Origin of the sequence: Bacillus sp. ATD (assembly GCF_050585765.1) — a bacterium.
Taxonomy (GTDB): domain Bacteria; phylum Bacillota; class Bacilli; order Bacillales; family Bacillaceae; genus Bacillus; species Bacillus stercoris.
This window is the reverse complement of the sequence record NZ_JBOBQH010000003.1, coordinates 346,029-452,942: the sequence shown is the minus strand read 5'-3', so window position 1 is coordinate 452,942 and position 106,914 is coordinate 346,029. Positions and strand designations below refer to the sequence as shown.

The following is a 106,914-nucleotide window of genomic DNA, read 5'->3' as shown; positions in this document are numbered from 1 at the left end:
GTTAGTGTTATTATTGAGTAAAAAAGTAGGGGAGGGATTTCATTGCTTGATATTTTTGGATCATTCGAAAAAGATTTTAATGAAAAAAGAGAAAGTTATGATGAATACAAACAATCTCAACAATATCAATCTGCAATCTCTTATACGAACAATTTAATTCATGATTTCAATCAAACTCTATTACTATGTCAATTTGTTTCTACAAGGGATGGTGAGTACTTTAAAAAGTCCATTTTATTTTGGAGTCTCCTTGAAATAATAGATTCTTTGGAAAGTATAAGAGAAAGCGTGATAAATGGTCATATCAATCCAGCTAAAAGAGAGCTTAGATATTTATTGGAAACAATGATTAAATACTTATACACTGACCAACAGTGCCAGTCAGATTGGTTATCACTTGATGAAAGGATAGCGTATTTCAAGAAAGAGGTTCCAAGATCATCGATTTCACCAGTTGATGATCTAGAAGGGGTACACGATGATTTTGTCGAGGATGTTAAACAAGTGTATGGTGTATTGTCCTCCTATACACATCCTTCTTTTGTACAAATTAAAGAGTATTTAATTAGAGAAACACAGGACAGAAGTTTTGCATTTGAGACACATATTGAGATCAATTCATTTAATAAAATATTATTTAGAAGTCTTGATTTGTTCTTGTATTTAGCATTTAAGGAGATGGTACCTGCTTCATTAGGAGATCTTTTTATTTACTTTATAGATGATATGCCAAAATGGAAATTCAAACAGGGTAAATACTCTATGTTAATGTCTAAACTATTTGATTATAAACTTGAAAGGAAACAGAAAAGAGCACAACAAGAAAGTTGAATTAAAAAGGACAGGGACTTAACTTCCCGTCCTTTTTATGTGAAGTTTAAAATTAAAGAAATAAATGAAGCAGTTTTACAAGAATATGTGAATAGACTAGTTAGAGAAAGAAACCTTTCAGCTGCAACAATCCGAACGGCTTATGGCATTGTAGCAGAGATTTTGAAGAAAGTTTCTAAACAAAGCACGTTCAATTATAACGTTGTAAATGATGTCAGTAGACCATTAGACAATAAGATTGTTCGGTCTTGGGATGAAGAGGACATAAGAGCGTTCCTGAATGCCCGAAATGTTTTATTGAATCTAACCAGGCATTACATTGGACTTGAAATTCAGATTCAAACAGGAATTAGAATGGGAGAAGTATTAGGGCTAGGGTGGAGAGACGTTAATTTTGAAGCAAAGACTATAACAATTCGTCAGACTTTGGCCAAGATAAATGAAAAAGGATCATACGGTTTAGTTCCTGAAGTTAAAACACTTACATCTTATAGAACAATAAGTATCCCAGAAATGCTCTGTGAGAGTTTGAAAAATCACAAAGCAATGATTGAAAAGGAGAAGCGAATTGTAGGAAACGATTATAAGAACTACGATTTAATTGTATGCTCTAAAACAGGGAACTGGGTACATCCTAATAATTATAGGAGATCATTTAATGTAACAAGAGATGCATTGAATTTACCTAAACTTCGCTGCCATGATTTAAGACATACACATGCTACCTTTTTGATTGGGATTCTAAAGTTTAACCCCAGAATCGTTCAGGAAAGATTGGGGCACGCACGAATTACAACAACACTAAACATATACTCATGTTCTTCCTGCAATGGACGCTGAAGTGTCTAAAAAAACCTAGATCAATCGTTTGGCAAGGTGTGAAATTGGTGTGACTTCATGATTAATGTCTGGAGTAATCACTTATGGGACAAGACTTTGACCTGTCTTTTCTTCCACGAAGACTGCATGAACATCATCATGAATGACTTGATTGAGTTAATGGACCCGCGCTACATCGAAGTATGGGGCAAATTCACGCTAAGAGGCGGCATTTCCATTGACCCGTACACAAACTACGGAAAGCCTGGCACGAAGTATGAAAAAATGGCCGAATACCGTATGATGAACCATGATTTGTATCCGGAGACGACGTTAAAGGTACAAGATGTCCTTACATAGACGTGGGTAACACTACGTCTATTTTTTGTTTTTTAAAGCATCTTAGTTACTCGTTCTACACATCCTGATTATATAAAAAAGACGAGCGAATCCGGGGGGAATTCCACTCGCCGCTTTCTAATGAAAAGACGGGATGCTGGATGGCAGCTCGTCTGTTTTATTATAATTTAACGAACGTATGTTTGTAAAGGTGTCTTTTCTAAAGAAATGGTGAACATAACGATCAGAACAGATTTATTGTGAACGTTCGTTAAGGTATGCTAAGATGCATGAACCGTAAAGGAGCTGATAAGAAGTGAAGACACTGCGATTAAACAATGTAACATTAGAAATAGCAGCATATCAAGAAGAAAACGAGCCGAAGCGCAAAATTGCATGTACCCTAAACGTTACGAGTGAGACTTACCATGATATCGCCGTCCTGTTGTATGAAAAAACGTTTAATGTCGAGGTTCCGGAACGCGATCTTGCTTTCCGAGGTGAAATGACAAATTATTCAACGGCATTGACCAACCTGTACGAACCAGGGGCCGTCAGCGAGTTCTATATAGAAATAACGGAAATAGACCAAAACGCCGATTCATAAATCGGTGTTTTTTTATGTAAAAAAGCTGCCGGCCGGCAGCTTTTGAGAAAGCGAATTTCATATGTAAGGTGTTTAATTGTCCGTCTTGCAGTTTTTTTGAATCAATGTGGAAATAAGGAGGTTTTAATAGGAGTCTCTGATGATCTTATAATTTTTATGATTAACAACTGTCAATGAATCTAACTCAAGATCCCGATAGTTATCCATGATCGTCACATCAACGATAACAGAATTCTCATTTACTTTTTCAACAACACCGGTTAATCCGTTTTTAAATTCAATGACATTTCCAACCTTAGCGATTTTCACAAGCTTCCTCTCCTTTTAACATAATAATGCCTTTTGAAAGTATTTTGCAGTATTTTTATTGAGAAGTAAAGCGATAAGGAGTTTTATCTCCCTTATGAATTGTCCTGTCGCATTAAAGATGATATATTGATTTTCGTCAATAGAAAGAAAAGGGGGAATTTTCGTTGCATCCCGAAGAGATCACAGAAATGATTGAACAGCTGCGCACCGGCGCCATAAACGAACTGAGAGTCCAAAAAGAGCATTTCCTTGATTTCAGGGCTGTGTTATCTAAACAAGATGATTTTAAACATTTCCGAGGAATTGCCCAGCAAGGCGGAGATGTCATATTTCAATACTTAGAACAGCCAAGAAGCTGAAGGTTTCTCATATGTGAGAAGCCTTTTTATCATATATGACAGAATACAAGCCTTTTATTACATCCGTCTGTAACAGATGTAAATAAAATGTAAAGTGTTATAAATGGATAAACATGTATCAATTTGACAAGATTTATAGAATTTCAGGCTGTTTTTCTGCCAGTAAGCAGTGAGTCATCCTCTTTATTCCATCCTGATGCCTCCTTGGGAGAGTTGGAAAATCTTTTTCCGTGAAAATGAATGGATCTCTTGTTAAGGTAATGAAGTGTTTTTTTGAGCACTTTAAGGAGGAAATTGTATGACAACGAAATTCACTGCTCTGGCTGTTTTTCTTCTTTGTTTCATGCCTGCAGCCAAAATTGAGCATACACAAGCTTCACTACTGAGCGCAAAGAAGACAAAACATGAAGAAGCGAAATGGCTTACACATATAGATCGAAATACGAATGAATCTTTCCCTTCACTGTCTGCTGATAAGGACAAGAAAATAAAACCGATTAAGCTATCAGCACACACTGAAAAGAAAGAGAAAGATAAACCGGACAAAACAAATGATGAGAAAGAAACATATACACAGTCTGAAAAAGAGTTGCTGTCCCGTCTCGTTCACGCAGAGGCCAAAGGAGAATCATATAAAGGCAAAGTCGCTGTAGCAAGCGTTGTACTGAACAGAACGGAGAAAAAAGGTTTTCCTGATACGATTAGAGGAGTTATCTATCAGAAAAACGCCTTTGAACCGGTCGCAAACGGCAGCATTAATCAAAAGCCTGACAAAGAATCGATTGAAGCTGCCGAAGAAGCACTGTCCTCAAAAAATAGAGAAACAGATGCCATCTTCTTTTATAATCCGAAAACAGCGTCAGATAATTGGATTCGTTCAAGAAAAATCGTCGAAAAAATCGGCAGACACGTTTTTGCCGTCTAAGCATAGAAGAGACAATAGGTCTCAACTGTGCTTTTTTTCATATAAAGAGTAAAAATAAAATAATTTTTGAACTTGTCTCATATGATGTTGGTAGTACAAGAGACAAGGAGAGACATCATGAATCGATTTGTGAAAGGGATCATTCTTCTATCCATTGCCGCCTTTTTCGCTGAATGCCTTGAATTTGTCGTAAATATGATTTTGGCACGAGAGCTTGGCGAGCATGGGATGGGGCTTTACATGAGTATTTTGCCCACGATCTTTTTAATTATTGTCATCGCGAGCCTGGAACTGCCGATATCCATTTCTAAATTCATTGCCGAGTCAAATCCTAAGCTTCATGAAAGCATGCTAAGGCACGCTTTTAGAATGACAGCCATTTTCACCGCTTTTTCTACTGCCGCCGCTAGTATTGCGCTTCCGTTTATTCCGGTATTTGATACATACCACCCGTTTATTAAAGGAATTGTCATCGGCTTAATTCCTGTTGTCGCCTTTACTTCGATCGCCAGAGGCTACTTTATGGGTGTGCAGAAAATGGGGAAAATCGCAATTGCCAATGTGCTGAAAAAAATCATCCAGCTCTTGTGCTTATTCATCTTTTTTCAATGGTACTCATTTGAATTGGACATGGCTGTGCTGATTTCCTTGTTTGTTTTAGTCGTGAGTGATGTGGTCGTGCTTGTTTATTTATATTCACAATTTATTATGGCAAGGCGTGCGGTATCCGGCCAGCAGCACATTCATTTGCGCGGAAAGGATGTAAGAAAAAGGCTGCTTGCCGTTTCAATTCCTACTACAGGATTGCGCATTTTTCATGCCGTTGTCAACGCAATTGAACCCTTTTTAGTGAAAGGAGCGCTTTTGGCTGCGGGCGTTGCCGGGACAGCGGCGATCGATCAATACGGAATGCTGGCTGGAGTGGCTGTGACGATAGGTTCGTTCCCTGCATTTATTGCCCATTCGTTAATGGTTGTCATGATACCAAGTATTTCGGAAGCTTATGCACTTTCACAGTATGACATCGTGTTAAAAAGGCTGAAGCAGTCGATTTTCATTACATTAGGTTACGGTATACCGGCTGTCTGGATCATGTTCCAGTTTGCGGGACCACTCACACATTTGTTTTTTCACTCTCCTGAAGCGCAGTATTACTTGCAGCTGTTGTGGCCTTACTTTCTCTTTCATCTGTTTGTCATGCCGCTGCAGGCATGCTTAATTGGAATGGGCTTTGTGAAAGAGGCTTTTTATCACAATGTGTGGAGCCATATCGTTGCGCTGAGTATGATGTATGTACTGGGGTCAATGGAGAATCTGCAAATGCTCGGGATTATCCTCGGGATGAACACTGGCATGATTCTTTTGACGAGCCTGCACTATGCCACGATCTGCAAAGCGCTGCAAGTATCTGTATTGCTTACGGGAGGGAACAGAGCGCCGCGAATTGAAGGATGATAAAGGAACAGCAGGGGCAAGCTAATTGAAAAGCATGAAAGGAAGATTCCATGTTGACGAAGCGCTTGCTTACTATATACATTGTGTTATTAGGGTTGATTGCATGGTTTCCAGGTTCGGCACAAGCCGAGGGAAAACAGCCTGCTGTTCCCGCTGTTTTTCTTATGAAAACGATAGAAGGGGAGGACATCTCGATTCCGAATAAAGGGCAAAAAACAATTCTCCATTTTTGGACATCATGGTGTCCGCCCTGCAAAAAGGAGCTTCCACAGTTTCAGTCGTTTTATGATGCCCATCCATCCGACAGCTTAAAGCTGGTCACGGTGAATTTAGTGAATTCGGAACAAAATCAGCAAGCCGTTGAAGACTTTATTAAAGCAAACAAGCTGACGTTTCCGATTGTCCTTGACTCAAAAGGGGAATTGATGAAGGAGTATCATATCATCACGATCCCAACATCATTTTTGCTGAATGAAAAGGGAGAAATTGAAAAAACAAAAATTGGCCCGATGACGGCGGAACAACTGAAGGAATGGACGGAAGAATAGCTGAGAGTATAGACTCTCAGCTTTTTTCATATAGAGAAGAAGTGAATAAACATTAATGATAATTATTATCAAGAAGAAATTAAAATAATTATAATTGAAATTCTCTTCTTGCGTGCTATAATAAAGGAAGACATCAAGAAATAACTGACGATAAAGCTGCCTTTTGGGCGGCGATTTTGTTTTTTATAAGAGAAATGAAGATGATTTACGTTCTCAATTAGAGAGGAGAATTCGATATGAATGAACAAGTTATCGTTCAACGCGATCCGCACGAGCCATTAAAAACAGACAAGAGAGAAAAAAACTGGGCGCAGCACGCAGAGCTTATTGCAGCACTTGTATCAGGCGCCCTTATCTTGGCTGGCTGGCTCTTATCCGGCCATCAAGTATTATCCATAACACTTTTCTTGTTGGCTTTTGTGATCGGCGGATTCGCTAAAGCAAAGGAAGGAATCGAAGAAACGCTCGAATCCAAAACGCTGAATGTAGAACTTTTAATGATTTTCGCTGCTATTGGCTCCGCCTTGATTGGATACTGGGCAGAGGGCGCTATTTTAATATTTATTTTTTCCTTAAGCGGAGCTTTAGAAACATACACAATGAATAAAAGCAGCAGAGATTTAACGTCTTTAATGCAGCTTGAGCCTGAAGAAGCGACATTGATGGTCAATGGTGAAACCAAAAGAGTTCCGGTTTCAGACTTGCAGGCCGGTGATATGATTGTGATCAAACCTGGAGAACGCGTAGCGGCAGACGGTATCATTGAATCGGGCTCGACAAGTCTTGACGAGTCGGCTTTAACAGGTGAATCAATGCCTGTAGAAAAAAACAGAGGCGACGCTGTATTCACAGGAACGGTGAATCGCAATGGCTCCTTGACTGTCCGTGTCACGAAAGCAAATGAAGATTCGTTATTCAGAAAAATTATCAAACTGGTTGAATCAGCGCAAAATAGTGTTTCACCCGCGCAGGCTTTCATCGAACGATTTGAAAATGCTTATGTGAAAGGTGTGCTAATTGCGGTGGCGCTCCTTTTATTCGTCCCGCACTTTGCGCTGGGCTGGAGCTGGAGTGAAACCTTCTACCGCGCAATGGTGTTTATGGTTGTCGCGTCACCTTGTGCGCTTGTCGCCTCTATTATGCCGGCGGCGTTGTCCCTGATTTCAAATGGCGCCCGTAACGGTATGCTTGTGAAAGGAAGCGTCTTTCTTGAACAGCTGGGCTCTGTGCAAATGATCGCCTTTGATAAAACCGGTACTGTAACAAAAGGCCAGCCTGCCGTTGAGACGATCAGAATAGCAGAAGGGTTCAAAGAAGCGGAAGTTCTTGAGGCTGTCTATGCCATCGAAACGCAATCAAGCCATCCGCTCGCCCAAGCCATAACGTTGTACGCTGAAAGCCGCGGCGTAAATCAGTCCGGCTACATATCTATAGAAGAAACATCAGGGTTTGGCGTTATGGCAGAAGTGTCGGGCGCGAAATGGAAGGTCGGTAAAGCAGGTTTTATCGGCGAGGAAATGGCGGCGCAATTTATGAAACAGACAGCATCAGATATCATTCAAAGCGGCCATACGATTGTATTTGTGAAAAAGGATGATCAAATAGCGGGCTGTATTGCACTGAAGGACCAAATTAGGCCTGAAGCAAAAGAGGTCATGGAGGAACTGAACCGACTTGGGATTAAAACGGCCATGCTGACAGGAGATCACGTGGACACGGCTCAAGCGATTGCCAAGGAAGCCGGCATGACAACTGTTGCGGCAGAATGCCTGCCTGACCAAAAAGTGAATGAAATCAAACGATTAAAAGAAGAATTCGGAACAATTGCAATGGTTGGTGACGGAATCAATGATGCGCCGGCGCTCAAAGCGGCGGATGTCGGCATTGCGATGGGCGGCGGAACAGATGTAGCACTTGAGACTGCTGATATGGTCCTCATGAAAAACGACTTGAAAAAGCTCGTAAACATGTGCCGCTTGTCACGGAAAATGAACAGGATCATCAAACAAAATATCGTGTTTTCTCTAGCTGTGATCTGTCTGCTGATTTGTGCAAACTTTTTGCAGGTGATGGAATTGCCATTTGGCGTGATTGGTCATGAGGGAAGTACGATTTTGGTCATACTAAACGGATTAAGACTCCTAAAATAAAACCAGCAGCCCCATCAGGCTGCTGGTTTTTTATGTATCAAGCTTTCCCTTCATTTTTGTCTTTGGCAGATCTTTTCGTAACCAGGATGAGAGCGAGGATGCAGCAAAGGAAGCCCGCTGCACAGCCTATAATTGAGCTGTAATAATAAAAGCCCACCATCTTCATTCCGATAAAAGGAGCGGAAATTCCCAAAATCGTTAAGAGCATAACTGCTTTTCGCCTGAAAAAATTCATCAGCAAACGGAACAACCCCCTGCGATTGAACGTTACTGTCAGTATACAGGAAGCGAAGCAGGAAATAAAATGCATCGGAAAATGAAGGCTTTGTGAAAGGCAAACATCTGCAAAACCTGATACAATGAAGGGTAGAACAATGCATTGCAAATGGCGGGGAGGAACAAGAAGTGAATAGAATACAACGCGTCTCTTCATGGCTGAAGGAAGCGGGGCATACTGCCGCATTTATTCATACGAAAGAAAATGTTTTTTACTTAACCGGTTTTTACACAGAGCCGCATGAAAGATTAATGGGGTTATTTATTTTTCAAGAAGAGGAGCCTTTCTTTATTTGTCCAGGAATGGAAGCAGGACAGGCCCGCAACGCAGGCTGGAATTATGAAATCATTGGCTATGCGGATCACGAAAATCCGTGGGAGCTGATAGAGAAAGCCTTGAAAAAGCGAAATATCAGCATACATACGCTTGCGGTAGAAAAGGATTCCATCTCGCTATCACGCGCTGAACAGCTGAAGCATTCGACGGGCGGGGCTCAATTTGTTTCAGCAGAAGAAACACTCAACCAATTTCGCCTGATTAAAGACGACAATGAAGTTCGTTTGCTGAAAGAGGCGGCAAAGCTTGCGGATTACGGTGTTGAAGTCGGTACAGCCGCTTTGCGTGAAGGCATTAGTGAAGTGGAAGTGCTCGCTCAAATTGAGTATGAGCTGAAGAAAAAAGGAATTCAGGGCATGTCTTTTTCGACAATGGTTTTGTTCGGAGAAAAATCAGGCCAGCCTCACGGAAATCCTGGTACAGCCACGTTAAAGAAAGGTGATTTTGTTTTATTTGATCTCGGTGTTATTCTTGACGGCTATTGCTCTGATATTACAAGAACGTTTGCATACAAAACCATCAACCCGAAGCAGGAGGCGATTTACGAGACTGTGCTTCAAGCGGAAAAAGCCGCGATTGAGGCAAGCAAACCCGGTGTCAGAATCGGAGATCTGGATTTGACAGCCCGCGGAATCATCGAAAAAGCGGGATACGGCGATTATTTTCCTCACCGTCTTGGACACGGACTCGGAATTTCTGTCCATGAGTACCCATCAATGAGTCAGGATAACGATACGCTTCTGCAGGAAGGCATGGTCTACACGATCGAACCGGGAATTTATGTGCCTGAAATCGGCGGCGTGCGCATTGAGGATGACGTTCATGTAACTAAGGACGGGGCAGTTGCCCTGACACAATATCCGAAGGAATTAATCATACTGCCGTAACAGGAAGTAAAAAAGGACTTTGTTCGAGACATCGTCCTTTTTTATCTGCATTAAATAAAAAAATCATCAAAAGTTCGAAATGGTTTAATTTCATGTTTTTGGTTGAGAGGTTTTACAGCAAGACAGCTGCCGCCGAGAACAGTGAGACATAATCCAATTAAAATGAAAAAACCCATGTGATCTTCTCCTTTCAGCAAAAAACATAAAATATGTCTGGTACGTTCCTATCATATTGTATGAAACGCATTCCAGATCAAGGGATTTAGAAAGAAGGGAATCTATGGCTAATATTAAAGACATTGCAGAAAAAGCCGGTGTCTCCGTTACAACGGTTTCCCGGGTGATAAACAATCATCCGTACGTTAGTGAAGACAAAAGAAAAAGAGTGCTTGAAGCGATGGAGGCATTGGAGTACACGAGAAATATTCACGCTGTCCATTTGTCGAAAGGATTTTCAAACATGATTGGTGTTGTCTTGCCGACGGTTAGCCTGCCATATTTTGCAGAGCTGATTGCAGGAATAGCTGACGCAGCCGTGGAATCCGGGATTCACCTCTCTTTATTTCAAACAAACTATGAGGTCCAAAAAGAAATCTTTGCGCTGTCTCAATTAAAACAGCGACAGGTTGATGGTTTGATTTTTTGTTCAAAGGCACTTGCTGATGAGAAACTCATGGAATGGGAGGGCCCGATATTGCTATGCCAGAATTCAGATATTGGCCGTTTCCCAACCATCAGCATTCCACACCAAGAAGCATTCCGGAACGGCTTGGACTATTTAATTGCCAAAGGGCACAAAAAAATAGCGATCTGTTTGGCAAGAAAAAAAGGCATGAACAGCCATTTTCGAATCAAAGCCTATAAAGAAGCATTGGAAGAGATCGGGGAGGCATTTCGTGAAGACTGGGTAGTTGAGAAAGCGATTACAATCAATGATGGGAAGGCGCTTTTTCATAAATGGAAAACGTGGAAGGAAAAGCCGACGGCTATTTTTGTTGCCAATGACCAAGTTTCAGCAGGACTTTTTCTTGAAGCAAAGAATCAGCGGGTATCAGTACCGGATGAGCTTGCGATCTTAAGTGTTGATAACCACGAAATCAGCCAAGCGCTTGGAATCACAACGATCGATATTCAAACAAAGGAAATGGGAAAACAGGCATTTGCCATGCTGGAAAAAAGAATTCAAGGGCAGCCGATTGAAAGGAAGGTTTTGGATTACCAACTCATCGAAAGATCGACTGTTTAGTGAAAGCATCGAAAAAAGGTTTGACGTGCATTCCGTTCGTTATGTACGATATGAGGTATTGAATGATAAAGGAGCTGAGGATCGTGAATGGGTCCTTCACAGTGAAAAAGGTACTGAATAATAATGTATTAATTGCTTCTCATCATAAATACAGCGAAGTCGTTTTAATCGGAAAAGGTATTGGTTTCGGAAAAAAACAAGATGATGTCATTGAAGATAAAGGCTACGATAAAATGTTCATTTTAAAAGACGAGAAGGAACAAAAGCAGTTTAAAAAGCTCCTTGACTATGTTGATGAAAAGCTCGTTGATATTTCGAACGATGTCATCTATCACATCAGCAATAGGACTAATCACTCATTAAATGAACATATTCATATTGCGCTGACAGACCATATCGCATTTGCGATCAAAAGGCAGCAGCAGGGATTTGATATGAAGAATCCATTTTTAATGGAGACTCAGTCACTATACCCTGAGGAGTACCAAATAGCTAAAGAAGTCATAGAGATGATCAATGAAAAAGCGGGAATCTGCCTTCCTGAAGGGGAGATTGGTTTTATCGCTTTGCATATCCATTCAGCGCTGACAAACCGCCCGTTGTCTGAGGTCAATCAGCACTCGCAGCTCATGGCGCAGCTTGTCGAAGTGATTGAAGACTCATTTCAAATGAAAGTAAATAAGGAAAGTGTCAACTATTTGCGGCTGATCAGGCATATCAGATTTACAATAGAAAGAATTAAAAAAGAAGAACCGACTAAAGAACCAGAAAAATTAATGTTCTTATTGAAAAATGAATATCCGCTATGCTACAATACAGCTTGGAAATTGATTAAAATCTTGCAGCAAACATTGAAGAAACCAGTTCATGAGGCGGAAGCGGTTTACCTAACGCTTCATCTGTACCGATTAACCAATAAAATTTCATAAATTCAGTTTAACCTTATAACGTGTTACTGATCCGATCAGGCATGAGTGATTGAGGGGAAAAAACGGGAAGTTATTCTCGTTCTTTTGCGCACCCAATTTTGCTCATGCCCTTTTTGTTGTGTAAAAGGGCAAATGTAAACGGTTAAACTGGAAGACTTACGCCTGTGAATTCGTTGTCATGATTTTTAGCTGTAAGGTCAGACTAGTAAAAAGAGGAGGTCAATTCTTATGTTTAAAGCATTATTCGGCGTTCTTCAAAAAATTGGGCGTGCGCTTATGCTTCCAGTTGCGATCCTTCCGGCTGCGGGTATTTTGCTTGCGATTGGGAATGCGATGCAAAATAAGGACATGATTCAAGTCCTGCATTTCTTAAGCAATGACAATGTTCAGCTCGTAGCGAGTGTTATGGAAAGCGCTGGGCAAATTGTTTTCGATAACCTTCCGCTTCTATTCGCAGTCGGTGTAGCCATCGGGCTTGCCAACGGTGATGGAGTTGCAGGGATCGCGGCGATTATCGGTTATCTGGTAATGAACGTATCCATGAGTGCGGTTCTTCTTGCAAACGGAACCATTCCTTCCGATTCAATTGAAAGAGCCAAGTTCTTCACGGAAAACCATCCTGCATATGTAAACATGCTTGGTATACCTACCTTGGCGACAGGTGTGTTCGGCGGTATTATCGTCGGTGTGTTAGCTGCACTATTGTTTAACAAATTTTACACAATTGAACTTCCGCAATACCTTGGTTTCTTTGCGGGTAAACGTTTCGTTCCAATTGTTACGTCAATTTCTGCACTGATTCTGGGTCTTATTATGTTAGTGATCTGGCCTCCGATCCAGCATGGATTGAATGCCTTTTCAACAGGATTAGTGGAAGCGAATCCAACCCTTGCTGCGTTTATCTTCGGGGTGATTGAACGTTCGCTTATTCCATTCGGTTTGCACCATATTTTCTATTCGCCGTTCTGGTACGAATTCTTCAGCTATAAGAGTGCAGCAGGAGAAATCATCCGCGGGGATCAGCGTATCTTTATGGCGCAGATTAAAGACGGCGTACAGTTAACAGCAGGTACGTTCATGACAGGTAAATATCCGTTTATGATGTTCGGTCTGCCTGCTGCGGCGCTTGCCATTTATCATGAAGCAAAGCCGCAAAACAAAAAACTCGTTGCAGGTATTATGGGTTCAGCAGCCTTGACATCCTTCTTAACAGGGATTACAGAGCCATTGGAATTTTCATTCTTATTCGTTGCACCAGTCCTGTTTGCGATTCACTGTGTGTTTGCGGGGCTTTCATTCATGGTCATGCAGCTGTTGAATGTTAAGATTGGTATGACATTCTCCGGCGGTTTAATTGACTACTTCCTATTCGGTATTTTACCGAACCGAACGGCATGGTGGCTTGTCATTCCTGTCGGCTTAGGGTTAGCGGTCATTTACTACTTTGGATTCCGATTTGCCATCCGCAAATTCAATCTGAAAACACCTGGACGCGAGGATGCTGCGGAAGAAACAGCAGCAACTGGGAAAACAGGTGAAGCAGGAGATCTTCCTTATGAGATCCTGCAGGCAATGGGTGACCAGGAAAACATCAAACACCTTGATGCTTGTATCACTCGTCTCCGTGTGACTGTAAACGATCAGAAAAAGGTTGATAAAGACCGTCTGAAACAGCTTGGTGCTTCTGGAGTGCTGGAAGTCGGCAACAATATTCAGGCTATTTTCGGACCGCGTTCTGACGGGTTAAAAACACAAATGCAAGACATTATTGCGGGACGCAAGCCTAGACCTGAACCGAAAACATCTGCTCAAGAGGAAGTAGGCCAGCAGGTTGAGGAAGTGATTGCAGAACCGCTGCAAAATGAAATCGGCGAGGAAGTTTTCGTTTCTCCGATTGCCGGGGAAATTCACCCGATTACAGATGTTCCTGACCAAGTCTTCTCAGGAAAAATGATGGGTGACGGTTTTGCGATTCTCCCTTCTGAAGGAATTGTCGTATCACCGGTTCGAGGAAAAATTCTAAATGTGTTCCCGACAAAACATGCGATCGGCCTGCAATCCGACGGCGGAAGAGAAATTTTGATCCACTTTGGTATTGATACTGTCAGCCTGAAGGGCGAAGGATTTACGCCTTTCGTATCAGAAGGAGACCGCGTTGAGCCTGGACAAAAACTTCTTGAAGTTGATCTGGACGCAGTCAAACCGAATGTACCATCTCTTATGACACCGATTGTATTTACAAACCTTGCTGACGGAGAAACAGTCAGCATTAAAGCAAGCGGTTCAGTCAACAGAGAACAAGACGATATTGTGAAGATTGAAAAATAAGGGTGTTAGTACGCCGTGCTTGTCAGATGACAAGTACGGTTGTATGATATAATATTGTGAAGTAATATAGCTTTAAGTTAAAAGGAGAATGATAAAAATGGCACAAAAAACATTTAAAGTAACTGCAGATTCTGGAATCCACGCTCGTCCTGCGACAGTTCTTGTACAAACTGCTAGCAAATACGACGCTGACGTTAATTTAGAATATAACGGCAAAACAGTTAACCTTAAATCTATCATGGGTGTTATGTCTCTAGGTATCGCTAAAGGCGCTGAGATCACAATCTCTGCTAGTGGAGCTGACGAAAACGATGCTCTTAACGCTTTAGAAGAAACAATGAAAAGCGAAGGACTCGGCGAGTAATGCAAGAGTTAAAAGGGATTGGCGCTTCAGCCGGCATCGCGATTGCAAAAGCGTACCGGCTTGAAGAGCCAGATTTAACGGTTGAAAAGAAAAGCATCTCTGATTCTGAAGCGGAAGTAAGCCGTTTTGATGAAGCGATTGCACGTTCAAAAGAAGAGCTCGAAAAAATCAAAGAGCACGCTTTGAAGGAACTGGGTCAGGATAAAGCTGATATTTTTTCTGCGCACCTTTTAGTTCTCAGTGACCCTGAGCTTCTGAACCCTGTGAAAGAAAAAATCAGCACTGATTCAGTTAACGCTGAATTCGCTTTAAAAGAAACGTCTTCTATGTTCGTTACCATGTTTGAATCTATGGACAACGAATATATGAAAGAGCGTGCGGCAGATATCCGCGATGTAACAAAACGCGTAACTGGCCACCTGCTTGGCGTCGAAATTCCAAACCCAAGCATGATCTCAGAAGAGGTTATTATTGTAGCTGAAGACTTAACACCGTCTGACACAGCTCAATTAAACCGTGAGTTCGTAAAAGGATTCACAACTGATATTGGCGGACGCACATCTCACTCCGCCATCATGGCGCGTTCTCTTGAGATTCCAGCAGTTGTTGGAACGAAAGCGGCTACAGGCACGATCCAAAACGGCGTGACTGTTATCGTTGACGGTATCAATGGTGATGTCATTATTGACCCATCTGCTGAAACTGTAAAAGAGTATGAAGAAAAACATAATGCTTATTTGGCTCAAAAGGCTGAGTGGGCGAAGCTTGTCAATGAACCGACTGTCTCAAAAGACGGACATCATGTAGAGCTCGCAGCGAACATCGGTACTCCTGATGATGTAAAAGGCGTTCTTGAAAACGGCGGCGAAGCAGTTGGCCTTTACCGTACAGAATTCCTTTACATGGGAAGAGATCAGCTGCCTACAGAAGATGAGCAGTTTGATGCTTACAAAACGGTTCTTGAGCGTATGGAAGGAAAATCAGTTGTCGTGCGGACACTTGATATCGGCGGAGACAAAGAGCTTCCTTACCTGCAGCTTCCTAAAGAAATGAACCCGTTCTTGGGATACAGAGCGATTCGCCTTTGCCTGGAAGAGCAAGAAATCTTCAGAACACAGCTTCGCGCGCTGCTTCGTGCAAGTACATACGGAAACTTGAAAATCATGTTCCCTATGATTGCGACAGTTAACGAATTCAAAGAAGCAAAAGCGATCCTTCTTGAAGAGAAAGAAAAGCTCGTAAAAGCGGGACAGGCTGTATCTGATGATATTGAAGTCGGTATGATGGTTGAAATTCCGTCAACTGCAGTCATCGCTGATCAGTTTGCTAAAGAGGTTGATTTCTTCAGTATCGGAACAAACGATTTGATCCAATACACAATGGCAGCTGACCGTATGAATGAACGTGTATCTTACCTGTATCAGCCATACAACCCGGCTATCCTTCGCCTGATTACACTTGTAATTGAAGCGGCACATAAAGAAGGAAAATGGGTTGGCATGTGCGGAGAAATGGCAGGAGACGAGATTGCGATTCCGATCCTTCTTGGCTTAGGCTTAGATGAGTTCTCAATGAGCGCAACGTCTATCCTTCCGGCAAGAACACAAATCAGCAAATTGTCTAAACAAGAAGCTGAGTCATTCAAAGAGAAAATCTTATCTATGAGCACGACAGAAGAAGTTGTCGCGTTCGTAAAAGAAACTTTCAAATAATGTACAAAAACCAGACGGCCTCCGGCCTGTCTGGTTTTTTTCATAAGTAAGGGTATAGAAGGACACAATAACATGGCTAGGAGGGATAGTATGTCAAACCAATTTAACGCAGGAGATACTGTTTATGTGATCTACAGAAATCCGCACGCCGCCAATGTTGCTCACATCAAGGAAGCCGAAATTGTGCACCACCCATACCATGAAGGCGAGCTTTCTCTGTTTATTTATGAAACCTACCATCCGTTTGCAGAGGACGACGCTGTGTTTGCAAGCTATGAAGAAGCTAAATCACTTTACAAAGAACTATTTGATATTGATCCGTATGAGTAACAAGGAAATCATTACAACTCATATCCTTTCCGTCTGGTGAGAAAAGTAACAGTAGTAAAGGAAAAGGATGTGGCATCATGCAGAACCCATTTGTTCCGCAGCTTGTGTATATAGAACCAAGAGCGCTGGAATATCCGCTGGCTCAAGAATTACAAGATAAGTTTGAGAAAATGGGCATTGAAATCAGAGAAACGACATCCCACAATCAGGTGCGTAATATTCCTGGGAAAAATCATCTTCAGCAATATCGCAATGCGAAATCAACTTTAGTTATCGGTGTTCGGAAAACATTAAAGTTTGATTCATCCAAACCCTCAGCCGAATATGCCATCCCGTTTGCAACAGGCTGCATGGGGCACTGCCATTACTGCTACCTGCAAACAACCATGGGATCAAAGCCATATATCAGAACCTATGTAAACGTCGAAGAGATTTTGGATCAGGCGGATAAGTATATGAAAGAGCGCGCGCCAGAGTTCACAAGGTTCGAAGCCTCTTGTACCTCAGATATCGTAGGGATTGATCATCTGACACACACGCTGAAGCGCGCCATTGAACATTTTGGTCAAAGTGATCTCGGTAAGCTTAGATTTGTAACGAAATTTCATCATGTCGATCACCTATTAGATGCAAAGCATAACGGGAAAACGAGATTCAGGTTCAGCATTAATGCCGACTATGTGATTAAAAACTTTGAGCCGGGAACATCACCTCTTGATAAGCGGATAGAAGCGGCTGTTAAAGTTGCAAAAGCAGGATACCCGCTAGGCTTTATTGTTGCACCGATTTATATTCATGAAGGCTGGGAAGAAGGGTACAAACATCTATTTGAAAAGCTTGATGCTGCTTTGCCGCAGGATGTTAGACATGATATTACGTTTGAATTAATTCAGCACCGTTTTACAAAACCGGCCAAACGAGTGATAGAGAAGAATTATCCGAAAACGAAGCTTGAATTAGATGAGGAAAAGCGCCGTTATAAATGGGGCCGTTACGGGATCGGAAAATATATATATCAGAAAGATGAAGAGCACGCACTTCGAGAAGCGCTTGAATCCTATATTGATGCTTATTTCCCTAATGCGAAAATCGAATATTTCACTTAACCGGGCTGTTGTGATGAACAGCTCGCTTTTTTATAGAAAGGATTTTTCCATTCCATCAAAACGCCGTAATTCAATGATTCTGTATCCTCTAAATAATTATTGACTACACAAATAGGTGAACGCCCGCAACGGAGGAGAAAGGACAGCACAGGGTCGTTTTTTCTGCCTTCCATCACATCTTCAACGTACTGAACAGCGCTGATCTCGTGTGCGTATTTATGATATAAAGGAAGGCGTCCGCCTCCGAGAAGGCGCTCCAGCCTTTTATCAACAGTAAGCTCATACATCGTATTCATCAGCCATTTTCCGATTCCAAGCTTTCGATAACGTGGAGAAACAGAAATATCCACTACATATAAGGTATTTCCATGAGGGTCATGATTCTTAATTGATCCGTTGTCTGTTGCTTGCGCCCAGGTATGGTCAGGAGATTCATGCTCAAATTGTACAATAAGAGCCGTCATGGAACCAATAATTCTGCCATTGATGAGCGCGCATAAAGCGCCTTCCGGAAAGGTTTTGATATGACTGTCAAGCTGATCCTCAGACCACAGCATTTCTTGGGGAAATGGGGGAGGGAAACATTCTCTTTGAAGAGAAATCAGCCCCTTGATGTCAGTCTCATTGTAGTTTCTGATGGTTAGAGCTTCAAATTTTCTTCCGTTATGCACATATATTTGTTTCAGTATGATCATCACTCTCCTTATGTTGTTTTATTATAACGAAGATTGAATTTTCAGTAAATATATTCCGATATTCTTATAATTTATTTTTTGATTATTCATTTTTCAAACGAAAGGGCCGATATAGAAATTAGGAGGGGATTGGTTTGTTTAAAAAACTTCACATGAAGATTGCTGTTTTTGTTTCGATTATGTTAATCGCCACAGTTGTTCTTTTAATGCTGTCTTCTTATTTAACGCTAAAACCGATGATTACAGAGGATGGGAAAAATACAACTCAAAACGTGACGCAGTCACTTGAACAAAATATTGAATTGCAATTAAAGAGTTATGCCATTTCGTTATCAAGGCTGGCTAATGGGAAATTAACGCATACATTTGTAACGAAACCAAGTAAAGAAGCTGCTCGGCTGTTTAACGATGACATTAAGCAAATCAAAGATAATGATGATTATGTTGCGATGGCTTACATAGGCACCGCAAAAAAAGAAATGTTTACATATCCAAAAGCGGATTTCGCTGAGGATTATGATCCAACATCAAGACCATGGTATAAGCTTGCAGCTGAAGCCCCGGATCAAGTTGTTTGGACGGAACCTTATAAAGATGTCGTGACAGGAGACATGATTGTTACTGCATCGAAAGCGATCTTAGACAGGCAAAAAGTGATAGGGGTTGCCAGCTATGACTTGAAACTCTCTGCTATCCAAAGTATGGTCAATAAACAAAAGGTGCCTTACAATGGATTTGCCTTTTTAGCTGATGCGAGCGGCAATCTTTTAGCCCATCCGTCAAATCAAGGAAAAAATATATCAAAGGATCAAACACTGAAAACCATTGCATCCGAGAAAAAAGGGATACAGGATGTGAATGGGAAAATGGTTGTGTATCAAACGATTGGTGAAACGGGCTGGAAGGTCGGAACGCAATTTGATACCGATCAATTAATGTGGATTTCAGATAAAATGAATCGGGCAAATCTTTGGATATCATTGATTGCGCTTATCATCACAATTATTCTCAGCTACTTCCTGGCCAAAACGATAACCGGTCCGATACAGCAGCTGATCGCTAAAACGAAAGCCGTTTCCGCAGGCGATTTAACAGTGCACGCGGAATCAAAATCTAAGGATGAAGTCGGTATTTTAACAAGGGACTTCAATCTGATGGTTGAAAATATGAAAGAAATGGTTGAGCAAGTGAGGATCTCTTCAGGAAAGGTATCTGATACCACTGAGCAATTAACGGCTGTCTCTGCAGAAACAAATGAAACAAGCGGACAAATTGCAAAAGCGATTGAAGAAGTAGCTGCAGGGGCATCGGAACAAGCTTCTGAAGTTGAAACCATTAATGAAAAATCAGAAAGCCTGTCAATGAAAATCAGACAAATCGCTGAGGAGGCAGGCGGAATAAAAGAACGCTCAAAATCGTCCGAGGATGCAAGCTATAAAGGACTTGACGCACTCGGCCAGCTGCTGATGAAGTCAAACGAAGCCAACATGGAAACAAAAAAGGTTGAAACGATGCTGCTGGATTTAGAAAATCAAACTAAGAATATTGAAGAAGTCGTTACGGCGATTTCAAACATATCTGATCAAACCAATTTGCTTGCTTTAAATGCCAGCATTGAGGCAGCCAGAGCGGGAGAAAGCGGCCGCGGTTTTGCCGTTGTAGCTGATGAAGTGAGGAAGCTAGCTGAGCAATCAGCCCTCTCTACAAAGCATATCAGTGAGACTGTAAAGCTTATCCAGCTTGAGACAAAAGAGGCCTCTCATGCAATGATTGAGGCAAGCAGAATGAACGATGAACAAAACAGTGCCATTCACGAGACTGGAGAGGTATTAAACACGATAACTTCGGAAATGCAGTCACTGGTGCAAGGCATTGATCACATTTACGCAGAAATTCAAAGAATGAGTGAAGAACAGCTCGCGATTTCTGAAGCGATTCAAAGCATTTCAGCCATATCACAGGAATCAGCTGCCGCAGCAGAGGAAGTGAACGCATCAACTGATGAACAGCTGATCACTCTTGATAAAGTCAAACACTCAACAGACACGTTAAAACATGCAAGCCAAGAGCTTATGAAAACAATCACAAAATTCACATTATAATCCAATAAAACCCTAAAACATGGTATGTTTTGGGGTTTTTTTATTTTAGAGTCTACTCTATGATGTATAGTTATGGTAGTCTAGAAAATGAAGGAAAAATGATAAATTTTAACTAAAATCTAAACGAAACATCTGGGAGGAATGACCTTGAAAAAAACAATTGGTTTTATCGGTCTTGGAGTAATGGGAAAAAGCATGGCAACACATATTCTCAATGACGGCCATCCTGTATTGGTATACACCCGGACAAAAGAAAAAGCAGACAGCATCCTGCAAAAAGGCGCGGTATGGAAAGAAACGGTCAAAGATCTTTCGAAAGAAGCGGATGTTATCATTACAATGGTCGGCTATCCCAGTGATGTTGAAGAAGTGTATTTCGGAACAAGCGGAATTATTGAAAACGCAAAAGAAGGAGCATATCTTATTGATATGACGACATCTAAGCCCTCGCTTGCGAAGAAGATTGCGGAAGCGGCCAAAGAAAAAGCATTATTCGCTTTAGACGCTCCTGTTTCAGGCGGAGATGTCGGTGCACAAAACGGAACACTCGCGATTATGGTTGGTGGAGAAAAAGAAGCTTTTGAAGCCTGCATGCCGATTTTCTCTTTAATGGGAGAGAATATTCAGTACCAAGGACCGGCTGGAAGCGGACAGCATACCAAGATGTGCAATCAGATTGCAATTGCAGCTGGTATGATCGGTGTTGCTGAAGCAATGGCATACGCTCAAAAATCAGGCCTAGAGCCGGAAAATGTCCTGAAAAGCATTACAACGGGCGCAGCGGGAAGCTGGTCATTGTCAAATCTTGCTCCCCGTATGCTGCAAGGCAACTTTGAACCAGGATTTTATGTAAAGCATTTTATTAAAGATATGGGAATTGCGCTAGAGGAAGCAGAACTAATGGGAGAAGAAATGCCAGGCTTATCGCTTGCTAAATCCTTATATGACAAGCTTGCTGCACAAGGTGAAGAAAACAGCGGAACACAGAGTATATATAAACTTTGGGTGAAATAAAAAGACTGCCTGTATCCTGCAGGCAACCATCAGGCTGTCGTGATAATCTCGACAGCCTTTTTCTGGGCTCTAGGTGGTAAAACAGAAAAATACCACTTGGAAATGCTTATTTGTTTTGTTTATTATGAGATAGGATTATGGTGTAATGTTTTTATTTATGACGAAATCGGCGCCTATTTAGGTATGAACGTAAGCATTGCCTCCTATTACAGAACAGTGAGAATAGGAGGCTTTTTTGCAGATTATATTGAAGGGGGGAATTAAGTTATGGAGCTTGAACAGCAAGAAATAAGTATTTTACATTCTGATTCTGGCCCATACGGGATAGCCATTTCACACGAGGGAAAAGTATGGTTTACCCAACATAAAGCTAACAAAATAAGCTGTATTGATAAGAAGGGAAAAATTCAAGCGTATACGATTCCGACACCTGATGCTGGGGCCATGTGTTTAACGGTGTCTTCAAAAGGTGATATCTGGTTTACAGAAAATAGAGCTAATAAGATAGGAAAACTGACCGAAAAAGGGCAATTTAGAGAATATCCATTACCGCATCAACATTCAGCCCCGTATGGGATTACGGAAGGTCCAAACGGCGATATCTGGTTTACTGAGATGAATGGAAATCGTATAGGAAAATTGACGATAGAGGGTAAGATTTATGAATATGAACTGCCTAATGAAGGATCATACCCTTCTTTTATTACATTGGGTTCAGATGATTCGCTTTGGTTCACTGAAAACCAGAATAATGCTATCGGCAAAATAACTGAATCAGGAGAGGTAACGGAGTTTCCAATTCCGACACCGGGAGCAGGACCAGTTGGTATTACAAAAGGGCATGATGATGCACTTTGGTTTGTAGAAATCATGGGGAATAAGATAGGTAGGATTACAGTTTCAGGTGACATAACTGAATATGTTATTCCAACACCAAATGCACGTCCTCACGCTATCGCTGCAGGGCGAAAATCCGATTTATGGTTTACCGAATGGGGAGGAAATAAAATCGGAAGGCTGACAAGTGATCACAAAATTGAAGAATATACAATCAACACACCTCATGCTGAGCCTCATGGAATTGGATGCGCTAATGATGGAACAGTATGGTTTGCATTAGAATGTAACAAAATAGGAAAGCTAAGATTAACCACATAATAGAATAGAGGCCGCCCTTTGTACCTCAGGCTGTCGAGAAACCTCGGACAGCCTCTATTTCCCTATCATAAAATCAAAGAAAGGCTTTAAAGAATGATGTCTTTCTCTGTTCCTCACAAAAAACTGCGACGAAGCCTATATTGCTCAGACTGAAAATTTTTCCTTAATTGCAGAAAAGGTCAATTCTATCAAAGGCATATTTGCTATGGAAGATGGAAAACAAAACGGATTGTGAGTGAACAAATTCCCCTTACAATCGGGTTCCAGAATGTAAAGAAGGATGTCGCATCCTATCCTTGCTTGGCTGGCGGTTTTTTCTATTTCTGCATCAAAAATATGAATACAGCAAAAAAGCTTGCAGAAAAAACATGGTTTTTTCTGCAAGCTGAAGATTACCTGTATCGTACAGGAAATTTTTTATTATTTACCGATGAATTGTTGTGTCCAGATGCTTCCAGACTCAACGTAGCCAACACCGATGTGAGTAAAGTTAGGGTTTAGAATGTTTTTTCTGTGTCCTTCACTGTTCATCCAGGCTTTTACTACTTCTTCAGGTGTCTTTTGGCCCTTCGCAATGTTTTCACCTGCTGTTTTGTAGCTGATTCCGAAAGATTTCATCATATCAAACGGTGAGCCATAAGTTGGGCTTTGGTGATCAAAGTAGTTTTTGTCTTTCATATCCTGAGATTTTGCGCGTGCAGATTTGCTTAACGTTTCATCAATTTGAAGCGGTTTTAAGCCTTGTTTTTGTCTTTCTGCATTTGTAAGCTCAACAACTTTTTTCTCATATGCACTTACAGAAGAAGGTGCAGATGTTGTTGTGTTTGTTTTTTCAGCAGTTGCAGGTGCTTTAGAAGCGGTGTTTTGATCAGCAGCAGCTTTTTCAGTAGTCTTTTGCGCCGGTTTTGCCGTTTCTGTCTTTTGAACATCCTGAACCTTCATGTTAGATTGCTTCGCATGTTTTTGAAGCAGCTGCTTAATCTCTTTTTCGTTTGCAGCGTTTAACGTTTTGATATTTGTGTTAATATGCAGTTTTTTCACTGCATCGTTAAGTGACATGTTTTGTACTGTGTTCCCCGTTTTTACTGTTACCACAGACTGGCAGGAGAGTTCTTTCGCTGATGCTTGCTGTACGCCTCCGAATGTGAATAATCCAACCGCAGCGGCAGCAGATAAAATAAATGCTTTCTTCATTAGTTCGTAACCTCCTAGAGTTGTTTGTTTCTACAAAAAAATCATAACATAGCTTTTTTGTCATAAAGACTCCAACACTTTCCTTTGACAAATAGAGATTGTCATTTTCGTAAAGTAAATCCGCTGAATCGCATGAATAAAGAAATCAGCGGCATTTATGGTTTTATCGTACTGTTACATATCTTCCTTTTTTTTGAATCGTTAGTTATATTTTAATGTGTTTTTATGTTGACAGCTTTTTTTACTCCTTTTCGCTGTAACAACTATTACAAAGGTGTTACAATTAATCTCAGTATATGTAAATATATTGAATGATTTGAGAGGGGTAACCAGAAGTGACTGAAATAGGACGTGAACCAAAGAAAAAGAGCAAAGGAAACAGAGCAATCAGAATGAACCTTTTTTTCCTAGCTGTCTTTGTTCTATTCACTGCATTAATTTTTAAGCTCGGGGTCGTTCAAATTGTTGAAGGCGAACAGCATGAAGAAGACGCTGAGAAATCAAATGCAAAAACAGCTTACTATCCTGCGCCTCGCGGGAAGATGTACGACAGAAACCAGAAAGTTGCTGTCGACAACCAGAGCGTTCCAGAAATTGTGTATGTATCAACATCTAGCACAAAAACCGAAGATAAGATCAAAACAGCGAAGAGGCTTGCTTCTTTCATTCATATTGATACCGAATTTTTGAAGGAAAGGGATCTGCGTGATTACTGGATCGCAGCTCATCCGAAAAAAGCAGCTGCCCTGCTTAAGGAATCGGAAAGCAATCTGAAAGGAGCCCAAGCTTACAAGCTTCAACTAGATCGTGTTCCGGATCAAGAATTGAAGGCTATTCAGCAAGATGACGAAGAAATGGAAACGGCTGCGATATATACAAGGTTCTCAAGCGGAAATGCCTACGAACCTCAAATCGTAAAGGCAATGAATCCAAATGAAAGCAATAGCAATGGAAAAAACGGAGCGCTGCTTGATGAGAAGAAAAATTCCTCGCAGAGACCTAAAAATGACTTAACATATGATGAAATTTCAATTGTTTCTGAGCATTTAGAAGAGCTTCCGGGAATCGACATTGTAAACGATTGGACACGAAAATATCCTTATGACAAAACCCTTTATTCCGTTTTCGGGGGCGTCACGACACCTGATCAGGGCCTGCTGAGCGACCGGAAAGATTTCTATTTAACAAGAGGCTATGCGAATAATGACAGGGTGGGAAAAAGTTATTTAGAGTATCAATATGAAGATTACTTAAATTCGCATAAAGAAAAAGTGGAATACGTAGAAGACAATAAAGGAAATGTCGTCAGCCAAAAAACCATTGATAAAGGCAGCAGGGGATACGATCTTCAGCTTTCCTTTGACATGGAGCTTCAAGCAAAGATGGAAAAGATTATTGAAGAAGAAGTGAGAAACAGCCGCGCACGCGGAAATTACATGCTGGACAGAGCTTTTGCCGTAATGATGGACCCGAATAACGGCGATATTTTATCGATGGCAGGGAAAAAGATAGACTTAAAAACCAACAAAATTGAAGATTATGCGATAGGGGCATTTACCACCCAATATGAAATGGGCTCAGCAGTGAAGGGCGCCACCGTGCTGGCCGGCTATCAGGACGGAATTCCGCATTATAAATATTTTGTGGATACACCTCTTTATTTGGCTGGGTACGGTAACAAACCAAAGAAATCCTACATGAACATGGGAACCATCAATGAATTAACAGCTTTGCAAAAAAGCTCAAACGTATACATGTTTAATGTCGCCATGCATATTGCCGGTGTTACATACAAGCCGCATGGACCTCTTCCCGCTGACCAGAAGGATTTAAACAAGATGAGAAATTACTACAGCCAATTTGGTCTGGGTGTAAAGACAGGTATTGATCTTCCGCAGGAATCAGCCGGCATGCAAACTACACCTGATGCGGTGGGGGGGTTAATTTTAGACTTGGCTATTGGACAATACGATACATATACCCCCCTTCAAATGGCGCAGTACATCTCTTCCATTGCCAATGGGGGCTACCGTGTTCAGCCAAGAATTGTTACAAGTGTTCATGAGCCCAGCAATAAAAAGGGCCTTGGGAAGACCATTGAACAAAGAAAGCCAAACATTCTAAATAAAATTAACAACTCAGAAAGTGACATACAGCAAGTAAAGACCGGAATGAAGCTCGTTACAACCTCAGGGACAGCTAAAAATACGTTTACAGAAGATGTATCAGGGAAAACAGGAACAGCGGAAACATTTTACTACGGCACGAATCGCAATTGGTGGGGGAAAAAAACATACAATCTTACATTTGTTGGTTATTACCCATCGGAAAATCCCAAAGTCGCTTTTAGTGTCGTTGTTCCCTCAGTAAGGGATGATGATAAAATCAATAAAATTATTGCCAAAAGAGCTATCCACGCCTACGCAGAGCTCGAAAAAAAACACAGTAAAAAATAAAAAACAGGGTGCACAATAGAAAGATTGTGTGCCCTTTCTTTTATTCAAAAATTGACGTTCACCATAAGAATAGAAGGAGAATACTCATTTTCTAGCGAATCATACTAGGTAAAAGTCAATCTGTATATGTCGAAACACGATGATCATGCAAAGGAGGGATTCTGTGGAACAGGATACGCAGCATGTTAAACCGTTTCAAACGAAAACCGATATTCATGCAGTCTTGGCCTCTAATGGACGCATCATTTATATATCAGCCAACTCCAAACTGCATTTGGGCTATCTCCAAGGAGAGATGATCGGATCATTCCTCAAAACGTTTTTACATGAGGAAGACCAATTTTTAGTTGAAAGCTATTTTTATAATGAACATCATCTGATGCCGTGCACCTTTCGTTTTATTAAAAAAGATCATACGATTGTGTGGGTGGAGGCTGCAGTAGAAATTGTTACGACAAGAGCTGAGCGGACAGATCGGGAAATCATTTTGAAAATGAAAGTTCTTGAAGAAGAAACAGGCCATCAATCTCTAAACTGCGAAAAACATGAAATCGAGCCTGCAAGCCCGGAATCGACTACATATATAACGGATGATTATGAACGGTTGGTTGAAAATCTCCCGAGTCCGCTATGCATCAGTGTCAAAGGTAAGATCGTCTATGTAAACAGCGCGATGCTTTCAATGCTGGGAGCAAAAAGCAAGGATGCTATTATTGGCAAATGGTCCTATGAATTTATTGAGGAAGAATATCATGATATCGTGAAAAACAGGATTATACGAATGCAAAAAGGAATGGAAGTCGGAATGATTGAACAGACGTGGAAAAGGCTTGATGGCTCACCTGTTCATTTAGAAGTGAAAGCATCCCCGACCGTCTACAAAAACCAGCAGGCTGAGCTGCTGCTGCTGATCGATATCTCTTCAAGAAAAAAATTCCAAACCATCCTGCAAAAAAGCCGTGAACGATATCAGCTGCTGATTCAAAATTCAATTGATACCATTGCGGTGATTCACAATGGAAAATGGGTGTTTATGAATGAATCGGGAATTTCCCTGTTTGAAGCGGCTACCTATGAGGATTTAATTGGCAAAAACATATACGATCAGCTGCATCCTTGTGATCACGAGGATGTAAAAGAGAGAATCCAAAACATTGCCGAGCAAAAAACAGAATCAGAAATTGTCAAGCAATCCTGGTTCACCTTTCAGAATAGGGTCATCTATACGGAGATGGTCTGCATTCCGACGACCTTTTTTGGTGAAGCGGCCGTCCAAGTCATTCTTCGGGACATCTCAGAGAGAAAGCAAACAGAAGAATTGATGCTGAAATCGGAAAAATTATCAATCGCAGGCCAGCTAGCGGCGGGAATCGCCCACGAGATCCGCAACCCGCTTACAGCGATCAAAGGATTTTTACAGCTGATGAAGCCGACAATGGAAGGAAACGAGCATTACTTTGATATTGTGTTTTCTGAACTCAGCCGCATTGAATTAATACTCAGTGAACTGCTCATGCTTGCGAAACCTCAGCAAAATGCTGTCAAAGAATATTTGAACTTGAAAAAATTAATTGGTGAGGTCTCAGCCCTGTTAGAAACACAGGCAAATTTAAATGGCATTTTTATTAGAACCAGCTATGAAAAAGACAGCATTTATATAAATGGGGATCAAAACCAATTAAAGCAGGTATTCATTAATTTAATCAAAAATGCAGTTGAATCAATGCCTGATGGGGGAACAGTAGACATTATCATCACCGAGGATGAGCATTCTGTTCATGTCACTGTCAAAGACGAGGGGGAAGGTATACCTGAAAAAGTGCTAAACCGGATTGGAGAGCCATTTTTAACAACAAAAGAAAAAGGTACGGGGCTTGGATTGATGGTGACATTTAATATCATTGAAAACCATCAGGGAGTCATACATGTGGACAGCCATCCTGAAAAAGGCACAGCGTTTAAAATTTCATTTCCAAAAAAATAAAAACAACGGCTTAAACGCCGTTGTTTATCGTCTGCATTGATTCCCGTTTTTTTAATACAAATAATTCTAAACGATCCAAGCCTTCTCTCAGCGTGTCCATTGAGCATGCAAAAGACAGCCTTACATATCCTTCACCATATGTTGAGAACGAGCTGCCCGGCACGAGTGCCACGCCAGCGTCTTCCAAAAGAGCCATACTAAAATCAAATGAACTCATTCCAAAGGATTTAATAGAAGGGAAGATATAAAACGCACCGGACGGTTTAACAACGTCAATTCCCATGGAAACCAGACGGTCATATACATAATCCAGACGTTTTTTGTATTGTTCTCTCATAATTAGTGCATCATCAAAGCCGTTTGTGACAGCTTCAAGCGCGGCTTTTTGAGAAATGGATGAGGCACATGACACATTGTATTGATGAACCTTTAAAATGTGCTTTGCGATGTCTTTCGGTGCGAATAAAAATCCAATTCTCCAACCGGTCATGCTGTGCGATTTTGACAACCCGTTAATGACAATCGTTTGATCCCGCAAATAGGTTGCGATGGAGTAATGCGGTCTGTCATATGTTAATTCACTGTATATTTCATCAGACAATACGAAGACATTTCTGCCTTTTAAAAGAGCTGCAATACTTTTCAGCTCTTCTTCAGATAAAGTCACGCCAGTAGGATTTGACGGATAAGGAAGCACGACACACTTAGTGTTCGGTGTCAGCGCATCTTCAATCAGCCGGGCAGTAAGCTTAAAGCCGTGTGACGTAGTATCAACAATAACAGGCTTGGCCCCGCATAAATTGATAATAGGTTCATAGCCTGGATAAATAGGCCCTGGCATAATCACTTCATCACCAGGAGACAAAATCGTCCGGAATGCAGCATCAATGGCTTGGCTTGCACCTGTTGTGATGATAATTTCAGATTCAGCATCATAGTTGAAATCCGCTTTTTTCTTCATATAAAGCTGCACAGCTTGTCTCAGCTCCAGGTAGCCGGCATTCGGTGTATATGACGTCACGTTTTCATCAATGGCTTTTTTTGCGGCAGCTTTCACATGATGCGGCGTGAAAAAATCAGGCTGGCCGATTGTAAGCGAAATGACGTCTTCGTGTTGGGCTACAAGATTCGAGAATTTGCGTATTCCTGAAATTTCAATCTCTCTTGCTTTCGGATTCAGCAAATGTTCCATAATTCATCACCTTAACAAATATAATGAGTTTATCCTATTTTACCACTAGCTGATTATTTGTCACCTTTTTAACTGATATATTTCGATTGTATGCGCCTTATTTCTAAACATGCCTTTCTTTTCAGAAAAAAAGAAGACAACCAGCGATTTGATTGTCTTTATTGTATCATGTTCTATTATTGTTTATATGTGCCAATTTCATTAATAGCCATAATCAAAATGAAGGTCTTCGTGCCAAATCAGATACGGGGGATGCTCTTCTTGAAGGTCAGCTGATTCTTTCTTCATATTCAGGTAAGTTTCTTCACTGATATCTTCTAAAACAGTCATTTCGTTTTCTTTAAATATTACTAAGGTACCCATTATTTACACCCTTCTTTGGAAAAATCCTTGACTATTTTATCACTGTTAGTTGGAAAGTCAATGGTTATTAGGAAAAAAGTTTCTTTTTTGAGGAACGCGGCTTAATTGCTCTTGGAATTCGATTTTGAAGAGTCGCCATTCACTTTTTACAAATTCCGCCGATATATACAGTACAATACTGAATGCGAATAGCGAGGGATTGAATTGTCGTTACAACAATACGAAATTTTATTGGATTCTGGTACAAATGAATTGGAAATTGTGAAGTTTGGCGTGGGTGAAAATGCTTTCGGGATTAACGTCATGAAAGTAAGAGAAATTATTCAGCCTGTTGAGGTGACATCAGTGCCTCACTCCCATCAGCATGTAGAAGGAATGATTAAACTCAGAGGAGAAATCCTCCCAGTGATCAGCCTTTTCTCGTTTTTTGGAGTAGAGCCTGAAGGGTCAAAAGATGAGAAATATATCGTAACGGAATTTAATAAACGGAAAATTGTTTTTCATGTCGGCTCTGTGTCTCAAATTCACAGAGTATCCTGGGAAGCGATTGAAAAGCCGACATCGTTAAATCAAGGAATGGAGCGGCATCTTACCGGAATTATTAAGCTTGAAGACCTAATGATCTTTTTGCCTGATTATGAAAAAATTATTTATGACATCGAATCAGATTCAGGTGTGGACACGTACAATATGCATACCGAGGGCTTTGATGAAAGAAGAACTGAGAAAAAGCTTATCATTGTAGAGGACTCACCGCTTTTGATGCGACTCTTGCAGGATGAATTAAAAGAAGCAGGGTACAACAATATCGCTTCGTTTGAAAACGGAAAAGAGGCGTATGACTACATTATGAACCTTGCTGAAAACGAAACTGATTTATCAGAACAGATTGATATGATCATCACTGATATTGAAATGCCAAAAATGGACGGACACAGGCTCACAAAGCTGCTGAAGGAAAATCCGAAAAGCTCAAATGTGCCGGTTATGATTTTCTCATCGTTAATTACGGATGATCTACGTCACCGCGGCGAAGTTGTAGGCGCAGATGAGCAAATCAGCAAGCCTGAAATCAGTGATTTGATTAAAAAAGTGGATACGTATGTTATCGAATAAATAAAAACAGCCGGTGCCCGGAAGAGGCACGGCTGTTTTTATTTTAAAAGTAACTCTCGCCAAGCTTTTTAAAGACAGGTTTGTGATAAGCTGGCTGCTGGCGATTTGGCACTAGCGGCTTTTCTTTCATGCCGACATATTCTTGCAATAGGTGTTTTGCTTTTGTTAAAGACATTTGAGCTTTAGGATTTCGGTACGATTGATTAAGTGTACCTAAATGCGGAAGATGTTCGAAGTCTTCTTTAGTTGGAGGCATGTGAAAATAGTAGTCTCCGATTGAGATAAGCACGTCCGATTGCTGTTGGCTGAACCTTGGATTTTTTGAAAAATGAAGCCCTATTTTCTTTCCTTTACCTTCTTTGACGAGCTTTTGCAAAGCACGTTTTTTCAGCAGATATAGGTATTTAGGGTTGGGGGCGGTTTTTGCATGGCGGTTCACAGTGTAAACTGCTTTTGAAAGATTTTCTACGGTTGGCTGCAGATCTTTCGTATATGCATGGTCGTCCATTATTTCTCTCCTTTGCTCTTATCAATTTCTATATGTTTAGATTATACTTTTTTAAAGTTGAAATGCAAATATTGAATGTAAAAATGCGATTTTTTCTGAGGAAAAATCGCATTTTTAACCTGCATTATACAGATCTTGCCTTCTTTTTCGGCTGTTCTTGAAATGCTTCCTGAACATTCACTTCCACAGCTTGTGCACTGTATTTTGGCAGTGCAATAAAATAAAAAATAAAAACGATCAGGATGATAACACCCATGCCGTAATAAAGATAATCAATGTTTGGAACGAACTTAGGGAATAACAGCGCCACTAAGCCGAGTGTCAAAGACTGTGCAAACATCATAAAAGGGTCCTGCATTCCGCTTACACGTCCCATCAGTTTTGGATGGACTATTTTTGGCATCCATCCTCCGATTGCAATGTTGATCGGTCCGATGCACATTCCCAGTGCAAAAGCTGCCGCGTAATACACCCATAAAATATTTGTGTAGCCAAGGACGAAGATCAGCAAACCTGCAATAAAAATCGGTATAGACATTAAAAAGTGGGGCTTCACTTTTTTAGAGATAATCGTGCCGATTACACTTCCTGCAAGCAGCCCAAACCCGAGTGCGATCGTAAATACAGACGTATGCCACTCATAGCGGTCAGGCGCCAATCCGTATTTCATTGTAAACATTGGCAATACGGCGAATCCTCCATTGACAAACCCAAAAATGAAGAAGCCGAAAATAAGAGATGCCAGCAATTTATTTTTTAAAATATAGAGAATGCCTTCTTTAAAGTCATTTATTGAATCTTTAACAGAAGTCTTTCTCCAGCTGAATGCACCGTTTGGCTGTCGGGCTTCTTTTGGAATCCGGCAGCTGCGGATCAGCAGTCCGGAAATGATGAAGCTGACAAAATCAAGAATAATGGCGCCTTCAATCCCGATTGTCTTGTACATAAAAGCGCCAATTCCGACTCCGAACACCATAAAAATGCTAAAAAGCATCTGGTTAAGACCGGCCGCTTTCGCATAATGCTCCTTCGGCAGAATGGCTTGTACCAAACTGTTTTCTGCCGGAAAGAAAAACTTCGTGACAGCGCTTCTGACAAATAAAATACAAAAAACAAGAGGAATATTGCCGGTAAATAATGTGAAAAAAAGAACGACAGTCAGGCCTGCTCTGATCCAATCACAGTTTTCTGCTACCTTTTTTCTGTCGAACCGGTCCGCGACGACTCCGACGATCAGAAATACAAAAATGGTCGGAAGAGAATACATCAGCTCCGCCAAGGTCGTATATGAAGGCTGGCTGCTGAAGCGGTCCAGCAAGAAAAAAGCAAAGGCCATGTTGCCTACTGTCGTGCCCATTTGAGAAGCGAGTGCTGCGAAAAATAGACGAACAAAATTACGATTTTTAAATATATCCATAAAAACGCTCCTTACCCTAAAGGTCCCACTTTATCATATTATAAACCGCCTGTTTTTGAAACAAATAAGAAAACATTACCGGTTAATCAAGACTCTTGTTCCGTTTGGCACAATTGAAGCAAGTTCGATCACGTCTTTGTTTTGCATGCGAATGCAGCCTTTAGAAACAGCCTTGCCAATCGAAGCTGGATTATTCGTTCCGTGTATTCCGTAGTGCTGCTTTGAAAGGCTTAGCCAATAAGCCCCGAATGGGCCGCCAGGATTGCGCTGGCGGTTAATAATGTAAAACTCGCCTGTAGGCGTTTGCGTAAGTATTTTGCCAACGGCGATAGGATAGGTTTTTATTACCCGATTATTTTGGAACAGCGTTAGGGTCTTCGCTCCGATTGAGACTGCGATATGATACGGAATTGTATAAGGGTCCGGCAGTCCGGGGATGACGATGGTCTGTCCTGCGGTGAGCCCTGCCTGCAGTGACGGATTAACCTGGAGTAACGCAGCCGTGCTGATTCTGAAATCAGCCGCGATGCTGTTAAGTGTATCACCTTGCTTCACCTGGTACGTAAGCAGTTTCCTCATCCTCCTTTTTTTACTTATAAGTATTGATGAGGAGCCTATCCTGCTACATTAATTTGTGCTTTTTAAGGTAAAGACAGTGATTTCAGGCTTGGCCAGAAACCGCAAAGGCAGCCTGGTCATCCCGAGGCCGCGGTTGACGTAAATATGAGTGCTACCCGTTTGATACATTCCCTCTGTGTAGACTTTTCCATATGGAGGCGTAATAATCGGTCCGTAAAAAGGCAGCTGAATCTGGCCGCCGTGTGTATGGCCGGAAAGCTGAAGATTTACAGGATAATCTGTTGTTTTCAAGGCTGCATCAGGTTCATGGACGAGAAGAATGGAAAAAAGTCTGTCACTCAGCCTTGAAAGGATTCCTTCGTAATCTGGGTTACCCAGCATTAAGTCATCAAGCGATGCAATCTCGATTTCGCTGCCATCTGCGAGCGATAATGTTTGATAGCCATTCCGGTATACCGTAAAACCGCCAGCCGACATCAGGCTTTTGTAAACAGCAGTTCCATAGCCTCCGTGATCATGATTGCCGTAAATACAAAGCTTGCCGAAGGAGGCATTAAGCTTTCTCAACAATGGAATGACTGCCTGGTGGTTCTGATACGTATCAGGATTATCGATGATATCACCTGTAAAAACAATGAGATCAGGTTTCGATTCATTAATTGTAAGAATGACTGTTTTTAAATCTTCGAGTGTAAAGTAATCACTCAAGTGTGTATCGCTGAACTGCACGATTTTAAAACCGTCAAATCCGTGCGGGATGAGAGAACTTTTTATTGTGTGTTCGGTTGTCTCAATCATATGCGGCTCTAAATATCTGGCATAGCCATAGCCTCCGCCGGCCGTTAAAGCCCCGGCAGCAAGAGCACCGAACATTCCTTTGAGAAATTGTCTTCTGGACATCTTTTTCATTTCAAACCAACCTTTAATAGAGTTTTTCTATTATATCATCTGTATCTGATAAAAATCTCATATCAGCATGTACTGACAGAGGAAGGGGTATAATGATAGAATAATATTGAATGAATACTCATTCACAACAGGAGGGGAGAAACATGGAAAAAAAGGCGGTTATTATTACCGGCGGGTCAAGCGGTATGGGAAAAGCGATGGCAAAAAAACAGGCTGAATTAGGATGGCACGTTATGGTGACAGGCAGGAACCATGAAGCACTTGAAGAAACAAAAAAAGAAATTGAGACCTTTGAGGGGCAGGTCGCCTGTTTTCAAATGGATGTCCGTTCTGATTCCGCCGCTTCAGACATGATTACAGAAGCGGTAAAAGTATTTGGCCGGCTTGATGCGCTGATTAACAATGCGGCCGGTAATTTTATTTGTCCGGCAGAAAAGCTAACGCCCAATGGGTGGAAAGCCGTTATTGATATTGTTTTAAACGGTACATTTTTTTGCAGCCAAGCCGCGGCAAGGCATTGGATTGACCAGAAGCAGCAGGGTGTCATTTTAAATATGGCAGCCACGTACGCTTGGGGAGCGGGAGCAGGGGTCGTTCATTCCGCTGCAGCCAAAGCGGGGGTATTGTCACTGACAAGAACGCTGGCCGTTGAGTGGGGGAGTCAATACGGCATCCGCACAAACGCGATAGCTCCCGGCCCGATTGAACGAACAGGCGGTGCTGAGAAACTATTTGAATCGGAAAAAGCAAAGGCTCGCACTATAAACAGTGTGCCGCTCGGCCGGCTGGGGACACCGGAAGAAATCGCCGCTCTGGCAGCATTTTTGCTTTCAGATGAAGCATCCTATATAAACGGGGATTGCATCACAATGGATGGAGGGCAATGGCTGAATCCTTATCCGTTTTAAGAATATTAATCTTTGGATTCAATGTGGTATAATCAGACAAAGATAGAGAAGCAGGTGATAACATGTTGGATCCACTTGATATTTTAACGAACATTGATGATGTCCTTCCATATTACCAGGCGATTTTCAGTGCCGAGGAACAGAAGATCGTCGGATATGAGGTGCTTGGACGAATTTTGGCAGATTCAGAAATCCAAAGTCTCGGGCCCTTCTTTTTAGACGCGGGGATACCCGAAGAATATAAATTAGAGGTTGATAACAGAATTATCCGCCAGGCTCTTGACCGCTTTTTAGAGGCCGATTCTGATCTGCTGATTTTTATGAATCAGGATGCCAATCTGCTGATGCTGGATCATGGTGAAAGTTTTCTGGAGCTTCTGAAAGAATATGAAGCAAAGGGAATCGAACTCCACCGTTTTGTGCTAGAAATTACAGAGCACAATTTTGAAGGGGATATTGAGCAGCTCTACCATATGCTTGCATACTATCGTACATACGGAATCAAAATCGCAGTTGACAATATCGGAAAAGAAAGCAGCAACTTGGACAGAATCGCGCTGCTCTCACCAGATCTGTTAAAAATCGATTTGCAGGCGCTGAAAGTATCACAGCCATCACCGTCATATGAGCATGTGCTGTACAGCATCTCTTTATTAGCAAGAAAAATCGGTGCGGCGCTGCTGTATGAAGACATTGAGGCGAACTTCCAGCTTCAGTACGCCTGGAGAAACGGAGGCCGCTATTTTCAGGGCTATTACTTAGTGTCTCCATCTGAAACGTTTCTAGAGAGAGATGTATTGAAACATAGACTTAAAACTGAATTTCACCAATTTATCACACATGAGAAAAAGAAGCTGGAAACCGTCTATGAGCATTCCGAACAGTTTTACAAACGAGTGCATCAAGCTGTGACCTCTTTGAGAAAAAACAATTTGTCTTCTGATGATGATTTTATTAAAAAACTGGCGGAAGAGCTGACAGATTGCAGCTTTAGAATTTACATGTGTGATGGGGAAGGCGATCAGCTGACGGGAAATGTGTTTAAGCAAGATGGAGAATGGATTTATCAGCCAGAATATGCGGAGAAAAACTGGAGCTGGCGTCCTTATTTTTTGGAGAACATTATGCGAATGAGAAATCTCAGAAAAGGTTTTTTCAGTGATCTGTATAGTGATTTGGAAACAGGTGAAATGATTAGAACGTTTTCATATCCGATGGATGATCAAATGTATTTATTTATAGACTTGCCATATTCTTATTTATATGAGCAGGACGGACTGATTTAACGGCTGAAAGGCCGTTTTTTTTTTTATGAATTGAAAAAAATATCAAAAAACGATTGACATTGATACTGAGAATCATTATCATTTAATTATAGAGAGAAGCTACTCTCTGTTCCCCAACCCCTCTATCAGATCAAGATCCGAAAAAACTTGGCGCTACCCCCGCCAAGTTTTTTTATTTGTCAAAGCATAGGACAATCCACTGAAACAATAAACCTAACTAGTGGTAAACGGTTAACACAGAAAGGAACATTCAGTGCCGAATACCTCTGACACTGCTGCACCAGGTTAGGCGGAAAATTCTCTTTGGAACGATTACGTATTTCATTCAAATTGTTTTATCACTTCTATCTGACTGCCAAGAGGTATGGCCGCGTGGAATTTCACCTGCACATCAAAAAGAAGGTTTTGACAAAGTTGCAAAAAGGTATTGTTATGCTGCAAGAATTCGAAAAAAATCTTAATTGTGTGCATGACATTCAAAAAAAGCCTCAAACTAAAGAAAAATCGTTTTTTTCGTTTTTTTTCTTTACTTAAATTCGACAGTGAAAATGCCATCCTGTCCGACTTTATGGTATGATGCTCAATAGAACTTGTATTATAATAAATACTTGTTGATTTGAAGTTGCTTTTTGAAAGGAGTCTTTTTTTAGAATGTCACAATTAATGGGTATCATCACACGGCTGCAAAGTCTGCAAGAAACAGCGGAAGCGGCTAACGAGCCAATGCAGCGTTATTTCGAAGTGAATGGTGAGAAAATATGCAGTGTTAAATATTTCGAAAAAAATCAAACGTTTGAACTGACGGTTTTCCAAAAAGGTGAAAAACCTAACACATATCCGTTTGATAATATCGACATGGTTTCAATCGAAATTTTTGAACTTCTTCAGTAAGATTCCTGAAATAGGAGGAAGGAAGCTTCCGCCTTTGCAAAAGTAATCGAAATAAACATGTAAGGAACATACTTGTTTCATGGTTGTAAATCCTTGAAAAGGAGTGTCGTGATGGCTGATTCTTTTCTGTTTTATAATCTTTCAGAAGCACAGATGACCTTTCAAGATGTGATGGAACGGCTTAAATCCTTTGTTCAAAAGGATCCCCGTTCTTCTTATGTGTTATCGATCGGAACCGATTCACAGGTTTACCGTGATTACACAAAGTTTATTACCGCATTGCATTTGCATCGTACAGGCAAGGGAGCTTGGGGCTGCTTGAAAAATCATACAGTCAACAGACCCATACATAGCCTTCGGGAAAAGATTTCGTTAGAAACGGCCTACAGCCAAGAAACGGCCGCTCATATTCTTGATGGACACTTAATGGATATTACCGATCTGCTCCTGCCCTTTGCCGGTGAGGGGGCGGATCTTACCTTTGAAGTCCACTTGGATATTGGGAAAAAAGGGCTTACAAAAGATCTGATCCAAGAAATGACAGGACGTATCACTTCCATGGGGATTGAGGCCAAAATAAAGCCGGATTCATACACTGCATTCAGCTATGCAAATCGTTTCACAAAATAATTCTGGCTGAAATGCCAAGGGGAATGTCGAATTATGCGGTTGACGTTTGTTTTCTGATTACTTATTCTAGCGGTAGAGCTGAAAGTAAGTTGTCTTGCTTTCAGAGGTATTCAGTATAAAACAGGGGGCCTGATTGCGAATGAGTCTTATCGGTGAACGATTTACAGAAGAAGAACAAAAACTTCTGCTGAATATCCTGATCAACCATGAGTATGCCATCGAGCTATTAAGCAGTGAGATCAACGATATAGAGACAGGGACCAAAAACGTTGACGGAACCACCTACAAAAAACTTGTAACGCTTTACGACCGATTTCGATTTGAAAATTAATGGAACACCCTATAATTGATACTCCACAAAGAGTATCTTTTTTATTGAAAGGAAACTTTTCGACAAATACTGATAAAGTTTATATTATTGCAATATAGGGAATGTATTGAAGATGAAAATGAAAAGGGGTCGAAAACATGATAAGCTTACAATCAGATCAGCTTCTTGAGGCAACAGTCGGACAATTTATGATTGAGGCGGACAAAGTAGCGCACGTGCAAGTCGGAAATAACCTTGAGCACGCATTATTAGTACTGACAAAAACCGGATACACAGCCATCCCGGTTCTTGATCCTTCCTATCGTTTACATGGATTAATCGGGACAAATATGATCATGAACAGTATTTTTGGACTTGAAAGAATTGAGTTTGAAAAGCTTGACCAAATTACTGTTGAGGAAGTCATGCTGACTGATATTCCGCGCCTTCACATCAATGATCCGATTATGAAGGGATTCGGCATGGTCATTAATAACGGATTTGTTTGTGTTGAAAATGACGAGCAGGTGTTTGAAGGAATTTTTACGAGAAGAGTCGTTTTAAAGGAATTGAATAAGCACATACGCTCATTGAATAAGTAGGCTTTAAGGCCTATTTTTATTATATTGGCAGAGCGAAAAAGAAAGCGCATACATAATTTAAATAAGAATAGGGCTTGAATCAGAAACTAAGGTTTTATTAGAATGGGAGATAAGAAAAACTTATTGATAATAAAAAGGAGGACGACATGCAGCTTCAAGAGCTTCATATGCTCGTAGTTTTAGCTGAGGAATTAAACATGAGAAAGGCGGCGGAACGGCTTTTCGTATCTCAGCCGGCTTTATCTCAGCGCTTACAAACCATTGAAAAGGCGTGGGGCACAAAAATCTTTTTAAGGTCCCAAAAAGGATTAACGGTAACGCCGGCCGGGGAGAAAATCATTCAGTTTGCGAATGATGTAACATTAGAGCAGGAAAGAATAAGAGAAAATATTGATGAACTTGAAGGTGAAATTCACGGCACATTGAAGCTTGCCGTCGCCTCTATAATCGGTCAGCATTGGCTCCCTAAAGTCCTGAAGACGTATGTTGAAAAGTATCCGAATGCAAAGATCTCGCTCATAACCGGGTGGAGCAGCGAAATGCTGAAAAGCTTATATGAGGATCAGGTTCATATCGGCATAATAAGAGGCAACCCTGAGTGGAAGGGCCGCAAAGATTACTTAATGACAGATCATCTGTATTTAGTAGATACTGAAATTTCCTGCATCGAAGATATTGCCCATACAGAAAGACCGTTTATCCAGTTTAAAAGTGACAGCACTTATTTTCAGGAAATACAGCACTGGTGGCACCAAAAATTTAAAACGTCGCCAAAACAGACGATATTGGTTGATCAAATTGAAACGTGCAAACAGATGGCGCTGCACGGAATCGGTTATGCCATTTTGCCGTCTGTTACCCTTCAGAATGAAGATAAAGTGAATAAAATGCCTCTGTTGGACCTGAAAGGGCATCCGATCGGTCGGGATACATGGTTATTAGGCTATGAGCCTGCCTTTGAACTGAAACAAGTCCAAGCTTTTGTACAAGTAATAAAGGATATGCTGGATCAGGAAAATCCATTTTAAAGACAGCGATGTGCTGTCTTTTTTTATTTATATGTTGACAGTGAGAATCATTATCATTTAAAGTGATACATATGATATTGAAAATCATTATCAATTAATGAGGTGATAACATGGCTAAAGCCTTGATTACATATGCCAGCATGTCAGGTAATACAGAAGACATTGCCTTCATAATAAAAGAAACGCTTCAGGAATATGAGTTGGATATCGATTGTGTCGAGATAGACGATGCGGATGCGTCGGCTTTAACATCCTATGATTATGTACTGATTGGCACTTATACATGGGGGGACGGCGATTTGCCCTACGAAGCGGAGGATTTCTTCGAAGAGGTCAAACAGCTTCAGCTTAATGGTTTAAAAACAGCCTGCTTCGGATCTGGCGATTATTCTTATCCAAAGTTTTGCGAAGCGGTGAATTTGTTCAGTGCCATGCTGCAAGAGTCCGGAGCTGCTGTGTACCAGGAAACACTAAAAATCGAATTAGCCCCTGAAACAGATGAAGATGTGGAAAGCTGCCGAGCGTTTGCGAAAGGTTTTCTTGCATGGGCAGATTATATAAGCAAGGAAAAAAGCCATGTTTCATAAAGGCGCAACTGCTGTCACGGCATCGGCGTTTTCTGGATATTTTGTGGCGGTACAAAGAGAAGGCATTTTTCATTATTCTATGGAGCAGGGCTGGAGAAAGCTTTTTCGTTTGAAAAGTAAGATACACTGTATCAGTTATATAGGGCCTTACTTATTTGGCGTCGGTGAAAAGGGAATGATCATTCGTTCAGCTGATGAAGGGAATACCTGGACGATGTCGAGCTTTCCGACAAATGCAACAGTGTGGGCGATTACCGGCAGAAACAACGGATTTGTCTGCGCCCATGGCAAGCATTGTATTTATGTATCCGATGATTTTGGTGTCTCATGGCGCGTAGCCAAACCTTTTGCTGAATGTGATAATCCTCCTGTTATCAGGTCGTTATGCCTGCATGGGGACAATCTTTTCATCGGCACGCAAATACACGAATATTTTGGCGGCATTTGGGCTTATGACATTAAGTGTGACACTGTCCAAATTGTCAAAAAAGAAAAAAAACGGATGACGGCATCCATGCTCGTGTTCAATGAAAATTGGCTGGTGGCGGCGATGGGTTCCGTGAAAGGGAAGCACGGAGCTGTCACTATATGGAATCTTTTGACTGATGAAAAATTCACCATACAATCCAGTATGATCAGAAAAGAAGAATCATTTCTTGATCTTTCAGAGGATGATGGCATTATATATGTCACTACAACACAAGATGAAAACGGTTTTTCGAGAATTTACCAGGTTGATCTCGAAGCCCGGTCATTAAAATGGTTCGATACCATTAAGGGGCATGGATGGAGAGTGGCCAATCAGAAAGAGAATTTCTTTTGTGCGGGCTTGTATGAATGCAAATTTGTCCAGCCGTACGAAGTTTCTGCAATGATTCATTAGAGGAGGAATAAAGAATTGGCGAAGATTTTGCTCGTTTATGCAACAATGTCAGGCAACACTGAAGCAATGGCAGATTTGATTGAGAAGGGGCTTCAGGAGGCGGAAGCAGAAGTGGACCGTTTCGAAGCAATGGATATTAGTGATGCCCAGCTGTTTAACGATTATGACCATATTATAATGGGAACCTATACGTGGGGAGACGGCGATCTGCCTGATGAATTTTTAGATCTGGCTGAAGACATGGATGAGATTGATTTTTCCGGCAAAACATGCGCTGTATTCGGTTCCGGTGATACAGCATATGAATTTTTCTGTGGAGCGGTTGATACGCTTGAGGCAAAAATAAAAGAACGCGGTGGCGATATTGTGCTCCCTTCGGTAAAAATCGAAAATAATCCAGAAGGTGAAGAAGAGGAAGAATTAATAAACTTCGGGAAACAATTCGCTAAGAAAAGCGGGTGCGCTGTCTGATCGCCCACTGGGAACTGCTAAAGCGGCTGTTCCTTTTTTTCTTGTCTTTGTATCTTTCCTTTGATACAGTAATGAGGTAGAAAATCAGGAGGAGGACTATACATATGAAAATGATGGACGCAAATGAAATTATTTCATTTATTCAAAATAGCACAAAATCTACACCTGTAAAGGTTTACGTGAAAGGTGAGCTGGAAGGCATCAATTTCGGCGAAGCTGCGAAAGCTTTTATCAACGGAAACACTGGTGTCGTTTTCGGTGAGTGGAGCGAAATCCAAACAGCAATTGAAGAAAACCAAAGCAAAATCGAAGACTATGTGGTTGAAAATGACCGCCGCAATTCTGCGATCCCAATGCTTGATCTTAAAAATATCAAAGCGCGTATCGAGCCTGGCGCGATCATCCGCGACCAAGTTGAAATCGGTGATAACGCAGTCATCATGATGGGCGCTTCTATTAATATCGGTTCAGTTATCGGCGAAGGCACAATGATTGATATGAACGTTGTGCTTGGCGGACGAGCTACTGTCGGGAAAAACTGCCATATCGGCGCGGGTTCTGTACTTGCGGGTGTTATTGAGCCGCCATCCGCTAAACCGGTTGTGATTGAAGACGATGTTGTCATCGGCGCAAATGCTGTTGTGCTTGAAGGCGTAACAGTAGGTAAAGGAGCTGTTGTTGCTGCTGGAGCGATCGTGGTAAACGACGTTGAGCCATACACTGTTGTAGCAGGCACACCAGCTAAGAAAATCAAAGACATTGATGAAAAAACAAAAGGCAAAACTGAAATCAAGCAGGAATTACGCCAGCTGTAAGGAAAGTTTGATAAAAAAGGCGTGGATATATTATCCACGCCTTATTCGTATAGCCAGGAGGAATGAAAAATGAAGAAAGAGGAGCTCATCGCAATCCGCAGAGATTTGCACCGTATACCGGAGCTTGGATTTCAGGAGTTCAAAACCCAGCAGTATTTATTAAATGTCTTGGAACAATATCCGCAAGACAGAATTGAAATTGAGAAATGGCGAACAGGGCTTTTTGTAAAGGTGAACGGGACGGCGCCGGAAAAAATGCTGGCGTACAGAGCGGATATCGACGCGCTCTCCATTGAAGAGCAAACAGGTCTTCCATTCGCATCAGAGCATCCCGGCAACATGCACGCCTGCGGACATGATTTGCATATGACGATTGCGCTCGGCATTATTGATCATTTTGTTCACCATCCAGTCAAACATGATTTGCTTTTTCTGTTCCAGCCGGCAGAGGAAGGGCCTGGCGGTGCGGAACCAATGCTTGAGAGCGATATATTAAAAAAGTGGCTGCCTGATTTCATCACTGCGCTTCACATTGCACCAGAGCTTCCAGTAGGCACCATTTCGACAAAAAGCGGCCTTCTATTTGCGAATACATCAGAGCTTGTCATCGATCTGGAAGGCAAAGGGGGACATGCGGCATATCCGCATTTGGCTGAGGATATGGTTGTAGCGGCAAGTACACTTGTCACCCAGCTGCAAACGATCATCTCTAGAAACACAGATCCGTTAGACAGCGCTGTTATTACAGTTGGTACCATTACCGGAGGCTCGGCACAAAATATCATTGCCGAAACGGCCCACCTGGAAGGCACGATTCGCACGCTTTCTGAAGAATCGATGAAACAGGTAAAGGAGCGGATTGAAGATTTAGTGAAAGGAATCGAAATTGGATTCCGCTGCAAAGGAAAAGTGACTTATCCGTCTGTATATCACCAAGTTTACAATACGAGCGGACTGACAGAAGAATTTATGTCTTTTGTTGCTGAACATCAACTGGCAACAGTAATAGAAGCAAAAGAAGCAATGACGGGAGAGGATTTTGGCTACATGCTGAAAAAATATCCCGGCTTTATGTTCTGGCTCGGCGCTGATTCTGAACACGGGCTTCATCACGCTAAGCTGAACCCCGATGAAAATGCGATAGAAACAGCGGTTAATGTCATGACTGGTTATTTTTCTGTTTATGCCAATTAAGTACAAATGAAAGAATAAAATTCCATAAAATGAGCACTCTAGTAAACGGAGGTGTTCAATAATGGCTAAAAAAATTGGAATTGAACAATCGTTATCAGATGTAGAAGCTGCTTTAAAAGAAAAAGGATATGACGTTGTAATGATGAAAAGCCCTGCCGATGCACAAGGCTGTGACTGCTGTGTCGTAACGGGTCTTGATAATAATGTGCAAGGGATAGCCGATACGGTAACACAAGCACCTGTCATTACAGCTTCCGGGATGACGGCTGAAGAAATTTGCAGCGAAGTTGAAAGCAGAATTCAGTAACATAAAAACCGAAGCAAAGAGCTTCGGTTCTTTTATTATTCAGTTTCTTTAGGAAAAGCGCGGTCAAGCGCGGTTTTTATTTCTTTTCTAAGCACTCGCTCGACTCGCCACTGTTCCATATTTTCTGTTTTCGCAATGACTCTGAACACAATTTCAGAAGTCCCCAGTTCTTGAATCCCGATGACATTTGGGCCTTCTTTTATTTGTGGAAGAGCGGCTGCCGTTTCATCACATACTTGCTGTAAAATGTGAATCATTTCATCAATGTTTCTTTCAGCCGGCACTTTAATGTCAACAAGTGCCTGCATGGTTCCCCGAGAATGATTGCTCACGTTTGTGATGTTTCTGTTGGGGATGTAATGCAGTGTTCCGTCAAAGCTGCGGATTTGAGTTGTTCTTAAGCCAACCTGTTCGACAATTCCGTCAAAGGTAGAAACCGTAATATAATCTCCAACATCCAATTGTTTCTCAAGCAAAATAAAAAAACCTGTCACGATGTCACTGACAAGCCCTTGGGCGCCAAATCCGACAGCCAGGCCGACGATTCCTGCCCCCGCTAAAAGAGCGCTTGGATCGTAATGAAACAAATCAAGAACCATGACGAAGAATATGAAAATCAATGTATAGGCAAATATGTTAAGAGTCAGGCTTCGAAGCGTATGTGCACGTCCGATAGACAAACTATTCTGCTCCTCGAATTTTACAAATAGATGTTTAATGATTTTTATGCCTAATGATCGAACGATAAAATAGAGCAATATCATAATAGCAAGTTTAATGAGCAGAACACCGGCATTTGTAATAAGTCCCGCCCAATCATATTGATTAATAAAGTCCATGTTGAGCTCCTTTTCTGAATTGATTGCTGCACATTGAGACTAGATACCCTGTACATGACCATGTTAAACGTTTTATTCAAAAATGTCGAAGCCAAAGGCATGCATGATTTGTTAAAAATTGACTTAGGAAATCTGCATTTATATAATGGTGTTGCAATATAACAAAATATGGTTGATGGACCTTTATTTTCATGAAATGTCGACGTTTAAGCCAAACAATAAATTGGAGGGATACATATGGCAGAACGTATGGTAGGTAAACAAGCTCCTCGTTTTGAAATGGAAGCAGTCCTTGCAAGCAAAGAATTTGGCAAAGTAAGTCTTGAGGAAAACATGAAAAACGACAAATGGACGGTGTTGTTTTTCTATCCAATGGACTTCACTTTTGTTTGTCCGACAGAAATTACAGCAATGTCTGACCGCTATGACGAGTTCGAAGATCTTGATGCAGAAGTCATCGGGGTTTCAACTGATACGATCCATACTCATTTAGCTTGGATCAATACAGACCGCAAAGAAAACGGTCTTGGCCAGCTGAAATATCCGCTTGCTGCTGATACAAACCATGAGGTATCCCGGGAATATGGTGTTTTAATCGAAGAAGAAGGTGTGGCTTTACGCGGGTTGTTTATTATGAATCCTGAAGGGGAGCTTCAATATCAAACTGTTTTCCATAACAACATAGGGCGTGATGTGGATGAAACGCTTCGTGTTCTTCAGGCGCTGCAGACTGGCGGACTCTGTCCGGCTAACTGGAAACCAGGCCAAAAAACACTGTAAATCTTTCTAAGAACGAAAGGTTTAGCATATCCGTTAGGCTTTTCTGTTTAATAGGAGGGAAATGCAATGAAATTACGTCAGCCAATGCCTGAATTGGCGGGAGAAAAAGCTTGGTTAAATGGTGAAGTGACGAGAGAGCAATTGATCGGGGAAAAACCGACGCTTATTCATTTCTGGTCCATCAGCTGTCACTTGTGTAAAGAAGCAATGCCGCAAGTGAATGAATTTCGTGATAAATATAAAGATCAACTGAATGTTGTAGCTGTGCATATGCCCCGTTCCGAAGATGATCTTGACCTTGGTAAAATTAAAGAAACAGCTGCTGAACACGATATCACTCAGCCGATTTTTGTTGACAGTGACCATGCTTTAACCGATGCATTTGAAAATGAATATGTACCTGCGTATTATGTGTTTGATAAAACAGGACAGCTCCGTCACTTCCAAGCCGGCGGTAGCGGTATGAAAATGCTTGAGAAACGTGTGAACCGTGTTTTGGCTGAAACGGAGCAAGTATCTGAATAGTTTTTCCTAAAAACCTGATCTCATCAGGTTTTTATTTGTGCAAAAAAGCAATGGAAGAAGAGTAAGAAGCTTATTTTTCCAGATTTGGGCATAGGAAATGATGATTTGTTTCATTCATACGCTAAAAAAACAGCTAATTTTTGATGTTTTTCCTCAATTTTAGATAAATCACATATCTCATAACTCGAAAATTGTAGATATTACACTAAATTTCTTTAAAGAAGTAAGTAAAATATATATTTTCAACATTATACCAAATAAACTAGAAAGCCCCTTGATCCCTTGAGAATAAAGGACTCTTTTGAAAAATAAAACATTTTCAGAAAATAAGGAATTTTTCATAGAGTAAATATAATAGTAAAATGCTAAAATAATAGTTGATAAAATTACTTTTGTAATCTAATATCTTAATTAAAGATGTTAATTTTGATAGGGGGTACATTGAGGAATGTTTAATGAAAGAGAAGCTTTGCGCTTGCGGTTAGAACAATTAAATGAAGCTGAAGTGAAAGTCATTCGTGAATATCAAATTGAACGTGATAAAATATACGCAAAATTAAGAGAGCTGGACAGAAATGGAAGCCCTTCCGAAATCAAAAAGGATTTCCGTTCTGAAAAAAAGCCTGACTCTTTGCCTGTTCTCGCTGAGCTTGCGGCTCAGGAAATCAGAAGCTATCAGCCGCAATCACAGCAGCAGTCTGTGCAGCCTCAGCTTCAATCTATTTCCTCTCTTCCTGCCGGTATACCAGACGGAACAACACGAAGAAGAAGAGGAACGGCAAGACCGGGATCAAAAGCAGCTAAGCTGCGTGAAGCTGCCATTAAAACATTAAAACGCCATAACGCGGCGATTAAAAGCTCCGAGCTTCAAAAAGAGATTGAAAAAGAAAGCGGTCTTGAAATCCCTAATATGACAACGTTTATGCAAAGCTTAATTAAAATGTACCCGGAAGTGAAAAAGCCGTATCGCGGCCAGTACATTTTAGAAGGTGAAATCGAAACTGCAGAATCAGCCGAATCTGCAAATGAATAAATATACAGAAAAACTGCTTGGCATTGCTCAAGCAGTTTTTTATTTGGTTTTTTTCTGTGAAGGTTTGTTTTCTTTTTCAAGATTAAGTTTATACACCCACTTTTGATATGGCTTTTCTTCAGCGGCCCTGTTTTTCAGCCCCTCGATTGTTTGGCTCATGGCCTGGTCTGATGATTGGGCGCGGGTAAGCTGTTTTTGAAGCACATGTATCTGTTTGGTGACATCTTCAAGGATGGTTTCTACATGATTTGGCTGCGCGTAGACCGCTGGAGCTTCTTCTGTTTTTTCTTTTTGTTTCGTGTTGCCATCAATATCGGCAAAATGAGAAGCAATCCAGGCATCGCTTTCATCAAGCTGCCGTTTATACGATATAATAGTTTCGTGAAATAATTTTTCTTTCGTTTTTTCGATGTCTAGCAATCTTTCTTTCGTTTCTATGATTCGATCTTTCATATGATCAACTTCTATTTTAATATGTTGTAGCTGATATTCTTTTTCTACCATTTGCTCTTTTAGACGCCCGTTTTCAGTTTTTATCAATTCGGCTTGCTGTTTTGCCTGAAGCAGTGCATTTTGCTCCTGCTCAATAGAGGCCTGAAGTTGACTGATACGTTTATGAAGATTTTTATTTTCTTCTTCGATTTTGATTTTAGCAATATGAAGCTTATGTTTTTCTTCGATTTCGGCTCTGCGTTTATAGGTTTCAGCAGATAGAAGCTCCTGTAAAACAACGATTTTATCAAGCAGTTCAGCTCTTATTTGGTGCAGAGATTGGCTGGTGTGAGAGGCATGTTTTTCTTTTGTTGACATTTGTGTTAATTCGGCAGTCAATTGCTGGAGTTTTTCTTTCATATCGTTATTTTCTTTGAGCAATTTGTTATTTTTCTGATGAAAGTAGCTTGCTTCAAATTCAGAAATCAGCTTATGGCACCTTGAAAGCTCGGATTTTAAATAAAGGTTCTCCTGAGACACGTCGTGGAAAAAAGGACCTGATCTTTTCATTCGAACCATCTCCCTCATGATGTTAACACTACAATATGCAAATACTGAACAGCTATTCCTCTTTAATAAACAGACAAGCAGTAGCGTTGAGCCTTTGCTTTTGCTATGCTTTTAACGAACTAGAGGTGAGATGACATGAAGCATGTAAACGTACTGCTGGCAGGGGGAGCCTCGCGGCGATTTGGAGAACCGAAAGCGTTTGTCAAATGGAAGGGCAGGATGCTTTACGAATGCGCTAAAGAGGCACTTGGAGAACATACGGTTATCATCAGCCGTCCCGAATTTATTGATAGATTTCAAGAAAACGGTGAAAATGAAGTGTATCAAGATGCTGAGCCATTTCAAGGCATGGGGCCATTGGCTGGTATATATACCGCTTTTAAAAAGACCGACGGTGATCTTTATACTGTTCTTTCCTGTGACACACCGCTGATACAAAGAAGGACGATGCTGGAGCTCAAACGTCTGATGACTGCCGATACGGACGCGGTAGTCCCGATTTCAGACGGACAAATGCAGCCATTGATTGCGATTTACCACAAACGTATCATGCCGGTTCTATACGATCAGCTTTCTGAGAAAAGACTGAGAATATCAGATTTATTAGGCAGAATGTCGGTTTGTTACGTACAGGCTGAAGATATCGGAGCAAGTCCGGCAGAGTTTATCAATATTAATACACGCGATGATTTTAGCTGTTTGGACGATAAGTTGAACTCCTTCAGACGGGACTGACGGAGCAATAACATGATAAGATGACATAAAAGATAAGGAGAACAGGTTTGATGGAGGAACGTTATTCACGGCAGATCAGATTTAAGCAAATTGGGGAAGAGGGTCAGAAAAGGCTGGCAGACAGCCATGTGCTGGTTGTCGGAGCGGGAGCGCTCGGCACTGCAAGCGCTGAAGGGCTTTCGAGAGCGGGAATCGGTACTGTTACCATTATTGACCGTGACTATGTGGAGTGGAGTAATCTTCAAAGGCAGCAGCTTTATACAGAAAGCGATGCCAAACTCCGCATGCCGAAAGCCATGGCTGCCAAAGAGCATCTATCAGCAATTAACAGCGACATACATATTGAAGCATATGTTACCGAAGGAACAGCCGAAACGCTAGAGCCGCTGATTGAAAAAGCAGATGTCGTGATCGACGCGACAGATAATTTTGAAACCCGCATGCTGATAAACGATCTTGCCCAGAAAACAAAGACACCGTGGGTCTATGGCGCCTGTGTAAGCAGCCAGGGAATGTTCATGACGGTCATTCCCGGAGAAACCCCTTGCCTGTCTTGTTTGTTTGAGCAAATTCCAGTCGGTGGGGCGACGTGTGATACTGCCGGCATTATTCCGCCGGCTGTGCATATCGTTTCAGCATATCAGCAAGCTGAGGCATTAAAGTTGTTAACAGGCCAAATAGAAGCAATACAGCGCGGTTTTGTGACATTTGATGTCTGGAACAATTCGCATATGAAGATTAACGTTGATCATGTACGCCGTGAGGATTGCCCGTCTTGCGGAGCAAATGCGGTATATCCCTATCTTCAGGATTGGAACACGCCGAAAGCCGCTGTACTATGCGGCCGTGATACAGTACAGGTAAGGTCGGAATCATTAAAAAGAATCCCGAAACAGGAACTCGTTAAGCGGCTGAAGAAAATCGGCAAGGTTGAGGCTAATTCGTTTTTGCTGCATATTTTTTACGAGGATTACAGAATTGTCATTTTCAATGACGGACGGGCACTGGTGCATGGAACAAATGATGTGAAAGAAGCCAATTCCGTGTTGGCAAGAGTGATTGGATTGTAACAACAGGAGGGGTCAGAATGCTGGAGAAAAGAACACCGATACCGGTAGACGAAGCAGTTCGGCGTGTCTGCCATTTTCAAAAACAAGGTGAAACAGAATGGGTGGCGCTTGAAGACAGCCTTCATCGATTTTTAGCCGAAGATATAACTGCGGATCACCACGTACCCGCGTTTGACCGTTCGCCATACGACGGTTTTGCTGTCAGAGCGTGCGATACGGCAGAAGCTTCACGTGAAAACCCAACTCGGTTTGAAGTCATTGACCATATTGGAGCGGGGTCAGTATCTGAAAAAGAACTTGGCCCGTTTCAGGCCGTGCGGATTATGACCGGCGCGCAAATCCCTGAAGGGGCAGATGCAGTCGTCATGATTGAACTGACTCAAACCTTTGAGGAGAATGGGAAGGCGTTTATGTCTTTAAAGCGCCGCTTTCAGCCGGGAGATAATATTTCAAAAACAGGTGAGGACGCTCAAAAAGGGAGTGTTTTACTAAGAAAGGGCACCCGGGTGACACCAGGAGTGACTGCTCTATTGGCAACTTTCGGATACGCTTCGGTGCCTGTGGTGAGAAAGCCTGTTGTCGGGATTATCGCAACAGGTACCGAATTGCTGAATGTCAGTGATCCACTGGAACCGGGGAAAATCCGCAACAGCAATGCAAGTATGGTATATGCACAAGTGACAGAAGCTGGCGCAATACCGCTTTATTTAGGGAAAATCTCTGATGAGCTGGATAAAAGCTTTGCTGCAGTGAAAGAAGCGATGCAAAAGGTGGATTTCCTGATCACAACTGGCGGTGTGTCAGTCGGTGATTTTGACTTTTTGCCTGCGATCTATGAAAAACTCGGAGCAGACGTGCTGTTTAATAAAGTTGCCATGCGCCCGGGCAGCGTGACAACGGTGGCGCATGCAAACGATATGCTGCTGTTTGGCCTCTCAGGTAACCCGTCGGCATGCTATGTCGGTTTTGAACTGTTTGTCAAGCCAATGATCCAGACATGGCTGTTTAATGAAACACCGCATTCGATTTGTGCGGAAGCTGTTCTGGCCAAAGATTTTCCGAAGCCGAACCCGTTTACCCGATTTGTTCGTGCGCTTGTGCACCATCAGGAAGGGCAGCTGTTGGCGACACCCGTCGGGTTAGATAAGTCGAGCTCTGTCACGTCACTAGCAGAAGCCAATGCTTTCATTATCCTGCCAGGCGGGACGAGAGGCTACGAATCTGGCAGAACGGTTCAAGTGCTGCTCATCAGAGAAGAGAATGGAAGTGAGTGGCCTTGGTCCGTCCTTTCCCAATCGTCCAAGTTGTAGGATTTCAAAACAGCGGGAAAACAACGTTTATCGAGCGTATTCTTGAAAAAGCCTCTGAACAGGGGGCTCATTTGGGCTGCCTGAAGCATCATGGTCACGGCGGTGAACCGCAAACGTTCACGGAAGGAAAAGACACGGACCGTTACAAGGCGGCAGGTGCTGATGTGACAGCGGTAGAAGGTGCTGGTGTGTTACAGCTGACAGTCCGCCGCAATTGGGATTTGGCACGGCTGATCGAGTTATATCAATTTCTCGAAACAGACTGTCTTCTGATTGAAGGGTTTAAAAATGCCCCTTATCCTAAAGTGGTCATCCTACGTGAAAAGGAAGATCTGGAAGCGCTGCAGGCAGTAAATATAATCGCCATCATCTATAGGAAAAAAGAGCATATGACAGAGCATCAGGGATTGCCCGTTTTTCATGCGGATGATCCGGTTGCCGTGGATTTTGTGCTTTCACAGCTGAAGGGGGAATCTGCATAATGAAACGGTTTGAGATTACGAAAACACCTATTATTACTGAAGACATCATTAAAAAAGTGGAGAAACGGGAAGCAGGGGCAATTACCACATTTATTGGCACGGTTCGGGAATGGACAAACGGAAAAAGAACGGTTCGGCTTGAATATGAGGCATATGAACCAATGGCCGTGCAAATGCTTGCTCAAATCGGAGCTGAAATCGAAGAAAAATGGGAAGGCGCTTCCGCTGCAATCACGCACCGTATAGGTGTGCTGGATATCGGTGAAGCAGCGGTCGTGATCGCTGTATCTTCTCCCCATCGCAAAGCTGCTTATGAAGCCAATGAGTATGCGATCGAACGAATTAAACAGATTGTGCCGATTTGGAAAAAAGAAATTTGGGAAGACGGTGAGCAATGGATCGGCGACCAGCTTGAAACAACAGCTTATCCGAATGGAAAACCAGACCTAAGCGAGGGAGAGCAGCATGATTAAAATACTTTTATTTGCAGGGCTTGCTGAACAGGCCGGTACACAAGCACTAGAAATAGATATGGAACAAGCAACCATAGATGAAATAAAAGCGAGCCTAAAAGAACAATATGGTCTTGAATCCCTTGATACGGCTATGATTGCCGTTAACGAAAGCTATGTAAAAGAAAATACCTCTGTATCTTCAGGTGACACGGTGGCCATCATACCGCCGGTCAGCGGGGGATGAAAACCGGACGGCATTTCAGCCATCCGGTTTTTCTGTATGTCATTGGCATATCCCCAAGTATCCCTAGCATACAATGATTTTCTGTAAGCGTTTATTCTACATATATTACTCCCTATAAAGTAAGAGACTCACTCCATAATTAGACTGAATTTTTGAAAAATGATAGAACTTTATTTCGGGTATCGATATAGTAAAGATGATAAATGTTGGAAAGGTGCTGGATATGGAGACATTTAAAAGATTAAAAATGTATTATTGGCCGTACCGAAAAGTGTTTTTGTGGTCGCTTCTAGCCATGCTTTTAATGACTGCGGTTACTGTCGTTTATCCGATTATCCTGCAAATTACGATTGATGAGATCGTACTGGGAAGGCAGTATCAGCTTGCAGCATGGGTCAGCTTGGGATTTATTGCGGTAATGGCCTTGAAAGGAACCGCTACCTTTTTTCACCAATATTTAGGTGATATGTTTGGAATCAAATCCGTTTATCGACTGAGAAATAGCCTGTATGAAAAACTGCAGCGGCTTTCTTTTTCTTATTATGATAACGCGAAAACAGGAGATTTGATGTCCAGGCTGACAGCTGATGTTGAAGGGCTTCGTTTTTTCTTATCATACGGCCTCGCTGAGCTCATTCGCTTCGGCCTGCTGGTCGCCATCAGCTTTACGGTTATGTTTTACTATTCTGTTCCCCTCACGCTCGTGACAATAGCAGTTCTGCCATTTCTCGCTGTTGTGGTATATCGGTTTGATAAAAGAGTCCATCCTGCCTTCAGAGGCATCCGCAAATCGTTTGCAAAGCTCAATACAAAAGTGCAGGAAAATATCAGTGGCATCAATACGGTTAAATCTCTTTCCAGAGAAGACTTCCAAGTCAGTATTTTCAATAAAGCCAATGCGGAATACAGAGCCCAATATTTACGAACATCATCCATCTGGTCTGCGTATTTCCCTTTAATGGAGTTCATCGGTAACATTTGTATTGTAGCTCTCCTCTCATACGGCGGATACTTGGTTATGCAAAATCAGCTCAATCCCGGTGAACTTGTTGCTTTCTTCAGCCTTGTCAATTATATGATGTGGCCGATTATGAACTTAGGCTTTGTCATTAATATGTTCTCTCAAGCAAAAGCATCAGGTGAACGCCTGCTCGACATTCTGGAAAAAGAAGAAGACATTACAGATCATCCTCTTGCTTTATGTAAACAAAAATTAACTGGAGATGTCCATTTCAAAAATGTTTCTCTTGCATACGGAAAAGAACAAACAAGCGCGCTGTGCAATGTAAGCTTTGAGGCAAACAGCGGGAAGGTAATCGGACTGTTGGGCCCGACGGGTTCGGGAAAAAGTTCAGTGACACAGCTTCTGACCAGATTTTACAGCCCTGTTAGCGGAACGATTACCATTGATCACAAACCCATCACAAATTATTCATTAAAAACGCTTCGCTCCAATATCGGAGTCGTACTTCAAGAATCCTTCCTGTTTTCATCCACGATCCGATCAAATATTTCGTATGGGCGGCCGGGTGCTTCAATGGAAGATATCATCGAAGCAGCAAAAAGGGCGCAGGCCCATAACTTTATCATGGAGCTTCCTGATGGGTATGACACCATGCTGGGAGAGAGGGGAATGGGGCTTTCCGGCGGACAGAAACAGCGTATTGCCATTGCGAGAGCCATCTGTTTGAACCCGAGCGTTTTAATATTGGATGATGCCACAAGTGCAGTAGATATGCAAACGGAGCACAGCATACAGCTTGCCTTAAAAGAAGTCATGAAAAACCGCACAACCTTTATCGTTGCTCACCGCATTTCTTCACTGAAACACGCCGATGAAATTCTCGTTTTTAATAAAGGACGCATTTGTGAAAGGGGAACACATCATGAGCTTCTTGAAAAAGAAGGCTACTATAAAAAGATTTACGATTTGCAATACCGTGATGTCAAAATGATGAATGAGCCGCATGAGGTCGGATAGGGAGGGGCCAAATGAAACAAGCGAAAAAACAGGGGATTTTAGAGCGTTTCTATTACTCTTCAGATGAAATCATTGAAAAGCCGTTTAACTGGGCTCAAATGTGGCGGCTGCTGAGCTATGTCAAACCATATCGAAAAACCATTTTGCCGCTTTCTTTTCTCACCGTATTGATTGGTACTGCTGTGAAGCTTGTGATCCCCATTCTGATCGGTGTTTATGTTCTTGATCAGGCGATTACGGCGAGAAACCCGGAGCTGCTGATTCAGCTCATTTTAGTCATTAGCGGTTTATATGTCCTTAATTACGCCGCCAATGTGTTAAGAATCAGGTGGATGAATCAGCTTGGCCAGCATGTCATTTTCGATTTGCGGCAGCATTTATTTACACATGTGCAGCGCTTATCCCACCGATTTTTTGATCAGCGGTCGGCGGGATCGATCTTAGTCAGGATCATGAATGATATTAACTCTCTTCAGGAGCTATTTACAAGCGGAGTCATCAATTTATTGACCGACTTGCTTCTCCTGGCCGGCGTGATTATTATTTTGTTTACGCTGAGCCCTGAGCTGACTATAGCCATCATGGTGACATTGCCGATTATGTTTTTTATTTCAACAAGTCTCAGAAAAAAAATACGCCGATCTTGGCAAACGGTACGGCTCAAGCAATCAAAGCTCAACTCTCATCTAAACGAAAGCATTCAAGGCATTCGGGTCACACAGGCATTTACGCAGGAAGAAGAAAACATGGCGTATTTTGACGGTGTCAATCAGGAGAACTACCAATCATGGCGGGAAGCAACTAAAAAAAATGCCATGTTCCGTCCGCTGGTGGAAATGACGAATGCGATTGGGACGGCAGTCTTGATTTGGTATGGCGCCACACTCATTATGAATGAAACCATTACGATTGGCGTCTTCGTTTCTTTCGCTTTCTACCTGGGGATGTTTTGGGAACCTATTTCGAGACTGGGCCAGGTCTATAATCAACTGTTAATGGGAATGGCATCATCAGAACGGATTTTTGAGTTTCTGGACGAACAGCCAAATGTCAAGGAGAAGCCGAATGCCATTCATAATGAAAAGATAAATGGGCAGATCAGCTTTGAAGAGGTTGAATTTTCGTATGATGAAAAACGAAAAGCCCTTCATGCCGTTTCCTTTTCTATTCCTGCTGGCTCGACGCTTGCGCTTGTCGGGCATACAGGGAGCGGAAAGACGACGATTGCCAATTTAATCAGCCGTTTTTATGATGCGACCGGAGGCACCATTAAAATAGACGGTATACCGATTAAGGATCTCTCTATTGCCAGTCTGCGCTCTCAAATCAACATTGTCCTGCAAGATACATTTATTTTTTCCGGGACCATCATGGAAAATATCCGTTTTGGAAGGCCGAATGCTTCGGATGAAGAGGTGATGAAAGCATCCCAAGCGGTCGGAGCGGATGAGTTTATTTCCGATTTAGCAGAAGGATACGCAACAGAGGTGGAGGAAAGGGGCAGCGTACTGTCTGCTGGTCAGCGTCAACTCATTTCCTTTGCAAGAGCATTGCTCGCCGATCCGGCTATTATCATCCTTGACGAAGCAACGGCAAGCATTGATACAGAGACGGAAGTGAAAATTCAGCAGGCCCTAAAAACGCTACTGAAAGGGCGCACGGCAGTGATGATTGCCCACAGATTGTCTACGATCCGCGATGCCGACCGCATCATTGTTCTTGATCACGGCAAGAAAATAGAAGAAGGAAACCATGAGCAGCTGCTCGCTAAAGAAGGCGTGTATGCCGGGCTTGTGAAAGCGCAATACAGAACAGCGATAGAATAATATGAAAAGCCTTCAGTATAAATTGAAGGCTTTTGGAAATTCATTAGAAAAACATGAAACTTTTTGATATCCTTCCCGTACTATTGGATAGATATTCTCAAGGAGGTTTTGAAATGGAAACGAATGTAGAAAAAAACAGCGGAACGTCGGCTGAAAAGCCTTCACTTTTTGGAGTGATCACAAGTCCATCTGTTCAATTTGAAAGAATAAGAGAAAGGCCGGCTGTATGGGGACCGCTTTTGATTGTCGCAGCAATTATCATCGTCGGTGCTGTGCTGCAATCACTCGGTACGGATTATAGTGAGCTTTTGAAAAGCCAGGATACGCAAGGGCTATCAGCTGAACAAATGGAGGCTGTCGCAACAATAACCAAATTTGGCGGAATGGCAGGCGCAATTATCGGAGGTATCGCAGCATTATTTATTGCCCCTCTTATTTATTGGCTCTGTGTAAAAGCATCAGGCGGTGTTACGACATACAAAAAAATGCTTTCTCTCGGTTTGTTTGTCTCTTTAATTAGCAGTCTCGGATTATTGGTGAACGGAATCGTTGCTTTTACGACTGACGTGAATCCTCTTTACAGCACGACGTCACTGGCAGGGATTACCCAATCTGACGGGGCTCTTGCCAGCGTGTTAAATACCTTTGAAATTTTCAGCATCTGGAGCTTTGTATTATTAGCAATCGGACTTCACAAAACGGGAGGCATCTCCAAAAAAGCCGGATGGATTTCAGCAATCATTCTATTCGGAATTTTAGTTGTATTTTCGCTCTTTTCAGGTTTAATTAATTCTGTGGCGGGTGCATAAGTTCATGAAAAAAGTCTGGATCGGAATTGGCATCGCCGTTATAGTCGCTCTTTTTATTGGAATAAATGTATACCGGTCTGCCGCTCCAACAAGCGGCAGCGCCGGCAAGAAGATACAGACGGGAAGCCTTGAAGAAAAAGAAATCTCATCAAAGGTTATGGTTCCCGGCACACTTAAATTTTCAAATGAACAGTATGTCTTTTATGAAGCTGATAAGGGGACATTAGAAGACATTAAAGTGAAGGAAGGCGACAAAGTTAAAAAGGGCACGACTTTAGTCACCTATACAAATGAGCAGCTGAGTCTGGAAAAAGAACAGAACCAGTTGACCGCTGAATCGAACCAGCTTCAAATTGAACAAACTCAAGAAAAGATAAAAGCGTTAGACAATAAAGAAAAAGATCTGGCGAAACAGGTTGGGAAGAAAGAAGCAGAAAAACAAATCGAATCTGAACGGACAGAGCTTCAAATGCAGAAAAAAACAGCTGAGATCGAATTAAAACAAACCGAGCTTCAGCGGCAGTCACTTGCCAGCCGGGTGTCAGATTTAGAAGTGAAAAGTGAAATTGAAGGCACCGTTATTTCTGTCAACCAAGAAGCGGCATCCAAAAAGTCAGATATTCAAGAGCCTGTCATACATATTGGCAACCCCAAAGACCTCGTCGTCTCAGGGAAATTGTCTGAATACGATACACTGAAAGTTAAAAAAGGCCAGAAGGTCACACTCACTTCAGATGTTATCCAGGATAAATCATGGAAAGGCACGGTTTCCGCAGTCGGACTTGTTCCTGATCAGCAGGAAAGCGCTGCGGCACAAGGAACAGAACAGGCGGTCCAATACCCGCTTCAAGTGAAAATAAAAGGAAAGCTTCCTGAAGGAAAGCCAGGCTTTAAATTTATCATGAATATTGAAACCGATAAGCGAAAAGCAAATACGCTTCCTTCAAAGGCAGTCAAAAAAGAAGATGACCAATATTATGTGTATACAGCAAAAGACGGAAAAGCAAAGCGAGTTGATGTCAAAATCGGCGAAGTGACAGATGATCTGACAGAAATTAAAGAGGGGCTTTCCCAAGATGATCAAGTCATTTTGAATCCATCTGATCAGGTGACTGACGGAATGGAAGTGAAATCTTAAATGATTCAGCTTTCTAATGTGCGAAAAAGCTACCAGATCGGCAGGGAAACATTTGATGTTCTCCATTCTATTCATTTGGACATTCATCAAGGGGAATATGTCTCGATTATGGGACCGTCAGGATCAGGGAAATCGACGATCATGAATATTATCGGCTGTCTTGACCGACCGACTTCCGGTACGTATAAATTGGACGGCGAGGACGTTTCTTCATATAAAGATAAAGAACTGGCGGCAGTCCGTAACCGGTCAATCGGATTTGTATTTCAGCAATTTCAGCTTCTTCCGCGGCTGAACGCAAAAAAAAATGTTGAGCTGCCGATGATTTATTCCGGGATAGGCAAAAAAGAACGTCAAGAAAGGGCTGAGAGAGCATTGGAAAAGGTCGGGTTAGCCGATCGAATGCTCCACATGCCCAATGAGCTGTCGGGCGGGCAGAAGCAGCGGGTGGCGATTGCGAGGGCGATCGTGAATGAGCCCAAATTAATTTTAGCTGATGAACCGACCGGCGCGCTGGATACGAAAACAAGCGTAGCGATTATGGATCAGTTTACAGCTTTAAATGCCGAAGGAACGACAATCGTTCTTGTTACACACGAGCCCGAAGTTGCAGATTGCACGAACCGGATTGTTATGGTGCGTGACGGCAATATTGTTCCTGCCAGCTCAGGCCAAAGGAGTGTGGGGGAATGAGCCTGTTAGAAAACATCAGAATGGCTCTAAGCTCTGTCCTTGCCCATAAAATGCGTTCGATCTTAACAATGCTCGGCATTATCATTGGTGTAGGCTCTGTCATCGTTGTCGTTGCGGTAGGGCAGGGCGGTGAGCAAATGCTGAAGCAGTCGATCAGCGGACCGGGAAATACAGTGGAGCTATACTATATGCCAAGCGACGAAGAGCTTGCAAGCAATCCGAACGCTGCAGCTGAATCTACGTTTACAGAAAACGATATTAAAGATTTAAAAGGGATAGAAGGCATTAAACAAGTCGTTGCCTCGACTTCTGAAAGTATGACAGCGCGTTATCATGAAGAGGAAACCGATGCTACGGTTAACGGAATAAATGATGGATACATGAATGTCAATTCTTTGAAAATCGAAAGCGGCAGAACCTTTACAGACAATGACTTTCTCGCGGGGAATAGAGTCGGAATCATCTCTCAAAAGATGGCTGAAGAGCTGTTCGATAAAAACTCCCCTTTAGGTGAAGTTGTCTGGATAAACGGACAGCCCGTTGAAATTATCGGCGTGCTGAAAAAAGAAACAGGCTTGCTTTCTTTCGATTTAAGTGAAATGTATGTACCATTTAATATGATGAAATCCTCTTTTGGTACAAGTGATTTCAGTAACGTATCATTGCAGGTTGAATCAGCAGACGATATAAAATCGGCTGGGAAAGAAGCGACACAGCTGGTAAATGACAATCATGGCACAGAGGATTCGTATCAAGTGATGAACATGGAAGAGATTGCGGCCGGGATTGGCAAAGTAACGGCAATAATGACGACGATTATCGGTTCAATTGCGGGCATCTCTCTATTGGTTGGCGGAATCGGTGTCATGAATATTATGCTTGTATCAGTCACAGAACGGACGCGGGAAATCGGAATCAGAAAATCACTCGGTGCGACAAGGGGACAGATCCTGACTCAGTTTTTAATTGAGTCAGTCGTATTGACGCTGATTGGCGGCCTGATCGGGATTGGTATTGGGTACGGAGGGGCCGCGCTTGTTTCAGCCATTGCGGGCTGGCCGTCACTCATATCCTGGGAGGTTGTATGCGGGGGCGTGCTGTTCAGTATGCTCATTGGTGTTATTTTCGGCATGCTTCCTGCAAATAAAGCCGCAAAGCTTGATCCGATTGAAGCGCTGCGTTATGAGTAGCCTCATGCAACATGCATGAGGTTTTTTTATGTGTAGTGATTTCTACTATGAATATAAAAGACTTTTTTCATTAAAATAAGAAGAAAATGTCGTACAATTGTCCTTATTTTTGTCGAATTTACAGTTTACAAACCCTATAGACATACGTTAATATGGATAAACGTGAAAGATTTTGATAGTTATTGAATGAATTTGAATGATTTTAGTTGCCTAAACTGAAAATAGCGTTTACAATGAAATTGTATTCAAAATGAATACGTTTTCATTAGGAGGTGAAGCATGCTAACTCCTGAACGGCATCAATTGATTATTGATCAAATAGAAAAGCATGATGTGGTAAAGATTCAAGAGCTCATAAATCTGACAAATGCTTCTGAATCAACAATCAGAAGAGATTTATCGACACTTGAAGAACGCGGTTTTTTAAAGCGTGTTCATGGGGGAGCGGCCAAGCTTTCCGATATCAGACTTGAACCTGATATGCTTGAAAAATCATCCAAAAACCTTCACGACAAATTGAAGATTGCTGAAAAAGCTGCTTCTCTTTTAGAAGAAGGGGATTGCATTTACCTTGATGCAGGCACGACGACTTTGCACATGATTGATTTTATGGATAAAACCAAAGATATTGTCGTTGTCACAAACGGGGTGATGCATATCGATGCATTAATAAGGAAAGAAATTTCTTTTTATCTGCTTGGAGGATACGTAAAGCACAGAACGGGCGCGGTTATTGGAGGCGCTTCACTGATTGCCATGGACCAGTACAGATTCGACAAGAGCTTTCTGGGGACAAACGGTGTGCATACAGAGGCTGGATTCACAACGCCGGACCCTGATGAGGCCCTTTTAAAACAGAAAGCGATCAAACAGGCAAAACACGCTTACGTCTTAGCAGACCCTTCGAAGTTCGGAGAAATTTCATTTTCGGCATTTGCCGGAATAGGCGACGCAACAATCATTACGACTGACGCTGAAGAGCTTACATTCGATAATTACCAAGAAAAAACTGTCGTAAAGGTAGTGAAACCATGATTTACACTGTAACACTTAATCCATCTGTCGATTATATTGTTCACGTTGAAGATTTTACTGTAGGAGGCCTGAATCGTTCTGCATATGATACCAAGTATCCAGGGGGCAAAGGCATCAACGTATCGAGACTGCTGAAAAGACATCATGTACCGTCTAAAGCGCTCGGATTCGTCGGCGGATTTACCGGAGAATATATCAAAACATTTTTGCGGGAAGAAAATTTGGAAACAGCTTTTTCTGAAGTAAAAGGGGATACCCGTATCAATGTAAAGCTGAAAACGGGTGAGGAAACTGAAATTAACGGGCAGGGACCGACAATTTCGGATGAAGATTTCAAAGCCTTTTTAGAGCAGTTCCAATCTTTAGAAGAGGGAGACATCGTTGTTCTTGCAGGAAGTATTCCATCTTCACTTCCTCACGATACGTATGAAAAAATCGCAGAGGCCTGCAAACAGCAGAACGCACGAGTTGTTCTGGATATCTCAGGAGAGGCTCTTTTGAAAGCGACAGAAATGAAACCGTTTTTGATGAAGCCAAACCATCATGAGCTTGGAGAAATGTTCGGCACGACCATTACCTCTGTTGAGGAAGCTGTTCCTTATGGGAAAAAGCTGGTAGAACAGGGCGCTGAACATGTAATCGTTTCAATGGCAGGAGACGGAGCGCTTTTGTTTGCGAACGAACAAGTTTATTTTGCTAACGTGCCAAAGGGGAAATTGGTAAACTCAGTCGGAGCAGGAGATTCCGTTGTAGCAGGCTTCCTTGCCGGAATTTCCAAACAGCTGCCGCTTGAAGAAGCATTCCGCTTAGGGGTTACTTCAGGTAGTGCTACCGCGTTCTCTGAAGAACTTGGAACAGAAGAATTTGTCCAGCAGCTTCTTCCTGAAGTTAAGGTCACACGTCTATAGAGGAGGAAACACAAGTGAAAATAACTGAGCTTTTAACAAAGCATACGATAAAGCTTAATATTGAGAGCAAAGAAAAAGAAAATGTGATTGACGAAATGGTCACTGTTCTTGATAAGGCTGGTAAGTTAAATGACCGACAAGCCTATAAAGAAGCCATTTTAAACCGCGAAAGCCAAAGCTCAACGGGTATTGGTGAAGGAATCGCTATCCCTCATGCGAAAACGGCTAGCGTTATCAACCCGGCGATCGCGTTCGGACGTTCTAAAGACGGTGTCGATTATGAATCATTAGACGGCCAGCCGGCTCACTTAGTCTTCATGATTGCGGCGACTGAAGGCGCAAACAATACTCACCTTGAAGCATTGTCAAGACTTTCCACGCTGTTAATGCGTGAAGAAATCCGCAAGCAGCTCCTTGAAGCTGAGTCAGAAGATGCCATCATCGACATTATTAATCAGCACGATAAAGATGATGACGAAGAGGAAGAGGAAGAAGAAGCGGCACCAGCACCTGCCGGAAAAGGAAAGATTTTAGCGGTTACTGCATGCCCGACAGGTATTGCCCATACATTCATGGCTGCGGATGCCCTTAAAGAGAAAGCGAAAGAGCTTGGCGTGGACATTAAGGTCGAAACAAATGGTTCAAGCGGCATTAAGCACAAGCTGACTGCCCAAGAAATTGAAGATGCACCTGCAATCATTGTCGCAGCGGACAAGCAGGTTGAAATGGAACGCTTTAAAGGTAAGCGCGTACTTCAAGTTCCTGTAACGGCAGGTATCAGACGCCCTCAGGAACTGATCGAAAAAGCGATGAACCAAGATGCCCCGATTTATCAAGGCAGCGGCGGTTCTTCAGCTTCAAACGATGAAGATGAAGCGAGAGGCAAGTCTGGAAGCGGAATCGGAAACGCGTTTTATAAGCATTTGATGAGCGGTGTCAGCAACATGCTTCCGTTCGTAGTCGGCGGCGGTATCCTCGTTGCGATTTCATTCTTCTGGGGAATTCATTCTGCTGATCCGAAAGATCCTACTTACAACGCGTTTGCCGCAGCTCTTAAGTTTATCGGCGGTGACAACGCATTAGGATTAATTGTGGCTGTTCTTGCTGGATTTATCGCAATGAGTATTGCAGACCGTCCTGGTTTTGCGCCTGGTATGGTCGGCGGATTCATGGCGACTCAAGCGAATGCTGGATTCTTAGGCGGTTTAATTGCCGGATTCCTTGCCGGTTATGTCGTGATTTTACTGAAAAAAGCATTTACCTTTATCCCTCAGTCACTTGATGGATTAAAACCTGTACTGATTTATCCGCTGTTCGGTATTTTTATCACTGGCGTATTAATGCAATTTGTCATCAATACACCTGTAGCAGCATTTATGAATTTCTTAACAAACTGGCTTGAAAGCCTTGGTACTGGAAACCTAGTATTGATGGGGATTATCTTGGGCGGTATGATGGCGATCGATATGGGCGGTCCGCTTAATAAAGCAGCCTTTACGTTCGGTATCGCGATGATCGATGCAGGCAACTATGCGCCTCATGCGGCAATCATGGCCGGCGGTATGGTTCCTCCGCTTGGTATCGCACTTGCTACAACCATTTTCCGAAACAAATTCACTCAGCGTGACCGTGAAGCTGGTATTACATGCTACTTCATGGGTGCTGCTTTCGTAACAGAGGGAGCGATCCCGTTTGCTGCGGCTGATCCGCTTCGCGTCATTCCAGCTGCTGTAATCGGTGCAGCTGTTGCCGGCGGATTGACTGAATTCTTCCGTGTAACGCTTCCGGCGCCTCATGGAGGAGTATTCGTAGCTTTCATTACAAACCATCCGATGCTTTACCTATTAAGTATCGTAATCGGTGCTGTCGTGATGGCAATTATCCTCGGTATTGTCAAAAAACCTGTTACAGAGAAATAAGAAAAAAAGCGTCCTTGATTCGAAAAGGACGCTTTTTCTTATCCGACAGGCAGGGAGCGGGTTAAGTTATGTAATTTATTCTTTTTTATGATAAAGTAAAAGAAGAGAATCAACTGATATAGCAATCGTCTAGGAGGAAACACTTTGACCGAGGAAAAAAATACGAATACTGAGAAAACGGTGAAGAAAAAAACCAATACGTACCTGGAATGGGGTAAAGCGATTGTCATCGCTGTTCTGCTGGCTCTCCTGATCCGTCACTTTTTGTTTGAACCGTATTTAGTTGAAGGTTCATCTATGTATCCCACATTACATGACGGAGAAAGGCTGTTTGTAAATAAAACAGTCAACTATATCGGCGAACTGAAGCGCGGAGATATCGTTATTATCAACGGTGAGACTTCTAAAATCCATTATGTAAAAAGATTGATTGGAAAGCCTGGAGAAACCGTTCAAATGAAGGATGACACGCTTTATATAAACGGCAAAAAAGTAGCCGAGCCTTACTTGTCTAAAAACAAGAAGGAAGCAGAAAAACTCGGTGTCAGTCTGACAGGCGATTTTGGGCCGGTTAAGGTTCCGAAAGGCAAATATTTTGTCATGGGAGATAACCGGTTGAATTCTATGGACAGCCGAAACGGATTGGGACTGATTGCGGAAGATCGAATTGTCGGCACATCGAAGTTTGTCTTTTTCCCGTTTAACGAAATGCGTCAAACAAAATAAAAACGCCTTGCTGGCCTTTGGACAGCAGGCGTTTTTATTTTGAAAAAGAAGCGACCAATGCAATGCATAAAACTGTGATGAACACTGAACCGATAATGGCCAGCACACTGAAGAAAAGGTGAACCTGTTTGTTCTCTTTTCCGCGCTTTTCTAAAAGTCGTTTAGAAAAAATGTGCGAAAATATGTAAATAAGGGCTATGCCTATGTATAAGCCGATATCCTTGGCGGTAAAGCCTGTTACGGCAAGGTAAAAGCCCGTAAAAAAGATCAATAAGCAATATTCAGTAAGTGTTAAAAGCCTCAACGTGTTCCTCCATGAGAGTGTGTAATTTTCCAGGCGGATGCATTCTCTCTCTTTAATTGTAACACAGCTGGCAGGATTGGGTGTATAAGTGTTTTCTCTCTGTTTTATCAGGGAATCATTTCTCTTGCCCTGTATTCATGGTATACTTTTATTGATGATAGACATGATGGAGGATAATAAATGATTGCTGTAAATAATGTAAGCTTGCGGTTTGCGGATCGCAAGTTATTTGAAGATGTTAATATTAAATTTACCCCAGGCAACTGCTATGGGTTAATTGGTGCAAATGGTGCCGGTAAATCAACGTTTCTAAAGGTGCTTTCAGGCGAAATCGAGCCTCAGACAGGCGACGTGCATATGAGTCCTGGCGAACGTCTTGCCGTCTTGAAGCAGAACCATTTTGAGTACGAAGAGTATGAAGTGCTGAAAGTGGTCATCATGGGTCACAAGCGCCTCTATGAAGTTATGCAGGAGAAAGACGCTATTTACATGAAGCCTGATTTCTCAGATGAGGATGGGATTCGCGCTGCCGAGCTAGAAGGTGAATTTGCGGAACTGAACGGATGGGAAGCGGAAAGTGAAGCGGCGATCCTTTTAAAAGGTCTTGGTATCTCAGAAGACCTGCACACAAAGAAGATGGAAGACCTTGGCGGTTCGGAGAAGGTAAAAGTTCTCTTGGCACAGGCATTATTCGGCAAGCCGGATGTTCTGCTGCTTGATGAGCCGACGAACCACTTGGACCTTCAGGCAATCCAGTGGCTTGAAGAGTTTCTGATTAACTTTGAAAATACAGTTATTGTCGTATCCCATGACCGTCACTTCTTAAATAAAGTGTGTACGCACATTGCCGACCTTGATTTTAATAAAATTCAAATCTATGTCGGAAACTATGATTTCTGGTATGAGTCAAGCCAGTTGGCGTTAAAGCTTTCTCAAGAAGCGAACAAGAAAAAAGAAGAGCAGATTAAACAGCTTCAAGAGTTTGTGGCTAGATTCAGCGCCAATGCGTCTAAATCTAAGCAGGCCACATCAAGGAAGAAACTTCTCGAAAAAATCACGCTGGATGATATTAAACCGTCTTCCCGCCGCTATCCTTACGTTAACTTCACGCCGGAACGGGAAATCGGAAATGATGTTCTTCAGGTGGAAGGATTAACAAAAACGATCGATGGCGTAAAGGTGCTTGACAATGTCAGCTTCATTATGAACCGAGAAGATAAAATTGCTTTCACTGGCCGGAACGAACTTGCTGTTACTACACTGTTTAAAATCATTTCCGGGGAAATGGAAGCTGACAGCGGAACGTTTAAATGGGGTGTTACCACATCACAAGCGTATTTTCCAAAAGACAACAGTGAATATTTCGAAGGCAGTGATCTGAATCTTGTAGACTGGCTTCGCCAATATTCTCCGCACGACCAAAGTGAGAGCTTTTTACGCGGGTTCTTAGGACGCATGCTGTTCTCCGGAGAAGAAGTCCACAAAAAAGCAAATGTACTTTCCGGGGGAGAAAAGGTCCGCTGTATGCTGTCAAAAGCGATGCTTTCTGGAGCCAATATTTTAATTTTGGATGAGCCGACTAACCATTTAGACTTAGAATCCATTACAGCGCTCAATAACGGCTTAATCAGCTTTAAAGGCGCTATGCTGTTTACTTCGCATGACCATCAGTTTGTGCAGACCATTGCCAACAGAATTATAGAAATTACACCTAATGGCATCGTTGATAAGCAAATGAGCTATGACGAGTTCCTTGAAAATACTGATGTGCAGAAAAAATTGGCTGAACTATACGCGGAATAAAAAAGCAGAGATTTCTCTGCTTTTTTTGATACATCATTATGAAAGGGGACCACAACATGAAATTTTTAGTCGTCGGAGCAGGCGGAGTAGGTGGGTATATTGGCGGACGGCTTGCAGAGAAAGGAAATGATGTGACATTTCTCGTGCGCCAAAAACGAGCTCAGCAGCTTAAAGAAACCGGGCTTGTCATCCACAGTGAAAAAGGGGATGCATCGTTTCAGCCCGTATTAATCAGTGCCGGAGAAACCGGGCAATTTGATGTCGTTATCATTGCTTCTAAAGCATACTCGCTTGATCAGGTGATAAACGATGTCAAGCCGTTTATCCATCAGGAATCTGTCATTATCCCTTTCTTAAACGGGTACCGCCACTATGAGCAGCTGTTCGCGGCATTTTCAAAAGAACAGGTGCTGGGCGGCCTGTGTTTTATAGAAAGTGCTTTAGACAACAGAGGAGAAATTCATCATACGAGTGCATCGCATCGTTTTGTATTTGGAGAATGGAACGGAGAGCGTACGGATCGAATAAAAGCGCTTGAAGAGGCATTTTCAAGCGTGAAGGCTGAAGTCATCATTAGCGGGCATATCGAGAAGGACATTTGGAAAAAGTATCTCTTTATTGCAGCGCAAGCGGGGATTACAACGTTATTTCAACGACCGCTTGGCCCGATTCTCGACACAGAAGGCGGACGTCACACGGCCCAAACTCTTATTGGGGAAATTGGCGCTGTTTTACGAAAAGAAGGCGTTCCGGCTGATCCGGATCTTGAGGAAGAGAGCTTTCGTACGATGACAAGCATGTCTTATCATATGAAGTCCTCCATGCTTCGGGATATGGAAAACGGCCAAACGACTGAAGGTGACCACCTGCATGGATTTTTGCTTGAAAAAGCAAAACGTTTATCTCTCGCGGCACCCGTATTAGAAACCGTTTATGCTAATCTGCAAATGTATGAAGCAGAAAAATAAAAAAAGGAGGCGAAAAGCCTCCTTTTATTTATTTAAAAAGCCCAATTTCCGTTTCGGAAAATAGGTTCTCTTTTTCCATCATCCGTAATTCCGTCAATATTCATATCCTTTGAACCGATCATAAAGTCTACGTGTGTAATGCTTTCATTTAAGCCTTCTTTGACAAGCTCTTCACGAGACATCTGCTTTCCGCCTTCAATATTAAAGGCATAGGCGCTTCCGATCGCCAAATGATTTGACGCGTTTTCATCAAACAACGTGTTATAGAAAAGAATGTTTGATTGTGATATAGGCGAATTGTAAGGAACAAGTGCCACTTCACCTAAATAGTGAGAACCTTCATCTGCTTCCACCAGTTCTTTTAAAATGTCTTCACCTTTTTCAGCTTTAATGTCGATTATACGGCCATTTTTAAACGTGAGAGTGAAATTTTCAATAATATTTCCGCCGTAGCTTAATGGTTTTGTGCTTGATACTACTCCGTCAACCCCGTCTTTTTGAGGCAGCGTGAATACTTCTTCTGTCGGCATATTAGCCATAAATTCATGGCCGCTTTCATTCACGCTTCCTGCACCTGCCCAAACATGCTTTCTAGGCAGCTTAATTGTTAAATCAGTTCCTTCTGCTTGATAATGTAAGGCAGCGTAATGTCTCTCGTTCAAATGATCAACTTTTTCATGAAGATTTTGGTCATGCTTGATCCACGCCTTAACTGGATTGTCTTCGTTTACGCGCGTCGCTTTAAAAATTTCTTCCCACAGAAGGTGAATGGCTTCCTCCTTTGATTTGCCAGGAAACACCTTCTGAGCCCAGCCCTCTGATGCCGCACCTACGAGAGTCCAACTGACTTTGTTTGATTGAATATATTGTCTGTATGTATGTAATGCTTTTCCTGCAGCTTTTTGGAATGCCGCAATCCGTTTAGAATCTATACCCTTTAGCAAGTCTGGATTTGACGACACAACAGAAATGAAAGCAGCTCCATTTTTGGCAAGCTCTTCTCTGCCTTTTGCTTCCCATTCAGGATATTCTTCAAATGCCTCAAACGGCGCAAGCTCGTATTTTAATTTGGCGACTTCGTCATCCTGCCAATTCACTGTGACGTTTTTTGCACCCTTTTCATATGCGTGTTTTACAATTAAGCGGACAAAATCCCGGACGTCTGTTGAAGCATTTACGACTACATGCTGGCCTTTTTGAACATTTACACCGACTTCTACTGCCAGTTGTGCATATGTATTTAACTTCTGTGAAAATGAATCCATAAACCATTCCTCCTCAAGCTTTTTTCTCATCATATCAAATATGATCCTATAAAGGAAAGAAGGAGGCCAAAGTGAAAAACCCAAAACGACATGTCTTGGGTTTTTCAATACTATGGATGATTCAGTTTTACAGTGCCGCCTGCAGGCGAATGGGGCATATTTGCCAAAGAAATGCTCATGCCCCCAAGAATAATTCCGCTTAAAATGGCTGCGATCGCTACTCTTCTTCCTAAATCTCTTAGCATCGGTTTCCTCCTTAACGTTTCTCCATTTCCCACAATATGAAGGAAGTGAGGAAAAAAGAAGCAAGAAATTTGCCGCGTGTAAGATTTATGCAAGGGCAGACTATTTAATTGCCTTTTGCAGCTTATCAATCACTTCTAAAGAACGGCCTGTGCCGATTGCTACAGATTCAAGCGGGTTTTGCGCCACGTGTACAGGCACGACAATCTCTTCTGTAAGCCATTCTTTAATTCCATTAAGAAGCGCGCCGCCTCCTGTTAAAATAACGCCGCGGTCGACAATATCTCCGCTTAATTCAGGCGGGCAGTCCTCAAGTGTCGCTCTGATGGCTTCAAGAATATGCAGGAGAGATTCGCGCATTGCATCTTGAATTTCGTTGGATTGAAGCATAATGGTTTTTGGAAGGCCCGTCACGAGGTCGCGTCCCCGAATTTCCATTGCCTCAGGTATATGTTCAATCAGAGCATGGCCAATTTCCATTTTTACCTGCTCAGCCGTACGTTCGCCGATCAGTAAATTGTATTTTTTCCGGACGAAAGAAACGATATCCTCATCAAGCTGGTCTCCGCCGATTCTAATAGAATGGCAGGAAACAACGCCGCCGAAGGAAATGATAGCGACCTCTGTCGTCCCTCCGCCGATATCTACGACCACATTGGCAACCGGCTCGTCAACCGGTAAATCTGCTCCGATGGCGGCTGCTACTGGCTCTTCGATTAAATGAACGTTTTTCGCGCCGCAATTTTTCACCGCATCACTGATGGCACGGCGTTCTACCGCTGTTGATCCTGACGGTGTGCAAACGACTACGTTCGGTTTTCTGAACGACATGCCGATGCTTTTTGCGGCTTTTTTCATAATGTGCTTTAGCAGATCAGTTGTCATATCATAGTCTGCGATCACGCCATCTTTCATCGGTCTGACAGCCACAATTTTCCCCGGTGTTTTACCGATCATGTTTTTGGCGTCAGCTCCGATTGCAAGCACTGCTTTTGTCGTTGTATCCACTGCGACAACAGATGGTTCATTTAGGATAATCCCTTTATTTTTGCTGTAAACAAGTATATTAGCTGTTCCTAAGTCAATCCCAATTTCAGTTGATTGAAACATGTTTTCACCCAATCTCTATCCTAATTTAATATGATTCTACATTTAAAGTTTCTCAGAAATACTGCGATTTTTGGGGGTGTGTGTCGGTAAAGAAATGTTTTTGTAAAAAATCAAGGAGCTGTGTAACAGAAGTAATACATTTTTCGGTTTTATGGAAAAAATATCTTGTGATTCTTATAGAAAGCGGGAAACTTTTTTTGAGTTTCATTCGTCTACGATATATTGAGGTGCATCCTTAAACATTACATGAGAAAAGAAACATTTAAAGGAAGAAGGGTTTTTATGAAATCAATAGGTGTTGTGAGAAAAGTAGATGAATTAGGCCGCATTGTTATGCCGATAGAGTTAAGACGGGCACTGGATATTGCCATAAAAGACAGCATTGAGTTTTTTGTTGACGGAGATAAAATTATCTTGAAAAAGTACAAACCTCATGGCGTTTGTTTAATGACTGGAGAAATCACTTCAGAAAATAAAGATTACGGCAACGGCAAAATTACGCTAAGCCCTGAGGGTGCACAGCTGCTTCTCGAAGAAATTCAAGCCGCTTTAAAAGAATAAAATTATGTTGAAAAAGGCGGAGCGATATCATCTCCGCCTTTTTTGCGTGCCAATTTTTGATTACCGCCGCCTAAGATAAGACATCAAGAATATTTGGTAATGAATGATTTGGGATACTTTACATATTTTACTCAATTATTTGTCGAAGAATGGTACAATAAGTAGAGAAACACAAGCGGCAGGTGGTCATATGAGAAAATATCAAGCTCGTATCATTTCCATCATTTTGGCAATGATTTTTATAATGTTTTGGGATTATTTATTTTATTTTATAGGCAAAAACCCGATTAATTGGCCTGTTGATATTGTGTATACTGCAGTCACGCTGGTGAGTGTCTGGATGCTGGCTTATTATATTGATGAGAAACAGCAGCTGGTTAAGAAAATGAAGGATAACGAATGGAAGTATAAGCAGCTTTCTGAAGAAAAAAACCGTATCATGGATAATTTGCAGGAAATCGTATTTCAAACGAATGCAAAAGGCGAAATTACATATTTAAACCAAGCGTGGGCATCAATAACCGGCTTTTCAATCAGTGAATGTATGGGAACGATGTATAATGATTACTTCATAAAAGAAAAGCACGTAGCGGACCACATTAACACACAAATCCAAAACAAGGCGTCTTCTGGCATGTTTACGGCAAAATACGTGACAAAGAACGGCACGATTTTTTGGGGAGAAGTTCATTATAAACTTTACTATGACCGGGATGACCAATTTACAGGCAGCCTGGGTACAATGTCAGATATCACTGAGCGGAAAGAGGCTGAAGATGAGCTCATTGAGATTAATGAACGGCTGGCGAGGGAATCCCAGAAACTATCAATCACAAGTGAACTTGCCGCCGGTATTGCTCATGAGGTCAGAAACCCTTTAACATCTGTCAGCGGTTTCCTCCAGATTATGAAAACACAATATCCGGACAGAAAAGACTATTTTGACATCATCTTTTCAGAGATTAAAAGAATCGATTTAGTTCTCAGCGAGCTGTTGCTGCTTGCAAAACCACAGGCGATTACATTCAAAACGCACCAGCTTAATGAGATTTTGAAACAAGTCACGACATTGCTTGATACCAATGCTATTCTGTCCAATATCGTCATAGAAAAACATTTTAAAGAGACAGATGGCTGTATGATTAACGGGGACGAAAATCAGCTAAAGCAGGTTTTTATCAATATCATTAAAAACGGAATTGAGGCAATGCCACAGGGCGGTGTCGTAACCATTTCAACTGCAAAAACCGCCTCTCATGCAGTGATAAGCGTAAAGGATGAAGGAAGCGGTATGCCGCAGGAAAAACTGAAGCAGATTGGCAAACCTTTTTATTCCACAAAAGAAAAGGGTACCGGATTGGGACTTCCCATTTGTTTGAGAATCTTGAAGGAACATGACGGGGAATTGAAAATCGAAAGCGAAGCTGGAAAAGGCAGCGTCTTTCAAGTGGTTTTGCCTTTAAAATCAGACAGCTGAGAGGAGAAAAATAATATGAACTCGCTTCTGTTTGTATACGGGACACTAAGAAAGCATGAAAAAAACCATTATTTGCTGGCGCAATCGGCATGTATCAATGAGCAGGCCAGAACAAAAGGAAGTATGTTTGCTGCCAAAGAGGGGCCCGCAGCCGTTTTAAATGGTGAAGGTTATATATACGGCGAAGTATATGAAGCAGACGAATTGTGTATACATAAGCTTGATCAATTTTTTCAAGGATATCATAAACAAATGGTGTTTATAGAAACCGATGTCGGAATTAAAAATGCGCTTATTTATTTTATGAACAAAGACGAGTGTGCCGGTTTTACGAAAATAAGCATTGGCGACTGGAAAGAACATCAGATGATCAGCAAATCGAAAAATCCCGTTTATTATTTTGCCTATGGATCATGCATGGATCATGCCCGCTTTCAAAAGGCGGGAGTCAGTCACTATTTTCAAGATCCAGTGGGAAGAGCTGTTTTAAAAGGATACACGACCCGCTTCACGTTAAAAAGGGAAGACGGCTCAAGAGCGGATATGCTGGAAGACGGAGGAATAACAGAAGGCGTTTTATATCGGATCCCTTATTCTGCTCTCTCCTATCTATATAAAAGAGAGGGCGTTGAATCACTTACGTATCGGCCGGCATTTGTGGACGTTGAAGCAGGCGGAAGGCACTATACAGACTGCTTAACCTTTCTCGTCCTCCAAAAAGAAGCGGAAATTGCTCCGCCTCAGCACTATCAGATTGAAATTGAACGCGGAGCGGAGCTGTATTTGTCGCCTGAATTTACTGAAAAGCTTAAGCAGCATATGAATTCGCTGCCAAAAGGATAACACTGTAACAAAAGATTATGATAAAATTTGATCAATATGATGTTATATAAAGGAGCACCACTATGAAAAAAGAATTTGCGGTAATTGGGCTGGGCCGTTTTGGCGGCAGTATTTGCAAAGCATTAAGCGAAGAAGGCGTCGAGGTTATGGCAATGGATATCGATGAAGATAAAGTCAACGAGTATGCCAAGATAGCATCTCACGCCGTTATCGGTGATTCAACAGACGAATCTGTCCTGAAAAATTTAGGCCTGCGAAATTTTGACCACGTGATTGTAGCCATCGGGGAAAATATTCAAGCGAGTATTTTAACAACACTCATTCTGAAAGAACTCGGCGTTCATACGATTACAGTTAAAGCACAGAACGATTATCACGAAAAAGTGCTGTCTAAAATCGGTGCGGATCACATTGTACACCCGGAACGCGATATGGCAAAAAGAATTGCACATAATATCGTGTCCAACAATGTACTTGACTATTTGGAGCTGTCTGAAGAGCATAGTCTTGTTGAAATCGTAGCTAACAGCCGTCTGGCTGGAAATACACTTCTTGATTTAGATATACGTGCAAAATACGGTATTAACATTGTAGCCATTAAAAGGGGCAAGGAAGTCATCGTATCACCGCTTGCAACCGAAGTCATCCACCAAGAAGATATACTTATTGTTATTGGGTCAGTCACAGACATCTCCCGTTTTGAAAAAAGAGTTCTTCATACAAAATAGCAGTAAAAAAAACCGTCCACAGAGGGCGGTTTTAATATTATCAGAATATAACAACTTTAATGAACCGAGCGTCAATTTCTTAACATTTTATTGACTAAGCATAGGCGATCCGATAGCATATTGTACCATATAATAAAAAAGAGGAGGGGCCTATTTGAATAAAGAAGCGCTAGTCAATAGGCTGAATGCTTCAGCCCGAAGACAAAAAGCTGATATCGTCATTAAGAACGGAAAAATGATGGACGTATATAATCAAGAGTGGATATATGAAGATATTGCGATTACAGACGGAGTTATTGTAGGCCTTGGCGACTATGAAGGCGAAAATGTCATTGATGCAGAGGGACAAATGATTGTCCCGGGTTTTATTGATGGGCATGTACATATTGAGTCATCAATGGTTACACCGATAGAGTTTGCTAAAGCAGTATTGCCTCATGGCGTGACGACCGTTGTTACAGACCCGCATGAGATCGCGAATGTGTCTGGGGAAAAAGGGATTGCGTTTATGCTTGAACAATCTCGGCATACACCGCTGAACATTTTTTTCATGCTTCCTTCCAGTGTGCCTGCCGCAAGTTTTGAGCGATCAGGCGCAATTCTCAAAGCTGCCAATCTCAAGCCTTTTTATGAAGAAGAAGAAGTATTAGGGCTGGCTGAAGTTATGGATTATGTGTCGGTTCAGCAGGCTGAAGAAGATATGGTTCAGAAACTGCTTGATGCACGTGTTGCAGGAAAACGGATAGACGGCCATTTAGCCGGTTTATCAACAGACCTCATTAACATTTATAGAACCGCATTTGTTTCAAACGATCATGAAGTAACATCGAAGGAAGAAGCTCTTGATCGTATCAGAAGGGGCATGTATGTCATGATGCGTGAGGGTTCAGTCGCAAAAAATACTCTCAATGTGCTGCCGGCGGTGAATGAAAAGAACTCACGCCGTTTCTTTTTCTGTACAGATGATAAGCATGTGGATGATTTGCTGTCAGAGGGAAGTGTGAATCATCAGGTGAAAATGGCGATTCAAGCCGGACTTGATCCGTTTATAGCTTATCAATTAGGAAGCCTCAATGCAGCCGAATGCTACGGACTAGATACAAAGGGAGCAATTGCCCCGGGTTTTGACGCTGACTTGCTCTTTGTCTCTGATCTGGAAAATGTCATTGTCACAAGGACGATGATAAAAGGACAGACTGTTGCTGAAGACAGCAAAGCAGTCTATCAGGAGCATGCTTCAACTGCAGCATCAGAACCGGCACTGCTTGACTCTGTTAAGATTGCTGCTCCTCTTAACAAACAGGACTTAATTATGCCAATTGATTCAGAGCAGCAGCTCAATGTCATTCAAATCATTCCAAACCAGCTTGAAACACGATTAGTACATGTTCCGGCTTCTGGTGCCCGCAACTTTGAGTCTGACACTGAGCTCGATTTGTTAAAGATTGCAGTTGTTGAGCGGCATAAAGGATTAAAAGAAATCGGGCTTGGTGTTGTGAAAGGATTTGGATTCAAGAGCGGAGCAATCGCCACAACCATTTCACACGACTCCCATAATATTATTGCCGTTGGAACGAATGATGAGGATATTGCGGCGGCAGTAAATAAACTGCAGGAAATTGGCGGAGGATTAACGATTATAAAAAATGGAGAAGAGCTCCATTCAGTACCGCTGCCGATTGCAGGGTTATTATCCGACCAAACCGCGGAGCAAGTGAATCAAAGCTTGCTGACGCTGCATGATCAATTGTCGTTAGTCGGTTTCACAGGCGGATTTAATCCATTTTTGACATTGTCGTTTTTAGCTTTGCCTGTTATTCCTGATATCAAAATGACGACAACAGGATTATTTGATGTAAAATCATTTCAACATATATCACTGCAATAAAAAAGATGCACTCCCTAAGTGAGTGCATCTTTTTTTCAAACCTCCATAATGATCGGCAGGATCATCGGACGGCGCTTTGTTTTTTCGTACAAGAAAGGTGCAAGAGTGTCTGTAATCTCGTTTTTGATTTCAGACCATTGAGTCGTTTTTCGTTCCATGACTTTTTGTAAGTGATTTGAAATGAGCTCTTGAGCGTCGTTGATCAAGTCGCCAGATTCTCTCATGTATACAAATCCTCTGGAAATCAAATCAGGACCCGCTGAAATCTTGAAGTCGTCCATGTCAATGCTGACAACAACGATGACAAGGCCTTCTTCAGAGAGAATTCTGCGATCACGAAGTACGATATTGCCAATATCACCGATACCGCTTCCGTCAATGTATACTGAACCGGACGGGATTTTTCCTGCAACCGAAGCCTCATCGCCTTTAAGCGCTAATACTTCACCGTTATCCATGATAAAGCAGTTTTCCTCTGGGATGCCGCAATCTGTTGCAAGCTTGACATGCATCTTTTGCATTCTGTACTCACCGTGAATCGGCATGAAGAATTTAGGCTTGATTAAACGGAGCATCAGCTTCTGTTCTTCCTGTCCGCCGTGACCAGATGTATGGATATCGTTAAGAGGGCCGTGAATAACCTCAGCACCCGCGCGATACAGCTGGTTGATCGTCCGACTCACACTGATTGTGTTGCCTGGGATAGGGGATGAAGAAAATACGACTGTATCCCCAGGATTGATTGAAATTTGGCGGTGTGTGCCATTTGCAATTCTTGATAACGCCGCCATTGGTTCCCCTTGGCTTCCTGTACATAAAATCGTTACTTTATTAGCAGGCATACGATTGATTTCGTTATGCTCAATAAACGTATTTTTAGGACAGTTAATATAACCGAGTGTCTGTCCAATTTCGATAGCCGATTCCATACTGCGTCCAAATACGGCAACTTTTCTTCCATTTTGTACAGCAGCCTCGATTACCTGCTGCAAGCGGTGAATATTCGACGCAAATGTAGCGAAGATAATTCGGCCGTCCACCTTGCGGAAAATGTCATGAATGCTTTCTCCTACACGGCGCTCAGACATGGTGAACTCAGGGTTTTCACTGTTTGTGCTGTCTGAAAGAAGGCATAAAACGCCTTCTTTTCCGATTTCGGCCATTTTCGTTAAGTTTGCCGGCTCTCCGACTGGAGTAAAGTCGAATTTGAAATCCCCAGTATGTACGATGTTTCCAGGTGGCGTTTTTACAACAATGCCGTAGGAATCTGGAATACTGTGTGTCGTTCTAAAGAATGACACGGCCGTTTTGCGGAACTTTACGATATCATCCTCGCCGATAATGTTTAGTTTCGTTTGTCTTAATAATCCATGCTCTTCAAGTTTATTCCGAAGTAAGCCGATCGCGAGTTTTCCGCCGTATACAGGAATATTCACTTGTCTGAGCAGATATGGAATACCGCCGATGTGGTCTTCGTGACCGTGGGTGATAAAAAGCCCTTTAATTTTATCTTCGTTTTTGACTAAATACGTATAATCAGGGATAACGTAGTCAATTCCGAGCAGTTCGTCCTCGGGAAACTTGATCCCCGCATCAATCAGCACAATTTCATCTTGGAATTGCACCGCGTACGTATTTTTACCGATTTCGCCCAAACCTCCGAGGGCGAAAACAGCAGTCTGATCATTTTTTACAAATTTCATACCGCTCATAACTCCAATACTTTAAAATTTTCGCTCTGTTGTTCATATTCTAAGAATGCACCATCCACAGGTGTAATAAACTCAATATTAAATTTCTTTTCTTTCAGCTTTGTTCTGACGTCACGCTCAGATACGCCTTCAATATAAAGTGAATCTGTCTTTTCCCGTACAGGTACTTCGTCAGCCTTTTCTTGATAAAATACCTTATAAATCATTCCAAATCTCTCCTTAAATGCCGTATGTTAGACTCGCTCATTCTATTATATTCGAAAACGGAATATAAGGAAAGCCTTGAGCAAAATAAGGACCTCTCAAAAAGTGAAAGATCCCTTGTCAGGCAATGGCTTTCTTGCGGAGCATTCCGTTCCATTGTCTTCTGAGTTTCTTTCTTAATTTACGCAGCATTAGCCAGTCCCTCCTTTAATAAAAAATTTGTCCCAGAGTTCTTTTATACTAATAGTATACGGAGATTAAGGAAGACTTTTCGTGGTTATTAATGGAATTTAATATGATTTTTGAACGAAATTGTTTGCTGAATGACAAACTTTTTGTATGATGAGGGTGGGAATTGCAGAACTAGACGATAAAGGGGAAGTTGCGATGGATTCAAAATTAATCTTTTTTGATATTGACGGCACGTTATATGATCATGATAAGAATATACCGGAAAGTACGAGAAAAACCGTGGCGGAGCTGCAGCGCCAAGGGCATCATGTGTTTATTGCCAGCGGCCGGTCGCCGTTTATGGTTAAGCCGATTTTGGAGGAGCTTGGGATCAACTCATTTATTTCCTACAATGGACAGTATGTTGTCTTTGAAAATCAAGTGATTTATAAAAATCCGCTGCCTGAAGATGCAATCAGACGATTATTAAAACAGGCGGGGAAAGACAAACATCCTGTTGTGTTTATGGCTGAAGACACGATGAAAGCCACAGTTGCGGATCACCCTCATATTCTCGAGGGAATCGGCAGCCTTAAAACCGATTATCCGGAGACCGATGACCTTTTTTATGAAGGAAAAGAAATTTTTCAGCTTCTTTTATTCTGTCAGGATGAAGAAGAAAAAGCTTATGCCGCTTTTCCTGAGTTTGATCTAGTGCGCTGGCATGAGCTATCGACTGATGTTTTGCCTCACGGAGGCTCGAAGGCAGAAGGGATCAAAAAAGTCATCGAGCGTCTTCCGTTTGATGTCGGAGATACATATGCTTTCGGCGACGGATTAAATGATCTGCAAATGATTGAATATGTTGGAACAGGCGTTGCTATGGGAAACGCTGTTCCTGAATTGAAGGAAATCGCGGACTTTGTAACAAAGCCGGTGGACGAGGATGGGATTGCATACGCTGTCAAAGAATTGGGCCTTTTAAAATAAAGAGACGGCTGGCATTATGCCAGCCGTTTTTTCTTTTAGCGTTCAATTGCGATTGCATTTTCAGGCTCTTGAAAAGGATTTTCTTTATCAATATGATCATAGAACATAACGCCGTTCAAATGATCGATCTCATGCTGAAACACAATAGCCGGAAACCCTTTTAAACGAATATCAATGTTTTCGCCTTCTAGTGTTGTTCCTTTTACTCTGATGCGAGCATAGCGGGGAACATAACCGGGAATCGCTTCATCCACAGACAGGCAGCCCTCGCCGCTTGTTAAGTAGCTTTTTTCAACTGAATGGCTGACGATCTTAGGATTAAACAGTGCATAACTGTACAACTTGCCGGAAGCATCTTCCGCATGAACGGCGATCATTCGTTTTTTGATATTAATTTGAGGAGCTGCGAGTCCTACGCCAGGGCGCAGCTTGTATTTTTCGGCTAATTCCGGATTTTGGCTGTTTTTAACAAATTCGATCATGTCGGCCAGCTGCTGTTTTTCTGCATCAGTTGGAGGCAGCTCAACTGGTTCTGCAGTCTCTCTGAGGGCTGGATGGCCGTCACGTACGATGTTTTCCATAGTAATCAAGAAACTCACTCCTAAAGCTTAATATGTAAATTATATCGGATTTCTTCACAAAGGTGCAACGAACGAATGACCAGCCGTATATGGCTGGTCAAGTTCATGCTGTGTGGTTAGCAACAGCCTCCGCCTAAATAAGCAGCTCCGACAATGATTAACAGAATGAATAAAACAACGATTAGCGCAAAGGTGCGGCCGTAGCCATATCCGTAGCCACCATATCCGTAACCACCATAACCGCAGCAGCCTCCGCCGAAACCATATCCATACATATTACATAACCTCCTCTTTTAATTACGCCAGAGCCTTATTAAGTAGGCATAGCGTCTACTATAACCTATGTAAAAACTAAAAAGTTGTATGGTCATCTGTCCTGATTTTTCACTTTTTGATTTAATTTCAGTATGCATTTATACAGCACAGCTATTGCCAAATGTCCCCATGGATTCTATAGTAGAAATTGTCAAGATTGGGGGATTCAACGTGATAGACGCAATAAAATGGCGGCCTGTAATAATGATTGGAGCTTTTTGTTCTATGCTACTGATATTAACAGGATGCATGGAGCAGGACCCGGTTGATTCACTTCATCATTCATTAGAAAAAGCCGCAGAGTCGGAAAAACCGTTTCAAGAAGAACAAAAAACACTCAAAGAGTTAGAGGCAAAAGAAAATCAGCTTTACGATAGTGTGATGAAGCTCAATATGGATGATTATAAAAAAATTGTAGCTTTATCTAATGAGGCGCTTGAAAATGTCAGCAAGCGCGAAGAACATCTGAAGCTTGAAAATGACAGCATGAAAAAATCGGAATCGGAATTTGAAGAAGCAAAAACGTCAGCAGAACATATTAAGGAAAAAGACATAAAAGAAAAGGCCTATGCCGCAGCAAACCACATGGAGAAAAGGTATACATCATATGGCTCCATGTATGAAGAGTATCAAAAAGCGCTTAAGCTTAATAAAAAGCTGTATATGCAGCTAAAAAACAAAGACTTGACAAGAGATGATCTGGATCAGCAGATCGATAAAGTTAATGTTTCTTATGAAAAGATCCATAAATATAACGGAGAATTTAATGTGCAAACGCAAAAATATAATAAAGCCCGTGAAGATTTATATGATGCTGCAGGCTATCATGTGAAAAAGAGCTGACTCGATCAGCTCTTTTTTTAAATAAATGCGATGCAGATTTTTTTCAAAATTTTCATTTCTATTGTAGTACAGCATAGTGAGGTATACTAGTACAGTTTTGGGTGCAGTTGACATCTGTTTTTTCAATGAAAATGTAAAGCGAATACATTTATTGAAAATCAGCGATGAAAACGATTGACGGCTCTTCTTTATTTGGTGTAAACTAATCCATGTTAAGCGGTGTTGTATTAGTTTTTTACAACTTCGAAATAATACAGTTCAAAGCAGAGTGTAACTATCCTACATAAAAGGTTTTGGCAAACTGGGGATCGGCTAAAATATATACGACTTACTGCTGATACTTTAGGGTACCCTAAGTTTGTATGTATAAAAGGAATGCACGTCTAATGACTGTTTAAAAGAAAGGAAGAGGTGACTTAGTATGGCTGCAAAAACGAAAAAAGCTATCGTTGACAGTAAGAAGCAATTTGATGCCATTAAAAAGCAGTTCGAAACGTTCCAAATTTTAAATGAAAAGGGAGAAGTCGTGAATGAAGCGGCGATGCCTGATTTAACTGATGATCAATTAAAAGAGCTAATGCGCCGCATGGTATTTACGCGTGTGCTTGATCAGCGCTCTATCTCATTAAACCGTCAAGGACGTCTCGGATTTTACGCTCCTACTGCGGGTCAAGAAGCTTCTCAGATTGCAACGCATTTCGCGCTTGAAAAAGAAGACTTTGTTCTTCCTGGATACCGTGATGTGCCTCAGTTAATTTGGCACGGCCTTCCATTATATCAAGCGTTTCTTTTCTCTCGCGGACATTTCAGAGGAAACCAAATGCCTGATGATGTGAATGCCCTTTCTCCACAAATCATTATCGGTGCTCAATACATTCAAACTGCCGGTGTTGCGCTAGGTCTTAAAAAACGCGGTAAGAAAGCTGTTGCAATCACTTACACTGGTGACGGCGGAGCTTCTCAAGGGGACTTCTACGAAGGAATTAACTTTGCCGGCGCTTATAAAGCACCTGCAATCTTCGTGGTGCAAAACAACCGTTACGCGATTTCAACTCCTGTTGAAAAACAATCTGCAGCTGAAACAATTGCACAAAAAGCTGTAGCTGCCGGTATTGTTGGCGTACAAGTAGACGGAATGGATCCGCTTGCTGTATACGCAGCAACTGCTGAAGCACGTGAGCGTGCAATCAACGGCGAAGGTCCGACACTAATTGAAACACTTACATTCCGTTATGGCCCGCACACAATGGCTGGTGACGATCCTACTAAATATCGTACAAAAGAAATCGAAAATGAGTGGGAGCAAAAAGATCCGCTTGTACGCTTCCGTGCGTTCCTTGAAAACAAAGGCTTATGGTCTGAAGAAGAAGAAGCAAAAGTAATTGAGGATGCGAAAGAAGAAATTAAGCAAGCGATCAAAAAAGCTGATGCTGAACCGAAGCAAAAAGTAACTGATTTAATGAAAATCATGTACGAAAAAATGCCTCACAACCTTGAGGAGCAATTTGAAATTTATACACAGAAGGAGTCGAAGTAAGCCATGGCGCAAATGACAATGATTCAAGCAATCACGGATGCGTTACGCACAGAACTGAAAAATGACGAAAATGTCTTAGTTTTCGGAGAAGACGTTGGTGTAAACGGCGGCGTATTCCGTGCGACAGAAGGATTGCAAAAAGAATTCGGTGAAGACCGTGTGTTTGACACGCCACTTGCTGAATCTGGTATCGGCGGTCTTGCCCTTGGTTTAGGCTTAAACGGCTTCCGTCCGGTAATGGAAATCCAATTCTTCGGATTTGTTTACGAAGTAATGGATTCAGTTTCCGGCCAAATGGCTCGTATGCGCTACCGTTCTGGCGGACGCTGGACTTCACCTGTAACAATTCGTTCTCCATTCGGCGGCGGTGTTCATACGCCTGAACTTCACGCTGACAGCTTAGAAGGTCTTGTTGCACAACAGCCTGGTATCAAAGTTGTTATTCCATCAACTCCTTACGATGCCAAAGGACTTTTAATTTCTGCGATCAGAGACAACGATCCTGTTGTTTTCTTAGAGCACATGAAGCTTTACCGTTCTTTCCGTCAGGAAGTTCCTGAAGAAGAATACACAATTGAGCTTGGAAAAGCTGACGTGAAACGTGAAGGTACTGATCTTTCAATCATCACTTACGGCGCAATGGTTCATGAATCATTAAAAGCTGCTGAGGAGCTTGAAAAAGACGGCATCTCTGCTGAAGTTGTCGACCTTCGTACTGTAAGCCCGCTTGATATCGATACAATCATCGCATCTGTAGAAAAAACAGGACGCGCGATTGTCGTTCAAGAGGCGCAAAAACAAGCCGGTATTGCTGCAAACGTAGTAGCAGAAATTAATGACCGTGCAATCTTGAGCTTGGAAGCACCTGTACTTCGCGTAGCTGCGCCTGATACAGTATTTCCTTTCTCTCAAGCTGAGAGCGTATGGCTTCCAAACCATAAAGACGTTCTTGAAACAGCAAGAAAAGTACTTGAATTTTAATCAAACTGCATAATCAAGAGGGAAGATGACGTTTTCCCTCTATTATATATCTGTTTTCAATGCTTACGATGTAACTTTAAAATTGCTTAATCATACTAGGAGGTCGAGAACTGTGGCATTTGAATTTAAACTTCCAGATATCGGGGAAGGTATCCACGAAGGCGAAATCGTAAAATGGTTTGTCAAGCCTAACGACGAGGTAGACGAAGATGATGTACTGGCTGAAGTCCAAAATGATAAAGCAGTAGTAGAAATTCCTTCACCTGTTAAAGGAAAAGTATTAGAATTAAAAGTTGAAGAGGGAACGGTTGCAACTGTTGGACAAACGATCATTACGTTTGATGCACCTGGTTACGAAGATCTTCAATTTAAAGGCAGCGATGAGTCTGACGAAGCGAAAACTGAAGCACAAGTTCAGTCAACTGCAGAAGCTGGACAAGACGTTGCGAAAGAAGAGCAAGCTAAAGAGCCTGCAAAAGCTACTGGTGCAGGACAGCAAGACCAAGCTGAAGTTGACCCGAACAAACGCGTGATCGCTATGCCTTCTGTACGCAAATATGCTCGTGAAAAAGGCGTAGACATCCGTAAAGTAACTGGTTCTGGCAACAACGGACGTGTTGTCAAAGAGGATATCGACAGCTTTGTAAACGGAGGAGCGCAAGAAGCTGCGCCGCAAGAAACGGCTGCACCACAAGAAACAGCTGCTAAACCGGCTGCTGCACCAGCTCCTGAGGGCGAATTCCCAGAAACACGCGAAAAAATGAGCGGTATCCGTAAAGCAATTGCGAAAGCGATGGTTAACTCTAAACACACTGCTCCTCACGTAACGTTAATGGACGAAGTGGACGTAACAAACCTTGTTGCACATCGTAAACAGTTCAAACAAGTTGCTGCTGATCAAGGAATCAAGCTGACTTACTTGCCTTACGTTGTAAAAGCTCTTACATCTGCACTGAAAAAATTCCCTGTTTTAAACACGTCAATTGACGATAAAACAGATGAAGTTATCCAAAAACATTACTTCAACATCGGTATCGCTGCTGACACTGAAAAAGGCTTGCTTGTACCGGTTGTGAAAAATGCAGATCGTAAATCTGTCTTTGAAATTTCTGATGAAATCAATGGCCTTGCAACAAAAGCTCGTGAAGGCAAGCTTGCTCCAGCTGAAATGAAAGGCGCATCTTGCACAATTACAAACATCGGTTCTGCCGGCGGACAATGGTTCACTCCGGTTATCAACCATCCAGAAGTTGCGATTCTTGGTATCGGACGCATTGCAGAAAAAGCGATTGTTCGTGATGGCGAAATCGTAGCAGCTCCAGTCTTAGCTCTTTCTCTCAGCTTCGACCACCGTATGATCGACGGAGCAACTGCGCAAAATGCATTAAATCACATCAAGCGTTTACTGAACGATCCACAATTAATTTTAATGGAGGCGTAATGTTATGGTAGTAGGAGATTTCCCTATTGAAACAGATACTCTTGTAATTGGTGCGGGACCTGGCGGCTATGTAGCTGCCATCCGCGCTGCACAGCTTGGACAAAAAGTAACAGTCGTTGAAAAAGCAACTCTTGGAGGCGTTTGTCTGAACGTTGGATGTATCCCTTCAAAAGCGCTGATCAACGCAGGTCATCGTTATGAGAATGCAAAGCATTCTGATGACATGGGAATCACTGCTGAGAACGTAACAGTTGATTTCACAAAAGTTCAAGAATGGAAAGCTTCTGTTGTCAACAAACTTACTGGCGGTGTAGCAGGTCTTCTTAAAGGAAACAAAGTAGATGTTGTAAAAGGTGAAGCTTACTTTGTAGACAGCAATTCAGTTCGTGTGATGGATGAGAACTCTGCTCAAACATACACGTTCAAAAACGCAATCATTGCTACTGGTTCTCGTCCTATCGAATTGCCAAACTTCAAATATAGTGAGCGTGTCCTGAATTCAACAGGCGCTTTAGCTCTTAAAGAAATTCCTAAAAAGCTTGTTGTTATCGGTGGCGGATACATCGGTACTGAGCTTGGAACTGCGTATGCTAACTTCGGTACTGAGCTTGTTATTCTTGAAGGCGGAGAAGAAATTCTTCCTGGCTTCGAAAAACAAATGAGTTCTCTTGTTACACGCAGACTGAAGAAAAAAGGAAACGTTGAAATCCATACAAATGCGATGGCTAAAGGCGTTGAAGAAAGACCAGACGGCGTAACAGTTACTTTCGAAGTAAAAGGCGAAGAAAAAACGGTTGATGCTGATTATGTATTGATTACAGTAGGACGCCGTCCAAACACTGATGAGCTTGGTCTTGAGCAAGTCGGTATTGAAATGACAGACCGCGGTGTCGTGAAAACTGACAAACAGTGCCGCACAAACGTACCTAACATTTATGCAATCGGTGATATCATCGAAGGACCGCCGCTTGCTCATAAAGCATCTTACGAAGGTAAAATCGCTGCAGAAGCTATCGCTGGAGAGCCTGCAGAAATCGATTACCTTGGTATTCCTGCGGTTGTTTTCTCTGAGCCTGAACTTGCATCAGTTGGTTACACTGAAGCACAGGCGAAAGAAGAAGGTCTTGACATTGTTGCTGCTAAATTCCCATTTGCAGCAAACGGACGCGCGCTTTCTCTTAACGAAACAGACGGCTTCATGAAGCTGATCACTCGTAAAGAAGACGGTCTTGTGATCGGTGCGCAAATCGCCGGAGCAAGTGCTTCTGATATGATCTCTGAATTAAGCTTAGCGATCGAAGGCGGCATGACTGCTGAAGATATCGCGATGACAATTCACGCTCACCCAACATTGGGCGAAATCACAATGGAAGCAGCTGAAGTGGCAATCGGAAGTCCGATCCATATCGTAAAATAAATTGAACATCAAAAACAGCCCTCGCTCAAAGCGGGGCTGTTTTTTTATTTTGACAGCACGTGCTGTAATGGTTTAATGATGTCTTCTTTCTTTTTCACACATCCCTCGATTTTCACCACGACATGGCGCTGATCAACAACCATAAGGGTAGGGACAGTTTCAATCTCATCTTCCCAGCCTTCTTTTTTATCATAAACCTTCATTTTATCTATTTGCTCGGGATAATCTTTTTCTAAATCAAGCAGTGCGTCGTAATAAGGCGCTTCCTGGTCTATTTGGTTCTCATCAGAAAAAAACAGGATTTGTGTATGATGAATGTTGTCAATCCGGCTTTTTTTCATCGGATTGATGGTGGAAAGCGTACAGCCCGATAAAGCAAGTACTATTATCAGCATGGGGAATACCGCGCGATATCGCATCTATCTTCTCCTCTGTATAAACAGTAGTTAACTAGCTTTAGTTTATCACGAGAGGCGGCTTAAACTGCTTCTTGTTACCTAATTGTTATATAATTGAAACCGTTTTTAAAGTGAGATTACATATGATATCAATCGTTTAAAATAGCAACCTGGGGGTATTTTGAATTTTGCTGCATTCTTTAATGAAAGTTCAAGAAAACGTGAAATTACCTTATGTGTTGCGGCATATATATCGGATAAAGCTGCTGTATGAATAAGAAATTGTAAAAATGAAAAAACACGATGTATATGATGAATTAAAATTAAATGTGTTATACAGTTTATTGTTGACATTTTAAATGTGTCATATTAATATAATAACAACAAAAGAAATTAAGCGTTTTCAAATTTCAAAGAAATGGGGATTAAGAGATGGGAACGATTGTTTGTCAAGATTGCAACGAAGCCATTCATTACTTTGAAGATGAGAAAGTGACAACATTATACGGAACATGCTGCGGACAATGCCAATGTCCTGTTGATGAAGAGTAATAAAAGCATGCGGCTTTAAGCCGCATGCTTTTTATTTTTTATTGAATTGCTTTTTGCTCTTTGATGACCCGGATCATATGTAAAGTCGAGTCCTCGGGTCCTTGAACAGGGAGGCCTGCGTCAAGGTTTTTAAAAATGTAGCTAATGTTTTCTTCTGTAATAATTTCTCCTGGAATGAAGATTGGAATACCAGGCGGATATACCATGACAAATTCAGCGATAATCCGTCCGGATGCTTCTTTCAATGGGATGACTTCCGTATTTGCATAGAAAGCATCACGCGGAGTCATTGCCAATAAAGGTATTTCCGGAAGCAATACCTCAGTTTGCTGATGTGTGACATCTTGTTCTGACATTTGCTGTGCGATCTCAGTTAAAGCCTCTACAAGCTGGTCTGCATCATTTTGGCTGTCACCAGGAGTGAAAATACACAAAATATTGTACAGGTCAGAAAGCTCAACCTCAATATTAAAGGATTCACGAAGCCATTTTTCCACGTCATGTCCTGTCAGGCCAAGATTTTTCACAGAGATAATCAATTTTGTCGGATCATAGCTGTAAGCTGCTTTCGAACCAAGAATTTCAGAACCGACACAATAAATGCCTCCAATCTGGTTGAGGCGATCTCTCGTCTGATTGGCAAGCTTGAGTGTCTCCTCAGCAAGCTCGCGGCCTTCTGTTGCAAGGCGTTTTCTGGCAACATCCAAAGAAGCGAGAAGCAAGTAAGAAGTTGACGTCGTTGTCAGCATGCTCAGGATGGATTGCACTCGGTCTTTAGATACAAGGCCCTCTCTCATGTTTAAAATCGAACTTTGCGTGAGTGATCCGCCCAGCTTGTGTACACTTGTCGCTGCGATATCAGCTCCTGCCTGCATGGCCGATAGCGGCAATTCGTCGTGAAAGTGAATATGAACGCCGTGTGCTTCATCCACAAGCACTGGCACATCAAACGAATGAGCGAGTTCTACAATGCTCTTTAAGTCGGCTGCAACCCCGAAATATGTCGGGTTGATGACAAGAAGCCCTTTTGCATCCGGATGTTCGGTAAGCGCCCGTTTTGCAGATTCAAGTGTAATGCCGTGCGAGATGCCCAATTCATTGTCAATTTCAGGATGAATAAAAATTGGAACCGCTCCGGAAAATACAATAGCTGTCATAATTGATTTATGAACATTTCTTGGAATAATAATTTTATCGCCAGGTCCGCAAACAGCCATTACCATTGTCATAATGGCGCCGCTCGTTCCTTGAACAGAAAAAAATGTGTGATCCGCGCCAAATGCTTCAGCAGCAAGATCCTGTGCTTGTTTAATAATGCCTTTTGGCGCGTGCAGATCGTCTAATGGCTCAATATTAATTAAATCTATGCTTAACGCGTTTTCACCGATGAATTGTCTGAATTCCGGGTCCATTCCTGCCCCTTTTTTATGGCCGGGAATGTGGAATTGAACAGGCTGTCTGCTTGCATGCTTTTTCAGTCCTGTATATAAGGGTGTTTCATGTTGCGACAATTGTTTTCCCACCTTTGTAATCATACCTATGCATAATAGTGTGTATTAAAATCAGTTTCTCAACCGTTTTTTAGACGTAAAACAAATGAATTATATTATGAACTTGAAAGAATGTAAAGAACAATTTATGATCTAATGAAGATGCTTTCTCTTAAAGGAAGTAATTTTATAAGGAGTGAAGAAAATGGAGTACCAATATCCGATGAACGAAGACTGGACAACCGAAGAAGCAGTAGATGTGATTGCATTTTTCCAGCAGGTTGAGCTAGCATATGAAAAAGGGGCAGACCGCGAAGAACTGCTTAAAGCTTACCGCCGTTTCAAGGAAATTGTGCCGGGGAAGGCAGAGGAAAAAAAGCTATGCGGCGAGTTTGAGGAACAAAGTACATATTCTCCATATCGCACGGTCAAACAGGCGAGAGAATCTGATCAGGCGAAGATTAAAATGTAGGAAAAAGAGCCGGGGGATAGCCCGGCTCTTTTTTATGCTTGTGATACTTTTTGGGTGAGACGGTACAGAAAAGCAAGCTGCTTAAAGGCGTCCTCGATATGCTGAAGGAATTCCTGGTTATTCATATTCAGCACTTCTTCTTTTTGAAGCTGTATGCCGCATAACAGCTCGGCTTTCTTTACAGTCTGCAAACGCTCAAACAGAGTCTTCAGCTGTTCCTTGTCCATTTCAGACTGTTTATGTACTCCCGGTTTTGTGTGATCCGCGGACCAAACGAAGCTGTCAGGAATATTTTTCGTAATGGTTTCCTGATTTGCTTCAAGCAATTTGCCGTATTCTTCTTTGATAGGGGATTCATAAATAATTGCGAACCACACAAAGACGTGGCTTTCCCATAAACCAATCTGGAAATGCGGCAGTTTTTTATAGCCTCTTTTGCTGTTTGCGAACGCCACCCAGCTGTCAGCAGGGGGATTGACGGATCTTCTTGCGTGCTTTGCCACATGCGGAAACATTTCATCTCCGGTTGATGCTGTTAAAGTCGGGGCAAAATGTTCGCCTAGAGCTGTAAGCTTGGGGCGGACCGTCTCTTTTAATACCTCCATGCGTGCGTCTAAGCCTTCTATTGTAAATGTATTAAAGTCTTCTTCAGTGAAACGCATTTGTGTCATGATTTTCCTCCTTCATGCTAAGTATACATATTTTATCACAGTTCATACGAGCTTCAAAAAGATTGAGCGCGTTTGAAGTAAGGGGAAATGTGGTAATAAACGAATAGGTAAACACACAATTTTCAGAATCATGTTGCGCGTAAATAGAACAATCATACGATATAAGAAGTAATCATTGTTGAATGGCAAAATGGGATGCTTTCTTACAAACAAATGATCTCTGGAAGGGGCGAAAGACAATGAGGCAAGTTGTAAAAGAGGGATTTAAGGAAGAGAAAAACAATCGTGTTGCTGTCTGGAGACTAGAGGTTGATTATGAATTGGCAACCCTATATGAAGCAATGCAAAAAGAAAATGAAGAGCAGATTGAACAAAGCAAAAACAAACTTGAGCGACTTAGAAAAGAATGGATTCGTCTTAACGGGTAAAAAGCGATAGTGAAAACGAACCGCATGAATGGTTCGTTTTTACATGAGAAGGGATATTTTTCATTTTCCTTGCTTTTTCACCGCCGTTATCAGTATCCTATAAAATAAAGGTCTACATAGAAGAGAGGTACGCACGAATGACAAATTGGACGGAAATTGATGAGATTGCAAAAAAATGGATAAGAGAAGCAGGCGCGAGAATTAAACAATCTATGCATGAAAGCCTGACAATTGAAACGAAATCAAATCCGAATGATTTAGTCACCAATATTGACAAAGAAACCGAAAAGTTTTTCATTGATCGAATTCAAGAAACGTTTCCGGGACACCGCATACTCGGTGAAGAAGGGCAAGGAGACAAACTCCACTCACTGGAGGGAGTCGTCTGGATTATCGACCCGATTGACGGGACGATGAATTTTGTGCACCAGCAAAGAAATTTTGCGATTTCAATTGGGATTTTTGAAAACGGCGAAGGAAAAATTGGTTTAATTTATGATGTGGTGCACGATGAGCTGTATCACGCATTTAGCGGCAGAGGAGCTTACATGAATGAAACGAAGCTGGCTCCTTTAAAAGAAACCGTCATTGAAGAAGCGATTCTTGCCATTAATGCAACATGGGTAACGGAAAACAGAAGAATTGATCAAAATGTGTTAGCGCCACTTGTGAAAAGAGTCAGAGGCACACGCTCCTACGGTTCTGCCGCTTTAGAGCTGGCAAATGTCGCGGCAGGAAGAATAGATGCTTATATCACAATGCGGCTTGCGCCATGGGATTATGCAGCGGGCTGTGTGCTGTTAAATGAAGTAGGGGGCATCTATACGACCATTGAAGGAGAGGCGTTTACCTTTTTAGAAAACCACAGTGTGCTAGCCGGAAACCCATCTATACATAAAACGATATTTGAAGAGTATCTTCATGCTGGGAAGTAGGCCATTTGAGCAGGATGATCTCAGCTTGTTAGAAAAGCTCGCGGAGGCTCATCCTGTATGGAGAGAGGAGGAGTTTGGGGATAAAAATGCAGAAGACTATATCATCTCCTACTCCATGTACAACGGGTCATGGCTTGTATGGGAAAAAGACGGTCTGCCTGTTGCCGTCAGCTACCATCTCGAGTGGTCTCCTTCAAACGGTAAGCCGTGGCTCGGAACGGTGCTGATTAACCCGGCTGAAGAAAAAAAGGGATATGCGAAGATGATCATTGAACAAATCAGCAAATTGCTTAGAGCGAAACATAAAGCGATGTTTGCGGGAGTTCCCATTGAGCGCAGGGAATGGATATTGTTTTTAAGCCAATGCGGCTTTGAACAGCTAAAAACGGAAAAAGATGAGAAAGGCAAATCATTTATGATCTTGGTGAAGCCTTTAGCATAAGCTGCGTGCGGGTACCATTAAAAGCCTCTCAAGCATTGAGAGGCTTTTAATGATTTAAAAATTATTTTTTTACCGCATGAATATAATGAATCGTTTCAAACGCTGACAAATTGTCTTTTCGATTGCCGAAGAAATGGTCATTAATGTCGTCTGGTGATAGATGTTCATAGATCAGTAAACCAGATGATGCTAACAGGTGCTCAATCTCCTGATAAGCGAAACATGATTTCATCGGTTCTCCGCCTGCGGCAGCCATTTTCACCATATGTTCCACTCGATTCGACGTTCCTTTTGCTGTAAAGAGTGTTTCGTCCGCATAATCAAAAACAATAGAGCTTCCAGCCGGGACATGAGAAAATAAATTGCTGATGAGGCTCGCAATTTCTTCATGCGTTAAATAATAAGACACTCCCAGAAGACTGAAAAATGTTTTTGTGTTCTCAAATCCGTTTTCTATGAGAGGCTCATATGAAAACGTGTTGCTAAAATCCATAGGAACAAAATGAAGATGACCCGGAATTGCCAGGTTTGCATCCTTCAGCTTATTTTTTTTGAATTGCTGTGTAGCTGGATGATCCACTTCGAAAACCTGTAAGCTGTTTTCTAATTCTGGATGCCGAAAACAGAAAGTATCCAGTCCTGCTCCAAGAATGACATACTGTTTTGCTCCCAGCATTAATTCGTTGTGCAAAACTTTTTCACAATAAGATGCACGTGCCAGGGGCGTAGGTGACAGCTGGATTTGTACAACCCATTTTAATATTTTTTCAGGATCATGTTGAAGACGTTCGGCGATCTCTTTGTTGAAAAACGATATTCCTTGAATCATATTTTCACTGATATTTGTAAACTCTTTTTCATTAATGAGTTCTTTTGCCATAAAATCATCAAAAATAAGAGGGGTGTCATATCGGCTGTGATATGCACGGGCAAAAGCTGAAACCAAAGACGTTAAGCTGGACTCATTTTTCCTCATGAAATGATCCTCCCACAAAAAAATAAGATTCCCCTGGCCAGGAGAATCTTATTATACACACAAATATATTAATAGTAAATTTTAGCACAAATAAATTTTTTTGTCAATGTTTTTGCTCTTTACTGGACGCGCAATCTTCACATAACAAGTGTCGCTAGAAGAATTTCTCTATCAATTTTGTGCGTTGAATCAGGGAGGATCGACTGCTGCTTTCCCTATGCTGCACACTTGCGGCTGTTTTTTGCAAATTGGAAGCGGTTTCTGATCTTTTAACATCATCCTTTCATGCTGAAGAGAGAATGAATACATGTAACAAAAAAGCCTGAGGGATCTCAGGCTTTTCCTAATATTATAATCCAACAGCATTCCAGGCTGCTTCAACTTTAGAGGCATCAGTAGAGCCGTAAAGGTCACGGGCAGACTGAATGAGAGCTGCCTTGGCATCTTTGAACGTTGAAGAAGGCGTGAGGTACGTTGTTAATGCACGGTAATAGATTTGCTGTGATTTAGATACACCAAGCTTTGTAATTGTGTTGTAAGCGGCTTTGTTTGGGATTCCGCTGTTTGTGTGTACGCCGCCGTAATCGCCTTCATCTGTGTTTGGAAGGTTTTGATAATCGGCGTAATTATCAGGCTGATCGTATTTTGTCGGATTGGACAGGCTGCGGAGAGCAGGCTGGCTGACTGTAATGTCTTCACCGATGTCCCAGTCCTCTGTATCGTTAAAGTAACCGAATACGTCAGAGAATGATTCGTTTAGTGCTCCCGGCTGATTTTCATAAATCAAGTTGGCCGTTTCTTGAGTGACGCCATGAGTCATTTCATGTGCAGTCACATCTAATGAGCCGGAAAGCGGAGAGAAGAATGAACCATCGCCGTCACCGTAAATCATTTGGTCTCCTATCCAGGCAGCATTGTTGTACTTTGTGCCATAATGAACGGAAGAAACGATTTTACTGCCTTTGTTATCATAGCTGTTTCGTTTAAAGTTTGAATAAAAATAATCGTACACTTTTCCGAGGTTATAGTGTGCGTCAACGGCTGCCCGCTGTGATGAAGAAGTAAATGTTTTCGTTGTGCTTGAGACAAGCGTGCCCGGAAGGCGGCTTTGTCTGTTTTGTAAGTCATATGTGATGATTTGGGTGCCTGTTGGTTTTGAAAGATCTCTTAGAACGTATTTTCCGCTTTCATAAGAGATGTTCAAAGGAACAGTTGCGCCCTTTAGAGTTGTTCCGCTTCCAGTGGCGGCGGCATGTTCTACTTTATTTTGCTGTTTTAAAATGCTGCCTGTTTCGGCGTCAACTAAGACTTCCCAGTTTGCAGGTTCAGGCTCGACATAGCGAATCGTCACGTCGTAAGCAAGACGATAGCTGCCGTCCTTTGTTTCTACAGCTTTTAATTCAGCTTTATCGCTGTTTTTGGCCGCTCCGTTAGAGACAGCGTCTGGTGATTTGCCGATAGCTTTGAAAGCAAGTGCCAGTGCTTTTTCAGAGGAGACTTTTTGGCTGTTTTCTGTTTTTGCAGCAGATTGATTGTGTAATTCACCATTGACCGCATAGACATTGTCGGATTTATCGACGTGAACGATCACTTGCGAATCTTTAATCGGCACTCCGTTAACGACAGGCGCATATCGGAAGTGCTTGTACCCAAGAGCATCAGTCGTGCTTTCAACAAGCTTCAGCCTTTTGGCAGGATCACCTTTAAAAATGTTGCTGTTCTTTTTCAAAAATTGTTTGACAGCCTTGTCATTTGGTGCAGATAGTTCTGATTGAGCAATTGCGTTTTTGGAGAGGAAATTTGTTTGATTCTCTTTAAGCTGATGACCTTCAGCAGCCTGAACACCTGGAAGGCTGATTGATAAACTCATAAACGAAGCAGCGACAGCAACAGACAATTTCTTACCTAAACCCACAATAAATCCCCCTTTTTGAAAATACTGAAAACTTTATATTGTTATATTAAACTAGCATTCTGGAATACTCAACAAAAACTAACATAACTAGACAAAATTGATAGTATTGTCCTGTGTTTGTTTTTGTTGAATAATATCAAGATGAGTCAAGTGTCATGTGATGGTTCATTTAAGAGTTCTGTTTTTTACATATCAAGGGGAAGATGAGATATTTTTGTTTTTTATTGAAACTTTTTGAAAAGTCCGCTGTCTAACCGAATGAGGCCTTAATAAGAAGTAAAGGATTGTTGTTCGTGTTGGAGTTATTCAGTCATTATGTATTGCATTTCGAACGTTATTTTATATTAAGCAGACAAAGCACCTTGCTGATTCAATGGTCAATTGTTGTTCTGGCGGGCTTATATCTATTGGTGCACCATCCCAACATCAACCGGTACCGCACAATGTTTTTAGCGGGTGTTATATTGCGGATTGTGCTGCTGGCAGGGGTGTCTGTTGAACTCATTCACCAGGTGGAATCAACAAATTTCACCAGCGCTTACTTAAGAGAGGACGGAAAAGAACTGCTGCCGCTGCTGCATTTTTTGTTATACGGATATGTGCTGCTAACGGCTTTTCACTATATGCTGATGCCTCGTGATCATGGCGGAAAGGGTAAGTTTTATACGTTCGACCTTGCCGTTGTCAGTTTGCCAATCATACAAATGATTTTTAGTTTCTTTTCGTATTGGAAGGAATACCCGGATGGGATGGAGCCGATTGCATTCGTGTTTCTGTTTTTCATCATCACTCTTCCCATTGTGTTGAATGTAGTGTTTTTCAAGCTGTATTGGAGAACGAATAAGATCTTACTAGGTTTATTTTATACGTTGATTATCGGACTGCTTGTCTTGCTGCTTGCGCCATATCCCAATCAAATCTCAAAAGATTATGGTGCAGTAATGCCATATACGATTTATTTGACAATGGCGGGATTTTTGATGAGCTATCATCTGTTCCAAAAGTCAGGAATGGTTTATGTGCGTGTAAATAAGTGGCTGCCGATGGCTGTCATGGTGTTTTTTGTCCTTCTCTTAAATCCGATATATAACATAGCAACGGCTGCTTTCTCTGTATCAAAACCGATAAATGTCCATGATTCATTCAATTATGTCGGGGAGCACATTTCATCAGAAAAAGCGGAACAGATACTAAAGTCATTTTTTCCTACGGATGAAACACTTTATTTGCACGATACGAACATGGATGTGCATTATTTCTACTCATTTGAAAGCAAGAGTTATAAAGCTGAGGTAGATGAAGTATCGCAGCTGATTCGCAATTATGAATACTTGGAAAAAGCGCATGGGAAAAAGCTAACGAATCAGGAGTACAAGCGGAAGTCCATCGCTTTCCTTGAGCGACACGGACGTGTGTTACATAAGGATCATATCGAAACAAACGTATCTAATGAGGACGGCCAGACAGTCGTACGTATATACCTGAAAAACCGACTTCATAAAAAAGATCATGCTGATGATGGCGCGGTATTTTATTGGGAAAAGGAAACCTTAATGGGTTTTAGTGAAGATCCTTCGATTTATCAGCTTGACTCTCTATTGCATGTTCATATAACAGAACAAGACATTCACGACAAAGTGGAACAAATGTTTACAGCGCTGAACATATCAAAACAGCCTTATCAGATCACTGGTATTGAAAGCGACAGCCTGCTCGGAAGCATGGTGCGTGTTGAAACAAAAGATGGAATTATATTGGAATTTGATGGAGAATCCGGTAGTTTACACAGTCTCTCGATTCCAATGAAAAAGGAAATTTCACTGACTAACAGCCGGCTGCAGCTGCAGGTATTAACGGTCTTCGATGCTGATGTATCAAAAATGAAGAAAAAAAGCAGGAAGAGTCACTTGGTAATGTATACTGATTCTTCTAAAACATATGAGTTTTTTGAAGATCAAGGTCAGCTACACGTTTATGTATACAGCGATACATCTGATCAGACATTCCCCTTTACGTATCGTAATGGAACATTGGCTTACGAAAAAGTAGCTTCTGCATATCAGGGTGTCATTTACAAAAAGCGTATGCGTCCGATTATCGTTCAAAGAGGGGATGAACGGCATTATGCATGGCTGATCATTATTCAGCCGTTTGGTTCAAATCGCCATGATGCCTATGTAGTGGATGGAGAAACACAAGAGGTGAAAAGTCTTTATGAATCATAAAGAAAAAGAGTCTGTTTTTGTAGACTTATACGACCTGTATAAAGAAGGAGAGCTAGAGGATGAATCAATGGAATGGATGAAACAGCATGAATCCCTATTTCAAAAGAATGCGGAAGACTTAAAGAGTAATACTTGTTTAAAGAGAAGTCCCGGTGCTGAAGAAGAAAGCCAAATCAGATATATGAAAGTATACCTGTCTTCCATGTATATCTGTTTCATTTTATTGGCCATTTGGATGACGGTGTGGTTTTACTTTTAATGAAGCATAGGGATTCCATTGAGGACTTGTATCGGCAGTATTATCAAGAAATTTTAAATTATTTATTCAGAAGGACTCATCACCTTGAAACAGCCAAGGACTTAGCGCAAGACACGTTTGTGAAAGCTCTTAACGGCCTGGCCTCGTTTAGGGGACATTCTTCCATCAGAACATGGCTCTACACCATTGCCCATCACACCTTTATCAATTGGTACCGCAGGGATGTCAAATACCAATTTACTGATATCAGCAAAAATGAAGGGTTAACGCAAACAACTTATGAGCAGCCTGAACAGTATCTGTCACGGACGGTAAAAAGCGAAACGCTGCGGCAGGAGCTCCTGAAGTTAAAAGATCAGCATCAATCCGTTTTGATTTTAAGAGAATTCCAAGAGCTTACTTATGAAGAAATCGCTGAGATATTAGGATGGAGTCTTTCTAAGGTGAAAACCACATTGCACCGGGCTAGATTAGAGCTGAAGAAAAACATGACGAAAAGGAAAGAGGAGGAGCGGATATGACATGCTTTCTAGTAAGAGACCTGCTTCCTCTGTATCTTGAGGGTGATTGTAAAAGAGAAACGGAACACATCATAGAAGAGCATTTAAAAATATGCAGCAACTGCAAAGACATGTATGATACGATGGCTGAGCCATTTGAATTGGAAAGTGAGCAGGCTGTTGAGGAGGCTTTTCTGCCGGAAGAAGAAATGCGTTTTAAACAGAGGTACTATGGTTTACTGATCATAAAAGCTGCCTGCTGGTTTGGAGTAACGTTTGCCGTGATGCTGATCATCAAACTGCTGATATAAAGCAAAGCGCTTGTCCGTCTGACAAGCGCTTTTTTAGATTAAGCCTAGGGATGAATCATATCGTAGATAGCGGCAAGCTGTTCTTGTGACAGGGCACTGAAGAGTTTTTCATAAACGTCAGCTTGCATTGGCGTTGCGCCTGCTTGTACCGCTGCATCTTTATCATAGCTGTATACATCATCTTGCAGCACAATGGCTGCTTGAAGAATGTGAATCTTTAAGGAAACAGCGGAGAAAAATTGTTCAAGTGCAAGTGCTTCTTTTTCTGTGAAGCCAAGTTCAACTGCTTTTTCTGTATCGAATTTATAATCTCCATCCTCGAGATACACACATTGTGAAACAATGCTGAAAAATTCTGATGTCGATTCCCACAATTTTGCGATGACTTGAGCCTCTTCTTTTGTCATTCCTAACTCGACAGCTTTTTCGCTGTCGAAATAATATACACCGTCTTGTTCGTATATACACTGATTTAGAATATCAATAAATGCATTGATATCTTCGTTTGTGACTGTCTGATGCTGAACATAAACATCAGTGTGATCAGCCGGTGTTTTTGCGCTGGCTGCATCAGGGCCGAACGTTAATAGAGCAGCTGAGGTCATTGCGGCAGTCGTTAGCATCGCTTTTTTTACAAATGTGTTCTTCATGTTTCTTCTCTCCCTTTTATGAATTGTGCTGCAAATTCCATTATAGGGAGTGATTACCGGTAGAGAAATAGGCGCTATGGTATTTTATGTGTATCGTTGTCGAACTACTTTTTGAAGGCTGCGTGTGTGATCGTTAGAACGATTGTCTATGTATGAAGGATGATTTGCTTCTTCCTGACTAAGAAACAGGGGAGATAAGGCTTAAAGAAATGAAAAAACACCGCTTTCTTTGCGGTGTTTTTTGATTACAATATCGCCGGCGGGGCAATGCTTTTAATCAAGCAAACCCTGTTCGCGCATTTTCTTTTTCAATGTAAATCCGCCGCCCATAACGGCGCAAACAAGTACAATGCTGGCGATAATGCCAATAGCGCTTTTTTCAGCGATAAAGACGCCGATCAGCATAATGCTGAAAACCGCTGCAAATGCAAATAATAGTAAAAGCCAATTCGTTTTTTTCATATTTTCCATCCCCTTTTACGTCTTATATTAAGTTTACTGAAAAACGTGACGCTTTTAAAGAGGATGTGTGGTATAATATGAAAGTTATCTAATTTTTTTAGGAGATGAAAAAGTGAAACTTCGAAATGATCTTCGCAACATCGCGATTATTGCCCACGTTGACCATGGGAAAACGACTTTAGTCGATCAGCTTTTACATCAGGCTGGAACGTTCCGTGCCAACGAACAGGTTGCTGAACGCGCAATGGACTCTAATGATCTTGAACGCGAACGCGGCATTACAATTTTGGCGAAAAATACTGCGATTAACTATAAAGATACACGTATCAATATTTTGGACACCCCTGGACACGCAGACTTTGGGGGAGAAGTAGAACGGATTATGAAAATGGTTGATGGCGTAGTGCTTGTCGTTGACGCATATGAAGGCTGTATGCCTCAAACTCGGTTCGTTCTGAAAAAAGCTCTTGAGCAAAACCTGAACCCGGTTGTTGTTGTAAACAAAATTGACCGTGACTTTGCCCGTCCTGAGGAAGTAATCGATGAAGTTCTTGATCTGTTCATTGAGCTTGATGCCAATGAAGAGCAGCTCGAGTTCCCAGTAGTATATGCTTCCGCGATTAATGGAACAGCGAGTCTTGATCCGAAACAACAGGATGAAAACATGGAAGCTTTATATGAAACAATTATTAAGCATGTTCCGGCACCTGTTGATAATGCAGAGGAGCCGCTTCAATTCCAAGTTGCCCTTCTTGACTACAACGACTATGTAGGCCGTATCGGAATCGGACGCGTATTCCGCGGCACGATGAAAGTCGGACAGCAGGTTTCTCTTATGAAGCTTGACGGAACGGCTAAGTCATTCCGTGTAACAAAGATTTTTGGTTTCCAAGGCTTAAAGCGTGTGGAAATTGAAGAAGCAAAAGCGGGAGACCTCGTTGCGGTATCCGGGATGGAAGATATCAACGTTGGTGAAACGGTATGCCCTGTAGACCATCAAGATCCGCTGCCGGTGCTTCGCATTGATGAGCCGACACTTCAAATGACATTTGTCGTGAATAACAGTCCGTTTGCAGGCCGTGAAGGCAAATATGTAACGGCTCGTAAAATCGAAGAGCGTCTTCAATCACAGCTTCAGACGGATGTGAGCTTGCGTGTAGAGCCAACAGCTTCACCTGATGCTTGGGTTGTCTCCGGACGCGGTGAGCTGCACTTGTCAATTTTAATTGAAAATATGCGCCGTGAGGGCTATGAGCTTCAAGTGTCAAAACCTGAAGTTATCATCAAAGAAATTGACGGCGTACGCTGTGAGCCTGTTGAGCGTGTGCAAATTGATGTGCCTGAAGAGCATACTGGCTCTGTCATGGAATCAATGGGAGCACGCAAAGGCGAAATGGTGGATATGATCAACAATGGAAACGGCCAAGTCCGTCTTATCTTTACAGTTCCTTCCCGCGGATTGATCGGTTACTCTACTGAGTTCCTATCATTAACACGCGGATTCGGTATTCTGAACCATACGTTTGACAGCTACCAGCCGATGCAGGCGGGCCAAGTCGGCGGACGCCGTCAAGGTGTGCTTGTGTCAATGGAAAACGGAAAAGCGACATCTTATGGTATTCAAGGAATTGAAGACCGCGGTGTTATCTTCGTTGAGCCGGGAACTGAAGTATACGAAGGAATGATCGTTGGAGAGCATAACCGTGACAATGACCTTGTTGTTAACGTCAGCAAAATGAAACAGCAAACAAACGTCCGCTCTGCGACAAAGGATCAGACAACTACAATTAAAAAAGCGCGCATCATGTCTCTTGAGGAGTCTCTAGAGTACTTAAACGAAGATGAATATTGTGAAGTAACACCTGAATCCATCCGTTTAAGAAAGAAAATCCTCAATAAGAATGAACGTGAAAAAGCGGCTAAAAAGAAAAAAACAGCAGGATTGTCTTAAGCTCGTGCAGAATTTGAAAAGATAGAACCCGTACGTTTACAGGGGAGGGAATCTTTTTGAATGACGTAAGCGAACGCCTGTCGTTCTTCGCCGCTCTATATCAAGTAGACCGGCAGCCTGCGGCAGGCATGTGGCTGCTGTACGGCACGATTTTTGTGTTGGCCGTTATTGTATTTAAGCTTGGATTTGCTAAACGGCTTCCTGTGTTAAAATCAGCGGTGGTGTATGTATTTCTTGCTTTAGGCTGCACTGTTTTGACTTTTTTAGGAGTGTTTTTGCCCGTGGCAGAAGGATTGGTTGTCGCTGCGCTGATTTTAATCATTTACAAAATTCGGCTGTATCAGTCGAAAAAGGGACAGTCTGCAAAATCATAAAAGACTCAGCTGAAAGCTGAGTCTTTTTTTGTTCTGTATGTTAAGCGGCCGCTTTATTTTTTGACTTTTTCTTTTTTCTGCTGTCCCGGGTGAAACGTAAATTTTCCCGTTTTCAGCCGTTCTTCTGTTTTTTTGGCAATCCGATCGTGGCATTCCTGGCACATATATGTATGGATCGGGCGGTTTCGAAGCCGTTTCGCGATCAGGGTATCATCATCAATTGTTTCAATTTTATCGCAAATAGAACATTTGACCCTCATCATATCACCTCTTTCACTAACATGTATTATAGCACGGATCAGAAGCTGTCCAAAATAAGAAAAAGCTAAAGCGCAAGGCTATAGCTTAATCATTGTTGTTCTTTTTCATATGATGATCTGATTGATCGTTTTGTTCCTTCTCCATTTCCTGCTGCTGTTTTCTATTTAATTGATCATTTTGCTGCTTTGTTTGCGGCTCGTCTTCATTGTCAATCACATCGTTAGGCACTTCGGGAAGCACTCTGCCGACAATCGCAGCTAATTCATCCAGTATGCCTGTTACCGGATGGCCCTCACTGATTTCTCTGCTCATTTCACGCAGGCGGCTGACCGTATCGGGATCTGCAATAACAACTGCGTTGGCGCCATATCGATCATTTTTTAGAGCCTGTGCTACAGAGTATTTGATGGTTTCCACTTTGCTTCTATCCAAAGTGTCATCGACATCAATCCCAACAACAGCATAACCTCCCAGCACAACAGCTGTTGCATCCTTGACGTCGGGGTTTCTATCAGCAACGCTGACCAGATGCTTGGCTATATCCGCTCTAGTTCCATTGTCTTTTGTTTCCTGAGTTGTGTCCTTTACATGAATCGGTTTAGTCTCCTGCTGTCTTGTTGATTCCTTTTCAACATTCTGGTCCTGTTTACCTTGTTGATAGGCACAAGCGGACAGGATAAGCGTCAGCTGTATGATAATGAAAAGAATTCGCACTTGCGGGTCCCTCCTTGAAATGCTTTCATTAATTTTATTGTTGAATTAACCTTCTATCTTTATGCACAAAAACATATATTTTAGCAGGCATTCACCTTTTTCATCAAAAGAGAAGCAGGAAGAACTTTGACCCTTATATCAGGAGGCTGAGACTTGAGTAAAATTTATGTGTTAGATACAAATGTGTTATTACAGGATCCTAACGCGATATTTTCTTTTGAAGAAAACGAGGTTGTCATCCCTGCTGTCGTATTAGAAGAGGTTGATTCAAAAAAACGGTATATGGACGAAGTTGGGAGGAATGCAAGGCACGTATCTAAGCTGATCGATGCGCTAAGGCAAAAGGGCAGGCTGCATGAGCATGTGCCGCTTGACACCGGCGGCACACTGAGAATTGAACTGAATCATCGTTCGTTTCACCAGCTGCAAGAGATCTTTATTGAAAAGACGAACGATAATCGCATATTAGCTGTTGCGAAGAACCTAAGCCTAGAGGAAGAAACAAAGGAAAATGGCAGGCCGGTTATCCTCGTCAGCAAGGATGTACTTGTTAGGGTTAAAGCGGACGCAATTGGACTTCTTGCCGAAGATTTCTTAAATGACAGGGTTGTGGACAATGATGAAATGTACAGCGGCTATAAAGATATATATATCAGCCAGCAGCTGTTCAGCTCTTTCTACGGAAAAAATCAAATTTCCGTAAACGACGTGAAGCAGCATGCGTTTTATCCGAATCAATTTGCTTTAATGAAGGATGAGCTGGGAGGGTCCTCCTCGGCTGTCGGGATTGCAGATAAAACCGGAACGGTATTAAAAAGACTCGTATTTGATGATGAACATATATGGGGGATCAGGCCGAAAAATGTACAGCAGACAATGGCGTTAGAGCTTTTGCTGCGGGAAGATATTCCGCTTGTTACCCTGATCGGAAAAGCAGGGACCGGCAAGACGCTCTTAGCCTTGGCGGCAGGGCTATTACAGACAGAAGACTTGGGAATATATAAAAAGCTGGTCGTCGCAAGGCCAATTGTTCCTGTTGGCAAAGACATCGGGTATTTGCCAGGCGAAAAAGAGGAAAAGCTAAAACCTTGGATGCAGCCGATTTTTGACAACTTGGAGTTTCTGTTCAATGCGAAAAAACCAGGGGAGCTTGAGGCTATTTTGGCGGGAATTGGCTCAATTCAGGTAGAGGCGCTGACTTATATCAGAGGGAGAAGCATTCCAGATCAATTTATTATCATTGATGAAGCGCAAAATTTGACCAGGCATGAGGCAAAAACATTGCTAACGAGGGTCGGTGAGGGCAGTAAAATAGTCTTAATGGGCGATCCTGAACAAATTGATCACCCATATTTAGACAGTCTGAACAATGGTTTGGCCTATGTGGTCGAGCGGTTTAAAGGACAACCCATCTCAGGCAGCGTGAAGCTGTTAAAAGGTGAGAGATCAGGTCTCGCCCAGCTTGCCGCTGACTTGCTGTAACATTAAATGATTTCGATTTCTTTTAAATCGGTAATCGGCTGTTTATGATGAACCGGATCTTCAAAGTAAATATGCACGGGGCCGCCTTCTTGAATCGGCTTGCCTGCCTCACTGAAATGGACAATACTGTTCAAAGCGGTTTCCAGAGAAACGGCGGCCTTTCCTGAACTTGTGACAAATACACATTGTGTCGCAGAGCTGTTCGGCTCGGCATTTTTCAGCACAGTCCCAAGTCTCATTGCAAAACTGCCGTTCATCAGTTTTTGCTTCTCGTATTGTTTTTCGGTCTTTAAAGTAGGCGGCGCAATCCGGCCCTCTCTGATGACGCGCTCTGAATCAAGCTCGGATTCATCCCCGGTAGATTGTAATGTGTCTTGACTGTCCCCTTTGCGGTCAAACGAAAATTTGCGATCATCAAAAATCCATACGCTTGGATCAATGGTAATCGGATATGTAACATTGCCTTTTACTTGGATAACGCTCATAATATGACCCCCTTCTCTCAAAATTATAAAAGTTTTCGCATGAATTGTCACTTTGTGTACAAATTATGTGTATTGAAATGCTGAGGGAACGAGGGTGTTTGCATGGTATGCCGGCATAATGATGAGCTTGAAGCCTTAGTGAAAAAGGCGAAAAAAGTAACGGACAAGGGGGAGGTAGCCAGTTATATTCCTGCCTTGGCAAAAGCTGATAAACACGATCTGTCAGTGGCGATTTATTATTCCAATAATGTTTGCCTGTCAGCAGGTGACGTAGAAAAAACATTTACGCTTCAAAGTATATCGAAAGTCCTTGCGCTTGCTTTGGTGTTAATGGAATACGGCAAAGATAAGGTCTTCAGTTATGTTGGACAGGAGCCGACCGGTGATCCGTTTAATTCAATTATCAAGCTGGAAACAGTAAATCCAAGCAAGCCGTTAAACCCTATGATTAATGCCGGGGCATTGGTAGTGACAAGTCTGATTAGAGGAAGAACGGTGAAAGAGAGACTTGATTATTTGCTTTCTTTTATTAGAAGGCTGACAAACAACCAAGAGATTACATACTGCCGGGAAGTGGCTGAATCCGAATACAGCACTTCAATGATTAATCGGGCAATGTGTTATTATATGAAGCAGTACGGCATTTTTGAGGATGATGTAGAAGCAGTAATGGATTTATACACGAAGCAATGCGCGATTGAGATGAGCAGCTTGGATTTAGCGAAAATCGGATCTGTATTTGCATTGAACGGCAGAAATCCTGAGACTGGGGAGCAGGTCATCTCAAAAGATGTCGCAAGAATTTGCAAAACATTTATGGTGACGTGCGGAATGTACAATGCAAGCGGGGAATTCGCAATTAAGGTCGGAATCCCTGCGAAAAGCGGCGTATCCGGCGGGATTATGGGCATTTCACCTTATGATTTCGGGATCGGTATTTTCGGTCCGGCATTGGACGAAAAAGGCAACAGCATTGCAGGTGTAAAGCTATTGGAAATCATGTCTGAGATGTACAGGCTGAGTATTTTTTAATTTATGTCATCTGCTTAAATCCTCTTGCATTTTCTGCTGATACCCTTTATGATAAATAGAAGAATTAGGTACTCGCCTGGGGAACGGAGGGATACTTTTGGCTTCAGAGATGATAGTTGACCATCGGCAAAAAGCTTTTGAACTCTTAAAAGTTGACGCTGAGAAGATTTTGAAGCTGATCCGAGTACAAATGGATAACTTAACGATGCCTCAATGTCCTCTATATGAAGAGGTCTTAGATACTCAAATGTTCGGGCTTTCGAGGGAAATCGATTTTGCTGTCCGCCTGGGATTGGTTGATGAAAAAGACGGTAAAGACCTTTTATACACATTGGAACGTGAATTGTCTGCATTGCATGACGCGTTTACAAGTAAATAAATGATAAAACTCAAACTTATTAACAGTTTGGGTTTTTTTATAACCGCTATTTTTCTCTCTTAAAGACGGTCTTTTTTTACACATTCCTTCCGAATCGTATAGAGATTCTTCGTCTCGTTTGATAAATTGTAGTAAAATAAAAAAGATAAATACATAAAAACCATAGTTAATGGAAGTTAGAAGCAGGGAAGAGGATGTTATGTTAAAAAAAATGCTAAAATCTTATGATTACTCGCTGATATTCGCAATTGTTTTACTGTGCGGATTCGGTTTGGTGATGGTTTACAGCTCAAGCATGATTACAGCTGTTTCACGATATAACGTAAGCAGTAACTTTTTCTTCATGCGGCAGCTGTTTGCTTTAATTGCAGGTGGTGCTCTATTTATTCTCATGGCTTTGTTTCCTTACAAGGCACTGGCCCATCAAAAGTTTCAGAAGGGGATACTGCTTGTATCTGTTCTTGCGCTTATCTCACTGTTTGTTTTCGGGCATGTTGCCGGAAACGCGCAGAGCTGGTTTAAAATCGGCGGAATGAGTATCCAGCCGGGGGAGTTTGTGAAACTGGTCGTGATTTTATACCTTGCAGCCGTATATGCCAAAAAACAAAGCTATATCGACCATCTATTAACTGGGGTAGCCCCTCCGGTAGTCATGACGCTTGTGATTTGTAGTTTAATTGCCATGCAGCCAGATTTCGGTACAGCCATGATTATCGGGCTGATTGCAACGTGCATGATCTTATGCTCCGGATTCAGCGGAAAGACACTGATGAGGCTTGTCATACTGGGCGGAATTGTTTTGATTTTAGTCAGCCCGATTATCTATTTGAATCAGGATAAAATTTTAACTAAAGGCCGCTTAGCGCGTTTTGAGAGTCTTGAAGATCCATTTAAGTATGCAGACTCATCAGGCTTGCAAGTGATCAATTCTTATTATGCGATCGGCTCAGGCGGCATTTTCGGTCTGGGGCTCGGTGAAAGTATCCAAAAATACGGATATCTGCCTGAATCA

The 106,914-nt window shown here is 42.0% G+C and carries 112 protein-coding genes and 1 pseudogene (1 of these 113 cut by a window edge); 83 read left to right on the top strand and 30 right to left on the bottom strand.

All coding sequences use genetic code 11. From position 1 onward, the window contains the following. Positions 1 to 42: 42 nt before the first annotated feature. The 4 genes and pseudogenes from ACQXR1_RS10565 to ACQXR1_RS10550 all read left to right on the top strand — a co-directional run bounded on the left by ACQXR1_RS10565 (position 43) and on the right by ACQXR1_RS10550 (position 2,596). A complete protein-coding gene (locus ACQXR1_RS10565; protein ID WP_430772080.1) occupies positions 43 to 831 on the top strand; it encodes a hypothetical protein in 789 nt (262 codons plus the stop codon). 39 nt (positions 832 to 870) lie between these two features. Then, positions 871 to 1,671: a tyrosine-type recombinase/integrase gene (locus tag ACQXR1_RS10560; RefSeq protein WP_430772078.1), complete on the top strand. Its 801-nt coding sequence runs from the start codon at positions 871 to 873 to the stop codon at positions 1,669 to 1,671. 111 nt (positions 1,672 to 1,782) lie between these two features. Next, a pseudogene (locus tag ACQXR1_RS10555) lies at positions 1,783 to 2,010 on the top strand (hypothetical protein); the annotation flags it as partial. A gap of 295 nt (positions 2,011 to 2,305) precedes the next feature. Beyond that, positions 2,306 to 2,596, top strand: a complete 291-nt coding sequence (locus ACQXR1_RS10550; protein ID WP_430772077.1) for a DUF3219 family protein — start codon at positions 2,306 to 2,308, stop codon at positions 2,594 to 2,596. A 123-nt stretch (positions 2,597 to 2,719) separates the two neighbouring features. Here ACQXR1_RS10550 and ACQXR1_RS10545 read toward each other — a convergent pair whose 3' ends face one another. Then, positions 2,720 to 2,905, bottom strand: coding sequence for a YkvS family protein (locus ACQXR1_RS10545; protein WP_003232446.1), 186 nt, complete (start codon positions 2,903 to 2,905; stop codon positions 2,720 to 2,722). Between the two features lie 164 nt (positions 2,906 to 3,069). Between ACQXR1_RS10545 and ACQXR1_RS10540 the strand changes: the two genes are divergently transcribed. The 5 genes from ACQXR1_RS10540 (at position 3,070) to pfeT (ending at position 8,342) form a co-directional block, all read left to right on the top strand. Further along, positions 3,070 to 3,264, top strand: coding sequence for a hypothetical protein (locus ACQXR1_RS10540; protein ID WP_014663763.1), 195 nt, complete (start codon positions 3,070 to 3,072; stop codon positions 3,262 to 3,264). Between the two features lie 298 nt (positions 3,265 to 3,562). Then, positions 3,563 to 4,189 carry a cell wall hydrolase gene (locus ACQXR1_RS10535; RefSeq protein ID WP_003232442.1) on the top strand — a complete coding sequence of 209 codons (627 nt, stop codon included), beginning with the start codon at positions 3,563 to 3,565 and terminating at the stop codon, positions 4,187 to 4,189. Positions 4,190 to 4,306: 117 nt separating this feature from the next. Beyond that, complete coding sequence (ykvU, locus tag ACQXR1_RS10530; RefSeq protein WP_014663764.1) at positions 4,307 to 5,644, top strand: sporulation protein YkvU; 1,338 nt, start codon at positions 4,307 to 4,309, stop codon at positions 5,642 to 5,644. Between the two features lie 50 nt (positions 5,645 to 5,694). After that, a complete protein-coding gene (stoA, locus tag ACQXR1_RS10525; RefSeq protein ID WP_430772075.1) occupies positions 5,695 to 6,192 on the top strand; it encodes a sporulation thiol-disulfide oxidoreductase StoA in 498 nt (165 codons plus the stop codon). Between the two features lie 236 nt (positions 6,193 to 6,428). Continuing rightward, positions 6,429 to 8,342: a metal-transporting ATPase PfeT gene (gene pfeT / locus ACQXR1_RS10520; protein ID WP_430772073.1), complete on the top strand. Its 1,914-nt coding sequence runs from the start codon at positions 6,429 to 6,431 to the stop codon at positions 8,340 to 8,342. Positions 8,343 to 8,379: 37 nt separating this feature from the next. Here pfeT and ACQXR1_RS10515 read toward each other — a convergent pair whose 3' ends face one another. Next, complete coding sequence (locus ACQXR1_RS10515; protein ID WP_014663767.1) at positions 8,380 to 8,583, bottom strand: hypothetical protein; 204 nt, start codon at positions 8,581 to 8,583, stop codon at positions 8,380 to 8,382. A gap of 164 nt (positions 8,584 to 8,747) precedes the next feature. On the opposite strand from ACQXR1_RS10515, the gene papB reads away from it, so the two are divergent. The 8 genes from papB to splB all read left to right on the top strand — a co-directional run bounded on the left by papB (position 8,748) and on the right by splB (position 17,857). Next, a complete protein-coding gene (papB, locus tag ACQXR1_RS10510) occupies positions 8,748 to 9,842 on the top strand; it encodes a di/tri-peptidase (RefSeq protein ID WP_430772072.1) in 1,095 nt (364 codons plus the stop codon). A gap of 280 nt (positions 9,843 to 10,122) precedes the next feature. Further along, positions 10,123 to 11,088 carry a LacI family DNA-binding transcriptional regulator gene (locus tag ACQXR1_RS10505; RefSeq protein ID WP_147771835.1) on the top strand — a complete coding sequence of 322 codons (966 nt, stop codon included), beginning with the start codon at positions 10,123 to 10,125 and terminating at the stop codon, positions 11,086 to 11,088. Between the two features lie 62 nt (positions 11,089 to 11,150). Next, positions 11,151 to 12,017: a glucose PTS transporter transcription antiterminator GlcT gene (gene glcT, locus ACQXR1_RS10500; protein ID WP_243571898.1), complete on the top strand. Its 867-nt coding sequence runs from the start codon at positions 11,151 to 11,153 to the stop codon at positions 12,015 to 12,017. 228 nt (positions 12,018 to 12,245) lie between these two features. Continuing rightward, positions 12,246 to 14,345: a PTS glucose transporter subunit IIABC gene (ptsG, locus tag ACQXR1_RS10495; protein WP_430772070.1), complete on the top strand. Its 2,100-nt coding sequence runs from the start codon at positions 12,246 to 12,248 to the stop codon at positions 14,343 to 14,345. 97 nt (positions 14,346 to 14,442) lie between these two features. Further along, complete coding sequence (locus ACQXR1_RS10490) at positions 14,443 to 14,709, top strand: phosphocarrier protein HPr (protein WP_003154654.1); 267 nt, start codon at positions 14,443 to 14,445, stop codon at positions 14,707 to 14,709. Continuing rightward, positions 14,709 to 16,421, top strand: a complete 1,713-nt coding sequence (gene ptsP / locus ACQXR1_RS10485) for a phosphoenolpyruvate--protein phosphotransferase (protein WP_014663773.1) — start codon at positions 14,709 to 14,711, stop codon at positions 16,419 to 16,421. The genes ACQXR1_RS10490 and ptsP overlap by 1 nt, the downstream gene beginning before the upstream one ends. 90 nt (positions 16,422 to 16,511) lie before the next feature. Then, complete coding sequence (gene splA, locus ACQXR1_RS10480) at positions 16,512 to 16,751, top strand: splAB operon transcriptional regulator SplA (RefSeq protein WP_003218644.1); 240 nt, start codon at positions 16,512 to 16,514, stop codon at positions 16,749 to 16,751. Positions 16,752 to 16,828: 77 nt separating this feature from the next. Next, on the top strand, positions 16,829 to 17,857 hold the full coding sequence (gene splB / locus ACQXR1_RS10475) for a spore photoproduct lyase (protein WP_014663774.1): 1,029 nt from the start codon (positions 16,829 to 16,831) through the stop codon (positions 17,855 to 17,857). Here the strand turns inward: splB and ACQXR1_RS10470 are convergent. Further along, positions 17,854 to 18,552, bottom strand: coding sequence for a GNAT family N-acetyltransferase (locus tag ACQXR1_RS10470; RefSeq protein ID WP_430772086.1), 699 nt, complete (start codon positions 18,550 to 18,552; stop codon positions 17,854 to 17,856). The two genes, splB and ACQXR1_RS10470, sit on opposite strands and share 4 nt — an antisense overlap. Before the next feature lie 134 nt (positions 18,553 to 18,686). On the opposite strand from ACQXR1_RS10470, the gene mcpC reads away from it, so the two are divergent. The 3 genes from mcpC (at position 18,687) to ACQXR1_RS10455 (ending at position 22,826) form a co-directional block, all read left to right on the top strand. After that, positions 18,687 to 20,654, top strand: coding sequence for a methyl-accepting chemotaxis protein McpC (mcpC, locus tag ACQXR1_RS10465; protein WP_430772069.1), 1,968 nt, complete (start codon positions 18,687 to 18,689; stop codon positions 20,652 to 20,654). 147 nt (positions 20,655 to 20,801) lie between these two features. After that, complete coding sequence (locus ACQXR1_RS10460) at positions 20,802 to 21,668, top strand: NAD(P)-dependent oxidoreductase (RefSeq protein WP_069149512.1); 867 nt, start codon at positions 20,802 to 20,804, stop codon at positions 21,666 to 21,668. Between the two features lie 267 nt (positions 21,669 to 21,935). Next, complete coding sequence (locus tag ACQXR1_RS10455; RefSeq protein WP_430772068.1) at positions 21,936 to 22,826, top strand: virginiamycin B lyase family protein; 891 nt, start codon at positions 21,936 to 21,938, stop codon at positions 22,824 to 22,826. Between the two features lie 420 nt (positions 22,827 to 23,246). On the opposite strand, the gene ACQXR1_RS10450 is transcribed toward ACQXR1_RS10455, so the two are convergent. Further along, entirely contained in the window at positions 23,247 to 24,020 is a 774-nt protein-coding gene (locus ACQXR1_RS10450) for a CAP domain-containing protein (RefSeq protein ID WP_014663779.1), read from the bottom strand. A 335-nt stretch (positions 24,021 to 24,355) separates the two neighbouring features. Between ACQXR1_RS10450 and ACQXR1_RS10445 the strand changes: the two genes are divergently transcribed. Continuing rightward, the gene (locus tag ACQXR1_RS10445; RefSeq protein ID WP_430772067.1) at positions 24,356 to 26,476 is read left to right on the top strand and encodes a peptidoglycan D,D-transpeptidase FtsI family protein; all 2,121 of its coding nucleotides are present in this window, start codon (positions 24,356 to 24,358) and stop codon (positions 26,474 to 26,476) included. Between the two features lie 163 nt (positions 26,477 to 26,639). After that, on the top strand, positions 26,640 to 28,460 hold the full coding sequence (gene kinA / locus ACQXR1_RS10440) for a sporulation histidine kinase KinA (RefSeq protein ID WP_014663782.1): 1,821 nt from the start codon (positions 26,640 to 26,642) through the stop codon (positions 28,458 to 28,460). A gap of 10 nt (positions 28,461 to 28,470) precedes the next feature. Here the strand turns inward: kinA and ACQXR1_RS10435 are convergent, their stop codons facing one another. Beyond that, positions 28,471 to 29,652, bottom strand: coding sequence for an aminotransferase A (locus ACQXR1_RS10435; RefSeq protein ID WP_069838855.1), 1,182 nt, complete (start codon positions 29,650 to 29,652; stop codon positions 28,471 to 28,473). A gap of 201 nt (positions 29,653 to 29,853) precedes the next feature. Further along, positions 29,854 to 30,015 (bottom strand): hypothetical protein, encoded by a 162-nt coding sequence (locus ACQXR1_RS10430; protein ID WP_003245246.1) that lies wholly within the window; start codon positions 30,013 to 30,015, stop codon positions 29,854 to 29,856. 204 nt (positions 30,016 to 30,219) lie between these two features. Between ACQXR1_RS10430 and cheV the strand changes: the two genes are divergently transcribed. Beyond that, entirely contained in the window at positions 30,220 to 31,131 is a 912-nt protein-coding gene (gene cheV / locus ACQXR1_RS10425) for a chemotaxis protein CheV (protein ID WP_014663784.1), read from the top strand. Positions 31,132 to 31,174: 43 nt separating this feature from the next. Here cheV and ACQXR1_RS10420 read toward each other — a convergent pair whose 3' ends face one another. The 4 genes from ACQXR1_RS10420 to ACQXR1_RS10405 form a co-directional block, all read right to left on the bottom strand. Continuing rightward, positions 31,175 to 31,639, bottom strand: coding sequence for a YkyB family protein (locus ACQXR1_RS10420; protein ID WP_003232406.1), 465 nt, complete (start codon positions 31,637 to 31,639; stop codon positions 31,175 to 31,177). A 124-nt stretch (positions 31,640 to 31,763) separates the two neighbouring features. Further along, on the bottom strand, positions 31,764 to 33,056 hold the full coding sequence (locus ACQXR1_RS10415; protein WP_430772066.1) for an MFS transporter: 1,293 nt from the start codon (positions 33,054 to 33,056) through the stop codon (positions 31,764 to 31,766). A 75-nt stretch (positions 33,057 to 33,131) separates the two neighbouring features. After that, positions 33,132 to 33,626 carry a L,D-transpeptidase family protein gene (locus tag ACQXR1_RS10410; RefSeq protein WP_082033047.1) on the bottom strand — a complete coding sequence of 165 codons (495 nt, stop codon included), beginning with the start codon at positions 33,624 to 33,626 and terminating at the stop codon, positions 33,132 to 33,134. A gap of 57 nt (positions 33,627 to 33,683) precedes the next feature. Further along, positions 33,684 to 34,544 (bottom strand): metallophosphoesterase, encoded by an 861-nt coding sequence (locus tag ACQXR1_RS10405; RefSeq protein WP_227098485.1) that lies wholly within the window; start codon positions 34,542 to 34,544, stop codon positions 33,684 to 33,686. 143 nt (positions 34,545 to 34,687) lie between these two features. On the opposite strand from ACQXR1_RS10405, the gene fadH reads away from it, so the two are divergent. From fadH to ACQXR1_RS10340, 13 genes are all read left to right on the top strand, one after another. Further along, positions 34,688 to 35,452, top strand: coding sequence for a 2,4-dienoyl-CoA reductase (gene fadH, locus ACQXR1_RS10400; RefSeq protein ID WP_014663789.1), 765 nt, complete (start codon positions 34,688 to 34,690; stop codon positions 35,450 to 35,452). 62 nt (positions 35,453 to 35,514) lie between these two features. After that, positions 35,515 to 36,738, top strand: a complete 1,224-nt coding sequence (locus ACQXR1_RS10395) for an EAL domain-containing protein (protein WP_014663790.1) — start codon at positions 35,515 to 35,517, stop codon at positions 36,736 to 36,738. Between the two features lie 651 nt (positions 36,739 to 37,389). Then, entirely contained in the window at positions 37,390 to 37,629 is a 240-nt protein-coding gene (locus ACQXR1_RS10390; protein WP_003218671.1) for a YkuJ family protein, read from the top strand. A gap of 111 nt (positions 37,630 to 37,740) precedes the next feature. Then, a complete protein-coding gene (locus ACQXR1_RS10385; protein WP_014663792.1) occupies positions 37,741 to 38,259 on the top strand; it encodes a ribonuclease H-like YkuK family protein in 519 nt (172 codons plus the stop codon). Between the two features lie 133 nt (positions 38,260 to 38,392). Then, positions 38,393 to 38,590, top strand: a complete 198-nt coding sequence (gene abbA, locus ACQXR1_RS10380; protein WP_010886502.1) for an AbrB antirepressor AbbA — start codon at positions 38,393 to 38,395, stop codon at positions 38,588 to 38,590. Positions 38,591 to 38,727: 137 nt separating this feature from the next. Beyond that, on the top strand, positions 38,728 to 39,171 hold the full coding sequence (cbpB, locus tag ACQXR1_RS10375; RefSeq protein WP_003218674.1) for a cyclic-di-AMP-binding protein CbpB: 444 nt from the start codon (positions 38,728 to 38,730) through the stop codon (positions 39,169 to 39,171). A 146-nt stretch (positions 39,172 to 39,317) separates the two neighbouring features. Then, entirely contained in the window at positions 39,318 to 40,199 is an 882-nt protein-coding gene (gene ccpC / locus ACQXR1_RS10370; RefSeq protein ID WP_014663793.1) for a transcriptional regulator CcpC, read from the top strand. A gap of 110 nt (positions 40,200 to 40,309) precedes the next feature. Further along, on the top strand, positions 40,310 to 40,786 hold the full coding sequence (locus tag ACQXR1_RS10365) for a flavodoxin (RefSeq protein ID WP_095431409.1): 477 nt from the start codon (positions 40,310 to 40,312) through the stop codon (positions 40,784 to 40,786). Then, entirely contained in the window at positions 40,776 to 41,669 is an 894-nt protein-coding gene (locus ACQXR1_RS10360; RefSeq protein ID WP_430772065.1) for a WD40/YVTN/BNR-like repeat-containing protein, read from the top strand. The genes ACQXR1_RS10365 and ACQXR1_RS10360 overlap by 11 nt, the downstream gene beginning before the upstream one ends. 15 nt (positions 41,670 to 41,684) lie before the next feature. Continuing rightward, on the top strand, positions 41,685 to 42,140 hold the full coding sequence (locus ACQXR1_RS10355; RefSeq protein WP_227098490.1) for a flavodoxin: 456 nt from the start codon (positions 41,685 to 41,687) through the stop codon (positions 42,138 to 42,140). A gap of 104 nt (positions 42,141 to 42,244) precedes the next feature. After that, positions 42,245 to 42,955: a 2,3,4,5-tetrahydropyridine-2,6-dicarboxylate N-acetyltransferase gene (gene dapD / locus ACQXR1_RS10350; protein WP_014663797.1), complete on the top strand. Its 711-nt coding sequence runs from the start codon at positions 42,245 to 42,247 to the stop codon at positions 42,953 to 42,955. Between the two features lie 69 nt (positions 42,956 to 43,024). Beyond that, positions 43,025 to 44,149: an N-acetyldiaminopimelate deacetylase gene (locus tag ACQXR1_RS10345; RefSeq protein WP_430772064.1), complete on the top strand. Its 1,125-nt coding sequence runs from the start codon at positions 43,025 to 43,027 to the stop codon at positions 44,147 to 44,149. A gap of 61 nt (positions 44,150 to 44,210) precedes the next feature. Continuing rightward, positions 44,211 to 44,456 (top strand): YkuS family protein, encoded by a 246-nt coding sequence (locus ACQXR1_RS10340; protein ID WP_003232382.1) that lies wholly within the window; start codon positions 44,211 to 44,213, stop codon positions 44,454 to 44,456. A gap of 35 nt (positions 44,457 to 44,491) precedes the next feature. Here the strand turns inward: ACQXR1_RS10340 and mscT are convergent, their stop codons facing one another. Beyond that, on the bottom strand, positions 44,492 to 45,295 hold the full coding sequence (gene mscT / locus ACQXR1_RS10335) for a small-conductance mechanosensitive channel protein MscT (RefSeq protein ID WP_430772063.1): 804 nt from the start codon (positions 45,293 to 45,295) through the stop codon (positions 44,492 to 44,494). Between the two features lie 237 nt (positions 45,296 to 45,532). Between mscT and ahpA the strand changes: the two genes are divergently transcribed. The 3 genes from ahpA (at position 45,533) to rok (ending at position 47,633) form a co-directional block, all read left to right on the top strand. Further along, entirely contained in the window at positions 45,533 to 46,075 is a 543-nt protein-coding gene (gene ahpA, locus ACQXR1_RS10330; protein WP_014663800.1) for a biofilm-specific peroxidase AhpA, read from the top strand. A gap of 66 nt (positions 46,076 to 46,141) precedes the next feature. After that, positions 46,142 to 46,600, top strand: a complete 459-nt coding sequence (gene ykuV, locus ACQXR1_RS10325) for a thiol-disulfide oxidoreductase YkuV (protein WP_069838844.1) — start codon at positions 46,142 to 46,144, stop codon at positions 46,598 to 46,600. Positions 46,601 to 47,048: 448 nt separating this feature from the next. Next, entirely contained in the window at positions 47,049 to 47,633 is a 585-nt protein-coding gene (rok, locus tag ACQXR1_RS10320; RefSeq protein ID WP_014663802.1) for a transcriptional regulator Rok, read from the top strand. A 39-nt stretch (positions 47,634 to 47,672) separates the two neighbouring features. Here the strand turns inward: rok and cse15 are convergent, their stop codons facing one another. Beyond that, positions 47,673 to 48,635 carry a spore protein Cse15 gene (gene cse15, locus ACQXR1_RS10315; protein ID WP_430772062.1) on the bottom strand — a complete coding sequence of 321 codons (963 nt, stop codon included), beginning with the start codon at positions 48,633 to 48,635 and terminating at the stop codon, positions 47,673 to 47,675. Positions 48,636 to 48,770: 135 nt separating this feature from the next. Between cse15 and ACQXR1_RS10310 the strand changes: the two genes are divergently transcribed. The 16 genes from ACQXR1_RS10310 to sipT all read left to right on the top strand — a co-directional run bounded on the left by ACQXR1_RS10310 (position 48,771) and on the right by sipT (position 65,156). Beyond that, positions 48,771 to 49,370, top strand: a complete 600-nt coding sequence (locus ACQXR1_RS10310) for a molybdenum cofactor guanylyltransferase (RefSeq protein WP_069838842.1) — start codon at positions 48,771 to 48,773, stop codon at positions 49,368 to 49,370. Between the two features lie 50 nt (positions 49,371 to 49,420). Next, positions 49,421 to 50,440, top strand: coding sequence for a molybdopterin-synthase adenylyltransferase MoeB (locus ACQXR1_RS10305; RefSeq protein WP_103748820.1), 1,020 nt, complete (start codon positions 49,421 to 49,423; stop codon positions 50,438 to 50,440). 17 nt (positions 50,441 to 50,457) lie between these two features. Next, positions 50,458 to 51,750: a molybdopterin molybdotransferase MoeA gene (locus tag ACQXR1_RS10300; protein ID WP_430772061.1), complete on the top strand. Its 1,293-nt coding sequence runs from the start codon at positions 50,458 to 50,460 to the stop codon at positions 51,748 to 51,750. After that, positions 51,711 to 52,232, top strand: coding sequence for a molybdopterin-guanine dinucleotide biosynthesis protein B (mobB, locus tag ACQXR1_RS10295; protein ID WP_430772060.1), 522 nt, complete (start codon positions 51,711 to 51,713; stop codon positions 52,230 to 52,232). Before ACQXR1_RS10300 ends, mobB begins: the two co-directional genes overlap by 40 nt. Further along, positions 52,232 to 52,705 (top strand): molybdenum cofactor biosynthesis protein MoaE, encoded by a 474-nt coding sequence (locus ACQXR1_RS10290; RefSeq protein WP_014663808.1) that lies wholly within the window; start codon positions 52,232 to 52,234, stop codon positions 52,703 to 52,705. Before mobB ends, ACQXR1_RS10290 begins: the two co-directional genes overlap by 1 nt. Continuing rightward, the gene (gene moaD, locus ACQXR1_RS10285; protein WP_069838838.1) at positions 52,698 to 52,931 is read left to right on the top strand and encodes a molybdopterin converting factor subunit 1; all 234 of its coding nucleotides are present in this window, start codon (positions 52,698 to 52,700) and stop codon (positions 52,929 to 52,931) included. Before ACQXR1_RS10290 ends, moaD begins: the two co-directional genes overlap by 8 nt. 223 nt (positions 52,932 to 53,154) lie before the next feature. Then, on the top strand, positions 53,155 to 54,912 hold the full coding sequence (locus ACQXR1_RS10280; RefSeq protein WP_430772059.1) for an ABC transporter ATP-binding protein: 1,758 nt from the start codon (positions 53,155 to 53,157) through the stop codon (positions 54,910 to 54,912). Positions 54,913 to 54,923: 11 nt separating this feature from the next. Continuing rightward, positions 54,924 to 56,738 (top strand): ABC transporter ATP-binding protein, encoded by a 1,815-nt coding sequence (locus tag ACQXR1_RS10275; RefSeq protein WP_430772058.1) that lies wholly within the window; start codon positions 54,924 to 54,926, stop codon positions 56,736 to 56,738. A 113-nt stretch (positions 56,739 to 56,851) separates the two neighbouring features. Continuing rightward, complete coding sequence (gene yknW / locus ACQXR1_RS10270) at positions 56,852 to 57,547, top strand: toxin SDP protection protein YknW (protein WP_430772057.1); 696 nt, start codon at positions 56,852 to 56,854, stop codon at positions 57,545 to 57,547. A gap of 4 nt (positions 57,548 to 57,551) precedes the next feature. Continuing rightward, positions 57,552 to 58,685 carry an efflux RND transporter periplasmic adaptor subunit gene (locus ACQXR1_RS10265; RefSeq protein ID WP_430772056.1) on the top strand — a complete coding sequence of 378 codons (1,134 nt, stop codon included), beginning with the start codon at positions 57,552 to 57,554 and terminating at the stop codon, positions 58,683 to 58,685. Beyond that, the gene (yknY, locus tag ACQXR1_RS10260; protein ID WP_136654521.1) at positions 58,686 to 59,378 is read left to right on the top strand and encodes an ABC transporter ATP-binding protein YknY; all 693 of its coding nucleotides are present in this window, start codon (positions 58,686 to 58,688) and stop codon (positions 59,376 to 59,378) included. It begins immediately after the preceding gene. Then, positions 59,375 to 60,568 carry a sporulation-delaying-protein transporter subunit SkiZ gene (gene skiZ, locus ACQXR1_RS10255; protein ID WP_430772055.1) on the top strand — a complete coding sequence of 398 codons (1,194 nt, stop codon included), beginning with the start codon at positions 59,375 to 59,377 and terminating at the stop codon, positions 60,566 to 60,568. The genes yknY and skiZ overlap by 4 nt, the downstream gene beginning before the upstream one ends. A 279-nt stretch (positions 60,569 to 60,847) precedes the next feature. After that, complete coding sequence (locus ACQXR1_RS10250) at positions 60,848 to 61,603, top strand: DeoR/GlpR family DNA-binding transcription regulator (protein ID WP_227098498.1); 756 nt, start codon at positions 60,848 to 60,850, stop codon at positions 61,601 to 61,603. Next, positions 61,600 to 62,511: a 1-phosphofructokinase gene (gene pfkB, locus ACQXR1_RS10245; protein WP_430772054.1), complete on the top strand. Its 912-nt coding sequence runs from the start codon at positions 61,600 to 61,602 to the stop codon at positions 62,509 to 62,511. Before ACQXR1_RS10250 ends, pfkB begins: the two co-directional genes overlap by 4 nt. A 14-nt stretch (positions 62,512 to 62,525) precedes the next feature. Further along, the gene (locus ACQXR1_RS10240; protein ID WP_040083262.1) at positions 62,526 to 64,430 is read left to right on the top strand and encodes a PTS fructose transporter subunit IIABC; all 1,905 of its coding nucleotides are present in this window, start codon (positions 62,526 to 62,528) and stop codon (positions 64,428 to 64,430) included. Positions 64,431 to 64,574: 144 nt separating this feature from the next. Further along, positions 64,575 to 65,156 carry a signal peptidase I sipT gene (gene sipT, locus ACQXR1_RS10235; RefSeq protein ID WP_430772053.1) on the top strand — a complete coding sequence of 194 codons (582 nt, stop codon included), beginning with the start codon at positions 64,575 to 64,577 and terminating at the stop codon, positions 65,154 to 65,156. A 34-nt stretch (positions 65,157 to 65,190) separates the two neighbouring features. Here the strand turns inward: sipT and ACQXR1_RS10230 are convergent, their stop codons facing one another. Beyond that, positions 65,191 to 65,460, bottom strand: a complete 270-nt coding sequence (locus tag ACQXR1_RS10230; protein WP_003232345.1) for a hypothetical protein — start codon at positions 65,458 to 65,460, stop codon at positions 65,191 to 65,193. A gap of 180 nt (positions 65,461 to 65,640) precedes the next feature. Between ACQXR1_RS10230 and ACQXR1_RS10225 the strand changes: the two genes are divergently transcribed. Both ACQXR1_RS10225 and ACQXR1_RS10220 read left to right on the top strand, forming a co-directional pair. Beyond that, entirely contained in the window at positions 65,641 to 67,263 is a 1,623-nt protein-coding gene (locus tag ACQXR1_RS10225; protein ID WP_014663819.1) for an ABC-F family ATP-binding cassette domain-containing protein, read from the top strand. Positions 67,264 to 67,319: 56 nt separating this feature from the next. Further along, complete coding sequence (locus ACQXR1_RS10220) at positions 67,320 to 68,231, top strand: ketopantoate reductase family protein (RefSeq protein WP_306289839.1); 912 nt, start codon at positions 67,320 to 67,322, stop codon at positions 68,229 to 68,231. A 32-nt stretch (positions 68,232 to 68,263) separates the two neighbouring features. Here ACQXR1_RS10220 and ACQXR1_RS10215 read toward each other — a convergent pair whose 3' ends face one another. The 3 genes from ACQXR1_RS10215 to mreBH form a co-directional block, all read right to left on the bottom strand. Continuing rightward, positions 68,264 to 69,496, bottom strand: coding sequence for an aminopeptidase (locus tag ACQXR1_RS10215; RefSeq protein ID WP_306646312.1), 1,233 nt, complete (start codon positions 69,494 to 69,496; stop codon positions 68,264 to 68,266). A 110-nt stretch (positions 69,497 to 69,606) separates the two neighbouring features. Further along, positions 69,607 to 69,741, bottom strand: a complete 135-nt coding sequence (locus tag ACQXR1_RS10210; protein ID WP_003238865.1) for a protein YkpC — start codon at positions 69,739 to 69,741, stop codon at positions 69,607 to 69,609. Positions 69,742 to 69,841: 100 nt separating this feature from the next. Further along, positions 69,842 to 70,849, bottom strand: a complete 1,008-nt coding sequence (gene mreBH / locus ACQXR1_RS10205) for a cell shape-determining protein MreBH (RefSeq protein ID WP_003245743.1) — start codon at positions 70,847 to 70,849, stop codon at positions 69,842 to 69,844. A 282-nt stretch (positions 70,850 to 71,131) separates the two neighbouring features. On the opposite strand from mreBH, the gene abhA reads away from it, so the two are divergent. The 5 genes from abhA to ade all read left to right on the top strand — a co-directional run bounded on the left by abhA (position 71,132) and on the right by ade (position 76,346). Beyond that, positions 71,132 to 71,410, top strand: coding sequence for a transcriptional regulator AbhA (abhA, locus tag ACQXR1_RS10200; protein ID WP_014663823.1), 279 nt, complete (start codon positions 71,132 to 71,134; stop codon positions 71,408 to 71,410). A 190-nt stretch (positions 71,411 to 71,600) separates the two neighbouring features. Then, the gene (kinC, locus tag ACQXR1_RS10195) at positions 71,601 to 72,887 is read left to right on the top strand and encodes a two-component sensor histidine kinase KinC (RefSeq protein WP_040083258.1); all 1,287 of its coding nucleotides are present in this window, start codon (positions 71,601 to 71,603) and stop codon (positions 72,885 to 72,887) included. 15 nt (positions 72,888 to 72,902) lie between these two features. Further along, entirely contained in the window at positions 72,903 to 73,730 is an 828-nt protein-coding gene (locus ACQXR1_RS10190; RefSeq protein ID WP_243571882.1) for a gamma-glutamylcyclotransferase, read from the top strand. 62 nt (positions 73,731 to 73,792) lie between these two features. Continuing rightward, positions 73,793 to 74,458 carry a Ktr system potassium transporter KtrC gene (gene ktrC, locus ACQXR1_RS10185; RefSeq protein ID WP_003222311.1) on the top strand — a complete coding sequence of 222 codons (666 nt, stop codon included), beginning with the start codon at positions 73,793 to 73,795 and terminating at the stop codon, positions 74,456 to 74,458. A gap of 154 nt (positions 74,459 to 74,612) precedes the next feature. Then, a complete protein-coding gene (gene ade, locus ACQXR1_RS10180) occupies positions 74,613 to 76,346 on the top strand; it encodes an adenine deaminase (protein WP_430772052.1) in 1,734 nt (577 codons plus the stop codon). Between the two features lie 35 nt (positions 76,347 to 76,381). Here the strand turns inward: ade and rnjA are convergent, their stop codons facing one another. After that, positions 76,382 to 78,049, bottom strand: coding sequence for a ribonuclease J1 (gene rnjA / locus ACQXR1_RS10175; protein ID WP_003245660.1), 1,668 nt, complete (start codon positions 78,047 to 78,049; stop codon positions 76,382 to 76,384). A gap of 5 nt (positions 78,050 to 78,054) precedes the next feature. Then, on the bottom strand, positions 78,055 to 78,264 hold the full coding sequence (gene rnpZA, locus ACQXR1_RS10170) for an RNA polymerase subunit omega 1 (RefSeq protein ID WP_003222303.1): 210 nt from the start codon (positions 78,262 to 78,264) through the stop codon (positions 78,055 to 78,057). A gap of 385 nt (positions 78,265 to 78,649) precedes the next feature. Between rnpZA and ACQXR1_RS10165 the strand changes: the two genes are divergently transcribed. Then, complete coding sequence (locus ACQXR1_RS10165) at positions 78,650 to 79,423, top strand: Cof-type HAD-IIB family hydrolase (RefSeq protein WP_069838827.1); 774 nt, start codon at positions 78,650 to 78,652, stop codon at positions 79,421 to 79,423. Positions 79,424 to 79,458: 35 nt separating this feature from the next. Here the strand turns inward: ACQXR1_RS10165 and def are convergent, their stop codons facing one another. Both def and ACQXR1_RS10155 read right to left on the bottom strand, forming a co-directional pair. Then, entirely contained in the window at positions 79,459 to 80,013 is a 555-nt protein-coding gene (gene def, locus ACQXR1_RS10160; RefSeq protein ID WP_069149536.1) for a peptide deformylase, read from the bottom strand. A gap of 107 nt (positions 80,014 to 80,120) precedes the next feature. Beyond that, entirely contained in the window at positions 80,121 to 80,279 is a 159-nt protein-coding gene (locus ACQXR1_RS10155) for a YjcZ family sporulation protein (protein WP_014663830.1), read from the bottom strand. Between the two features lie 211 nt (positions 80,280 to 80,490). Here ACQXR1_RS10155 and ACQXR1_RS10150 point away from each other — a divergent pair, with 211 nt between their 5' ends. From ACQXR1_RS10150 to lpdA, 5 genes are all read left to right on the top strand, one after another. Then, positions 80,491 to 81,162 (top strand): YkyA family protein, encoded by a 672-nt coding sequence (locus ACQXR1_RS10150; RefSeq protein WP_306289836.1) that lies wholly within the window; start codon positions 80,491 to 80,493, stop codon positions 81,160 to 81,162. Positions 81,163 to 81,583: 421 nt separating this feature from the next. Next, complete coding sequence (gene pdhA / locus ACQXR1_RS10145) at positions 81,584 to 82,699, top strand: pyruvate dehydrogenase (acetyl-transferring) E1 component subunit alpha (protein ID WP_003222294.1); 1,116 nt, start codon at positions 81,584 to 81,586, stop codon at positions 82,697 to 82,699. 3 nt (positions 82,700 to 82,702) lie between these two features. Beyond that, the gene (gene pdhB / locus ACQXR1_RS10140; protein ID WP_014113660.1) at positions 82,703 to 83,680 is read left to right on the top strand and encodes a pyruvate dehydrogenase complex E1 component subunit beta; all 978 of its coding nucleotides are present in this window, start codon (positions 82,703 to 82,705) and stop codon (positions 83,678 to 83,680) included. Positions 83,681 to 83,792: 112 nt separating this feature from the next. Further along, positions 83,793 to 85,121 (top strand): pyruvate dehydrogenase complex dihydrolipoyllysine-residue acetyltransferase, encoded by a 1,329-nt coding sequence (gene pdhC / locus ACQXR1_RS10135; protein WP_014663833.1) that lies wholly within the window; start codon positions 83,793 to 83,795, stop codon positions 85,119 to 85,121. A gap of 4 nt (positions 85,122 to 85,125) precedes the next feature. Then, positions 85,126 to 86,538, top strand: a complete 1,413-nt coding sequence (gene lpdA, locus ACQXR1_RS10130; RefSeq protein WP_014663834.1) for a dihydrolipoyl dehydrogenase — start codon at positions 85,126 to 85,128, stop codon at positions 86,536 to 86,538. A 44-nt stretch (positions 86,539 to 86,582) separates the two neighbouring features. Here the strand turns inward: lpdA and slp are convergent, their stop codons facing one another. Further along, positions 86,583 to 86,957 (bottom strand): peptidoglycan-associated lipoprotein Slp, encoded by a 375-nt coding sequence (slp, locus tag ACQXR1_RS10125; protein ID WP_040083253.1) that lies wholly within the window; start codon positions 86,955 to 86,957, stop codon positions 86,583 to 86,585. 411 nt (positions 86,958 to 87,368) lie between these two features. On the opposite strand from slp, the gene ACQXR1_RS10120 reads away from it, so the two are divergent. Further along, a complete protein-coding gene (locus ACQXR1_RS10120; protein WP_003232305.1) occupies positions 87,369 to 87,488 on the top strand; it encodes a GapA-binding peptide SR1P in 120 nt (39 codons plus the stop codon). Positions 87,489 to 87,526: 38 nt separating this feature from the next. Here ACQXR1_RS10120 and speA read toward each other — a convergent pair whose 3' ends face one another. After that, positions 87,527 to 88,999, bottom strand: a complete 1,473-nt coding sequence (gene speA / locus ACQXR1_RS10115; RefSeq protein ID WP_014663836.1) for an arginine decarboxylase — start codon at positions 88,997 to 88,999, stop codon at positions 87,527 to 87,529. A gap of 184 nt (positions 89,000 to 89,183) precedes the next feature. Between speA and ACQXR1_RS10110 the strand changes: the two genes are divergently transcribed. After that, entirely contained in the window at positions 89,184 to 89,450 is a 267-nt protein-coding gene (locus tag ACQXR1_RS10110) for a UPF0223 family protein (RefSeq protein WP_014663837.1), read from the top strand. 32 nt (positions 89,451 to 89,482) lie between these two features. Here the strand turns inward: ACQXR1_RS10110 and ACQXR1_RS10105 are convergent, their stop codons facing one another. Beyond that, a complete protein-coding gene (locus ACQXR1_RS10105; RefSeq protein WP_095431390.1) occupies positions 89,483 to 90,121 on the bottom strand; it encodes a YktB family protein in 639 nt (212 codons plus the stop codon). A gap of 239 nt (positions 90,122 to 90,360) precedes the next feature. Between ACQXR1_RS10105 and ACQXR1_RS10100 the strand changes: the two genes are divergently transcribed. The 3 genes from ACQXR1_RS10100 to ACQXR1_RS10090 all read left to right on the top strand — a co-directional run bounded on the left by ACQXR1_RS10100 (position 90,361) and on the right by ACQXR1_RS10090 (position 91,926). Further along, a complete protein-coding gene (locus ACQXR1_RS10100) occupies positions 90,361 to 90,549 on the top strand; it encodes a hypothetical protein (protein WP_009967148.1) in 189 nt (62 codons plus the stop codon). 137 nt (positions 90,550 to 90,686) lie between these two features. Further along, positions 90,687 to 91,484 carry an inositol-1-monophosphatase gene (gene suhB, locus ACQXR1_RS10095; RefSeq protein WP_095431389.1) on the top strand — a complete coding sequence of 266 codons (798 nt, stop codon included), beginning with the start codon at positions 90,687 to 90,689 and terminating at the stop codon, positions 91,482 to 91,484. Positions 91,485 to 91,509: 25 nt separating this feature from the next. Continuing rightward, on the top strand, positions 91,510 to 91,926 hold the full coding sequence (locus tag ACQXR1_RS10090; RefSeq protein ID WP_095431474.1) for a GNAT family N-acetyltransferase: 417 nt from the start codon (positions 91,510 to 91,512) through the stop codon (positions 91,924 to 91,926). A gap of 61 nt (positions 91,927 to 91,987) precedes the next feature. Here the strand turns inward: ACQXR1_RS10090 and ACQXR1_RS10085 are convergent, their stop codons facing one another. Together ACQXR1_RS10085 and nprE are read right to left on the bottom strand one after the other, a co-directional pair. Continuing rightward, positions 91,988 to 92,902 carry a class I SAM-dependent methyltransferase gene (locus ACQXR1_RS10085; RefSeq protein ID WP_251198908.1) on the bottom strand — a complete coding sequence of 305 codons (915 nt, stop codon included), beginning with the start codon at positions 92,900 to 92,902 and terminating at the stop codon, positions 91,988 to 91,990. Positions 92,903 to 93,251: 349 nt separating this feature from the next. Further along, positions 93,252 to 94,817 carry a neutral metalloprotease NprE gene (nprE, locus tag ACQXR1_RS10080; RefSeq protein ID WP_095431387.1) on the bottom strand — a complete coding sequence of 522 codons (1,566 nt, stop codon included), beginning with the start codon at positions 94,815 to 94,817 and terminating at the stop codon, positions 93,252 to 93,254. A gap of 284 nt (positions 94,818 to 95,101) precedes the next feature. On the opposite strand from nprE, the gene ACQXR1_RS10075 reads away from it, so the two are divergent. Genes ACQXR1_RS10075 through ACQXR1_RS10060 form a run of 4 tightly spaced genes read left to right on the top strand, consistent with a single transcriptional unit; the run spans position 95,102 to position 98,112 of the window. Continuing rightward, positions 95,102 to 97,042 carry a hypothetical protein gene (locus tag ACQXR1_RS10075; protein ID WP_251198906.1) on the top strand — a complete coding sequence of 647 codons (1,941 nt, stop codon included), beginning with the start codon at positions 95,102 to 95,104 and terminating at the stop codon, positions 97,040 to 97,042. Continuing rightward, a complete protein-coding gene (locus tag ACQXR1_RS10070) occupies positions 97,032 to 97,301 on the top strand; it encodes a hypothetical protein (protein WP_130572317.1) in 270 nt (89 codons plus the stop codon). Before ACQXR1_RS10075 ends, ACQXR1_RS10070 begins: the two co-directional genes overlap by 11 nt. Further along, positions 97,301 to 97,822 (top strand): RNA polymerase sigma factor YlaC, encoded by a 522-nt coding sequence (gene ylaC, locus ACQXR1_RS10065; protein WP_071580734.1) that lies wholly within the window; start codon positions 97,301 to 97,303, stop codon positions 97,820 to 97,822. The genes ACQXR1_RS10070 and ylaC overlap by 1 nt, the downstream gene beginning before the upstream one ends. Next, complete coding sequence (locus ACQXR1_RS10060) at positions 97,819 to 98,112, top strand: anti-sigma factor family protein (protein ID WP_014663846.1); 294 nt, start codon at positions 97,819 to 97,821, stop codon at positions 98,110 to 98,112. Before ylaC ends, ACQXR1_RS10060 begins: the two co-directional genes overlap by 4 nt. A 44-nt stretch (positions 98,113 to 98,156) precedes the next feature. Here ACQXR1_RS10060 and ACQXR1_RS10055 read toward each other — a convergent pair whose 3' ends face one another. Together ACQXR1_RS10055 and ACQXR1_RS10050 are read right to left on the bottom strand one after the other, a co-directional pair. Beyond that, entirely contained in the window at positions 98,157 to 98,762 is a 606-nt protein-coding gene (locus tag ACQXR1_RS10055) for a hypothetical protein (protein ID WP_430772051.1), read from the bottom strand. A 273-nt stretch (positions 98,763 to 99,035) separates the two neighbouring features. After that, positions 99,036 to 99,224: a YlaF family protein gene (locus ACQXR1_RS10050; RefSeq protein WP_040083245.1), complete on the bottom strand. Its 189-nt coding sequence runs from the start codon at positions 99,222 to 99,224 to the stop codon at positions 99,036 to 99,038. Positions 99,225 to 99,336: 112 nt separating this feature from the next. On the opposite strand from ACQXR1_RS10050, the gene typA reads away from it, so the two are divergent. Together typA and ACQXR1_RS10040 are read left to right on the top strand one after the other, a co-directional pair. Continuing rightward, positions 99,337 to 101,175 carry a translational GTPase TypA gene (gene typA, locus ACQXR1_RS10045; RefSeq protein WP_003232278.1) on the top strand — a complete coding sequence of 613 codons (1,839 nt, stop codon included), beginning with the start codon at positions 99,337 to 99,339 and terminating at the stop codon, positions 101,173 to 101,175. 56 nt (positions 101,176 to 101,231) lie between these two features. After that, entirely contained in the window at positions 101,232 to 101,549 is a 318-nt protein-coding gene (locus ACQXR1_RS10040) for a YlaH-like family protein (RefSeq protein WP_003232274.1), read from the top strand. 53 nt (positions 101,550 to 101,602) lie between these two features. Here the strand turns inward: ACQXR1_RS10040 and ACQXR1_RS10035 are convergent, their stop codons facing one another. Together ACQXR1_RS10035 and ACQXR1_RS10030 are read right to left on the bottom strand one after the other, a co-directional pair. Beyond that, a complete protein-coding gene (locus ACQXR1_RS10035; protein ID WP_003232271.1) occupies positions 101,603 to 101,812 on the bottom strand; it encodes a YlaI family protein in 210 nt (69 codons plus the stop codon). An 82-nt stretch (positions 101,813 to 101,894) separates the two neighbouring features. Beyond that, positions 101,895 to 102,524, bottom strand: a complete 630-nt coding sequence (locus tag ACQXR1_RS10030) for a YhcN/YlaJ family sporulation lipoprotein (protein WP_014663849.1) — start codon at positions 102,522 to 102,524, stop codon at positions 101,895 to 101,897. Between the two features lie 153 nt (positions 102,525 to 102,677). Between ACQXR1_RS10030 and ACQXR1_RS10025 the strand changes: the two genes are divergently transcribed. Then, on the top strand, positions 102,678 to 104,006 hold the full coding sequence (locus tag ACQXR1_RS10025; protein ID WP_430772050.1) for a PhoH family protein: 1,329 nt from the start codon (positions 102,678 to 102,680) through the stop codon (positions 104,004 to 104,006). A gap of 2 nt (positions 104,007 to 104,008) precedes the next feature. On the opposite strand, the gene ACQXR1_RS10020 is transcribed toward ACQXR1_RS10025, so the two are convergent. Further along, positions 104,009 to 104,491, bottom strand: coding sequence for a hypothetical protein (locus ACQXR1_RS10020; RefSeq protein ID WP_014663851.1), 483 nt, complete (start codon positions 104,489 to 104,491; stop codon positions 104,009 to 104,011). Between the two features lie 102 nt (positions 104,492 to 104,593). On the opposite strand from ACQXR1_RS10020, the gene glsA reads away from it, so the two are divergent. The 3 genes from glsA to ftsW all read left to right on the top strand — a co-directional run. Further along, complete coding sequence (gene glsA / locus ACQXR1_RS10015; RefSeq protein ID WP_014663852.1) at positions 104,594 to 105,523, top strand: glutaminase A; 930 nt, start codon at positions 104,594 to 104,596, stop codon at positions 105,521 to 105,523. A gap of 97 nt (positions 105,524 to 105,620) precedes the next feature. After that, complete coding sequence (locus ACQXR1_RS10010) at positions 105,621 to 105,902, top strand: YlaN family protein (RefSeq protein ID WP_014663853.1); 282 nt, start codon at positions 105,621 to 105,623, stop codon at positions 105,900 to 105,902. Between the two features lie 199 nt (positions 105,903 to 106,101). After that, positions 106,102 to 106,914, top strand: partial view of a cell division protein FtsW gene (ftsW, locus tag ACQXR1_RS10005; RefSeq protein WP_040083239.1) — the 5' portion only. Its footprint extends 399 nt past the window's final position; 813 of the gene's 1,212 nt are visible here — the first part of the coding sequence; its start codon is at positions 106,102 to 106,104; its stop codon lies off the right edge, out of view.

Excerpts from the sequence above, each read along its gene's own strand:
- ACQXR1_RS10535 (WP_003232442.1), top strand. The coding sequence starts at position 3,563 with ATGACAACGAAATTCACTGCTCTGGCTGTTTTTCTTCTTTGTTTCATG.
- ykvU (WP_014663764.1), top strand. The coding sequence starts at position 4,307 with ATGAATCGATTTGTGAAAGGGATCATTCTTCTATCCATTGCCGCCTTT.
- stoA (WP_430772075.1), top strand. The coding sequence starts at position 5,695 with ATGTTGACGAAGCGCTTGCTTACTATATACATTGTGTTATTAGGGTTG.
- pfeT (WP_430772073.1), top strand. The coding sequence starts at position 6,429 with ATGAATGAACAAGTTATCGTTCAACGCGATCCGCACGAGCCATTAAAA.
- ACQXR1_RS10505 (WP_147771835.1), top strand. The coding sequence starts at position 10,123 with ATGGCTAATATTAAAGACATTGCAGAAAAAGCCGGTGTCTCCGTTACA.
- glcT (WP_243571898.1), top strand. The coding sequence starts at position 11,151 with ATGATAAAGGAGCTGAGGATCGTGAATGGGTCCTTCACAGTGAAAAAG.
- ptsG (WP_430772070.1), top strand. The coding sequence starts at position 12,246 with ATGTTTAAAGCATTATTCGGCGTTCTTCAAAAAATTGGGCGTGCGCTT.
- ACQXR1_RS10490 (WP_003154654.1), top strand. The coding sequence starts at position 14,443 with ATGGCACAAAAAACATTTAAAGTAACTGCAGATTCTGGAATCCACGCT.
- ptsP (WP_014663773.1), top strand. The coding sequence starts at position 14,709 with ATGCAAGAGTTAAAAGGGATTGGCGCTTCAGCCGGCATCGCGATTGCA.
- splA (WP_003218644.1), top strand. The coding sequence starts at position 16,512 with ATGTCAAACCAATTTAACGCAGGAGATACTGTTTATGTGATCTACAGA.
- splB (WP_014663774.1), top strand. The coding sequence starts at position 16,829 with ATGCAGAACCCATTTGTTCCGCAGCTTGTGTATATAGAACCAAGAGCG.
- ACQXR1_RS10470 (WP_430772086.1), bottom strand. The coding sequence starts at position 18,552 with ATGATCATACTGAAACAAATATATGTGCATAACGGAAGAAAATTTGAA.
- ACQXR1_RS10455 (WP_430772068.1), top strand. The coding sequence starts at position 21,936 with ATGGAGCTTGAACAGCAAGAAATAAGTATTTTACATTCTGATTCTGGC.
- ACQXR1_RS10450 (WP_014663779.1), bottom strand. The coding sequence starts at position 24,020 with ATGAAGAAAGCATTTATTTTATCTGCTGCCGCTGCGGTTGGATTATTC.
- ACQXR1_RS10435 (WP_069838855.1), bottom strand. The coding sequence starts at position 29,652 with ATGGAACATTTGCTGAATCCGAAAGCAAGAGAGATTGAAATTTCAGGA.
- ACQXR1_RS10430 (WP_003245246.1), bottom strand. The coding sequence starts at position 30,015 with ATGGGTACCTTAGTAATATTTAAAGAAAACGAAATGACTGTTTTAGAA.
- ACQXR1_RS10420 (WP_003232406.1), bottom strand. The coding sequence starts at position 31,639 with ATGGACGACCATGCATATACGAAAGATCTGCAGCCAACCGTAGAAAAT.
- ACQXR1_RS10415 (WP_430772066.1), bottom strand. The coding sequence starts at position 33,056 with ATGGATATATTTAAAAATCGTAATTTTGTTCGTCTATTTTTCGCAGCA.
- ACQXR1_RS10405 (WP_227098485.1), bottom strand. The coding sequence starts at position 34,544 with ATGAAAAAGATGTCCAGAAGACAATTTCTCAAAGGAATGTTCGGTGCT.
- fadH (WP_014663789.1), top strand. The coding sequence starts at position 34,688 with ATGGAAAAAAAGGCGGTTATTATTACCGGCGGGTCAAGCGGTATGGGA.
- ACQXR1_RS10395 (WP_014663790.1), top strand. The coding sequence starts at position 35,515 with ATGTTGGATCCACTTGATATTTTAACGAACATTGATGATGTCCTTCCA.
- ACQXR1_RS10390 (WP_003218671.1), top strand. The coding sequence starts at position 37,390 with ATGTCACAATTAATGGGTATCATCACACGGCTGCAAAGTCTGCAAGAA.
- ACQXR1_RS10385 (WP_014663792.1), top strand. The coding sequence starts at position 37,741 with ATGGCTGATTCTTTTCTGTTTTATAATCTTTCAGAAGCACAGATGACC.
- cbpB (WP_003218674.1), top strand. The coding sequence starts at position 38,728 with ATGATAAGCTTACAATCAGATCAGCTTCTTGAGGCAACAGTCGGACAA.
- ccpC (WP_014663793.1), top strand. The coding sequence starts at position 39,318 with ATGCAGCTTCAAGAGCTTCATATGCTCGTAGTTTTAGCTGAGGAATTA.
- ACQXR1_RS10365 (WP_095431409.1), top strand. The coding sequence starts at position 40,310 with ATGGCTAAAGCCTTGATTACATATGCCAGCATGTCAGGTAATACAGAA.
- ACQXR1_RS10360 (WP_430772065.1), top strand. The coding sequence starts at position 40,776 with ATGTTTCATAAAGGCGCAACTGCTGTCACGGCATCGGCGTTTTCTGGA.
- dapD (WP_014663797.1), top strand. The coding sequence starts at position 42,245 with ATGAAAATGATGGACGCAAATGAAATTATTTCATTTATTCAAAATAGC.
- ACQXR1_RS10345 (WP_430772064.1), top strand. The coding sequence starts at position 43,025 with ATGAAGAAAGAGGAGCTCATCGCAATCCGCAGAGATTTGCACCGTATA.
- ACQXR1_RS10340 (WP_003232382.1), top strand. The coding sequence starts at position 44,211 with ATGGCTAAAAAAATTGGAATTGAACAATCGTTATCAGATGTAGAAGCT.
- mscT (WP_430772063.1), bottom strand. The coding sequence starts at position 45,295 with ATGGACTTTATTAATCAATATGATTGGGCGGGACTTATTACAAATGCC.
- ahpA (WP_014663800.1), top strand. The coding sequence starts at position 45,533 with ATGGCAGAACGTATGGTAGGTAAACAAGCTCCTCGTTTTGAAATGGAA.
- ykuV (WP_069838844.1), top strand. The coding sequence starts at position 46,142 with ATGAAATTACGTCAGCCAATGCCTGAATTGGCGGGAGAAAAAGCTTGG.
- rok (WP_014663802.1), top strand. The coding sequence starts at position 47,049 with ATGTTTAATGAAAGAGAAGCTTTGCGCTTGCGGTTAGAACAATTAAAT.
- cse15 (WP_430772062.1), bottom strand. The coding sequence starts at position 48,635 with ATGAAAAGATCAGGTCCTTTTTTCCACGACGTGTCTCAGGAGAACCTT.
- ACQXR1_RS10310 (WP_069838842.1), top strand. The coding sequence starts at position 48,771 with ATGAAGCATGTAAACGTACTGCTGGCAGGGGGAGCCTCGCGGCGATTT.
- ACQXR1_RS10305 (WP_103748820.1), top strand. The coding sequence starts at position 49,421 with ATGGAGGAACGTTATTCACGGCAGATCAGATTTAAGCAAATTGGGGAA.
- ACQXR1_RS10300 (WP_430772061.1), top strand. The coding sequence starts at position 50,458 with ATGCTGGAGAAAAGAACACCGATACCGGTAGACGAAGCAGTTCGGCGT.
- ACQXR1_RS10290 (WP_014663808.1), top strand. The coding sequence starts at position 52,232 with ATGAAACGGTTTGAGATTACGAAAACACCTATTATTACTGAAGACATC.
- moaD (WP_069838838.1), top strand. The coding sequence starts at position 52,698 with ATGATTAAAATACTTTTATTTGCAGGGCTTGCTGAACAGGCCGGTACA.
- ACQXR1_RS10280 (WP_430772059.1), top strand. The coding sequence starts at position 53,155 with ATGGAGACATTTAAAAGATTAAAAATGTATTATTGGCCGTACCGAAAA.
- ACQXR1_RS10275 (WP_430772058.1), top strand. The coding sequence starts at position 54,924 with ATGAAACAAGCGAAAAAACAGGGGATTTTAGAGCGTTTCTATTACTCT.
- yknW (WP_430772057.1), top strand. The coding sequence starts at position 56,852 with ATGGAAACGAATGTAGAAAAAAACAGCGGAACGTCGGCTGAAAAGCCT.
- ACQXR1_RS10265 (WP_430772056.1), top strand. The coding sequence starts at position 57,552 with ATGAAAAAAGTCTGGATCGGAATTGGCATCGCCGTTATAGTCGCTCTT.
- yknY (WP_136654521.1), top strand. The coding sequence starts at position 58,686 with ATGATTCAGCTTTCTAATGTGCGAAAAAGCTACCAGATCGGCAGGGAA.
- skiZ (WP_430772055.1), top strand. The coding sequence starts at position 59,375 with ATGAGCCTGTTAGAAAACATCAGAATGGCTCTAAGCTCTGTCCTTGCC.
- ACQXR1_RS10250 (WP_227098498.1), top strand. The coding sequence starts at position 60,848 with ATGCTAACTCCTGAACGGCATCAATTGATTATTGATCAAATAGAAAAG.
- pfkB (WP_430772054.1), top strand. The coding sequence starts at position 61,600 with ATGATTTACACTGTAACACTTAATCCATCTGTCGATTATATTGTTCAC.
- ACQXR1_RS10225 (WP_014663819.1), top strand. The coding sequence starts at position 65,641 with ATGATTGCTGTAAATAATGTAAGCTTGCGGTTTGCGGATCGCAAGTTA.
- ACQXR1_RS10220 (WP_306289839.1), top strand. The coding sequence starts at position 67,320 with ATGAAATTTTTAGTCGTCGGAGCAGGCGGAGTAGGTGGGTATATTGGC.
- ACQXR1_RS10215 (WP_306646312.1), bottom strand. The coding sequence starts at position 69,496 with ATGGATTCATTTTCACAGAAGTTAAATACATATGCACAACTGGCAGTA.
- ACQXR1_RS10210 (WP_003238865.1), bottom strand. The coding sequence starts at position 69,741 with ATGCTAAGAGATTTAGGAAGAAGAGTAGCGATCGCAGCCATTTTAAGC.
- mreBH (WP_003245743.1), bottom strand. The coding sequence starts at position 70,849 with ATGTTTCAATCAACTGAAATTGGGATTGACTTAGGAACAGCTAATATA.
- abhA (WP_014663823.1), top strand. The coding sequence starts at position 71,132 with ATGAAATCAATAGGTGTTGTGAGAAAAGTAGATGAATTAGGCCGCATT.
- kinC (WP_040083258.1), top strand. The coding sequence starts at position 71,601 with ATGAGAAAATATCAAGCTCGTATCATTTCCATCATTTTGGCAATGATT.
- ACQXR1_RS10190 (WP_243571882.1), top strand. The coding sequence starts at position 72,903 with ATGAACTCGCTTCTGTTTGTATACGGGACACTAAGAAAGCATGAAAAA.
- ktrC (WP_003222311.1), top strand. The coding sequence starts at position 73,793 with ATGAAAAAAGAATTTGCGGTAATTGGGCTGGGCCGTTTTGGCGGCAGT.
- rnjA (WP_003245660.1), bottom strand. The coding sequence starts at position 78,049 with ATGAAATTTGTAAAAAATGATCAGACTGCTGTTTTCGCCCTCGGAGGT.
- rnpZA (WP_003222303.1), bottom strand. The coding sequence starts at position 78,264 with ATGATTTATAAGGTATTTTATCAAGAAAAGGCTGACGAAGTACCTGTA.
- ACQXR1_RS10165 (WP_069838827.1), top strand. The coding sequence starts at position 78,650 with ATGGATTCAAAATTAATCTTTTTTGATATTGACGGCACGTTATATGAT.
- ACQXR1_RS10155 (WP_014663830.1), bottom strand. The coding sequence starts at position 80,279 with ATGTATGGATATGGTTTCGGCGGAGGCTGCTGCGGTTATGGTGGTTAC.
- pdhA (WP_003222294.1), top strand. The coding sequence starts at position 81,584 with ATGGCTGCAAAAACGAAAAAAGCTATCGTTGACAGTAAGAAGCAATTT.
- pdhB (WP_014113660.1), top strand. The coding sequence starts at position 82,703 with ATGGCGCAAATGACAATGATTCAAGCAATCACGGATGCGTTACGCACA.
- lpdA (WP_014663834.1), top strand. The coding sequence starts at position 85,126 with ATGGTAGTAGGAGATTTCCCTATTGAAACAGATACTCTTGTAATTGGT.
- slp (WP_040083253.1), bottom strand. The coding sequence starts at position 86,957 with ATGCGATATCGCGCGGTATTCCCCATGCTGATAATAGTACTTGCTTTA.
- ACQXR1_RS10120 (WP_003232305.1), top strand. The coding sequence starts at position 87,369 with ATGGGAACGATTGTTTGTCAAGATTGCAACGAAGCCATTCATTACTTT.
- ACQXR1_RS10110 (WP_014663837.1), top strand. The coding sequence starts at position 89,184 with ATGGAGTACCAATATCCGATGAACGAAGACTGGACAACCGAAGAAGCA.
- ACQXR1_RS10105 (WP_095431390.1), bottom strand. The coding sequence starts at position 90,121 with ATGACACAAATGCGTTTCACTGAAGAAGACTTTAATACATTTACAATA.
- ACQXR1_RS10100 (WP_009967148.1), top strand. The coding sequence starts at position 90,361 with ATGAGGCAAGTTGTAAAAGAGGGATTTAAGGAAGAGAAAAACAATCGT.
- suhB (WP_095431389.1), top strand. The coding sequence starts at position 90,687 with ATGACAAATTGGACGGAAATTGATGAGATTGCAAAAAAATGGATAAGA.
- ACQXR1_RS10085 (WP_251198908.1), bottom strand. The coding sequence starts at position 92,902 with ATGAGGAAAAATGAGTCCAGCTTAACGTCTTTGGTTTCAGCTTTTGCC.
- ACQXR1_RS10070 (WP_130572317.1), top strand. The coding sequence starts at position 97,032 with ATGAATCATAAAGAAAAAGAGTCTGTTTTTGTAGACTTATACGACCTG.
- ylaC (WP_071580734.1), top strand. The coding sequence starts at position 97,301 with ATGAAGCATAGGGATTCCATTGAGGACTTGTATCGGCAGTATTATCAA.
- ACQXR1_RS10060 (WP_014663846.1), top strand. The coding sequence starts at position 97,819 with ATGACATGCTTTCTAGTAAGAGACCTGCTTCCTCTGTATCTTGAGGGT.
- ACQXR1_RS10055 (WP_430772051.1), bottom strand. The coding sequence starts at position 98,762 with ATGAAGAACACATTTGTAAAAAAAGCGATGCTAACGACTGCCGCAATG.
- ACQXR1_RS10050 (WP_040083245.1), bottom strand. The coding sequence starts at position 99,224 with ATGAAAAAAACGAATTGGCTTTTACTATTATTTGCATTTGCAGCGGTT.
- ACQXR1_RS10035 (WP_003232271.1), bottom strand. The coding sequence starts at position 101,812 with ATGATGAGGGTCAAATGTTCTATTTGCGATAAAATTGAAACAATTGAT.
- ACQXR1_RS10020 (WP_014663851.1), bottom strand. The coding sequence starts at position 104,491 with ATGAGCGTTATCCAAGTAAAAGGCAATGTTACATATCCGATTACCATT.
- glsA (WP_014663852.1), top strand. The coding sequence starts at position 104,594 with ATGGTATGCCGGCATAATGATGAGCTTGAAGCCTTAGTGAAAAAGGCG.